General features: G+C 37.8%; 97 protein-coding genes, 1 pseudogene and 2 riboswitches (2 of these 100 cut by a window edge). Of the genes and pseudogenes, 30 read left to right on the top strand and 68 right to left on the bottom strand.

Going from position 1 to position 115,343, the window contains the following annotated elements; all coding sequences use genetic code 11:
• From NV349_RS02460 to NV349_RS02390, 15 genes are all read right to left on the bottom strand, one after another.
• Nucleotides 1–200: the 5' portion of a methyl-accepting chemotaxis protein gene (locus tag NV349_RS02460; RefSeq protein ID WP_271912321.1), read on the bottom strand. It extends 1,471 nt beyond the left edge of the window; 200 of the gene's 1,671 nt are visible here — the first part of the coding sequence; the start codon lies at nt 198–200; its stop codon lies off the left edge, out of view.
• A 500-nt stretch (nt 201–700) separates the two neighbouring features.
• Nucleotides 701–1,681, bottom strand: coding sequence for an N-acetylglucosamine kinase (locus NV349_RS02455; RefSeq protein WP_058843634.1), 981 nt, complete (start codon nt 1,679–1,681; stop codon nt 701–703).
• Between the two features lie 12 nt (nt 1,682–1,693).
• Complete coding sequence (locus NV349_RS02450; RefSeq protein ID WP_271912319.1) at nt 1,694–2,695, bottom strand: asparaginase; 1,002 nt, start codon at nt 2,693–2,695, stop codon at nt 1,694–1,696.
• Between the two features lie 18 nt (nt 2,696–2,713).
• Nucleotides 2,714–3,865 (bottom strand): ROK family transcriptional regulator, encoded by a 1,152-nt coding sequence (locus NV349_RS02445; RefSeq protein ID WP_271912317.1) that lies wholly within the window; start codon nt 3,863–3,865, stop codon nt 2,714–2,716.
• A gap of 14 nt (nt 3,866–3,879) precedes the next feature.
• Nucleotides 3,880–4,761 (bottom strand): sugar phosphate isomerase/epimerase family protein, encoded by an 882-nt coding sequence (locus NV349_RS02440; RefSeq protein WP_089933044.1) that lies wholly within the window; start codon nt 4,759–4,761, stop codon nt 3,880–3,882.
• Nucleotide 4,762: 1 nt separating this feature from the next.
• Entirely contained in the window at nt 4,763–5,821 is a 1,059-nt protein-coding gene (locus NV349_RS02435; RefSeq protein WP_271912315.1) for a Gfo/Idh/MocA family protein, read from the bottom strand.
• 13 nt (nt 5,822–5,834) lie between these two features.
• Complete coding sequence (locus tag NV349_RS02430; protein WP_058843629.1) at nt 5,835–6,713, bottom strand: sugar phosphate isomerase/epimerase family protein; 879 nt, start codon at nt 6,711–6,713, stop codon at nt 5,835–5,837.
• Nucleotides 6,714–6,730: 17 nt separating this feature from the next.
• Complete coding sequence (locus NV349_RS02425; RefSeq protein WP_082673694.1) at nt 6,731–7,696, bottom strand: ABC transporter ATP-binding protein; 966 nt, start codon at nt 7,694–7,696, stop codon at nt 6,731–6,733.
• The gene (locus tag NV349_RS02420) at nt 7,689–8,681 is read right to left on the bottom strand and encodes an ABC transporter ATP-binding protein (RefSeq protein WP_271912309.1); all 993 of its coding nucleotides are present in this window, start codon (nt 8,679–8,681) and stop codon (nt 7,689–7,691) included. The genes NV349_RS02425 and NV349_RS02420 overlap by 8 nt, the downstream gene beginning before the upstream one ends.
• An 11-nt stretch (nt 8,682–8,692) precedes the next feature.
• On the bottom strand, nt 8,693–9,589 hold the full coding sequence (locus NV349_RS02415; RefSeq protein WP_058843626.1) for an ABC transporter permease: 897 nt from the start codon (nt 9,587–9,589) through the stop codon (nt 8,693–8,695).
• A gap of 13 nt (nt 9,590–9,602) precedes the next feature.
• Nucleotides 9,603–10,526: a nickel ABC transporter permease gene (gene nikB / locus NV349_RS02410; protein ID WP_058843625.1), complete on the bottom strand. Its 924-nt coding sequence runs from the start codon at nt 10,524–10,526 to the stop codon at nt 9,603–9,605.
• A gap of 68 nt (nt 10,527–10,594) precedes the next feature.
• Nucleotides 10,595–12,178: a glutathione ABC transporter substrate-binding protein gene (locus tag NV349_RS02405; protein WP_271912307.1), complete on the bottom strand. Its 1,584-nt coding sequence runs from the start codon at nt 12,176–12,178 to the stop codon at nt 10,595–10,597.
• Nucleotides 12,179–12,668: 490 nt separating this feature from the next.
• Complete coding sequence (locus NV349_RS02400; RefSeq protein WP_271913516.1) at nt 12,669–14,021, bottom strand: aspartate aminotransferase family protein; 1,353 nt, start codon at nt 14,019–14,021, stop codon at nt 12,669–12,671.
• A 21-nt stretch (nt 14,022–14,042) separates the two neighbouring features.
• Nucleotides 14,043–15,572, bottom strand: coding sequence for a CoA-acylating methylmalonate-semialdehyde dehydrogenase (locus NV349_RS02395; RefSeq protein WP_271912305.1), 1,530 nt, complete (start codon nt 15,570–15,572; stop codon nt 14,043–14,045).
• A gap of 23 nt (nt 15,573–15,595) precedes the next feature.
• Nucleotides 15,596–17,008 carry an amino acid permease gene (locus tag NV349_RS02390; RefSeq protein ID WP_058843621.1) on the bottom strand — a complete coding sequence of 471 codons (1,413 nt, stop codon included), beginning with the start codon at nt 17,006–17,008 and terminating at the stop codon, nt 15,596–15,598.
• A gap of 222 nt (nt 17,009–17,230) precedes the next feature.
• On the opposite strand from NV349_RS02390, the gene NV349_RS02385 reads away from it, so the two are divergent.
• Nucleotides 17,231–18,799 (top strand): PucR family transcriptional regulator, encoded by a 1,569-nt coding sequence (locus tag NV349_RS02385; RefSeq protein WP_271912303.1) that lies wholly within the window; start codon nt 17,231–17,233, stop codon nt 18,797–18,799.
• A gap of 51 nt (nt 18,800–18,850) precedes the next feature.
• On the opposite strand, the gene NV349_RS02380 is transcribed toward NV349_RS02385, so the two are convergent.
• Nucleotides 18,851–19,645, bottom strand: coding sequence for a carbon-nitrogen family hydrolase (locus NV349_RS02380; protein WP_271912302.1), 795 nt, complete (start codon nt 19,643–19,645; stop codon nt 18,851–18,853).
• A gap of 96 nt (nt 19,646–19,741) precedes the next feature.
• Here NV349_RS02380 and NV349_RS02375 point away from each other — a divergent pair, with 96 nt between their 5' ends.
• Nucleotides 19,742–20,911, top strand: coding sequence for a pyridoxal phosphate-dependent aminotransferase (locus tag NV349_RS02375; protein WP_271912301.1), 1,170 nt, complete (start codon nt 19,742–19,744; stop codon nt 20,909–20,911).
• Nucleotides 20,912–21,032: 121 nt separating this feature from the next.
• Here NV349_RS02375 and NV349_RS02370 read toward each other — a convergent pair whose 3' ends face one another.
• A complete protein-coding gene (locus tag NV349_RS02370) occupies nt 21,033–21,536 on the bottom strand; it encodes a PPC domain-containing DNA-binding protein (RefSeq protein WP_058843619.1) in 504 nt (167 codons plus the stop codon).
• Nucleotides 21,537–21,658: 122 nt separating this feature from the next.
• Nucleotides 21,659–21,763: riboswitch (SAM riboswitch) on the top strand.
• A gap of 88 nt (nt 21,764–21,851) precedes the next feature.
• On the opposite strand from NV349_RS02370, the gene NV349_RS02365 reads away from it, so the two are divergent.
• The 6 genes from NV349_RS02365 (at nt 21,852) to NV349_RS02340 (ending at nt 27,638) form a co-directional block, all read left to right on the top strand.
• Nucleotides 21,852–22,682, top strand: coding sequence for a MetQ/NlpA family ABC transporter substrate-binding protein (locus tag NV349_RS02365; RefSeq protein WP_271912299.1), 831 nt, complete (start codon nt 21,852–21,854; stop codon nt 22,680–22,682).
• 105 nt (nt 22,683–22,787) lie between these two features.
• On the top strand, nt 22,788–23,813 hold the full coding sequence (locus tag NV349_RS02360) for a methionine ABC transporter ATP-binding protein (RefSeq protein ID WP_036117457.1): 1,026 nt from the start codon (nt 22,788–22,790) through the stop codon (nt 23,811–23,813).
• Entirely contained in the window at nt 23,806–24,477 is a 672-nt protein-coding gene (locus NV349_RS02355; RefSeq protein WP_036117459.1) for a methionine ABC transporter permease, read from the top strand. Before NV349_RS02360 ends, NV349_RS02355 begins: the two co-directional genes overlap by 8 nt.
• A 13-nt stretch (nt 24,478–24,490) precedes the next feature.
• Nucleotides 24,491–25,270, top strand: coding sequence for an enoyl-CoA hydratase/isomerase family protein (locus tag NV349_RS02350; RefSeq protein ID WP_051891566.1), 780 nt, complete (start codon nt 24,491–24,493; stop codon nt 25,268–25,270).
• A gap of 14 nt (nt 25,271–25,284) precedes the next feature.
• The gene (locus NV349_RS02345) at nt 25,285–26,445 is read left to right on the top strand and encodes an alpha-hydroxy acid oxidase (protein WP_271912296.1); all 1,161 of its coding nucleotides are present in this window, start codon (nt 25,285–25,287) and stop codon (nt 26,443–26,445) included.
• A complete protein-coding gene (locus NV349_RS02340; protein WP_271912295.1) occupies nt 26,442–27,638 on the top strand; it encodes a CaiB/BaiF CoA transferase family protein in 1,197 nt (398 codons plus the stop codon). The genes NV349_RS02345 and NV349_RS02340 overlap by 4 nt, the downstream gene beginning before the upstream one ends.
• Before the next feature lie 130 nt (nt 27,639–27,768).
• Here NV349_RS02340 and NV349_RS02335 read toward each other — a convergent pair whose 3' ends face one another.
• The 19 genes from NV349_RS02335 to NV349_RS02245 form a co-directional block, all read right to left on the bottom strand.
• Entirely contained in the window at nt 27,769–28,968 is a 1,200-nt protein-coding gene (locus NV349_RS02335) for a glycine C-acetyltransferase (RefSeq protein ID WP_271912293.1), read from the bottom strand.
• A gap of 58 nt (nt 28,969–29,026) precedes the next feature.
• Nucleotides 29,027–30,103, bottom strand: a complete 1,077-nt coding sequence (locus tag NV349_RS02330; RefSeq protein ID WP_271912290.1) for a nucleotide kinase — start codon at nt 30,101–30,103, stop codon at nt 29,027–29,029.
• A 101-nt stretch (nt 30,104–30,204) separates the two neighbouring features.
• Nucleotides 30,205–30,840, bottom strand: a complete 636-nt coding sequence (locus tag NV349_RS02325; protein ID WP_141903934.1) for a YczE/YyaS/YitT family protein — start codon at nt 30,838–30,840, stop codon at nt 30,205–30,207.
• Between the two features lie 118 nt (nt 30,841–30,958).
• Nucleotides 30,959–31,453, bottom strand: coding sequence for a Cys-tRNA(Pro) deacylase (gene ybaK, locus NV349_RS02320; RefSeq protein WP_036117473.1), 495 nt, complete (start codon nt 31,451–31,453; stop codon nt 30,959–30,961).
• 24 nt (nt 31,454–31,477) lie between these two features.
• Entirely contained in the window at nt 31,478–32,203 is a 726-nt protein-coding gene (locus NV349_RS02315; protein ID WP_271912287.1) for a hypothetical protein, read from the bottom strand.
• A gap of 297 nt (nt 32,204–32,500) precedes the next feature.
• Nucleotides 32,501–33,076: a VanZ family protein gene (locus NV349_RS02310; protein WP_271913514.1), complete on the bottom strand. Its 576-nt coding sequence runs from the start codon at nt 33,074–33,076 to the stop codon at nt 32,501–32,503.
• A gap of 124 nt (nt 33,077–33,200) precedes the next feature.
• On the bottom strand, nt 33,201–34,739 hold the full coding sequence (locus tag NV349_RS02305) for an acyl-CoA carboxylase subunit beta (RefSeq protein WP_058843613.1): 1,539 nt from the start codon (nt 34,737–34,739) through the stop codon (nt 33,201–33,203).
• A 52-nt stretch (nt 34,740–34,791) separates the two neighbouring features.
• On the bottom strand, nt 34,792–35,574 hold the full coding sequence (locus NV349_RS02300) for an enoyl-CoA hydratase (RefSeq protein WP_058843612.1): 783 nt from the start codon (nt 35,572–35,574) through the stop codon (nt 34,792–34,794).
• The gene (locus NV349_RS02295) at nt 35,571–36,488 is read right to left on the bottom strand and encodes a hydroxymethylglutaryl-CoA lyase (RefSeq protein ID WP_271912285.1); all 918 of its coding nucleotides are present in this window, start codon (nt 36,486–36,488) and stop codon (nt 35,571–35,573) included. Before NV349_RS02295 ends, NV349_RS02300 begins: the two co-directional genes overlap by 4 nt.
• A gap of 15 nt (nt 36,489–36,503) precedes the next feature.
• On the bottom strand, nt 36,504–36,716 hold the full coding sequence (locus tag NV349_RS02290; protein WP_004225532.1) for an acetyl-CoA carboxylase biotin carboxyl carrier protein subunit: 213 nt from the start codon (nt 36,714–36,716) through the stop codon (nt 36,504–36,506).
• Between the two features lie 65 nt (nt 36,717–36,781).
• A complete protein-coding gene (locus NV349_RS02285) occupies nt 36,782–38,140 on the bottom strand; it encodes an acetyl-CoA carboxylase biotin carboxylase subunit (RefSeq protein ID WP_271912280.1) in 1,359 nt (452 codons plus the stop codon).
• A 15-nt stretch (nt 38,141–38,155) separates the two neighbouring features.
• A complete protein-coding gene (locus NV349_RS02280) occupies nt 38,156–39,790 on the bottom strand; it encodes an AMP-binding protein (RefSeq protein ID WP_271912278.1) in 1,635 nt (544 codons plus the stop codon).
• Nucleotides 39,791–39,973: 183 nt separating this feature from the next.
• The gene (locus NV349_RS02275; protein WP_036117490.1) at nt 39,974–41,116 is read right to left on the bottom strand and encodes an acyl-CoA dehydrogenase; all 1,143 of its coding nucleotides are present in this window, start codon (nt 41,114–41,116) and stop codon (nt 39,974–39,976) included.
• A 120-nt stretch (nt 41,117–41,236) separates the two neighbouring features.
• A complete protein-coding gene (locus NV349_RS02270) occupies nt 41,237–41,854 on the bottom strand; it encodes a TetR/AcrR family transcriptional regulator (RefSeq protein ID WP_036117492.1) in 618 nt (205 codons plus the stop codon).
• A 307-nt stretch (nt 41,855–42,161) separates the two neighbouring features.
• Entirely contained in the window at nt 42,162–43,214 is a 1,053-nt protein-coding gene (locus NV349_RS02265; RefSeq protein ID WP_271912275.1) for a YkvI family membrane protein, read from the bottom strand.
• A 39-nt stretch (nt 43,215–43,253) separates the two neighbouring features.
• The gene (menC, locus tag NV349_RS02260) at nt 43,254–44,360 is read right to left on the bottom strand and encodes an o-succinylbenzoate synthase (RefSeq protein ID WP_101966475.1); all 1,107 of its coding nucleotides are present in this window, start codon (nt 44,358–44,360) and stop codon (nt 43,254–43,256) included.
• A gap of 1 nt (nt 44,361) precedes the next feature.
• On the bottom strand, nt 44,362–45,174 hold the full coding sequence (locus NV349_RS02255; RefSeq protein ID WP_036117498.1) for a GNAT family N-acetyltransferase: 813 nt from the start codon (nt 45,172–45,174) through the stop codon (nt 44,362–44,364).
• Between the two features lie 22 nt (nt 45,175–45,196).
• Nucleotides 45,197–46,312 (bottom strand): M20 peptidase aminoacylase family protein, encoded by a 1,116-nt coding sequence (locus NV349_RS02250; protein WP_271912273.1) that lies wholly within the window; start codon nt 46,310–46,312, stop codon nt 45,197–45,199.
• 5 nt (nt 46,313–46,317) lie between these two features.
• Complete coding sequence (locus tag NV349_RS02245) at nt 46,318–47,187, bottom strand: MurR/RpiR family transcriptional regulator (RefSeq protein WP_036117502.1); 870 nt, start codon at nt 47,185–47,187, stop codon at nt 46,318–46,320.
• A 248-nt stretch (nt 47,188–47,435) separates the two neighbouring features.
• Here NV349_RS02245 and NV349_RS02240 point away from each other — a divergent pair, with 248 nt between their 5' ends.
• Nucleotides 47,436–49,625: a DNA topoisomerase III gene (locus NV349_RS02240; protein WP_101966477.1), complete on the top strand. Its 2,190-nt coding sequence runs from the start codon at nt 47,436–47,438 to the stop codon at nt 49,623–49,625.
• A 235-nt stretch (nt 49,626–49,860) separates the two neighbouring features.
• On the opposite strand, the gene NV349_RS02235 is transcribed toward NV349_RS02240, so the two are convergent.
• From NV349_RS02235 to NV349_RS02215, 5 genes are all read right to left on the bottom strand, one after another.
• Nucleotides 49,861–50,931, bottom strand: coding sequence for a glycosyltransferase family 2 protein (locus NV349_RS02235; RefSeq protein WP_271912271.1), 1,071 nt, complete (start codon nt 50,929–50,931; stop codon nt 49,861–49,863).
• Nucleotides 50,932–51,088: 157 nt separating this feature from the next.
• On the bottom strand, nt 51,089–51,841 hold the full coding sequence (locus tag NV349_RS02230; protein WP_271912270.1) for a hypothetical protein: 753 nt from the start codon (nt 51,839–51,841) through the stop codon (nt 51,089–51,091).
• Nucleotide 51,842: 1 nt separating this feature from the next.
• Nucleotides 51,843–55,625 carry a DEAD/DEAH box helicase gene (locus NV349_RS02225; protein WP_271912267.1) on the bottom strand — a complete coding sequence of 1,261 codons (3,783 nt, stop codon included), beginning with the start codon at nt 55,623–55,625 and terminating at the stop codon, nt 51,843–51,845.
• Between the two features lie 112 nt (nt 55,626–55,737).
• Nucleotides 55,738–56,292 (bottom strand): NADPH-dependent FMN reductase, encoded by a 555-nt coding sequence (locus NV349_RS02220; protein ID WP_036117514.1) that lies wholly within the window; start codon nt 56,290–56,292, stop codon nt 55,738–55,740.
• A 129-nt stretch (nt 56,293–56,421) separates the two neighbouring features.
• The gene (locus tag NV349_RS02215; RefSeq protein WP_271912264.1) at nt 56,422–57,255 is read right to left on the bottom strand and encodes an oxidoreductase; all 834 of its coding nucleotides are present in this window, start codon (nt 57,253–57,255) and stop codon (nt 56,422–56,424) included.
• 230 nt (nt 57,256–57,485) lie between these two features.
• Here NV349_RS02215 and NV349_RS02210 point away from each other — a divergent pair, with 230 nt between their 5' ends.
• The 5 genes from NV349_RS02210 to NV349_RS02190 all read left to right on the top strand — a co-directional run bounded on the left by NV349_RS02210 (nt 57,486) and on the right by NV349_RS02190 (nt 61,895).
• Nucleotides 57,486–58,532 (top strand): PseG/SpsG family protein, encoded by a 1,047-nt coding sequence (locus NV349_RS02210; RefSeq protein ID WP_036117518.1) that lies wholly within the window; start codon nt 57,486–57,488, stop codon nt 58,530–58,532.
• A 192-nt stretch (nt 58,533–58,724) separates the two neighbouring features.
• A complete protein-coding gene (locus NV349_RS02205) occupies nt 58,725–58,910 on the top strand; it encodes an SE1832 family protein (protein ID WP_036117520.1) in 186 nt (61 codons plus the stop codon).
• A gap of 34 nt (nt 58,911–58,944) precedes the next feature.
• Complete coding sequence (locus NV349_RS02200) at nt 58,945–60,510, top strand: ABC-F family ATP-binding cassette domain-containing protein (RefSeq protein WP_036117522.1); 1,566 nt, start codon at nt 58,945–58,947, stop codon at nt 60,508–60,510.
• A 511-nt stretch (nt 60,511–61,021) separates the two neighbouring features.
• On the top strand, nt 61,022–61,426 hold the full coding sequence (gene spx, locus NV349_RS02195) for a transcriptional regulator Spx (protein WP_036117523.1): 405 nt from the start codon (nt 61,022–61,024) through the stop codon (nt 61,424–61,426).
• 22 nt (nt 61,427–61,448) lie between these two features.
• Complete coding sequence (locus NV349_RS02190; protein ID WP_036117526.1) at nt 61,449–61,895, top strand: MarR family winged helix-turn-helix transcriptional regulator; 447 nt, start codon at nt 61,449–61,451, stop codon at nt 61,893–61,895.
• A gap of 114 nt (nt 61,896–62,009) precedes the next feature.
• Here the strand turns inward: NV349_RS02190 and NV349_RS02185 are convergent, their stop codons facing one another.
• The gene (locus tag NV349_RS02185; RefSeq protein ID WP_036117528.1) at nt 62,010–62,558 is read right to left on the bottom strand and encodes an RNA polymerase sigma factor; all 549 of its coding nucleotides are present in this window, start codon (nt 62,556–62,558) and stop codon (nt 62,010–62,012) included.
• Between the two features lie 301 nt (nt 62,559–62,859).
• Complete coding sequence (locus tag NV349_RS02180) at nt 62,860–63,990, bottom strand: LuxR C-terminal-related transcriptional regulator (RefSeq protein WP_271912256.1); 1,131 nt, start codon at nt 63,988–63,990, stop codon at nt 62,860–62,862.
• Nucleotides 63,991–64,181: 191 nt separating this feature from the next.
• On the opposite strand from NV349_RS02180, the gene NV349_RS02175 reads away from it, so the two are divergent.
• From NV349_RS02175 to NV349_RS02145, 7 genes are all read left to right on the top strand, one after another.
• Nucleotides 64,182–64,937 carry an SDR family NAD(P)-dependent oxidoreductase gene (locus tag NV349_RS02175; protein ID WP_036117531.1) on the top strand — a complete coding sequence of 252 codons (756 nt, stop codon included), beginning with the start codon at nt 64,182–64,184 and terminating at the stop codon, nt 64,935–64,937.
• 20 nt (nt 64,938–64,957) lie between these two features.
• Nucleotides 64,958–65,701, top strand: coding sequence for an SDR family NAD(P)-dependent oxidoreductase (locus NV349_RS02170; RefSeq protein ID WP_271912254.1), 744 nt, complete (start codon nt 64,958–64,960; stop codon nt 65,699–65,701).
• A 141-nt stretch (nt 65,702–65,842) separates the two neighbouring features.
• Entirely contained in the window at nt 65,843–67,444 is a 1,602-nt protein-coding gene (locus NV349_RS02165; protein WP_271912251.1) for a helix-turn-helix domain-containing protein, read from the top strand.
• A 97-nt stretch (nt 67,445–67,541) separates the two neighbouring features.
• Entirely contained in the window at nt 67,542–68,519 is a 978-nt protein-coding gene (locus NV349_RS02160) for an ABC transporter substrate-binding protein (protein WP_036117539.1), read from the top strand.
• Nucleotides 68,519–69,562, top strand: coding sequence for an NAD(P)/FAD-dependent oxidoreductase (locus NV349_RS02155; RefSeq protein ID WP_170829840.1), 1,044 nt, complete (start codon nt 68,519–68,521; stop codon nt 69,560–69,562). The genes NV349_RS02160 and NV349_RS02155 overlap by 1 nt, the downstream gene beginning before the upstream one ends.
• 185 nt (nt 69,563–69,747) lie before the next feature.
• Nucleotides 69,748–71,559 carry an AraC family transcriptional regulator gene (locus NV349_RS02150; RefSeq protein WP_271912248.1) on the top strand — a complete coding sequence of 604 codons (1,812 nt, stop codon included), beginning with the start codon at nt 69,748–69,750 and terminating at the stop codon, nt 71,557–71,559.
• A 478-nt stretch (nt 71,560–72,037) separates the two neighbouring features.
• Entirely contained in the window at nt 72,038–72,631 is a 594-nt protein-coding gene (locus NV349_RS02145) for a sce7726 family protein (protein WP_271912245.1), read from the top strand.
• Nucleotides 72,632–72,665: 34 nt separating this feature from the next.
• Here the strand turns inward: NV349_RS02145 and NV349_RS02140 are convergent, their stop codons facing one another.
• Nucleotides 72,666–73,571, bottom strand: coding sequence for a beta family protein (locus NV349_RS02140; protein WP_271912243.1), 906 nt, complete (start codon nt 73,569–73,571; stop codon nt 72,666–72,668).
• Nucleotides 73,572–73,785: 214 nt separating this feature from the next.
• Here NV349_RS02140 and NV349_RS02135 point away from each other — a divergent pair.
• Nucleotides 73,786–74,063: pseudogene (locus tag NV349_RS02135) on the top strand (tyrosine-type recombinase/integrase); the annotation flags it as partial.
• A gap of 94 nt (nt 74,064–74,157) precedes the next feature.
• Nucleotides 74,158–75,540 (top strand): dipeptidase, encoded by a 1,383-nt coding sequence (locus NV349_RS02130; protein ID WP_271912241.1) that lies wholly within the window; start codon nt 74,158–74,160, stop codon nt 75,538–75,540.
• A gap of 54 nt (nt 75,541–75,594) precedes the next feature.
• Here the strand turns inward: NV349_RS02130 and NV349_RS02125 are convergent, their stop codons facing one another.
• Both NV349_RS02125 and NV349_RS02120 read right to left on the bottom strand, forming a co-directional pair.
• The gene (locus tag NV349_RS02125) at nt 75,595–76,167 is read right to left on the bottom strand and encodes a nitroreductase family protein (protein ID WP_036117546.1); all 573 of its coding nucleotides are present in this window, start codon (nt 76,165–76,167) and stop codon (nt 75,595–75,597) included.
• A gap of 97 nt (nt 76,168–76,264) precedes the next feature.
• Nucleotides 76,265–76,759, bottom strand: coding sequence for an amidase domain-containing protein (locus NV349_RS02120; RefSeq protein ID WP_036117549.1), 495 nt, complete (start codon nt 76,757–76,759; stop codon nt 76,265–76,267).
• Nucleotides 76,760–76,940: 181 nt separating this feature from the next.
• Between NV349_RS02120 and NV349_RS02115 the strand changes: the two genes are divergently transcribed.
• Nucleotides 76,941–77,963, top strand: a complete 1,023-nt coding sequence (locus NV349_RS02115) for a DUF2804 domain-containing protein (RefSeq protein WP_036117552.1) — start codon at nt 76,941–76,943, stop codon at nt 77,961–77,963.
• Nucleotides 77,964–78,056: 93 nt separating this feature from the next.
• Here NV349_RS02115 and NV349_RS02110 read toward each other — a convergent pair whose 3' ends face one another.
• The gene (locus NV349_RS02110; RefSeq protein ID WP_036117556.1) at nt 78,057–78,773 is read right to left on the bottom strand and encodes a glycerophosphodiester phosphodiesterase; all 717 of its coding nucleotides are present in this window, start codon (nt 78,771–78,773) and stop codon (nt 78,057–78,059) included.
• Nucleotides 78,774–78,930: 157 nt separating this feature from the next.
• Between NV349_RS02110 and helD the strand changes: the two genes are divergently transcribed.
• Nucleotides 78,931–81,159, top strand: a complete 2,229-nt coding sequence (helD, locus tag NV349_RS02105; protein WP_271912236.1) for an RNA polymerase recycling motor HelD — start codon at nt 78,931–78,933, stop codon at nt 81,157–81,159.
• Between the two features lie 265 nt (nt 81,160–81,424).
• Here the strand turns inward: helD and NV349_RS02100 are convergent, their stop codons facing one another.
• The 4 genes from NV349_RS02100 to NV349_RS02085 all read right to left on the bottom strand — a co-directional run bounded on the left by NV349_RS02100 (nt 81,425) and on the right by NV349_RS02085 (nt 87,568).
• On the bottom strand, nt 81,425–82,291 hold the full coding sequence (locus NV349_RS02100; RefSeq protein ID WP_271912235.1) for a GNAT family N-acetyltransferase: 867 nt from the start codon (nt 82,289–82,291) through the stop codon (nt 81,425–81,427).
• 764 nt (nt 82,292–83,055) lie between these two features.
• Nucleotides 83,056–84,888, bottom strand: a complete 1,833-nt coding sequence (locus NV349_RS02095; RefSeq protein ID WP_271912233.1) for an ABC transporter ATP-binding protein — start codon at nt 84,886–84,888, stop codon at nt 83,056–83,058.
• Nucleotides 84,888–86,609 (bottom strand): ABC transporter ATP-binding protein, encoded by a 1,722-nt coding sequence (locus NV349_RS02090; RefSeq protein WP_249645813.1) that lies wholly within the window; start codon nt 86,607–86,609, stop codon nt 84,888–84,890. The genes NV349_RS02095 and NV349_RS02090 overlap by 1 nt, the downstream gene beginning before the upstream one ends.
• A 65-nt stretch (nt 86,610–86,674) precedes the next feature.
• Nucleotides 86,675–87,568, bottom strand: a complete 894-nt coding sequence (locus tag NV349_RS02085) for a DMT family transporter (protein ID WP_271912231.1) — start codon at nt 87,566–87,568, stop codon at nt 86,675–86,677.
• A gap of 186 nt (nt 87,569–87,754) precedes the next feature.
• Here NV349_RS02085 and NV349_RS02080 point away from each other — a divergent pair, with 186 nt between their 5' ends.
• Nucleotides 87,755–89,779 (top strand): EAL domain-containing protein, encoded by a 2,025-nt coding sequence (locus NV349_RS02080; RefSeq protein ID WP_058844770.1) that lies wholly within the window; start codon nt 87,755–87,757, stop codon nt 89,777–89,779.
• 43 nt (nt 89,780–89,822) lie between these two features.
• Here the strand turns inward: NV349_RS02080 and NV349_RS02075 are convergent, their stop codons facing one another.
• Both NV349_RS02075 and NV349_RS02070 read right to left on the bottom strand, forming a co-directional pair.
• Nucleotides 89,823–90,290, bottom strand: a complete 468-nt coding sequence (locus tag NV349_RS02075) for a threonine/serine exporter family protein (RefSeq protein WP_170829849.1) — start codon at nt 90,288–90,290, stop codon at nt 89,823–89,825.
• 21 nt (nt 90,291–90,311) lie between these two features.
• Nucleotides 90,312–91,064 carry a threonine/serine exporter family protein gene (locus tag NV349_RS02070; RefSeq protein WP_036117711.1) on the bottom strand — a complete coding sequence of 251 codons (753 nt, stop codon included), beginning with the start codon at nt 91,062–91,064 and terminating at the stop codon, nt 90,312–90,314.
• 336 nt (nt 91,065–91,400) lie between these two features.
• On the opposite strand from NV349_RS02070, the gene NV349_RS02065 reads away from it, so the two are divergent.
• Nucleotides 91,401–92,813 (top strand): polysaccharide deacetylase family protein, encoded by a 1,413-nt coding sequence (locus tag NV349_RS02065; protein WP_036117713.1) that lies wholly within the window; start codon nt 91,401–91,403, stop codon nt 92,811–92,813.
• Between the two features lie 71 nt (nt 92,814–92,884).
• Here NV349_RS02065 and NV349_RS02060 read toward each other — a convergent pair whose 3' ends face one another.
• From NV349_RS02060 to NV349_RS02045, 4 genes are all read right to left on the bottom strand, one after another.
• A complete protein-coding gene (locus NV349_RS02060; RefSeq protein ID WP_230593746.1) occupies nt 92,885–94,984 on the bottom strand; it encodes a beta-propeller domain-containing protein in 2,100 nt (699 codons plus the stop codon).
• Nucleotides 94,985–95,115: 131 nt separating this feature from the next.
• Complete coding sequence (locus tag NV349_RS02055; RefSeq protein WP_271912228.1) at nt 95,116–96,309, bottom strand: acyl-CoA dehydrogenase family protein; 1,194 nt, start codon at nt 96,307–96,309, stop codon at nt 95,116–95,118.
• Between the two features lie 9 nt (nt 96,310–96,318).
• Nucleotides 96,319–97,491 (bottom strand): saccharopine dehydrogenase family protein, encoded by a 1,173-nt coding sequence (locus NV349_RS02050; RefSeq protein WP_036117720.1) that lies wholly within the window; start codon nt 97,489–97,491, stop codon nt 96,319–96,321.
• A 26-nt stretch (nt 97,492–97,517) separates the two neighbouring features.
• Nucleotides 97,518–98,996 (bottom strand): aldehyde dehydrogenase family protein, encoded by a 1,479-nt coding sequence (locus NV349_RS02045; protein ID WP_271912224.1) that lies wholly within the window; start codon nt 98,994–98,996, stop codon nt 97,518–97,520.
• Between the two features lie 417 nt (nt 98,997–99,413).
• Between NV349_RS02045 and NV349_RS02040 the strand changes: the two genes are divergently transcribed.
• The gene (locus NV349_RS02040) at nt 99,414–100,214 is read left to right on the top strand and encodes a TIGR00266 family protein (RefSeq protein WP_089933090.1); all 801 of its coding nucleotides are present in this window, start codon (nt 99,414–99,416) and stop codon (nt 100,212–100,214) included.
• Nucleotides 100,215–100,510: 296 nt separating this feature from the next.
• Here NV349_RS02040 and NV349_RS02035 read toward each other — a convergent pair whose 3' ends face one another.
• From NV349_RS02035 to NV349_RS02020, 4 genes are all read right to left on the bottom strand, one after another.
• Nucleotides 100,511–101,473, bottom strand: a complete 963-nt coding sequence (locus NV349_RS02035; protein ID WP_036117729.1) for a 2-hydroxyacid dehydrogenase — start codon at nt 101,471–101,473, stop codon at nt 100,511–100,513.
• A 631-nt stretch (nt 101,474–102,104) separates the two neighbouring features.
• Entirely contained in the window at nt 102,105–103,397 is a 1,293-nt protein-coding gene (locus NV349_RS02030) for a globin-coupled sensor protein (RefSeq protein ID WP_036117732.1), read from the bottom strand.
• A 339-nt stretch (nt 103,398–103,736) separates the two neighbouring features.
• The gene (locus NV349_RS02025; RefSeq protein WP_170829842.1) at nt 103,737–104,573 is read right to left on the bottom strand and encodes an undecaprenyl-diphosphate phosphatase; all 837 of its coding nucleotides are present in this window, start codon (nt 104,571–104,573) and stop codon (nt 103,737–103,739) included.
• A 104-nt stretch (nt 104,574–104,677) separates the two neighbouring features.
• On the bottom strand, nt 104,678–105,757 hold the full coding sequence (locus NV349_RS02020; RefSeq protein WP_058844777.1) for a metallophosphoesterase: 1,080 nt from the start codon (nt 105,755–105,757) through the stop codon (nt 104,678–104,680).
• Nucleotides 105,758–106,060: 303 nt separating this feature from the next.
• Between NV349_RS02020 and NV349_RS02015 the strand changes: the two genes are divergently transcribed.
• Nucleotides 106,061–107,209, top strand: a complete 1,149-nt coding sequence (locus tag NV349_RS02015) for an acyl-CoA dehydrogenase family protein (RefSeq protein ID WP_058844778.1) — start codon at nt 106,061–106,063, stop codon at nt 107,207–107,209.
• A gap of 35 nt (nt 107,210–107,244) precedes the next feature.
• Here the strand turns inward: NV349_RS02015 and NV349_RS02010 are convergent, their stop codons facing one another.
• From NV349_RS02010 to NV349_RS01995, 4 genes are all read right to left on the bottom strand, one after another.
• Nucleotides 107,245–109,449 carry a sensor histidine kinase gene (locus tag NV349_RS02010; RefSeq protein WP_058844779.1) on the bottom strand — a complete coding sequence of 735 codons (2,205 nt, stop codon included), beginning with the start codon at nt 109,447–109,449 and terminating at the stop codon, nt 107,245–107,247.
• Nucleotides 109,450–109,464: 15 nt separating this feature from the next.
• Nucleotides 109,465–109,620, bottom strand: coding sequence for a hypothetical protein (locus tag NV349_RS02005; protein WP_155273172.1), 156 nt, complete (start codon nt 109,618–109,620; stop codon nt 109,465–109,467).
• Complete coding sequence (locus tag NV349_RS02000; RefSeq protein WP_036117745.1) at nt 109,598–110,290, bottom strand: response regulator transcription factor; 693 nt, start codon at nt 110,288–110,290, stop codon at nt 109,598–109,600. The genes NV349_RS02005 and NV349_RS02000 overlap by 23 nt, the downstream gene beginning before the upstream one ends.
• A 76-nt stretch (nt 110,291–110,366) precedes the next feature.
• A complete protein-coding gene (locus NV349_RS01995) occupies nt 110,367–111,230 on the bottom strand; it encodes a DMT family transporter (protein ID WP_036117748.1) in 864 nt (287 codons plus the stop codon).
• Nucleotides 111,231–111,386: 156 nt separating this feature from the next.
• Here NV349_RS01995 and NV349_RS01990 point away from each other — a divergent pair, with 156 nt between their 5' ends.
• Complete coding sequence (locus NV349_RS01990; RefSeq protein ID WP_036117751.1) at nt 111,387–111,617, top strand: MerR family transcriptional regulator; 231 nt, start codon at nt 111,387–111,389, stop codon at nt 111,615–111,617.
• Nucleotides 111,618–111,681: 64 nt separating this feature from the next.
• Here the strand turns inward: NV349_RS01990 and NV349_RS01985 are convergent, their stop codons facing one another.
• The 3 genes from NV349_RS01985 to NV349_RS01975 form a co-directional block, all read right to left on the bottom strand.
• Nucleotides 111,682–112,668, bottom strand: coding sequence for a homoserine dehydrogenase (locus tag NV349_RS01985; protein WP_036117793.1), 987 nt, complete (start codon nt 112,666–112,668; stop codon nt 111,682–111,684).
• 477 nt (nt 112,669–113,145) lie between these two features.
• The gene (locus NV349_RS01980) at nt 113,146–113,532 is read right to left on the bottom strand and encodes a hypothetical protein (protein ID WP_141905157.1); all 387 of its coding nucleotides are present in this window, start codon (nt 113,530–113,532) and stop codon (nt 113,146–113,148) included.
• Between the two features lie 336 nt (nt 113,533–113,868).
• Nucleotides 113,869–115,170: an O-acetylhomoserine aminocarboxypropyltransferase/cysteine synthase family protein gene (locus NV349_RS01975; protein ID WP_036117757.1), complete on the bottom strand. Its 1,302-nt coding sequence runs from the start codon at nt 115,168–115,170 to the stop codon at nt 113,869–113,871.
• Nucleotides 115,171–115,281: 111 nt separating this feature from the next.
• Nucleotides 115,282–115,343: riboswitch (SAM riboswitch) on the bottom strand; it runs 52 nt beyond the window's last position.

Genomic DNA, 115,343 nt, shown 5'->3' with positions numbered 1-115,343 from the left:
TCTAATTGACGCTGTGATTCTTCTAGCTCATTCAGCCAACCGATTGGGACAAGTCCCTGTGTGTAACTCTCACTTGCATGCCACGACATCTTCCTTAAATAATCCACACTAAATACACCCAGCAATACATTCGATAATACACAAACAATCATGAGTACAAGTAACTTGTCCTTCACCTTTATGAAACGGAAAAAATGCATGATCCTTGGCTCCTCCTCCAACTCTTACCAATAATGATAGTATGAAGATATAAAGCCAGTGTTATGTTTTTGTAAAGATTGCAAGAAGAATTAAGAATTTATGCCCATTATCTAGTTTTATATAGGTAATTTACCACACAAATAACTCCCTACCATTGATCCTTAATTATACTATTTCTGCCACCGTAACCTTCCATGCATTCCAAACGTTTATCGTATTAATAAAGAATGGAGGTATTATATTTGTCTCAACTCAAGAGGTTGGATGTAAGTTTAGTAGTTCATTTTCTTCTACTAGGTGGGATTAGCTGTCTTTTTGTCCACTCCAGTAGGGTAAATTAAGCTCCTTCATCATCAATATTATCGAACATCATGCTTATGGGAATTGTTATGACTATTCATAAGTCATATAAAGGTAATATGTTTAAAGTAGAGGACTAACAAAATGCAAGTAGAGAAAAGACCTTCCTATTCTCTACTTGCTAAATTAAAAGGGGGGATTAATTAGTTAAAAACTCCTTAATACTAGCATTATATTGATCGATAAATATTTTCGCTTCATTATTAGGTAGTTTTAATGCGGCTAATGCGGCACCGCCAACTGGTAGGCTATAAGCACCCATAAAGTCATACTGATTGCTATTATTTTTATCAATGGAGGCTAATTTTTCAATAAATAACGTCAACTCATTAAAAACTCCACCAGCTAGCACGACTTTGACACGCGTATCTGAAAACGGATTTTTTTTGTAACAAGCATCTATACTTTGATAAAAAACATGGCACACTTGATCCAGAATCGTGTTCGCTACAGCATCACCTCTTTTAGCGCAATCAATGGCAATCTTACTTAAAGGAGAGATTGTATCTCTCGGATGTCCTTTTCCATAAACAATTTCAATTATTTGTGGAATGGATTGTAATTGAAAATAATTTAATACTGAGGATGTGAGGCTCGTTTCTGGCCCTCTTTTATCAAATGCTTTAAACACCGCTTTTAATGTGCGAATACCAATATCATAGCCACTGCCTTCATCATCAAAAATATAGCCCCATCCTGCCGTACGCTCAACTCTGCCAGACGAATCTATACTTAATGTAATTGCACCTGTACCAGAAATCTGTACAATGCCAGACTGACCTAATGTACCAGCATACAGCGCGTTCAACCCATCATTCGACAGTGATAATTGACAGCCTTCAGGTAATAGCGAGGTTAGTAATGTGTGGGTAATCTCCTCATTATTATTTTCCGTTACGCCAGATAGTCCCGCATGGCACTTCGTAATTTGATGAAAATCATAAGGTTGTTGTCTTTTTAAATCATTTATTAGTTCTGTTATCGTCTGCGTAAATTGCTCTAAGCTCATAGATGTGGGATTACTTTTACCTGTTTCTGCTAGTGCTATAACTTGCCCACGAAATGTTGAGATTGTCGCAATTGTTTTTGTTCCACCACCGTCAATTGCCAAAACATACAAGTACCTTCACCTCTATACGATTTTAATTGTAGAAACAATTTCTCCTACTTCCTGCCCTGCGTCATTACGCACAAATGCAGGAGACAAGGCTTTAATACGCTCAATCGTTTCTTGATTTGTATACTGAATTTGTTCCAATACAGAAGCAATTACATTCGGCCACGGACTTTCTGAGCCATTCATAATTTTCAAAGCAAAACTTACTCCTTCATTTCGCAAGGCAAAACAGTATACGCCCTGTGCTCCGCCCTTCGCTACAATATTAGGATCTTTTAATAATGCTGTACAAATAAAGTTTTGAGCCGCAATAATATGATTTTCTTGATTCATGACTGCGCTAAGCTTTACTACTGCTTCACGAATTGGTAGATTATCAATTAATTCTGGCCGCGCTAGCTTTAAATAGGCTATTGCCATATTTTTTAGTGGAATGGCAAAGACTGGTGCGCCACAACCGTCTATTCCTGTATGAATTTTCCCCTCATCATATTCACTCAAATAAGCAATGTATTTTTTTATCATTTGTTGCAATGGATGGTCTGGATGATAGTAGTGCTTGAAATCATAACCGTTTGCAAGACATGCAGTTAAAAATCCTAAATGCTTGCCCGCACAATTATGAAATAATCGCCTCTTTTCGTATCCCTGTTGTATATATTGCGTTTTTGGTTCCTCATTTAATGGATATGAAGCTGCACATATTAAATCATTTTCATTAACAGGGATCTTTTCCAACAATGAGACCAGCGCCTCTTGATGATAAAATTCCCCTCTTTGTGACGCCAAAAATAAGGCACTTTCTGTTGAAGTAATCTCGTACTTTTCTATAAAATCAGTCATGAAAATTGGAATGGCTTGAAATGGTTTGGCTGCAGAACGAAAATACACAGGCTCATAATCCTGGCCAACAGAAACGAATTCTCCCTTTGTTAGATTCACAGCACTCATTTGTCCATAATGCACATTTTCCATTAATCCTGAACGATACTCCTTCAAAAATTCTGAGTAAGCCACGAATCAACCAACCTTTCTTTAAACAGACAGCAGCTGCTTTTGTGCTTGTAATGCCGCCCCTTTGACAACTCCCTCTTTTAATTGATTTGAAAACTGCAAATCAAAATAGGGCTGTAGTTCTTTCCATATATACTGTTTGCATTTTTCACTAAGTAGTTTCTGAAATGTTACATTGTGCTCAATAATTTCTCCACTGACGATGACAGCCTCTGGTTCGTATAAACAAACTAAATTATTGATGGCGATAGCTAGAAAAGTGGCTACATCTTGTTGAATATCTACTGCCCATTGCTCACCTTGATCCACACATTGTAAGATTTCTTCTATTGATTGTATATTAAGATTTTGGGGTGTTCTTTTTAGCAAAGTAACTTCTGAAATATACATCGATAAGCAACCCCTCTTACCACAGTGGCACATTTCACCAAATGGATTTATCGTAATATGACTTATCTCTCCTGCTTTATTTTGAATACCACGATACACTTCTCCGTTTAGTAATATGGCTGCTCCGATGCCTGTTCCAATGCCGACTAATATGCAATTTGAATAAAGGGGTGTATAGATATCACCGATTTCAGCAATGATTTGCATTTTTAATTCATTATCTACGATGACTTCACAACCAAAAATACCATTTAAATCTTCTCTTATATGACAGTTTTCCCATTTCAATTGCTCGGAAGAAACGATCATACCTTCTTCGTTATTAATTACTCCTGGAATCCCTATTCCAATGCCTAATAATTTTTCCTGAGTAATTTGATATTCTGTCATGATATTAACTATTGAACGTTTTAGTAAATGTACAGCTTCTTCATACTGATGCTTGATGCTACATTTGATTTCCTGAAAAGCAATAAGTTTCCCTAAAAAATCTAATATACCAATTCGAATAGTAAAACAATCAATCTCTATCCCTATAGTGTATAAGGCATCTCCACGCATATGAATTAATGTGGGACGTCTACCAATAGCTGTTTCTTCCGATACTCCTTCAAGAATAAAGCCTTCCGCTTCTAGCTCCTGAACGATACGGGTAATAGTCGTAGGGCTCATTTTTGTATACTTTGATAATTGAATTCTTGAAATTGGCGCCATCTGCCTGATTGCGTCAAGCACAATATATTTATTTTGTCTTCTCATTTGTACTTGATCTTGCTTTTTCAAATTTGATTCAACCCCTATTTAAACTTTTCTATGAACTGTACAGCTTCTCTGATGTCTTTTTCGGGATTTGATCTCACTTCTCGTTCAATAGTTAAATAGCCATTGTATCCGATTTCATGCAAAGCTGAAAAATAAAGCTCGAAATTGACATCCCCTTGACCTAATGGAAGTTCTCTGAAAAACTCTCCATTTTCCACCATTTCTTCTATTTTATCATGAGATGTTCCAGAATCGTATCCTAAGTACCCATACACATCTTTTGGATTCGTTGGCTGTAATTGAATGCCATCCTTCACATGAGTATGTACAATATAATTCTTTAAAAGTTTAACGCCAGCTACAGGGTCATCATTCGTTACCATTACCATATTGGCAGGATCAAAATTAACCGATACACCATTTGTCGAAAGCTTATCTAAAAATTCCTTTAAAGTTCTACTCGTTTCTGGCCCTGTTTCAATCGCAAAGTAAGCATCTAATGATGTAGCAAATTGCCCTAATTCTTCACAGGCTTCTAGCATCGTTTGATAGATTGGATCATTCTCATTTTCAGGAATGATGCCGATATGGGTCGTAACGATCGATGTGCCAAGGTCTTTTGCTAATTGCAGAATCTCCTTCGATTTTTTTATTTTCCAGGCATTTTCATTTTTATCTTGAAAGCCGTGCCCTCCTAAATCACCACATAATGCAGAAATCTCAAGCCCTAAATCTAAAATATATTGCTTCAATTCTGCTCTTTGTGCAGCATTTAAATGATCTGGATCTAGCTCACCTGAAACTGCGTACATCTGCACACCTTGTGCACCAACCTCTTTTGCTTTTTGCAATCCTTCACGAATAGGTAATCTAAAGCTGTCTACAATGACGCCAATCCCATTGGTCAATTTCATCATTTTAATAAACGACTTCCTTTCCTTGCATTGCAGAAATATAAATTCCCTCTAAAATTTTCATAATTTCTACTCCATCCTCCACAGGTGCAACTGAATCATATTGATGAAGACAGCAATCAACAAACGTATTGATTTCATTCTGAAAGGCTGTTGCAAAATCAAAGGTTAAATCATTAATTTGAGGATAAATATTTAAAATGGTGTTATGCTCCTCACTTACAATTTTCAACTCAGGCTCTAGTTCTGCTCCACCGTTTGTGCCATATAATTTAATACTGATTTCATCTTTTATGGCATGGAGCGTATAAGAAACGTCCACCATTAGTGATGACCCATTTTCAAATGTAATAAGAGCATTCGCTAAGTCTTCTACTGTATTTTTAGTAGCATCATAGTCTGCTGCTTTATAAAAGGATAAATTTTCAATATGATTTCTATTTCCTAATTGATTGTAGGTATGACCAGTTATACGTTTTACTTTTGGTCTACCCATTAAATACCAACATATATCAATCACATGGACACCCAAATCAATTAATGGGCCTCCACCAGATTTATCAATCTCTGCGAACCAGCCTCCTGGATTCCCTAACCTTCTGAGGCAAGAAGCTTTAGCATAATAAATATCCCCCAATTTGTTATCGTCAATAAATTGTTTGAGTACTTTGGTATTCGTTGCAAAACGTCTTACATAGCCGACTTGAAATATTTTACGATGTTTTTCTGCAACCTTTTGAATGTTTAAAGCCTCGGCATAGGTCATGGATAAAGGCTTTTCGATAAGCACATGTAAGTCATTTTCTAAAGCAAGAATGGCTAATTCGGCATGTGTATTATTCCATGTACAAATGCTTACAGCATCTACATTTTTGTCTGCAAATAACGCTTCCTTAGAAGAAAAAACATGGGTTGCTCCAAATTGAGCAGCCTTTGCTTTGCCTCGTTCAATAGAGGCATCATACACACCATATAACTCAACCGCTGGATTTTTCAAATAGGAGCCTAAATGATAATCGGAAATAGAACCTGTACCGATTACACAAACTTTTAATTTATTCATGTTCTTCCCCCCTTTAGAGCTTGCATTCGTCCCATAAACGACGCACATTATCCATCCCTATTTTTGAACCAACTTGACAATCTTCCATACCTTCAAACTCCACCACAATATAACCATCGTAGCCATAGCCTTTAACAAGCTTTATAATCTCTCGTATATTTAGATCACCATGTCCAACAATCGCTCCTCTGATGTAATTGTTATGAACAGTGCGGAACCATTCGCCATCTCCTGGATTTTCATAAAAAGGACGAATATAAAAATCTTTAAAATGCACTGTAGCAGCATAAGAAATATTTTTCATGACACCGATTAGAGGTTCTTCATCAATACATAAAAAATTCCCTACATCTAAGGTCGTTTTAAAGTTATCTCTGTTAACCGCATGAATTAATTGCTGTACACGATCACTTGTTTGAACATTAAAGCCATGATTTTCAATCGTTGTCGTGATATTAAATTGTTTCGCATAATCTGCAATCAATTGACAGCCTCTAACCATTTCATCAAAATGGTCATTGTAATAATGAATGGTTGTTTGCTCCTTTGGTAAAGTAAAGAGTGTAACGTCATGGCGCATAATGCTAATCCCCATATGATGTACTACATCAACATGTTTTTTTAAGCGTTCAACTTCTTCTAAAAAAGCTTCCTCTGTATCATGGATAAAGTTAGCAGGTAGCGAATAGGCCGATAGCTCTAATCCTAGCTCCGCTGCTTTCTTTTTAATTTGAGATGCCAGTTCATAGTTATCTACAACAGTAAATTCATAGGGCACTAATTCTACATGTTGTCCTCCGTTGTCAGCTACCCACTGTAGAACATCAAGAACATTCATTTCTCCCTGCTTCATTTTTTTGACCATACTATATGTGCTTAATCCTACTTTCATTTGTGAACACCTCTCTATTAATTGACAAAGTGACATGCAACACTTTGTTCTTCGTTCATTTTTTTCATTTCCGGAATGACTTGCTTACATATATCTGATGCAAGGGGACACCTTGTATGGAAGGTACAACCACTTGGCGGATTTTTAGGGTTTGGAATATCACCTATTAACACTTTTTTCTTTTTTCTTAACGTTGGGTCTGCAATTGGTACAGAAGCAATAAGAGCTTGCGTATAAGGATGCTTAGGATCATTAAATATGGTTTCTTTTCGTCCGATTTCAACAATGGTCCCTAAATACATGACACCAATATAATGACTTATATGTTCTACAACACTTAAATCGTGAGAAATAAAGAGATAGGATATTTTAAATTCCTGCTGCAATTGCTTTAATAAATTCAAAATTTGCGATTGTATCGACACATCCAATGCAGACACAGGCTCGTCAGCAATAATTAATTTTGGTTTTGTTATTAAAGCACGTGCAATGCCTAAACGCTGTCTTTGTCCGCCACTGAACTCATGTGCATAGCGATCTGCCTGTTCAGCATTTAATCCAACCACTTCAAGCATTTCGAGTACAAGCTTTTCACGTTCAGCTTTTGAAAGTTTTGTATGAATTTCTAAAGGCTCCCCAACTAATTCCTTTACCTTCATTCTCGGATTTAATGAAGCATAGGGATCTTGAAAAATCATTTGAACAGTTTGCCTTAAATGCTTTAAGTCTGAATGTTTTGCAGTAGCTACTTCTTTTCCATCCACAACGATGCTTCCACTTGTTGGTGCTATTAATCGAGTGATTAATCTGCCGGTGGTAGATTTTCCACAACCACTTTCTCCTACTAGACTAAATGTCGTACCCTCTTCTATTTCAAAGGAAACATCTATTACGGCATTAACATGTTGCCTTTTTTGAAATAGTCCACCTGCTATCTGAAAACTCTTTTTTAAATTTTCCACTTTTAAAATACTGTTAGACATTAGCTTCCACATCCTTTTTCGCATATAGCCAGCAGCTACATTGACGTGTAGCTGAAATTTTCAATGTCGGTGGACTTTCCTGATGACATATAGACATCGCATGATCACATCGTGGAGCAAATTTACAACCTTTTGGCATATTTTGCGGGGACGGCACTTGCCCATCGATAGAATCTAATACTTCTTTTTTATCTCCTATTTTAGGTACTGATGCAATTAAACCTTTTGTATACGGGTGCTTAGGGCTAGCGAATAGTTCAAAGACATCTGCTTCCTCCACAACCTGCCCTGCATACATAACGACTACCTTATCGCACATTTCAGCAACAACCCCCAAATCATGTGTAATCAGTAAAATAGCCGTCTCATGTTCTTCCTTTAACTTTTTCATCAGCTCTAATATTTGAGCTTGTATCGTTACATCTAACGCAGTAGTTGGTTCGTCAGCAATAAGTAGCTTGGGCTGACAGGCCATTGCCATAGCAATCATTATTCGCTGTCTCATTCCTCCTGATAGCTGATGCGGGTATTCATGAATGATTTCCTCTGCCCTTCCTATGCCTACACTCTTTAACATTTGGATGGCGTGATGTTTACTTTCGTTCTTTGGCAGCTTCAAATGCATTTCGATTGCTTCCATTAACTGCTTACCAATCTTTAAAACAGGATTTAAAGAAGTCATAGGCTCTTGGAAAATCATCGCCATTTGCTTGCCACGAATTTTCCGAATTTCTGATTCAGACATTTTCGTTAAATCCTCTCCATTGAAATGAATAGAGCCATTCACAATTTCACCTGTAGTACCATGAAATAATTGCATGATGGATAATGACGTTAAGCTTTTTCCACTACCTGATTCTCCAACTAAGCCTAATATCTCTCCTTTACGGATTGAAAAATTGACACCTCTTAAAATTTTGATTTCTGTTTTATCACGCGTAAAGGACGTTTCTAAGTCACTTACTCGCAATACATGTTCTGTCATAGGCATTCTCCTTAATTATTTTTAATTTTTGGATCTAACACATCTCGTAATCCATCACCTATTAAGTTAAATGCTAGTACGGTTAAAAAAATGGCAATACCCGGCATAATGACTACATGAGAAGATGTCCCTAAGTAGTCACGGCCACTGCTTAGCATAACTCCCCACTCAGGCATTTCAGGGCTGGCACCTAAGCCTAAAAAGCTCAAACTAGAAGCTGCTAAAATAGCTGTTCCGATACGCATAGTGACGAAAATAATTAATTCACTAATCGTTTCAGGGAAAATATGTTTCCACAGCACTCTGACATGTGAAGCACCCATTGATTGTGCTGCCTCTACGTATACATTTTCTTTCGCATTCAAAGTGGCACCTCGCACTAAACGTGCAAAGGACGGCACACTAAAAATCATGACAGCAATGATGACATTATTAATACCAGGGCCCAATAAGGCTACAATGGCAATCGCTAACAATAAATCAGGGAATGAAAACAGTACATCACAGCTACGCATGATGATTTTGTCAATCCAACCACCAAAGTAACCGCTAATTAAACCTAAAATAGTTCCTAGTATTAAGCCTAAAAATACGGCACTGAAACTCACCATCAAGGATATTTTTGCGCCTACTATTAAACGACTAAAAATGTCTCGACCATACTCGTCCGTTCCTGCCAAATGACTGGCACTTGGTCCCTCTAATAAAGCATCATAATTCGGTTCAAACGGATCGTACGGTGCGATATAAGGTCCAATAAAAGCAACTACAATTAACAATCCTATAAAGATACTTGCAAACAATGCGGCCTTTTGTTTTTTAAAGGACTTCCAAAATTCTTTAAGAGGAGAGTATTTCCTTTGTGTTTTTTGCACTTGGCTATTTTGCACAGTAGTTGGTGAAGTCATTTTATTCCCTCCCTTAAGAATCTAATTGGATTTTTGGGTTTAACACGGTATAAAGCACATCAACAATTAAATTCACTACAATAAATTCAAATGCGAATAACAGCAGTGCTGATTGAATGACAGGGTAGTCTCGAAATGCAATCGAATCGATTAGCAGACGTCCCATCCCTGGAAAGCTAAATACCGTCTCAACTACCACTGAACCCCCTAGTAGAAAACCAAATTGTAAGCCCGCTACCGTTACAACAGAAATTAAGGAATTTCGTAATGCATGCGTCACAATCACGGAATGTTCCTTTAATCCTTTTGCTCTCCCCGTTCTTATAAAATCAGCTTGTAACGTTTCAAGCATGGAAGAACGAGTAAATCGAGCGATCATTGACATAATACCTGCCCCTAAGGTCAAGGAAGGTAAAATATAACTAGAAAAGCCATCCAATCCACCTGTTGGGAATAATCCTAGCTGTACTGAAAATAATTGAATCAACAATAGTCCCAACCAAAATCCTGGAATTGAAATACCAGAAACCGCTGTTACCATTCCAAAATAATCAGGCCATTTGTTTTTATTGATGGCTGAAAAAACGCCAATCATTAAACCAATTAATGTAGCCCAAAACATGGAGAGGAAAGTAAGGTGAAGGGAAGGCATAAACCTTGTTTTAAACATATCAATTACCGGTAATCCAGTTGTTAAGGATGTTCCAAGTTCACCCGTCAACAGATTTTTCATATAATCCACGTATTGTTTAAGAATGGGTTTATCTAAACCCAACTCATGCCGTACATTTTCAACATCTTCTAGCGTGGCATCCTTACCAGCTACTAATCGTGCAGGGTCACCTGGTATTAAATGGATAAACAAGAATGTTAAGATTGAAATAACAATTAATATTGGTATCATTTCAACAATTCTTTTTGCTGTATATTTCCACAAGACAACCTCCTCCTTTCTATGTTGTAGAAAAGGAATTGACCATCATCAATTCCTTTTATTGTGCAACATTACTCAACTTTTGCGTTTTTCACATCGAGTCCACCTGTTGGATTTACTAACACACCGCTGACATTTGAACGTACACCATATACGACCTCATCTACCCCTAAGAAAATCCAAGGCGTATCTTGGTAAACGATTTCCTGTAATTTTTCATACAGTTCAGCCTGACGATCTACATCTGAAATAGAATTCGCTTCATCCATTAGTTGATCTGCCTCAGGATTTTGATAATAGGCTGTGTTTGCACCATTTGGTGGGAATGATACACTATGGAAAAGAGGTTTTGTCGCATTCGTTATATCTGAAGCATAGGCTGACCAGCTCACATACCACATTTGCAATTTCGCATCATCTGGAGTTTGTGCACCGTAGATTTCATCTGACAAAGTACCTTCTTCCATTGATTTGATCTCAACTTTTACACCGATTTGGCTCAACTGTTGTTGAATAAACTGCATGCCCTTCATCGTATCTGAGTTTGTGTTCCCCCAGATTTCAATATCGAAGCCATTAGGATAGCCAGCTTCAGTCAATAATTCTTTTGCCTTTTCAATATTGTGTTCATACATTTTTTGCTGTTTATAATAAACCGTTTTGGAAGGAATAATAGAGTCTAGTGGTAAACCTAGACCTGCATTTACAACTTTTAAATAAGCTTCTTTATCTACCGCATAATTAAATGCTTGTCGTACTTTAATATCATCCAAAGGTTTCTTATACGTATTTAGCGACACATAATGAGCAATTGTAGAAGGAACTTTATTAATTTCTACATCTTTATTGTTAGAAAGCTCGTCGATATTTTGTGCTGGCACTGGATAGATCACTTGTGCATCCCCAGCTTTTAGCATTGCCACACGTGATCCGTTCTCTGGTACTGGCTTATACGTAATTTTAGAAACACGATCACCACCACCCCAATAGCCGTCGAAGTTTTCAATTGTTAAATGATCCCCTTGTACCCATTCAACAAATTTATAAGGTCCTGTACCAACAGGCTGCTTCGGAATATCAGCTAAATTTTCTTTAATCATTTTTGGGCTGATCATTTTAGCCACTCCGAAACGCGTGATCATTGGTCCGTATGGTTCTTTTAAAGTAACTTTAATTTCATAGTCACCTAGAATTTCAACTTTGCTGATTAAGCTAAAACCACGTGAATATAAACGTAAACTTTCATCATTCATGATTCGTTCAATGTTGGCTTTTACAGCCTCTGCATTAAACTGTTCCCCGTCATGGAAAGTGACCCCTTCTTGTAGCTTAAATGTATACTCCAGAGCATCTTCACTAATTGAATAATCATCAGCTAAAACCTTCATAATTTGTCCATCAGCATCGAAGCCTAGTAAACCTTCTAACATGGTCTCCTGTACAGAACTCGAATTTGTATCTCCTGTATTATGAGGATCCATGGAAATAAAGTTTTCATTTACAGCAATGACAAGTTCATTCTTTGAACTTGCTGTGTCTGATTCTGTAGTAGACTTCTCCCCAGTGTTTGATGCATTAGAATTATCTTTCTCTGCGCATGCTGCTAAAAGCAACGTACATAGAATTACAAAAACCAACTTTTTAACATAATTCATCTCATCTACTCCCTTTGTAAAAATATATAAAAATATTTCTTAACACTTAAATTAAGAAATATAATTACTAAAATCACTTATTTTCTCCACTGATGAAAATAAATAGACAAAAAATAAACTATACTTTCATTACGATTAGACAATTCAATTAGAGGAAGACATGACTCTCTCAACTATTACAATTGCTTTTCATCAGAAACTATAGTTCAACCAACAACACCTATTTATTCCACTGCTGAAAATAAGTAATCAAAAAAATATTCCCTACAGGACACTTTTTACATATAATTATCAGAAAAATTAATTTTTTATTAACTATAAACTACGAAATACAATTTTTCCAGTATTTTTTTATTAAATTTCAGAATTTTATAATTATTTTTATCGAGCTATAATAAATACTGCTATCTAGCATCTGCGTTATAAAGCTTCACAAATAAAAGTTCTAAAAGCCTTTACTCCAAGGCTTTTAGAACCATATCAATATTCTTTACAGCTTATTTACACTATCCACAACCACATCGAGTATACGATCAAGATCTTCTTGTACAATATTAAGTGGTGGTGATAGCGTTAAGACATTATTAAACCCTGCAACAGTTGCTCCATTTTTTCCAATGATAACCCCTTGTTCTTTACATTTGGCAATGACAGCATTCACCTTCTCCACTGGTAAAGGTTCTTTCGAGACTTTATCTGCAACTAATTCAATCCCAATTAATAAACCTTTGCCACGCACATCTCCTACATTTGGATGATGCTGCAATTGTTGCTGCAATGTTTGTAGTGTTGCAGCGCCAATTTCCTTGGAACGCTCAAACAACGCTTCTTGCTCAAGAATTTCAATATTTTTTAATGCAACTGCACATGCCACAGGAGAGCCTCCAAATGTATTCACATGGCGGAAATAGCTGTATGCATCTGAGCCCTTAAACGCCTCATAAATTTCACGCTTCACGGCTGTTGCTGATAATGGTAAATAGGCACTTGTAATTCCTTTAGCCATCGTAATTATATCTGGCTTAACACCGTAGTTCATAAATCCAAAAGGCTTACCTGTTCGACCAAAGCCACAAATAACCTCATCCACAATCAGTAAAGCACCATGCCTTTTACACACTTCCTCAATGCCTTTTAAATAATTCTCTGGAGGCATAATGACACCGCCACCTGTAATAATAGGCTCTAAGATCATAGCTGCAATTGTGTCACTCAGTTCCCATGTCATCGTTTTATCTACAGCCTTTACACTCGCTAAATCCAATGGCGCAATAGCATCGCTTTCATGCTCACGATATTGATCAGGTGGTGCGACATGGATAAAACCTGGAGATAGTGGCTCGTATTTATATTTGCGCTCCGCCTGCCCCGTTGCCGCTAAAGCCCCAAAGGAGTTACCATGATAAGCACGGTAGCGTGAGACAATTTTATAGCGTGAGCTTTGTCCTTTTTGCTGATGGTATTGCCGAGCAATTTTAAAGGCTGTTTCATTCGCCTCTGATCCACTATTGGAGAAGAAAATAACGTAATCTCCACCAAGTAGTTCATTTAGCTTCTCAGCTAATTCCACTGCAGGCAAATGACCCTGAGATAAAGGTGCATAAGCATTTTTCATCATTTGCTCATGTGCCGCATCTGCTAACTCTTTCCGTCCATAGCCAACATTGACACACCAAAGCCCTGCCATTCCATCAATATATTCCACACCATCTGTATCCATAATTCTTGCACCATCAGACCTCTCTACTACATATGTGGCTTGCGGATTATATGGTTTCATAGAATGCCAAACATATTGCTCATCCTTGGCTAATACATCACTTTTAAGATTTGTCTGTGTCATCATCAAACACCCCTCACTATATTAGTTTTTCGCATCATTATTACTTGGGAACGCAAAGGAACTTGTTGTATCCTCCGTTTCATCTGGCCAGCGCTCAGAAATCGTTTTGGCCTTTGTAAAGAATCTTGCCTGATCTGGGCCAAACATATGCCCTTCACCGAACTTAGAGCGTTTCCATCCACCAAAGTTATGATAGCCAACAGGAATTGGTATAGGTACGTTCACACCTACCATGCCGACTTCTATTTCCTCTTGGAATTTCCGTGCTGCTGCTCCACTGCTTGTAAACATGGTTACCCCATTGCCAAGCTCATGGTTATTGATTAAATCTATTGCCTCTTGTAATGAGTCCACCCCTACAACAATACGTGCTGGACCAAAGACCTCTTCTTTAAAGATCTTCATTTCCGATGTGACATTATTAAGGAGGGTTGGGCCAAGATAAAAGCCATTTGACGTTTCACATACTTTCGGATTTCTTCCGTCAATCACAAGATTTGCCCCTTCAGTGACTGCCTCATCGATAGAACGAATAATCGTTCCTTTCGACTCTTTAGTGATGACTGGTCCGAAATCGACGTCTTTTTCTGTATAGGGTCCAACCTTTAGTTGAGAGATTTTATTTTTTAATAGTTCCGTAAACCGTTGTTCGGTATCTTTGCCTACAACAAGTGCACCTGAAATCGCCATACAGCGCTGTGATGCTGCACCATACGCTGCTCCTAAAAAGGCATTCGCCGTTTGTTCTAGGTTGGCATCTGGCATCACAATCATAAAGTTCTTCCCACCACCAAATGCCGCAACACGTTTATTGTGCTTTGTTCCTGTTTGATAAATATATTCAGCAACAGGTGTTGAGCCAACAAATGAGATAGCTTGAATCTCTTTATTTTCTAATAGTTCATTGACAGCCTCTTTATCTCCATTGACAACAGTCCAAATGCCATCTGGTAAACCTGCCTCTTTCCATAATTGACTTATATAGAGAGCGGACATCGGTACGCGCTCTGATGGCTTTAATATAACGGCATTTCCTACTGCCACAGCCATGCTTGTAATCGCAAGCGGTACCATAACAGGGAAATTAAATGGTGCGATAGTTGCCACTACGCCGAGTGGTGATTTGGCAGAAAAGGCATTTATATTACCACCTACATTGACTGAGTACTCTCCTTTTAGCATTTGCGGTGCACTGATCGCCATATCAACGGATTCAATACCACGAACGATTTCACCTTTTGCATCGTCCTTTGTTTTACCACTTTCCTGACAAATCACATCGATAAGCTCTTCCTGTTTTTCTACTAACAACTGACGGAATCGATGTAACACTTCTACCCGTTTACCAATTGATCGTTTTTTCCATGCTGGAAAGGCTTCTTTTGCAAGCTCAATAGCATGCTTTACCTCATCTCTTGAAGCAAGTGGTACTCTTGCAATAACCTCTCCTGTTGATGGATTATAAACCTCTGAAAATCGGCCACTTGTACCAGCTACCTCTTCCCCTTGGATAAAATGTGTGAGCGTTTTCATTTCTTGCTGAACTGTCATAATTAGACCACTCCTTTATCGTATTATTGTTCAAAATCGAATTCTTCTTTGCTAAAAATAGAACTTGATTCATCGGGTTGTTTAATCGTTTTTTTCTTTTGAGTAAGTACATAGAAAATCATCACAATAGCGACGACAACGCATGTAAATAAAATTTGTGAGCGCATAGACTCTATAAAGAACATCGCCATTAATAAAGCTGTTGTAGCGAGTATTGTGAAATACGTTAAATAAGGGAAAAACCACATCTTCACCTTTAATAGCTCTAAATTTTCTTGTTCAATCTTGCGTCGCATTCTTAATTGTGAAAAGGCAATGATTAAATAAAGTATTAAAGTAATCGCACTACAAGAGCTCAGTAAAAACATAAAAACTTTATCTGGTGAAACATAATTCATAATGACTGCAATATACGAGAAAAATGTTGCTGCTAAAATGGCATTGACAGGTGCACCCTTTTTGTTTAATTTTAAAAATGCTTTTGGCGCTTCTCCCTTTTCTGCTAAAGAAAATACCATGCGTGATGTTGCATAAAGTGCTGAATTTAAACACGATAGCACCGCTGTTAACACAACAAAATTCATAATTTGTGCGGCAGCAGGAATTCCAATATAATCGAGTACCGCTACATAAGGACTTGTTAAAATATCGGAGGAATGCCAAGGCAATAGCGTTACTACAACCGCTATAGAGCCCACATAGAAAATTAAAATACGCCAAGTAATGGAATTGGTAGCTTTCGTTACAGCAGCTAATGGTTCATCTGATTCACCAGCAGCAATGGCCACAATTTCTGTTCCCATGAAGGAGAAAATAACAATGACGACACCCATTAGAACAGCACCAAAACCATTAGGTAAAAAACCACCTTGCCCGACTAGATTGGTCATACCTACAGCATTAAAGTTTGGGGCGATGCCAAAAATAATGAAGGCACCAAGACCAAGGAAAACCACTATACTTGCAACCTTAATAAGAGAGAACCAATACTCAAACTCACCAAATGCTTTGACAGAAAGAACATTCGTTAAAGTAAGTGCTACGGTTAGTAACAAACTTAATAGCCATAAAGGCATCCCGTCATACCAATATTGAATAATGGCTGCCGCTGCTGTTGCTTCTAGTGCAATCGCAATGACCCAGAAAAACCAGTACAGCCATCCAATCATAAAACCTGCCCACGGGCCAATGGCTTCATGCGCATAATGTGCAAATGAGCCACTCGTTGGATTAACAGCTGCCATTTCGCCTAGCATACGCATAACTAAAATAACGATAATTCCTGCAAATATATACGATAAAATGGCCCCTGGACCAGCTAAATTAATAACTGAACCACTCCCCATAAATAGGCCAGCACCGATTACTCCTGCAATAGCAATCATCGTCATATGCCGCTTCTTTAACCCTCTTTGTAAATGCGTTTGTTGCTCCATATCTGTCACCCCTTTTAGTAGATTGCTTGATCGCTTACAAAAATTTTACATGTTTCATAACGTTGAAGTAATAGACAAACTGTAAAATTATATACTTTTGTTTTAAACATAATGTAAAATAGACTAAATATTCTTAAAATACTATATCCACGAATTTATAAGAAAATATAAATCATCAGACAGAAAAAATATACAATGCATACAACTAAGGGAGGGGCTAAATTGAGTCCGTTTCAACTTAAAGTACTAGATGTTTTGGAAAATAAGTATTTTCATAAGGCAGAGGTTGTGGCAGGTCATGAAGGATTATCAAGGATTATCAAATGGGTACATGTTCTTGAAATCGTACAGGTTGATCATTTTTTAGTTGGTGAGGAGTTAGTATTAACAACAGGAATTAGTCTCCAGCATAGTATCGCTAATTTTACCGCATTTGTAGAAGCCATCATTCAAAAAAATTGTGCTGCTCTTTGTATTGAGTATGGCTCTTATATTCAGACCGTTCCAAAAGCAATACTAGCACTGGCAAACCGGCATCAGTTTCCCATTATTGTTTTTCATGAGGCAGTTCCTTTTGTTCGTATTACGCAGGATTTACATAGCCAAATTATCAATCAGCAATATTTAATGATTTCTTCGCTAGAATCTTATGCACAAGCTTTGAACAAAAATGCTGTCTTAGGACAAAACACAGAAGATATTTTACAAAATATGTATAATGAATTAAAAACACAAATCATGTTTTCCATTAAGGGACGCAATCCTATCTTTTTCCCCAATACGACACACCAAAAACGTCAGCAGCTATTAACATTGAACAAGTCTGCTCAGCAATTTAAACATGGGCCTATTTTTATCTTTGATCAGCATTATGCAAATTTAACACTCTATCGAGAGGATGGACTATTTTCAGAGTTTGAATTATTAATATTAGATCGTACAGCAACGGCGCTGGCACAGCTATTAATGCGAGAGTTTTATATTGAGGAAAAAAAGAATATTGAGGATGCTACAATTTTAGTCGATTGGATTGATCAAAAATTATCTAAGGAAGAAATCTATAAATTTATCGTTACACATTACGCGGGCTATACACAATCTAGTGGAGCTGTCTTTATTTTATCCTCTCCTACTACAATGACAAAGACACAGGAGGATATGGTCTATAGTAAGCTTTATTATCGAAATCTCTTTGAGCAACATGGATTTATGCCATTTTTATTCGAAAGAAAAAGCTATATTATTTTTATTTTACTTCATACGAAAGACAGTAAAGCTATTCGTGACATATTGAATAGCATTTTTTCCACACTGCCCAATACCGACTTTTATAAAAAGCAGCAAGCACAAGGTTTTCAAATAGCCGTTGGAAAGGTTGTTTGCGATGTAGAAGAAATTCCTAAAAGCTATCAAACTGCTTTAGAAACTTTATATATTTGCCGCAAAGTGCAAACGTCCTCTTTCTTTTATGATGATTTGCATTTATATCATTTAATCTATAAATTACAAATGCAAGTGAATTTACAGGAAGTGATTTACGATTATTTACAGCCCGTTATTGAGTACGATAAAAAATACAATAGCAAGCTTCTTGAAACATTACAGGTTTATTTACAAACAAATGGCTCCAAGCAGCAAACAGCCAACCAATTATTTATTGTTCGTCAAACACTCTATCACCGCTTAAGAAAGCTTGAAGGTTTACTAGGTGAAAATTTCATGAAAGGACATAACCGCATTACATTAGAATTTATGCTATTGGCAAATTCATTGATTGAGGATAAGGGCTAGAAAAAAGATGGCACGCTCAAAAGATTACTCCCTCTTGAGCGTGCCCCTCTATTAGCCTTTCACGACAACATCATGATATAGTCCTGGTCTACGGTCGTCATAAACTGGAATTCTTCCACGTACTTCATCGACAATAGAAAAATCTACATCAATCACCGCTACTTCTTCATCCTCTGCACCGATCCAAAGTACTTCTCCCCAAGGCTGTATAATCATCGATTGGCCATTAAAGTTTTCTACCTTTTTTGAAATGCGATTAACTGCTATTACAAAACATTGGTTCTCAATCGCACGAGCTTGCAGCAATGTTTTCCAATGATCAATCCTTGGTGTTGGCCACTGGGCTGGTACAAATAATACCTTTGCTCCTTGTAATGCGTGTGCACGTAACCATTCTGGGAAACGAATATCATAACAAATGACCCCAGCAGCTTCAATATCTCCTAGAGCAAATCGATTCATTTCATCCCCTGCTTCTAAGTAGAGATGCTCATCCATTAAACGGAAAAGATGTGCTTTGCTATATTCCCCTACAAGTTCTCCATTGCGATCTAATGTATACATCGTATTATAAAATTTGTCGCCTTTCTTCGTTGAAACAGAACCACCTACAATATGTACACCAAGTTCCTGTGCTAATTCAGCCAAGAAGGATTTCGTACGTTCACCATCGACATCCGCTAGTTCAGGCAGCTTCTCTAACGCATAGCCTGTATTCCACATTTCAGGCAGCACAATGATTTCTGCTCCTTTTTTTGCCACTTCTCGAATCTTGTCCTCAGCTCGTGCAAAATTTTCTTCTACTTTGCCAAAGCCAACATTTAATTGAATACAACCGATTTTCATAGCCATTCCTCCTCTAGACAATTAACAAAAAAAGTAATACTATTTGCTTCATATTCTTCAATAATAATTATTATATTCTGAAAAGGGTGATCATGCATGGAATTCTCTAAAAAACTACAGCAACTACCCACTCAATTTTTTGCAGCGTTAGTTCAAAAAGTAAATAATGCCTTAGAAGAAGGTCGCGATGTCATTAATCTTGGTCAAGGAAATCCCGATCAACCAACGCCCCCTCATATCATTCAAGCATTACAGGAGGCGGCTGAAAATCCACAAAATCACAAATATTCACCATTTCGCGGTATCGCTGAATTACGCCAAGCAGCTGTCGACTATTATAAACGTGAATATAATGTGAATCTAAATCCTGACACAGAGGTAGCGATTCTTGGCGGGACAAAAATTGGACTCGTTGAGCTACCTTTAGCCGTATTAAATCCAGGTGATACAATGCTCTTACCAGACCCTGGCTATCCAGATTACTTATCAGGTGTCGTATTAGGTGATGTCCATTTTGAAGTGATGCCACTTTTAGCTGCAAATGATTTCTTACCTAATTATCATGCATTACCTGATGAAGTGAAAGAGAAGGCGAAGCTACTTTACCTAAATTACCCGAACAACCCTACAGGTGGTACAGCAACACTTGCATTTTTTGAAGAGACCGTTCGCTTTGCGAAGGAACACAATATTATCGTATCACATGATTTTGCTTATGGGGCAATAGGATTTGACGGTAATAAACCTATTAGCTTCCTACAAGCTGAGGGTGCAAAAGAAGTAGGAATTGAAATGTACACACTCTCCAAAACTTATAATATGGCAGGCTGGCGTATAGGCTTCGCTGTCGGTAATGCCGACATTATTGCTGCCATTAATCTAATTCAGGATCATCTGTTTTGTAGTCAATTCCCTGCTATTCAACAAGCAGCAGCAACGGCACTTACAGCTTCCCAAGAATGTGTGGATGAACTGCGAGCTACCTATGAAGGTCGCCGCAATGTACTCATTGAAGAAGCTCAAAGAATTGGTTGGCATGTAACGGCTCCAAAAGGCTCCTTCTTCGCATGGCTCCCTGTACCATTCGGCTATACTAGCGAGCAGTTTGCCGATTTATTATTGGAAAAGGCTGATATCGCTGTAGCAGCAGGCAATGGCTTCGGCCGATATGGCGAAGGCTATATCCGTGTTGGTTTACTTGTTAGCGAGGAACGCTTACGTGAAGCAATCCATAGAATCGAACAATTACAATTATTCAACCCTTAACCATGACATGAGGCTGGGACAAAAGTAAAAATGTTAGACCGATTATAAGCTCGGTCTAACATTTTTTAATTCAGGAAGGAACATTCAGCTCAGTGAAAAGAAAAAGTTAGTATCATTTTCGCTATTTTTCAATTTTCCTTGGCTGCTGTAAACCGTGTTCTAATGGATAAAATTGAACATGGCCTGTTTCTTCATCAAATTTTCGAAAGTGCTGGATGCCTTGAACCTCAGCTAGCACTATGTCAGCCGTAATAACAGGGTTCCCCCTCTTCATTAAATGCCCCCCTGACACGATGCCCCATTGATCACTCATAGAACCATGGAAATGTGTTTCATATCCCCCATCGCGCTTACATACTACGCCAGAGCCTTGGATCAATTCAAGTGGCCCCTCTTTTTTTATGACATCGCTAAAACTTACGTTAATCTGTGATGTTTCATCAGGTACTAAATAAACAAAGCTACTCTTTTGAAGGCTACCTATACAGCTAACAATTGTTGCTGACTCAATATGGTTCTCCTCACAAAGTGCCTCCATTCCTTCAATAATGTCTGTACCCATTAGCAATCGAGCACTTACAACCTTGCCAAATGAACCTATACCATAATTAACTCTTACAGACATTGCTATCCCTCTTTCATGACGAAATATTATAATAATATAAAAAATTTAAAAAATATTTATTGACTTACTATAACCTATAAATTATATTAGTTCTATCGGAATTACAAAAAAATATGATAAATCTCTTATCAAGAGTAGCTGAGGGACTGGCCCTATGAAGCTCGGCAACCTCCTTTTAGAAGGAAGGTGCTAAATCCTGCAAACGATTATCGTTTGATAGATAAGAGAGGACATTTTTTCATGAGCCTCTCTTAGTTTGTAAGAGAGTTTTTTTATTTTCAAAAACCGATAAAAACAATCTTGGAGGTAGTTTTCATGAAAAAGAAAAATAAATTTTTAGTAGGTTTTGCAAGTCTTACATTAGCAGCAGCTCTAGCAGGTTGTGGCTCTAAAGAAGAGAGTAAAGGTCAAGCTGAAGCAATTAATGAAAATAAAATCGTCGTAGGTGTCACGTCTGGTCCACACGAACAAATCGCAGAAGTTGCAGCGAAAGTAGCCAAAGAAAATGGGCTAGAAGTAGAGCTTAAATCATTTTCTGATTATGTTTTACCTAATACATCCTTATCTGAAGGTGATCTTGATGCGAATAGCTATCAACACGAGCCTTTCCTCGATACGTTTAATAAAGATCATGATACAGATTTAGTAACAGTAGGCAAAACGATTTTAAATCCAATGGGTATTTACTCTGAAAAATATAAATCCTTTGATGACATTCCGGATGGTGCAACATTTGGTTTACCAAATGACCCAACAAATGGTGCTCGTGCCCTCTTTGTTTTACAGGAAGCAGGCTATATAAAATTAAAAGATGGGGCAGATTTAACAGCCTCTATCCGTGATGTAGAAGAAAACAAAAAGAATTTAAAATTCATCGAATTAGAGGCAGCTCAAATTCCTAAGCAGCTTAGTGAAGTAGATGTAGCAGCTATTAATACAAACTTCGCATTGGAAGCTGGCATTAATCCTAAAGATGACGCTATTCTTTTAGAATCTACTGACTCTCCATATGTGAACTATATTGTGGTACGTGCAGAAAATGAAAATGACCCAACAATTAAAAAGTTCGTTGAGGCTTACCAATCTGATGAAGTACGTCAATTCATTGAAGAAGAATTCAAAGGTTCAGTAATCCCTAGCTGGTAATACATTCAGGAAGCTTCTAGTAGCTGAAGAATCTGCCGAAATTCCTCTATGGAAAACGAGCAGATTCTTGCTTTTTAGGAGCTTGAGAAAGGAGCAATCAATCGGATGATTCAATTACAAAATATCTCAAAAGAATATAAGACGAAAAAAGACATCATTAAGGCTGTAGATGGAATCAATCTCCATGTAAAAAAAGGACAAATTCATGGTGTGATTGGCTATAGTGGTGCAGGTAAAAGTACACTCATTCGTTGCGTCAATCTACTAGAGCGACCTACAGCTGGAAAAGTGTTAATCGACAATGTGGACATTACTGCCCTTTCTCTTCATGAATTACGGCAAACACGCCAAAAAATCGGAATGATTTTCCAACATTTTAATCTATTAAAAACGGCAACCGTTTACCATAATATTGCTGTTCCTTTAAAGCTACTTGGCTATAACGAGAAAGAGGTAAAAAACCGTGTGGCTAAATATGCTGAAATTGTTGGATTAACAGACAAACTAGACAGCTACCCTAACCAACTTTCAGGTGGGCAAAAGCAACGTGTTGCTATTGCACGTGCCTTGGCACAGGAACCAGAGGTTCTACTTAGTGACGAAGCAACAAGTGCACTCGACCCTGAAACAACCGAAGCCATTCTTGAATTGTTGTTAAAAATTAACCGTGAATTAGGCATTACGATCCTGCTGATTACACATGAGATGAATGTCATTCAGAAAATATGTGATGAGGTTTCTGTTCTTGAGTCCGGAAAAGTGGTGGAATTTGGTACGGCTATTGAACTTTTTGCTAAACCGAAGCATCCTACAACGAGAAAGTTTTTAAATACGATTTCACAACGTAATTTATCCCCTTCCCTGATCGAGCAGTTAAATGTTTCAGGCAGTGTCATTCGTTTAACCTTCCTAGGTGAAAGTACTGGTAAGCCATTACTAGCAGAAGTTACGAAAGTGTATGATGTACAACCAAATATTTTAACGGCAAATATTATTGAATTAAAAAACGGCATTGTTGGTAACATTGTGGTGCATTTACATGGAGAACTTCACATTGTCCAAAAGGCACTCACATATTTTACGGAAAATGGCGTCGCGGTGGAAGAATTAGGAGGCGAATTCAATGAGTAGTATTCAAAGCTTTTTTACAGATTGGTCAGATGTAATTGGCAAATCAATTATCGAAACATTTCAAATGGTCGGAATTTCTTTATTGTTTTCCATTCTCATTGGGATTCCATTGGGGCTATTAATCGTATTAACACGACCAGGTCAATCCTTTGACAATAAATTTTTATATCAATTTTTTAATTTAGTCATCAATATTATACGTTCTGTTCCATTCATCATTTTATTATTCTTCATTCTACCTTTTACTAAGCTGATCGTCGGCACAACAATTGGGGTTAAAGGTGTTATCGTTCCGCTAGTTGTCTATACAGCTCCTTATATTGCTCGACTGATGGAATCTGCGCTATTAGAGGTGGATTCGGGAGTGGTAGAAGCCTACACAGCCATGGGTATTAAACGTCGCCATATTATTTGGCATGTGCTATTACGTGAAGCTCGTCCATCTATTATTTTAGGCTTAACAATTGCCACAATTGGTTTAATCGGTGCTACGGCTATGGCAGGAATGGTTGGTGCTGGAGGTTTGGGTGACCTCGCCTATCGTTATGGTCATTTACGCTATGAGGTCGATGTTATGTATGCAACTGTCTTTATCTTAATCATTCTTGTGCAAAGCATTCAATCCATCGGCAACCGCTTCGCTGCGAAATTGAAAAAGGATTAAGAGGAGAATGACAATGACAACTGAAATTTATGTAGAGAAAAATGGTTATATTGCAACGTTAGTGTTAAACCGACCTGATAAACGGAATTCCTTATCAAAGGCGATGTTTCAGAACATAGTAGAGCAACTTGAGCAGCTACGTGTAGATTCTTCTATTAAGCTCTTAATTGTCCGTGGCGTTAATGAAGTAGCCTTTTCATCTGGTGCCGATATTAGCGAGTTTTTAGATATTCGTTATGCCGCGGACAATGCCAAAGCCTATAATGATTTGGCTCTAAAGGCGATTGATACCCTCTATAAATTTCCTCACCCGACAATTGCTATGATTCAGGGTTTAGCCATTGGTGGTGGCTTAGAACTAGCCAACGCATGTGATTTTAGAATAGCGACACCAAAGAGTAAGCTTGGCATCACAGCGGCCAATATTGGTATTGTCTATAATCTTGAAAGTACAAAGCGTCTCATCAATCTTGTTGGTGTTGCCAAGGCGAAAGAGATTTTATACACAGCCAACATTTTTACAGCACAAGATGGAAAAAACATCGGTTTAATCACAGCCTTACATGAGCCAGAGGATATTGAAAGTGCCACGCTGCATTTTGCTGAACATCTATTAAGTAAATCATCCATTGCAAACGCAGGCATCAAAAAAATGATCCAAGCAATTGTAGATGGTGAAAACGAAGAAAGCGATGAGCTGGCACAGATCGTTCTTAATTCATTTAGTTCAGATGATTATAACGAAGGTATTCAAGCCTTCTTAAACAAAAGAAAGCCTATTTTCAATAAATAAGTGAGGTAGTAACGATGACAAACATAACTGATGGTGATCTACTCTTAAAAAATATTACTGCACAAGCCCCCTTCCCCATTTGCTTTGCAGATTTAGAAAAGGCCGTAGCGGAAAAAATCGAAGCTGGACCTTTTGGCTATATCCGTTCAGGTGCTGGTGGTGAACAAACACTGCGCAATAATCGTGCAGCTTTCGAAAAGTATTCTATAGTTCCTCGCTTTTTAAAGGATGTTTCAAATGTTCAAACATCGATTAATTTTTTTGGTAAAACATACCCAACTCCATTGCTCTTTGCTCCCGTCGGCATGAACGGAATGGTTCATGATGAAGGTGAGCTTGCTGTAGTACGTGCTGCCGAGCATTTAAACATGCCCTATATTCAAAGCACCGTTTCCACTTATGCACTTGAAGAAGTTGCTCAAGCTGCTCCTTCTGCAACAAAATGGTTTCAATTATATTGGTCTACTAATGAAGAAATCGCTTTTAGTATGGTGGCACGAGCGGAGGCAGCCGGATTTGAAGCGATTGTCTTAACTGTCGATACAGTAATGCTTGGTTGGCGTGAAGAAGATGTCCGCAATCAATTTTCACCATTGAAGCTAGGCTATGCACGAGGCAATTATATGAATGATCCCGTTTTTACAGCCACTTTACCTGATGATTCATTCGAGTCCTACGTACAAGGTGTCTTGCAAAATGTCTTCCACCCAACACTTAATTGGGCGCATGTTCGAGAATTAAAAAAGCGTACAAACCTTCCTATACTATTGAAGGGAATTTTACATCCTGAAGATGCGAAGCTAGCTATCGACAATGGTATTGATGGCATTATTGTATCAAACCACGGTGGCCGTCAATTAGATGGTGTTATTGGTTCACTTGATGCACTTCCTGCTATTGCGAAAGTTGTGAATGGACAAATTCCTATTATTTTAGATAGTGGTGTCTATCGTGGCATGGATGCTTTAAAAGCACTTGCTTTAGGAGCGGATGCCGTTGCAATCGGACGCCCTTTCGTCTATGGGCTAGCCCTTGAAGGACAACAGGGCGTGGAAAAGGTGATGACCAATCTTTATGATGAATTAAAGGTTTCCATCGCTTTAGCAGGTGCGACTTCTGTCAAAGGATTACGCAACATCACATTAGTCAAACATGATGGGACTGAGGTTAGATGAAACAAGCATTACAAGGATTAAGAGTTGTTGATTTATCGCAAGTACTAGCTGGTCCTTATTGCACGATGATCTTAGCAGATATGGGTGCAGAGGTTATCAAAATTGAGAAGTATCCAAATGGAGACGATACCCGTACAATGGGTCCTTTTATAAATGAAGAAAGCCATATGTATATGATGGTCAATCGCAATAAGAAAGGGGTTTGTATTAATTTAAAAACGCCAGAGGGATTAGCTTTATTTAAAGAACTTATCCAATCTGTTGATGTCCTTGTGGAAAACTATCGACCAGGTGTCACAAAAAAGCTTGGTATTGATTATGACACATTAAAAGCTATCAATCCTGGTCTTATTTATTGCTCTATTTCAGGCTATGGACAAACGGGTCCGTATAGTCAAAAGGGTGGCTATGATATTATGGCACAGGGTCTGAATGGCTTAATGCATATGACGGGTGAAGCGGATGGTCGACCTGTAAAAGTCGGCTTTGCCGTGAATGATATTGCTGCTGCTCAAACAGCATTACAATCTATTTTAATGGCCTATATTTATAAGCTGCGTAGTGGCGAGGGGCAATATATTGATGTTTCCTTAGTGGAATCAGGTCTAGCATGGACTGTATGGGAGGCCGCTGCTTACTTTGGACATGGCGAACTACCGGAGCGGACTGGAACAGCACATCGGGTATCCGCACCCTATCAAGGTTTCAAAACGCAGGACGACTATATTTTAATAGGTGCTGGCAATCAAAAGCTATGGGAGATTTTTGCAACAAAAGTTATCAACCGACCTGATTGGTTAGACAATCCCCTCTTTGCTACCAACTATTCACGTGCCCAACATGTGAAAGTACTGGAGGCAGAAATTGAGAGCGAATTAATCAAGCATCAAGCTACTTACTGGCTAGCGCTATTGGATGAACACGGCGTACCCTCTAGCCCAATCTATTCCTACGATCAAACATTAAATGATCCACATATTCTAGAGCGTGGCATGGTCTTGTCCTATGAGCACCCAACTGCAGGACCGATGCGTACATTAGGCTTCCCAGCCAAGTTCTCACAAACACCAGGTCACCTAACAAGTGCAGCTCCTACTTTAGGACAACATAATGAGGAGATTTTACAGGCTTTGAATATCTCCGCTGAAGACATTCAGCAATTAAGAACAGCCAAAATTATAGGTTCGAAATAAAGCTATTGACTACTTTCAGGTGGCTATCGATCAGTTATGAGCTGCTATCGACTATTTTTTCACTTTTATCCACCACTTTCAACTTTCTATCACACAAAAAGGCTTCCCCATCCATGAGGAAGCCTTTTTCTTATTGAATAACGCCTAATTCACGACCAACTTTTTCGTAAATCGCAATGGCATCATCCAGCATTTCTTTTGTATGTGCCGCTGTTGGCATATTACGAACACGTCCTGTACCTTTTGGCACAGTTGGGAAAACAATTGATTTTGCATAAACGCCTTCTTCAAAAAGACGTTTTGAAAATTCCTGTGTCAGGTTTTCATCCCCAATGATACAAGGCGTAATCGGTGTTTCAGATGCACCGATATTAAAGCCAAGCTTCTCCAGTCCAGCTTTTAAATAGTTGCCATTATCCCAAAGCTTATCGTGCAGCTCTGTTGAATCAATCAGCATTTGTACAGCTGCTGTAATGGCTGCTACATCACCAGGTGGTAGAGCTGTTGAGAATAGGAATGGACGAGAGCGAACTTTCAGCCAATCAATTAAATTTTTCTTACCTGCTACATAGCCACCCACAACACCAATAGCTTTTGATAGTGTACCAATTTGGAAGTCAATTTCTTTTTCTAATCCAAAATGCTTCACAGTTCCTTTGCCTTTACCTGTTACACCTGAACCATGTGCATCATCGACATACGTAATTAAATCAAACTCTTTAGCAATTTCCACAATCTCAGGTAATTTAGCAATATCACCATCCATTGAGAATACACCATCTGTTATGACCATGATTTTATTGTATAATCCTGATTCTTTAGCTGCTTTTGCCTTAGCACGTAGATCATCCATATCGGAGTGATTAAACGCAATGATTTTCGCCTTTGATAAACGACAACCATCAATAATAGAGGCATGGTTTAATTGATCAGATAGAATCGCATCATTTTTATCCATTACAGCTGAAATGGCTGCCATATTACAATTAAAGCCAGATTGATAAGAAATAGCCGCTTCTGTTCCTTTAAATTCAGCAAGCTTTTCTTCTAATTTAACGTGCAAATCAAGTGTCCCGTTGATTGTACGAACAGCACCTGCACCAACACCGTATTTATCAATTGTCTCTTTGGCAATACGCTTTAATTCTTCATTTGTTGCTAAGCCAAGATAGTTGTTAGAGGATAAGTTAACAAGATTTTTGCCACGGACTTGAATAATCGGGCCATTAGCTCCCTCTACTGGATCAATTTCATTGTATAAGCCTTGTTCATGTAAGGCTTGTAGGTTTTCATCTAAAAATGCATTCAATACTTTTGACAAGCGTATCATCCTTTCCTAGGAAAACTGTTCTAGCTCCTAGTTTAGCACATGCAAGCCATTAGCTACATTACTTTGTTAATCTTTCGAATAATGGCGCTGTTTTTTCACGCCATAAGGATGCGGATAGACAATTATCCACTAGACGGCGGATTGTATATTCGGCTTCAGCATAACGCTTCGAATGACCCATTGCATCCTGGATAGCTTCTTTGTAGTGTGCTCGAACTGCCTCAATTGCTGTTTCTGCCTCCTCTGAAAGTGCACAATGTTGCCCAATATCAAAAATTTTGTCCCCTAATCTACCATCCTGTGGATCAAAGACATGGGGCTCTGTGCTATCAAAGATACAGAAATTAAGCTCTGGAATAATGACCATATCCACTGAACCTGCATCTAAACCACACCATATAATTTGTGCATCAAGACCTCTAGCATTGGCCTCATCCGCTAAACCCTTCATTAATGAAGACTTACCTGTACCAGGCTTACCTTTAATCATGAAGCGAGTCGTTATACTTTTTGTAATACTTTCAACGGTATTTTCCGCACCTCTAGGCGTTAGTGTTCCAAGTAAACGATGTGTCCGTATACCCGTTTTATTTAAAACAATTGACTGGAACACTTCTGTCTTTAAATTTTCCACTTGTTCATTTAATGCCTGCCAGTTCATACAGCTTTGCGTGATAATCTCCCAGTCATCATGAAGCTTGATTGCCTGATCCAGCTTTGCAATACATTTTTCACGCCAAGTTGCACGCTCCTGCATCGCCTCAGCAAGCTGCTCCCCAACCTTTTCAAGCTGTATTTCCTCTAAACAATCATAAAAGGACATGACGCGATGCTTTGTACCGAGTAAAGTTGGCTCGATATTCCATTCAGAGGCCCATACAAAAAGTCTGTTACAGCCCTTTACATAAACAGCCTCAACTACTTCCTCTAATAAAGCATGCTTAAACCATTCGACTGCAAAGCCCTGCTTCACATAAAAATACCCTAGCTCTTTTAACAGCTCTGATCCTTTAAATGTGGGGGCACCTTGCAAAAAGTAAACAAGCTCCGCCTCTTCTATCATCTCTTTATATAAATGTTTCACACCTTGCCCAGTCAATGCGTGTCCAAAATAATACGTTACATTTCCATTCAAATGTCGTTCCTCCTTTAGCTTCTGCCCTGCATTATATGAAAGAACGCTAAAAAAGATGAAAAGCTACTTCTATCTTTTACAGATCTAAGTAGCTTCATCGTTTAATAGAATGGCTTCATTCCTTCTATATTCCCAATACATTTCATTAATATTTTACGACAATACGGTAATGAATATTGCACAATATAGCCTGAAGTTAAAGCGATTAATACCGTCCCTACGCCAACTGGTCCTCCTAAAAGCCAGCCAACAATGGTCACCAGAACTTCGATGCCCATTCTGGCTGTTTTAATCGAGCCACCAAACTTTTCAACAAGTATCATCATTAAAGTATCTCGTGGACCTGCACCCATATTCGGTGCAATATACATCCCACAGCCAAAACTCAAAACAAATAAACCAATGATAAAATATGTAATCTGCAAGCCATAAACATCAGTAGATGGCAGCACCAAATTAAATACATCAATGAAGGAGCCGATGAGCAGCATGTTCAGCCAAGTGCCTATCTTTGGCCATTCACGTAACACAATCGATGTTGAAGCAACTATAAAGAGCCCTGTTATAATAGACCATGTCCCAATACTTAACCCAAAATTTTGAAATAACCCAACATGCAAGACATCCCAAGGGCTTGTGCCAACAATCTTCCCCTTTATCGACATCGTGATGCCAAGTGACATCACAATTAGGCCACTAATAAAAAATGTCCAACGCCACCCCATTATCTTACGCATTTCCTATCCCTCTCTCTATGCATGATATTGCTCTAACTGTATCACATTTTCTATAAAAAATTGAGAGACCGCGCTTGTACCTGATTGTCCATTATACATAAAGAAACTACCCATTCTCTCACGCATGGGTAGTTGTAATAGGGGCAAGCTGTGCCTTTGTCATATTTTTCAAGTCGTCTAGCTGAACATGGATTTGCATACCTATTTTCCCCGCACTCACAATAATACTATCTTGCCCTAGGGCAGATTCATCTATTACTGTTGGATATAACTTCTTCATCCCCACTGGTGAACATCCGCCACGTACATAACCGGTATAACCAAGTAAATCCTTTACCGCTAGCATTTCGATTTTCTTTTCCCCTACTACCTTTGCGGCAGCTTTTAAATCCAGCTCCTCTGCCACTGGAATGATAAATACAAATAGCTTTTGTGCGCTTGCCTTTGCTACCAATGTTTTAAACACACGCGTGACAGGGTGACCAATTTTTTCTGCAACAGAGACACCATCAACTTGACCGTCTCCCGTTTCATATTCAATCACATCAAAATGGATTTTTTGTTGTTCTAATAATCGAATTGCATTTGTTTTCGCATGCTTTGCCTTTGCCATGTCAATAATCTCCTATCTACAGCATCAGGCTATCAAAGAGAACATAGAGTCCGTGTCTGGACGATAGCCATTTTTCGTCATTTGAACATGAGCCGCATATTTTTCCGATACCTGATGGAATGTTCTTAATTTAAATGCAGTCTCATAGTTCTTACCGAAAATTGTATCTGCAAATGGATCCAATTTCAATTCCTTCGAGAAACGTTCAGGAACCTTCACTTCCATGATGTCACGTACAAAGGATGGCTCTTCTTCGCCTATTTTGCCCTCTTCAGTATACGAACCGTTTAATATATGTTGTATTTGCGCATTCACGCTTTGTGCCACCTGTAAATCTTGAGGAGAAGGCTCTGTCGATGCTAATGCGGCATGTCGCACCTGCTCTAAAATTTGCAATGTGTCATTTTGCTCTGGATTGACGACAGTAGAAGATTCTGCGCTATCACTAGTACCTTCTTTATAGGATCGCTCATGAGCACGTACATTCTTTTCTGTTTGTCGCAAGTCTTCCATTATGGCTTGCTGTTGAGGAGTAACTTCTTTTGACTTTTCTTGTTGCTGCTCAAATAAGTCTTGATCGGTACGCCCTAACAGTAGATTTTCAAGTTCAAGCAATGCTGGGGTTTTCTTTGGCTGAAAATACATCGCATTTTTGCGATAAGCTTCTCCGGCTTCTTTTCGTTGCAAGATTTTTTTACGATTATATTGCGATGAAATTCTCTCTTGCTCCCTTAAATTTGATATTTTCATAGTTTTCACCTCGCCCTTCTATCTTCATATGCTAATAAGATACTAGATATGAAAATATCTTCTTTCACTATATCTATACCGTCTGAACAGTTTCTGTACACTCATTATCGGAATTTTCACTATTAAATTCAAGCAAAAATTAATACTAACCACCTAAAGAGATACTAATTATTTTTAGTGCTAGGTATAAAGACTCTATTTTTAAGCGTATAATCCATACATTCATTTTACAGTAAGCACTCTTTAAACAAAATTTTTATTAACGCAAAAAACAGCCCTTAAAACAGGACTGCTTTCTCATTTTTTAGGTCTAATTAAGATCCCTTTATAAGCTATATAGCCAAGCCATGCGCCAATCGTATTCAAAATTAAATCATCAATATCCGCAGAACCCACTGTAAAAATGAATTGAATGGTTTCTACAGCAAGACTAGCAAAAAAGCCCAAACAAATAATGACCCATACTTTGCGAAATTTTTTCGACAATAATGGCAATAAAAAACCCATTGGAGTAAAAATTAATAAGTTGCCAAGAAGGTTAACGATTATGATATCCCAATTAAAATATTGAGAGTAGTTTATATAGCGGAGAATCGTTTCAAAGGGAACAAAATTAGTAGTTAGTCGCCAACTACTATAATCAAACAAACCTAAGTCGCCGATAGAATAATCGCCTTGCAATAAAACAACTACTACATTTACTAAGCGATCAATGACCAATTTATAAAAAGCTATAAATGAATAGATGCTAAATAAGATCCACCCCATGACCTTGAGGGGCAAATAATATGTATCAATGACATCTCGATACGGTAATGGGAGCTTGGCATTACCGTGAACATCCGTTATGTTGTTTTTAGACAAGCTTAACACCCACTTCCCTTTATTCCTTCCCATATTTTAATATGCTGCTCTATGGCATGCAAGTAGCTGAAAAAATTAATCATTCAAAAAAAGCTGCCTCTTAACAGCAGAGACAGCCTTTCAATAAGTATGTTTATACTGGGTTTACCCCATGCTTACGTTGTGAGAATAATAAGTATTTGGACATATAAAGCTCTAAGCGATTTTCTAACACCTTGCGTAACTCATTCGGCTCAATGACATCATCGATGATTAGCTCTGATGCTAATCGATACACGTCAATTTCCTCTTGGTATTCTTTACGTTTCTCAGCAATGAAGCTTGCTTGCTCTTCTTTTGGAAGCTCTGCAATTTTATTGGCATAAACAGCATTCACAGCAGCCTCTGGTCCCATTACGGCAATTTGTGCATTTGACAAAGCAATACAGCAATCTGGTTCAAAGGCAGGTCCTGCCATGGCATATAGACCTGCACCATACGCTTTACGCACAATGACCGTTAGCTTAGGAACAGTTGCCTCACTCATGGCAAAAATCATTTTCGCACCATGACGGATGATTCCTGCTTTTTCTACCTGAGTACCAATCATAAAGCCAGGAACGTCTGCTAAGAATAACAGCGGAATATTGAATGCATCACAAAGTGAAATGAACTTCGCTGCTTTATCAGCAGAATCGTGGAATAGCACGCCTCCCTTGACACGAGGTTGGTTAGCGATGATCCCAACGGATTGCCCATTAATACGTGCAAGACCTGTAATTAATTCTGGTGCAAATAATTTTTTGATTTCACAAAATGAATCTTCATCGATAATACGTTCAATTAATTTATACATATCAAAAGGAACATTTTGGTTTTGTGGAATTAATTCTTCAATAGATTTATCAAATGAAGCAGGTGGTTTAGGTGCCTCTATCTTACTGCGCTCAGCATAGTTATTCGGGAAGTAACCTAAATATTTACGAGCATACGTAATAGCCTCCTGTTCTGTTTTGACAAGCACATCTCCACAGCCTGATACAGAACAGTGCATTTTTGCGCCACCCATTGTCTCTAAATCTACTTTCTCCCCAATAACCATTTCCGCCATCCGAGGTGATCCTAAATACATAGAAGCATTTCCTTCTACCATGACAACGATATCGCAAAATGCAGGTATATAAGCACCACCTGCTGCGGAAGGACCAAATAATAAGCAAATTTGCGGAACTTTCCCTGACAGCTTGACTTGGTTGTAGAAAATACGTCCTGCTCCTCTGCGTCCTGGGAACATTTCTAACTGATCTGTAATACGCGCACCTGCTGAATCGACTAAATATAGTAATGGGCAATTCAGCTTTTCAGCTGTTTCCTGAATACGAATCATTTTTTCAACTGTGCGTTTTCCCCAAGAGCCCGCTTTAATAGTAGAATCATTAGCTAGCACACATACCGTGCGACCATGAATTTTACCTATACCTGTGACAACACCATCAGCTGGTAAATCCCCTGCTAAACAGTTTGCATAGAGGCCATCCTCTGATTGAAGACCATCATCTAGTAATAGTTCAAGACGTTCACGTACAAATAGCTTGCCCTGTTGTGCATTTTTATCATGATATTTTGGTAAACCACCTGTTAAAATTTTGTCCTTCATTGTAGGTGGCGTATTTTCTGTCGAGATATTGCTCATGTTTATTTCCTCCCTTTGCCCAATCAATTACACCAAAATCATTTTTAGCGCTTTATTTCCCTGAATATTGTGGCGCTCGCTTCTCTTGGAAGGCTAACAAGCCCTCTAATCGGTCTTCTGTTGGGATCAGTGCACTATATGCTAGTGATTCAATTTTTAACCCGGTAGCTAAATCTACCTCAACACCCTGATTGATTGCGACTTTAGCTTGCACTAGAGAGAGTGGTGCATTTTTTGCCATTTCTAGCGCAAGTTGTTGTGCCTTTTCCATTACCTCATGTTCCTCATAAACATACTCAACAATGCCATAATCTTTGGCTTCCGCCGCACTCAACCTACGTGCTGTATAAATTAATTCCTTTGCTTTGCCAAGGCCAATTAGTCGTGGAAGTCGTTGTGTTCCTCCAGCACCTGGGATAATACCGAGTGATGTTTCTGTTAAACCAAGCTTTGCATGTGTAGCGGCAATACGTAGATCACAAGCTAATGCCAGCTCCAATCCACCGCCAAATGCTACCCCATTTAGTACAGCAATGACAGGCTGAGCAAGTGTCTCAACTTTTGCCACAGTCGCACCAATCAACTGTACGATTTGCTTCACTTGTCGATCAGCCATTCCTTTACGTTCTTTTAAATCTGCTCCTGCACAAAATGCCTTTTCTCCTGCACCTGTCAGTAGGACAACACGCACTGCTGGATCTCCATTGATTTGATCGAGCATGTCGGACAGCTCACGAAGTAACTGAACAGACATAGCATTTGCAGCTTCTGGTCTTGTTAGGGTAATCAGTCCAATGCTGCCCTCTAGTAATTCCAAACGAACAAGTTGTGTCATCGTTGGTTTGCACTCCTTTCATTACGGACAATAGCCATTTGCTTCGATGCAACCGCTTTGCCTAATTTCTCTTCAATAAAGAGTGCTGCCTCTAGCACTTTCTGTCGATCTATTCCTGTTTCAATGCCCATCTCATCGAATAAATATAATAAATCCTCTGTAGCTACATTCCCTGAAGCTCCTTTAGCATATGGACAGCCCCCTAATCCGCCAAGCGCACTATCAAACTTGGTCATACCCATCTCTAAGGATTTCATAATATTGGCTAGTGCTGTCCCACGTGTGTCATGAAAATGCATGGCAAAATTTTCAGCATCGTATCTTTTTAATAACGCCTCTAAAAGATACTCAACCTGCGTTGGCACGCCAACACCAATTGTGTCACCAAGCGATATTTCAGCCACACCCATTTCCAATAATTTATCTGTTACACGTAGTACTTTGTCAGGATGTATATACCCCTCATATGGACAGCCAATAACCGTTGAGATATACCCTCGAACTTTTTTCTTTGCAGCCTTAGCCCCTATTACTACTTCCTCTAATATAGGAAATGTATCGTCAATGGTTTTATTAATATTGCTTTGATTATGACTTTCACTAGCAGACATAAAAATACTTACTTCGTCTACTTCAGCCTGTAATGCACGTTCTAAGCCACGCATATTAGGTACAAGCGCTGCATAAGTAATATCCTTATGCCGTTTAATAGCTTGAAGAACCTCAACAGCATCTGCCAATTGAGGTATCCATTTCGGATGAACAAATGAAGTCACTTCAATGTAAGTTAGTCCTGTTTGGCTCAATAAATTCACTAATTGTATTTTATCAACAGTTGTAATAGGCGTTTTTTCGTTTTGTAAACCATCACGGGGACCAACTTCTTTGATCATGACATGCTTAGGTAGCTGCATTAAAGAAGCCTCCTCTTATTCAATTTCTAAAATATCATCATCAACGTTAATGAAGTCTCCCTCATTGGCAATGATCTTCGTTACCACGCCATCCTCTTCTGCTGCAATCGGAATTTCCATTTTCATCGATTCTAAAATAGCTACATCTTGGCCTGCCGTCACTTTCTCTCCTTCTGTTACGACGATTTTCCACACTGTACCTGCCATACTTGCTTTTACTGTTGCCATTATCCTTCACTCCTAATTTTAGTCATACATTCGCCCTTCAAAGAAGCACGAATGTATGAAAGTTGTTATTTTGTTTCTGCTAATTGCGGTAAATAATATTGCTCTACAAATTTAGTCGTTGTATTCCCTTTTAAAAATTGTTCATGTGTAACGGTTTTTAACAGCATCGGAATATTCGTTTGAATACCCTCCACTTTATACGCTTTCAGTGCTTGAATTAATCTCTCACAGGCAATCTCCCTTGTTTCTCCCCACACCACCAATTTACTAATCATTGGATCATAGAATGGTGTAACTGCTGAACCTGTCTCTACACCACATTCATGTCGAACCCCTTCGCCTGTTGGTAATTCAAGAACTGTAATGGTACCTGGAGAAGGAAAAAATGTGGAGGGATTCTCTGCGTATATACGCACTTCAATCGCATGCCCATCTTTAATAATACTTTCCCTAGTAAATGTAAGAGGTAGTTTTGCCGCAATTTTTAATTGCTCTTCTACTAAATCAAGCTTTGTAATTTCCTCTGTGACTGGATGCTCTACCTGTAATCTTGTATTCATTTCTAAGAAGTAAAAGTTTTGATCTTTATCCACCAAATACTCGATCGTTCCAGCATTGACGTATCCAATGTGCCTCACAGCCTTCACTGAAGCCTCTAGCATCTTATCTCTAGTCTCTTGTGAAATGAACGGTGATGGGGCTTCTTCCACCACTTTTTGATTTCTTCGTTGAATAGAGCATTCCCGTTCAAATAACGGAACTATATTGCCTTGGTGATCGGCAATTATTTGCACTTCCACATGGTGAGGATTAGCGATAAAACGCTCCATATACATCGTGCCATCACCGAAAAATGATTGCGCACGCTTTTGATTTCCCTCAAATGCTTTAGCCAGCTCCTCAGCATTGTCAACTAGCTGCATCCCAATACCACCACCGCCAGCAGATGCTTTTAACATAATTGGATAACCTAAACGTTCAGCGATTTCAGTAGCTTCTGCAACATCCTTCACAGGAGCCTCTACTCCTTCTACAATAGGCACGCCAGCAGCTTTCATTGTTTTACGTGCCTCTAATTTACTGCCCATGGACGCAATGACTTCCGCACTTGGTCCGATAAAGACTAAACCCGCCTCTGTACAACGTTTCGCAAAATTCACATTCTCCGATAGTAAACCATAGCCTGGATGAACAGCCTCTGCGCCACTCTCTTTTGCAATTTCAAGAATGCGGTCAATGTTTAAATAGCTTTGTGCAACGGGTGGCTTCCCTACACAATAAGCTTCATCCGCATCTTTTACATGTAAGCTATCAACATCTGCCTCTGAGTAAATAGCAACCGTATGAATATTTAGACGCTTGCATGTTCTGATTACCCGTCTAGCAATCTCCCCACGATTTGCAATTAATACCTTGTTGAACATAGTCACTGCCCCTCCTTACTTTACGGTCATAACAAAATCTTCTCGTAATTTATATTTTTGAACTTTTCCAGATGCAGTCATAGGATAGTTATCGATAAAGAAAATATGTCGCGGAATTTTATGTCTAGAAATTTTGTCCCTACAATGATCTCGAATTTCTTCCTCTGTTGCCTGTTCGCCATCTTTTAAAATGATCCAAGCTGCCGCCTCTTCTCCATATACAGGGTCAGGGACACCAGCAACCTGTACGTCTGAAATTTTCGGATGCGTGTAAAGAAACTCCTCAATCTCCCTTGGATATAAATTTTCGCCTCCACGAATAATCATATCTTTCAACCGTCCAGTTACACGGATATAGCCCGCTTCATCCATCGTTGCTAAATCTCCAGTATGCAGCCAGCCAGCCTCATCAATAGCAAGCTCTGTTTCCTCTTGGTTTTTATAGTAGCCCTTCATGACATGGTAGCCTCTTGTACATAGCTCCCCTTGTTCATTTGTTGGGGCCTCTTCAGTCGTACCAGGAACAACAATTTTCACTTCTAAATTTGGTAACGCACGACCAACCGTTTCCACTTTTAATGTTAACGGGTCATCCGTTCTAGTTTGTGTAATAACTGGTGATGATTCCGTTTGGCCATAGCAGATTGTAATATCTTTCATGCCCATTTTCTCTATGACTGCTTTCATGACCTCAATCGGGCAGTTTGAACCCGCCATTACTCCTGTCCGTAAAGTTGACAGATCGAAAGACGCAAAATTCGGTAAATTAAGCTCGCTAATGAACATCGTTGGCACGCCATGTAATGCTGTACATCGTTCTTGCTGAACGGTCCTTAGTACTTCTTCAGGTGAAAATTCTTGTACTGGTACCATCGTGCCGCCACTCGTTGTAATGGCTAATGTCCCTATGACACAACCAAAGCAGTGGAAAAATGGCACTGGAATACATAAACGATCTTCTGCGGTTAACTGCATACATTCTGCAATGTTGACTGCATTATTGACTAAATTAAAATGCGTTAACATCACACCTTTAGGAAAGCCTGTTGTACCAGATGTATATTGAATATTAATGACATCATCATAATGAAGAGAGTGCTCTCTTTGATCTAGCTGTTCCTCGGTTACTTGCTCAGCAGCAGTCAAAACATCTGACCAATTGAGCACACCTGGATATTTGGTTTCGCCGATTAAAATAACATTTTTTAATAAAGGTAGTCGCTTTGATTGCAAATTACCTGGTTCACAATGTTCAAGCTCTGGACATAACTCTTGCAGTGTATGAATAAAAGAATGGTCTCGATAATTTTCAACTAAAAAAATCGTTTTGGCATCAGATTGTTTTAATAGATACTCCAACTCGCTTGCACGATAATTGGTATTTACCGTAACGATAGGAGCACCCATCTTCCCCGTACCAAATTGAAGCTGCACCCACTCAGGCACATTTGTTGTCCATACTGCGATATGGTCACCTTTTTCAATTCCTAAAGCCATTAAACCTCTCGCCACGAGTCGTGCTTGACAATTTAGTTGCTCATAAGTCATGCGTAAATCCCTATCAGCATAGACCAACGCTTCGTTTTGCGGATACTTTTTAGATTGTTCATCTAGCAACTGACCAATGGTTTGATACACAAGCTCTGCCATGAAGATCCCCCTTATTCATGCTATTTAACTTCTTTCAGCAGAAGTCTCCCACCTTTATAGATGGTGAGATGAGTGCTGATTTAAGCTACTGTTCAGCGGGTGTCACGGAATCGGAAAGGACTGCTTTGTGCAAGCACAAAGCCAATTCCGGACACAATTATGCCAAGGCATAATTGATTATGATTAACAGCCAATTAGACGAGAAATGACGAGACGTTGAATTTCAGATGTTCCTTCACCGATTTCCATTAACTTAATGTCACGTAAATGGCGTTCTACATCGTATTCCTTCATATACCCAGAGCCACCATGAATTTGGATAGCTTGATTACATGTACGGAAACCCATTTCAGAAGCAAATAGTTTAGCCATCGCCGCTTCTTTGCCAAATGGTTTCTTGTGATCTTTTAGCCATGCCGCTTTATGTACTAATGTACGAGCAAGCTCTATTTCCATCGCCATATCGGCTAATTTAAATTGGATCGCCTGTAGCTTCGAAATAGGTGCACCAAATTGTTCACGCTCCTGCGCAAACTTCAATGCTTTTTCATAGGCAGCCTGTGCAATCCCCACAGATAGCGCGGCAATAGAAATACGCCCACCATCTAGTGTGTTTAAAAACTGGCTAAAGCCTCGTTTTTCATCCCCTAATAGATTTGCTCTAGGGACACGAACATTTTGCAACACAATTTCACATGTATTGGAGCCACGTACACCCATTTTGTCATAATTACAGTTAATCGTTACACCTGGTGTGTTTGTTGGCACAATAATAGAGGAAATAATTTTTTTACCATCTTCACGTTTACCCGTTACTGCAGTTACAATAATTTGTCGAGCGTACCCTGCATTGGTAATCCAGCATTTTTCTCCGTTAATAACATAGTCATCGCCATCAATAACGGCTGTAGTACGTGTGCCACCAGCATCTGAACCTGCATTAGGCTCTGTTAAACCGAATGATCCTAATGTCTCACCTTTTGCTAATGGAACTAGCCATTCCTGCTTTTGTTCCTCTGTGCCGAAGTTGTAAATTGGTGAAGCTCCTAAGCTAACAGCAGCTGCATAGCTTAGTCCTGTACCCCCACATGCACGACCAATTTCCTCAACAGCTAAAGCATAGGACACCGTATCTCCACCTGAGCCGCCATATTCTTCAGGAAATGGGATACCCAATAAGCCTAGTTCTGCCATCTTCTTAAAGCTCTCTATTCTCATTGTTGATGTCTCATCAACCTCACGAGCATACGGTTTAATCTCTTTTTCAGCAAAATCACGCACCATGTCACGAATCATCTCTTGCTCTTTTGTTAATTCAAAATTCATCCCTAATCCCCCTAATGTCAAATTTGCCATAATAGATGGAATTCAATGATTGTCACTTACAGATAAATACCGACTAGTCGGTTTGTAAAAACAAATAATAAAACCAGTGTTTCCTACTGGCTACCCCTTTATCATAAATTGTTTAGCTTCATCCATTGCTTGTTCCGTCACAATAGCACGCAATACCATATCAGTAAAAACATCTGTGATTTGCTCCATTGTTAATGGCCCCGATTGCTTAAACCATTTGTATGTCCAGTTAATCATCCCGACAATTGCCATCGTGACAATCGTACAAGGTAATTCTGTACGAAAAACCTTTGCTTCCTGGCCCTCTGCTATTACTTTTTGCAAGATGTCTCGATAGTGATCTCGTTTTTTATGAATAATATCACTATATTCATCTGAGAGTGAACGACTCTCTTCATAAAAAATCGTAATATGTGCTTGATACATATCGAACACTTGTGTCAGCGTTTGCAGCATGGCACATAGACGTTTAATAGGTGTATCGTATTTGTCATATGCATCCTGTGATTGTTGAATAACATATGAAATAAAGACATCATGAATTTCATATAACAGTTCATCTTTTGATTTAAAATTATGATAAAATCCACCCTTTGATGCCCCAATATAATCCACAATGCGATCCACCGTTACATTGTGATAACCATCTTGCTGAAACAATTCAACTGAAGCTTCTACAATTCTTTGTTTTAACGTTTTCTTTACCATAAGCACCTATCATCCTTCATCTAGCTCTATACTCCATCACTCCTTATAATCAGGAAAAACTACTCAAATCCATAGATTATTCTATTTTTTCCTAATTATAAAAATACTATGACAACATAAATATAGCATTCTCAAAATTTGGTGTCTAGCAACAAATAGCTTTTTTCTATAATTTCGAGCATAACGTTTACTTAAAACAGCATTCAACGATTTCACGAACACAAATTAACTGTATGATGTACATTTTGTTTTCATTACAAAATACAAAAAAATTCCCCTCGTTTTAACACAAGGGAAAAATTCCTCTTTATAAAACTTTCGGTAGTTTACGTAGCCATGAAATAATAACAGCAATAATTAACGCAAAACCTAAGTAGCCCATTGTTGAATAGACTTTACCAACCAATGTAGTAAATCCTACTAAACTTACAGCAAAACCTATTAATCCAATAACTACAATACCCACTTTAAAATATTTATGGTCTGGTGCAATAAAACGAACTGTAAATGAATAGAACATCCCCACCGCAGTATTGTACATCATGCCTAATAAAGCGATGGACATTAAGACTCCTACTATAGGGTGAATTTGTTTTGCTAATTCTAATGTTGGCATTGCTACTCCATCGACAACATTTATTTTAGAAAACATTGCTATATTGATGAGTACGATTAAAATACCTAGCATTATACCGCCAAGTAGTCCACCTCTACCAGCAACTTTGCGATCTGTTACTGTTCCACCCATCACAATTAACATGGCTGCACCCGCAGCGATATTATAGGAGACATAAAGTAGCGCTCCCATTAGCCAATTGGACGCTGCAGACGGTTGTGCTTTTGCTAAAGTATTTTGCTCTGCAATGGATAAGTCCATTGTAAAAATAGAATAAATCAAAATAATAAAAATTATACCCATTAAATAAGGAGTCACCAATGCTATCAAATTAATAATATTATTAACATTTAATAGTAATGTTAGTATGGTTATAACGACCATAAAAATACTGCCGACCATTGGATTGATGCCAAACATTTGATGAAATGTCGAGCCTGATCCAGCAAACATGACAACAGCGACACCAAATAAGAAAAACGTGATGACGATATCTAAAATAATACCAACATATCGTCCACCAATATGATAGATAACCTCTTTATGTGATGTTGTTTGTAGATCGGTCCCTAATTGCGCTAAACTCATCCCTAAAAATGCAAAAGCAATTGTGGCGACAATGGCACCTATAATACTGTACAAACCAAAGCTTGTAAAATACTGCATAATTTCCTGACCCGATGCAAACCCTGCTCCAACAATTAAGCCTACAAATGCTCCACCTATCTGCCAACTTTTTTTCATAGAACACCTACTATTCTAATATTTGAAACTGAAGCCTATTTATTGATATGTTTTCTGTGCGACTGTTAAGGAATTAACCGTTTCCCTATTTATTTCATAACCTATTCCTACTTGCTGTGGTACTTCAATATAACCACCTTTTACAACTACTTCTGGTTCAATAATATCCTTTTCCCAATAACGATTTGATCCAGCAGTATCTCCCGGCAATATAAAATTCGATAATGTTGTTAAGGCTACATTGTGTGCACGACCAATACCAGACTCCAACATGCCTCCGCACCATACAGGGATGTTATGGGCCTCACAATAATCATGTATTTTTTTTGCTTCTGTTAAGCCACCTACACGACCAATTTTTATATTAATAATTTTTGTGCTCCCTAACTCGACAGCCTTCCGTGCATCTTCTAACGAATGGATACTTTCGTCCAAACAAATTGGCGTTTCAAGTAATTTTTGCAATGAAGCATGATCGATAATGTCATCTGAAGCAAGTGGTTGCTCAATCATTGTTAACTGAAATGCATCAAGTTGTTTCAATGTTTCTGCATCTTCTAGACGGTAGGCTGAATTTGCATCAGCCATAAAGGCTACATCAGGAAATATTTCCCTTAATGTACGCATAACCTCTACATCCCAGCCTGGTTTTATTTTAATTTTCATGCGTTTATAGCCTTCCTTTACATAGCCGTCAACTAACGCAACTAACTCCTCGATTGAATTTTGTATTCCAATACTAATACCTACTTCAATTTCATCCTTTTTACCACCAAGTGCTGCTGCTAGGGATTGGCCAGTTTGCTGCGCATATATATCCCAAATAGCTCCTTCAATCGTTGATTTTGCCATATTGTTTTTGCGAATTGGCTCAAATAATTGGCTCACTTCATCTGGGTGATGAATCTCTTTATTTAAAATAAGAGGAATTAGGAAATCTTCGAGCATATGCCAGTTTGTTTGAAGTGTTTCTTCATTGTACCAAGGTGAATGAAAAGCAACCGATTCTCCCCAACCAATTAACCCGGATTCATCTTTAGCCTCAAGGACTAAAAAGTCTCTCTCTTCAAACGTGCCAAAGCTTGTTGTAAACGGTGCTTTTAACTTCATCTTCAATTGTCGTATTGTGATTTCTGACATTTTCATATTAATTTACCCCTTCCAAATTTAAAGCTGCTTTTTTCACTAAAACATATTCGTTAAAGTATTCTTGTTGTTGCAATAGAATAGCGGTATAGCCTGCTGAAAATAGCTGCTTTAGTATATTTCTTGTTTTGAAACGCCAATCCAATGCTAAGCTAGGATTTTGTACTTTTAAAGCTTGAAAGTCCTTAGGTACAGGTAGCGTATAAAAATCTTCAGTAAATTTTAAATTTTCAGTTATTTTTAAGCATAATAAACCTTGCTTTGTAAGTTCACAGCTTGCCACAGGTATTGCATTTGCTACTTCTATTACAGTATTGTTCACCACATAATCTGAAGTTAAATGCCAGCTTACCTCAAATCGATCAGAAGGAAGCCCTTTATTTAAGCCATCCTGCATTTCACCGTAGCAATTTTCAATATAGGTATAACAAATACCTTTTAATTTAGATAGATTAAGATAAGCATTCCGGGTTTCAAGGGGGTCAAATGTCCACACCATTAAATCATAGCCTCGATCAATAGCAATTGCTCGCTGTTTGTACTTTAACTTTTCACCTATGCCAAGGGATCGATATTTTTCATCAATCCCTAACATATGAGAGCATAGATAGCTTTTGCCTTGTCGAAAACCCGAAAAACCATAACTAAAACCAACTAATTTATCTTCTTGATAGGCTCCTACAACGATGCCCCCATTTTTCACTGCTGTAAGCGTTTGGTGGAGAGGAATAGCAGGCATTCCCCACACATCAAACTCTAATTGCTGAACTTGCTCAAGTTGTTCTATTGTTTTGATTTCCCTAATATCTATCATACCTATCTCTTCTTTCTATTCTTTATAATGCTCTCAAAATAGCTTTTGTCATAATATTTACACCTATTAAAAGCCGATCTTGATTAAAGGTCATTTGAGGATGATGTAAGCCTGGAGTAACCCCGCAACCTAATCCAAGCATTGTTGCTTTAAGCTTTGGACGTTCATAGGTATAAAAATGAAAATCCTCCCCTCCTGGTGTCACAATTGGTGAAGCACAAGCCTTTTCTCCAACTACATCAATAATAGCTGCCTTCATATGCTGTAAGGCTTCATCATTCACTACCGCTGCTACTATATGGGCATCTACCTGTAAAAATATCTTGGCTCCATACATCGCTTCAACAGATGCTTTTACACGCTCCACGCCCTCTGTGATTACTTGCATCACTTCATTTGTTTGAGCTCGTGCATCAATACTAAAAGTTGCTTTACCAGGGATGATATTTGTAGAGGTGCCTCCTGCATTAAATTGTGTCATTTTGACAGAGGCAGAGATATTTGGATCCGTCCAAATTTTTTGAAGACCTTCGACAATAGCTGCTCCGACTTCAATTGCATTAATGGCAAGTTCTGGTCGTGCGCCATGTGCCTCCTCCCCAATAATGGTCCCTGTAAAAAGCTTTGCTGCTCCATGATACAATGCAGGCGCATACGCCCCATCCTCTAATTCCTTTAATGGTCGAACATGAACACCGAATAAATATTCTAAATCATCCATAATACCTTTTTCGACAAATGCCCGCGCTCCTTGGGCCTTTTCCTCAGCAGGTTGAAATAGAATGCGTACAGCACCTGAAAGTAGATGTTCCATATCCTTTAACAGCAATGCAGTCCCAATAGCTATCGTCATATGACCATCATGTCCACAAGAATGGTTAGCTTGAAAGACACCATTAACCTCCTGCCAAAGCGCATCTATATCCGTGCGAAACCCTACTTTAGGTATTCCATTACCAATATCAACATAAAGCCCTGTCATATCTTCAAAAAGATGCGGCTCCATTTGGGCTTCTCTCAATAAATTTGCTATATATTGTGTTGTATTATGTTCTTGCCAGCTAACTTCTGGATGTTCATGTAAATGTCTAAAAATATCTGCAAGACGTGGCTGTAACTCTTGTAAAACTTGGTTCATAGTAGTCAACTCCATCGGTTTGCTAAAAAGCTATTTTCGAAATCATCATATTTTACGCGCTGATTTTCATAGTAGTCATGATTTTGTGCAGTCATTCCTGCTATTAGAGTATTTAAAAATGCTATAAGTGCTGGCATAGCATCTATTGTGGACACTTCTTGTTGTTGTTCGTTCACAAAGGTAATGGTTGCATATTGGGTAATAGGTGCAATTTGTGAATCCGTAATGCCGATAATTTCGCATTTTTTTTCTTGTATTTCAGCTGCAAATTGGATCGGTTCTTTAAAGTAACGGTGGAACGATAAAATAATAACTACGCTATCCTCATCAATCTCTTGGATTGCACGTATGACCTCACTTGTCTCAAAATTTAACAGTACAACATTTGGTCGCAAAAGATTTAGTGTAAAGTGGAACCATTGTGCAGCTAAATGAGAGGAGCCAATCCCTGCAATATATATTTTTTTCTTCTCATGGAGCAATACTGAAGCTCGATTAAAATCTTCCTCATCAATGTTTTTAGCCATATATAAAATGCGAGATGCATCCTTTTCCATAGTCTTTACATAAAAACGTGGATTTTCAAAAAAAGCCTGCTTAGATTGCAAATAATTTTGTAAACTACTTTCATTTCCTTTATTAAATAAATGCATTGTCACCTGACGTTGCAATTGTGCATAACCAGATAAGCCTAATGCGTAACAAAAGCGAATAACTGTCGTTTCACTTACGCCAGCCTTTTCCCCTACATATGAAGCGGAGTGAACTCCTACTATCTGTAAATTTTTTAATATGAATGTAGCTACCTTTTGCTGACTTTTGGACAACTCTTGATATTTCTCCTGAATCATTTGCTGAATTGTTTGATTCCCCATAAAAGAAGTGCATCCTTTTTTTATTAATATTTGAAGTCTTCGCTTCATTTTATGTACACTAGCCTAGCACATTTATTTTCTGAATTCAATGTTTTTTCTGAAATTTCTATTTTCAGTACTGTAACAACTCCAAGTCTGACATGTTTACTCTTTTCATCGACATTTAGCAAATTTCGCTACAGTTCAACTGCCAACCCACTCAACCTATGCTATATTTAAAACCATGGAACTATGAAAGGGTGTTAACAATGGCAAAGAGCGTAGTAATCGCTGAAAAACCTTCTGTAGCACGTGACATTGCACGTGTACTGAAGTGTAATAAAAAGGGAAATGGTTTCCTTGAAGGAGATAAGTATATCGTTACTTGGGCGCTTGGACATCTTGTCACACTAGCTGACCCTGAAAGTTATGATGTGAAATATAAAACGTGGAATCTTGAAGATTTACCAATGCTACCTGAACGCTTAAAATTAACAGTTATCAAACAAACTGGGAAACAATTTAATGCGGTCAAAAGTCAGCTTACACGCAATGATGTAAACGAAATTATCATTGCAACAGATGCTGGACGTGAGGGTGAATTAGTAGCTCGCTGGATACTCGATAAGGTGAAGATCAAAAAGCCACTAAAACGCTTATGGATTTCCTCTGTAACAGATAAGGCAATAAAAGATGGCTTTGCTAATCTAAAGCCAGGCAAAGCCTATGATAATCTTTATGCCTCTGCTGTAGCTCGTTCTGAGGCAGATTGGTATATCGGGCTCAATGCTACTCGTGCTTTAACTACCCGCTTTAACGCACAGCTGAACTGTGGACGTGTACAAACACCAACTGTAGCAATAATTGCGACGCGCGAAGATGAAATTAAAAACTTTAAAGCACAAACTTATTATGGGATTGAAGCACAAACAACGGACAACTTGAAGCTCACTTGGCAAGACCAAAATGGTAATAGTCGTAGCTTTGATAAAGAAAAAATAGATACGTTGGTAAGAAAACTAGGAAATAGCCATGCCATCGTCGCTGACATTGAAAAAAAACCTAAAAAAACATTTGCCCCAGGTCTCTATGATTTAACTGAATTACAGCGTGATGCCAATAAAATCTTTGGCTACTCAGCGAAAGAAACATTGAATATTATGCAAAAGCTATATGAGCAACATAAAGTGTTAACTTATCCACGTACGGATTCTCGCTTTATTTCTCAAGACATTGTAGCCACAATACCTGAACGCTTAAAGGCTTGTGGTATAGGTGAATATCGCTCCATCGCCAACAAACTGCTTACTAAACCAATCAAGCCAACAAAAGCCTTTGTCGATGATAGCAAGGTATCTGATCACCACGCGATTATTCCAACAGAGGGCTATGTGAATTATTCTGCTTTCTCGGATAAAGAACGTAAAATTTATGATCTAGTTGTAAAGCGTTTCCTAGCTGTGCTACTGCCAGCTTTTGAATATGAACAGCTAACACTTCGTGCAAAAATTGGCGAAGAAAGTTTTATTGCTCGTGGAAAAACGATTTTATTAGCTGGCTGGAAGGAAGTGTATGAACATCGCTTCGAGGATGAGGACACATCAGATGATGTAAAGGAACAAATACTTCCCCGTATTGATAAAGGAGACATTTTAAAAATAAAACTTCTTGCTCAAACATCTGGTCAAACAAAGCCACCTGCTCATTTTAATGAAGCCACTTTGTTATCAGCCATGGAAAACCCAGCAAAATATATGGCAACGAGTGATAAAAAATTAGCCGACACATTAAAATCTACGGGTGGTCTTGGTACAGTGGCAACACGTGCTGACATTATTGATAAGCTTTTTAATTCTTTCTTAATTGAAAAGCGTGGTGGCAAGGATATTTATATTACCTCTAAAGGTCGTCAACTACTCGACTTAGTGCCAGAGGAATTAAAATCACCTGCGCTCACAGCAGATTGGGAGCAAAAACTTGAGCTTATTGCAAAGGGCAAGCTAAAAAAGGATGTATTTATTAGCGAGATGAAAAATTATACGAAGGAAATTGTTACGGACATTAAAGGTAGTGACAAAAAGTATAAGCATGATAATATCTCTACTAAATCCTGCCCAGATTGTGGTAAACCGATGCTCGAGGTGAATGGCAAAAAAGGAAAAATGCTTGTTTGCCAAGATCGTGAATGTGGTCATCGTAAAAATGTCTCACGTACTACAAATGCACGCTGTCCTCAATGCCATAAAAAATTAGAGCTTCGTGGAGAAGGCGATGGTCAAATTTTTGTGTGTAAATGTGGTTATCGTGAAAAATTATCGGCCTTTGAGGCAAGACGGAAAAAAGAAGGCGGAGGCAAGGTTGATAAACGCTCCGTACAAAAGTATTTAAAACAACAAAAAGATGAAGAGCCTGTAAACAACGCCCTTGCTGAAGCATTGAAAGGGTTAAAGCTTGATTAATGAACAAGAGCAAATTCACACTAAATGTGAATTTGCTCTTTTCTTATGCATACTCATTCCATCTAAACATATCTTGAATTGACTGAATATTCTATCTTAAAGGAGGTTTTTAATGGAGGCAAAAAATTTTAGACCACGTAATGTGATTTTTATGACGATTGTTGTTGGTGTATCTGTATTAATTGGCCAAGCTATTTATGTCCTGTTTATTGATGTACCTTTCCAATAAAAGGATTTATACCCCTAATTGATTGCGTAAGTATTTTTCGTTATCCTTTATTTCGGGATGGTTTGGTTTCCATTTTTGTGCCTCTAGATTATGCTGATAGGCATTTTCAAATAACCGTAGCTCCCTATATAACAGACTTAATTGTAAATGAGGAAGCCATGTGGAGTAACAACGTTTTTGGATCGTCATTGAATAGACAGGAGCTTGTTGCAAGGCTTGAGAATACCAGTAAATAGCCTCTTTATGTTTTGATTGCTCCATAAAAAATTGGCCCATACGGCAACATGCTTCTGGCTTTGGTCGATCATATAAGAAGGATTGCAAAATAGCTTGCTGTGCTTGTTGATCATCGTGTAGTCGACGATAGCACTCCCCTACATGTAAACAAGCCTCAATACGATCTTCTGTAGTACCTATATCGCTATCCAAAAATAGATGATATTGATTAATCGCCTCCACATAACGTTGATGCTGTTTCAATTCATTCGCATAATAAAATATGTCTCTTGCTGAAAGCGAATGCCCCTCCCTTATTAACCCCTCATAAATACGAATAGGACGATGAATATCTTTTTTTACTGGTAAGTGCGTGACAGCGATATCACTATGATAGAGCTGACCAGATACCTTTAAATTTTCATGGACAGCTCCCTCCCATTGAAAATGATTCGCTCTTTTTACAAGACGATACTTTCGTTCACTACACTCCACTACGCCATCTTGATCAAGCGTTAGGTAATAATCCATCGTTACAGCATCAACAGATGGATATAAAGAGTGCTTTAGTTGACTCAACTTGTGCTGGTCTTCCTGTGTCATGACGTCATCTGCATCGAGCCATAAAATATAATCCTTTGTTGCCTGTTGAAAGGAGAAATTTCGTGCCTTGGCAAAATGATCACACCAGGGAAAATCGTAAATTCGAGAGGTATAACTTTGGACAATATCCTTCGTACGATCAGTCGATCCTGTATCAATGATATTAATCTCATCCACTATATGCTGAACCGAATCTAAGCATCTTTCAATCGTACATTGTGCGTTTCTAACAATCATACATAAACTAATCGTTAACATCTGTCCCCTCCTTTTCATAAAGTAATATATGCTAATGCCACATTTTATCGAAACGATTTTATAAATTTCTTACCCATCTTTATGATTTATCATATAAAAACAAAAACGAACGTGTGTCCACGTTCGTTTTTGTTCTGGCTTTTGAATACCAGTTGAATTAAGTTAAATATTGCTCACGCCATATTAACTGTTCTTTGTCTGTAAGCTGTTGCTCTAAATGATGATCCCATTGATTAAGTAATGTATTCCACACTCGTACAAAGAGTAGATCCTGCTCCCTATCATAAAGAACAAACTCTAAACATGGACTATCATTAATTTGTTGGGCTTCTGTTTGAACAATTTTTGAGATGATTTTTTGGGAGTTCTCTTCCCCCTCTGCGTTCACTTCTTGTAATCCAGCTATCACTAGCGACTCCTCAAACTGCTCCTGTTGTTCAGCCTCTTTATCGATATAACGGTATAGCTCTGGTAATTCATCATATTCATCATTATTTGTATCAATTGTGAGAAATGATTGGTGGCAGGGGCTAAAGTAAAGTGTAGATGTTTCTACTTCTAACTCCTCTTCAAAAATCCCCCGTTCTAGCTGCTGTTGCCCTTTTTCAGTTAGCCTATAAAACTGTTCCTCGCTCTTTACAAGATTTACGCGAATCATTAAAGAAACTAAGTCATCAATAAATAGCGGGTCGACCAGTAATAGCTCACTCAATTCCTGGGCACTTCCAAAATCAGCCTCCTGAATACTTAACAGTAACATAGTCATTAAAACATCCATTGTTGAACGCCTAACTGGCTCATAGGTCACACTGACCGTTCGAATAGGAATACACCATTCAGCGGTTTTGACAATCTTTATATTGCGATTTTGTTGAAGTTCACGCATTAGTCGTTGTTGTAATTTTGACACTCTACATCACCAATCCTTCATGATTACGCAAGCCATCGTAGGATTTTACTGTGTTTAATAAATTGGTATACATTTCTCTTGTATCTTGATGCTTTGCACGCTTCGCAAACATCTCGGCACTTCCTACAAGTAGAAGTAACTCTCGGGCACGAGATAGCGCAACATTTAAACGACGATAATCTCTGGCAAAACCAATATCCCCGCCTTTAGGTGTATTACGAACCATACTCACTAAAATGACATCCATTTCCATCCCCTGAAACTTATCGACAGTACCTGTTCTAAACTGCAAGTGTGGTAGCTGTAATTCCTGTTGCAGCAGACGATTGATTTTCTTTACCTGCTCACCGTAGAAACTAATGACACCTACGCTTTTCAGAGCATCGTGCGGCATACGCCCTGCTTCTTTTGCCGCCTTCACTGCCTCATTAAGATCTACTAAGATACGGCGAATCGTTTGTAATTCCCCTTCGTTATAACGACTCGTCCCACCTTTTACCTGCTCCTCTAAATAAGGCTTCTCCGTTGGCATATCAATCCATAGTAAATGATCATTACGTTTTACAAATTGACCCTCTAAGCCATGATCTCTTGCTGCATCTGAATCTGGCAACCCACATTGTAATCCATTTTCTTCTTTCGCATAAAATGGTGTGATACTTTGCATGATTTTCTCATGCATACGGTATTGTAATGCTAGCATTTGTTTATGTGTTGGAGGCAAATTATTAAATAAACGCTCAAATAATGATTCACGCAACAGATTTTTTAATTCCTGTGCACCTTCAAAGTTTGGATTTTCTTCTAGCATTGCCTTCAATGTTTCCTCCAGCGTATCATCCCCAAGTAATGGTGGAAGCTGATGATGGTCACCTACTAAAATAACTTTTTTCCCCTTAAGCATTGGTAACAGTAATTCTGGTGGCGTTGCCTTTGAAACTTCATCAATAATGACCACATCAAAAGTTGGGTAATTCTCCATAAACTCTTTACTAGCGGAAGCTACACATGTTGTTCCGATAACGTTCGCATGACGTACATATAATTTTCGAATTTCATCTAAATCATACTCTGTTGCGTTTTGTAGTTTTTCACGCCATTGTTCTTGTAGTTTTTGGCGAAGAGGTAGCTGCTTTTGCTGCCGCTGTAATGCTTCAATGGCCTGTTTAGAAGTTTGAATAGCTTCCAGCACCTCTTCAGCAGTACGTTCTGGCGTAGATTGTAAAAGCTGTGTATAAACTGCTAGTTGCTTTTCTTTCTTTAATCCAGCAATATTAATGTCCTTTATACGCTCTTCCATTTGTGTTAGCTGCTGCTCCACTTCCTGTAAGCTTGTTGTGACAGTCTGTAGAGAGGCTTGCTTCGGAACTAGTTGTACTTTCGCCTGTTCCACTGCCTCAAGCTGTTGCTTTGCTTGTTGAAGAGACTCCCTAGCTTGTGAGGTAAGAATCTTTAAATATTCTACAGATTCTTCTGGCTCCTCAGTAATCTGGAAGGCGTTTGCTAACTGTTGTAAACGCTCTGTATGCTGTAAAAATGGTTGGAGTTGACGTTGTAAACTTTGCACATCAAAGCTAGTGATTGCACATTCCTGATGAATCAAAGTCACTAGATTTTTACGGAAAGATTCAAATTCCTGATCTTTATGCTCTTGTTGTTGCTTTAGTGCTACTCCCTTTTGCCAAACGAAATCACGACGCATATATAGCCCAAGCAGATAACTCTCTAGAACATCAGTTGCTGGTAATTGACCATCCTGAAAAGCCGTGTTCAGCTCTGCGAATACTCCTGTGAGGTTTTGCAGAGAAAATGATTGTACGGGTTGTAATCTACTTTTAGCAAGGGCTCGTTCCTTCACTTCATGAATAACTAAAGCCTCTAACTTGGCAATCGCCTTTTGGAGGCGAGCATTGATCGTTGACCATGCCTCTAAATCTTTCGCATCTTCCAAATGCTGCAAGCGACTCATTTGCTGAGAAAGTACATGGGAAGGGCGAATTTGATAGTGCTGTAAAAATCGCTCGATAAGCTCAAACGAAGTTAAGGTGTAGATATACTTTTGAGCTTCCTTCATAATGACTAGACGCTTACTTTCGATTTCATATTTCTGTTGTATTTCTTGAAATTGCTGAGTTAACTGCTGCTTTTGTTCTTGTAGTTCTTTATACTGAGCAGCCGCTTCTAATTGTTCCACTTTTTCTGTAGTTTCCTGAATCGTACACTGTAGTTGCTCGACCGAGGGATAATCAGCAAGTGCCTGTTCAAGCTGCTGTACAATTGGTTCGATTTGTGCGAGCTGTTTCTCATAATGCTCTTTTTGTGCTTCACATGTTTGTTGCTCTGTTTTAGCAGCCTTCAATTCTTTTTTTAATGCTTGAATCTCCTGCTGTAGAATGGGTTCTTCAATTGCTGCTTGCTCTTTTGCGGCAATTTCCTGAGTTAATTGTTCTAGCCACTGCTCCAATTTTTCTAGTTCATCTTCTGCTTTTGCAAGATTGGCTTTTAGCTCTAGCTCGCGTTCTGGAAATATTGCTATTGTCTCTTCGATTGCAGCCAGTGTTTGTTCACGCCATTGGAGAGCGACATTTTCCTCTATGAATTTTTTGCCTTCTTCCTCGATACTTTCCGTTCTTCCATAGCGTAAAATTCGAATTTCTTGATTGGCTAGCAAACGTCCTAATGCATTGTCGACGGCTAAATTTGATTGTGATGCTACTAGTGTTTTTAAGCCCGCCTTGACATTTTGCTGACAAATCTCTGAGATGACAGTCGTTTTTCCCGTTCCTGGAGGACCTTGTATGACATACAAATCCTCAACAGATAATGCACCTAATACTGCTCGTCTTTGATATTCATTTAAATTATTTTGAAACGTAATATCTTCTCGTAGCTTGGACGCTCGGACTGTTGGGCGCCGTTCAAACAGGATAGTTTCTAAATTAGGGTTAACTGCCTCACCCTTCTCTAGCTTTGTGAAGCCATTTCGTAATCTTCGAATTTGACTTAAGGTCGCAAAATTACTAAAGCTTGCTTGCTTCGAACGAAGATTCAGCTGATCCTTACGAGCCATTTCCTGTATAAAAGGCTTTAAATCAATTTCAATCGTTTGTTTTCCTGCATTCGCCTTTAAAACTTGCCCAATTTCACCACGAACCCCTTGAATACTTACACTTAAACCCTCTAACTTTTTCCACTCTTTACTCTTTATGTAGGGACAAACAATCGTTAAGCGTGTAAAGTCTTCGTTGAAGTAGCTTTGCTTAAATTCTGTATGAATATCGTCAATCGTTGCATCACGTTCTTGAATTTTTAAATAGCCTTCCCAGCTAGCTATACGTTTTTTTACATATTCTGTGCGTTCTTCCGCTATCGGTAACTGCCTTATTTTTGTATGAAGCTCCAGTGGAATGCCTGCTCCATTGTTAGGCTTTGTGACAAATTGTAATGCGGCTGCTAGGCGGCGATTTGTATTGATAGGACCACGCATATGCACAAAACGAATATTAGTCGCCAACAAACCTTCTAGCTTCAGCACACAATCCATAATGACTGTTTTTTCCGCAAGTAAATCGCTTAATTTTTCATTGTCCTCCGCATTAAAATAGATGGATAAAAAGGTTTCACCAACTTTTTTTGCTTTGCGTTTTTCAATGTAAACAGTAAAAGATCTTTGTAACGTAAAAAAGGCATGCTCGTTTGCTGAGCATTCCTCTACCGCTTCCTTCGCCTTATTGGTCAAAATAAGACTACAGCGTTGTTTTTCTAGTAAAGCTATGTCCTGCATGAGCAGCCCTCCCTCCCGAGTCACTAAAGTTTTATTTTAGCACATCCTAAAAGAATACTTACAAAGAAAAATCCCCTGCACAGTGATTTCTTACCACCGTACAAGGGCTATCTTAATGTTGATCAATTGTTTCCTTCGGCAAGTTCTTGCTCATTTCGCAATATTGAACAAATACACGTGCTAATTCACGTAAACGACTATGAACATCTTCATCAACAATGTTATTATCTGCATCAAAATGTGATGTATGTGTGTATACATAGTTAGGCGTAACAAGGGCACGGAAGTAATCTAAAATAGGTTTTAATTGATTTTCGACTACAAGGTGATGTTGGTATGTGCCACCGTTTGCGACGATAGATACGGGCTTATAGCGCATCGTTTTAGGATGTAAGTAGTCAAAAGCATTTTTCAAAACACCTGGGATGGACGCTTGAAAAATAGGCGTTGCAATGATGTAAGCGTCTGCCTCCTCAAATTGTTGAATCATTTTCTTCATATCATCATTTAATGGTGAACCATCCACAATTTGATGCTTATATTGATTAAAATGCATCATTTCTAATTCGAAACTAGCATCTAATTCTTTAATATATTGTTCCACTTGTTCTAAAATAGCACCTGTTTTACGACCAAACATTGTGCCATCAACGAGTAAAATTTTCATCTTTATTTTGCCTCCACATTCATCTTCTACAATAATATTGTAACAAATGAAAAGTAGCTCGCAAAGGTTTGTCGTAGCGATCGGGATAAATTCAGTCTTTAGACGGAACATTTACAAACCAAACCCACATTATTTTTTGTCCTGTTCACGATGTTGGAAGTGTACCTCCTTATCAATAACCGTTTCCTCCATCTTAAATTTATCTCGATTAATGATAACATCACGATTTACTTTCTCACCTTCTTCAAGCTTATCCCAATGAAATAGCGTCTCTCTTGAAGCATCCTCTTCTGGTATTTCAGGGTATTGTAATGTTGCTAGTTCATTGGATGGATAAATAGTAACAGGCTGCTTTTTACCGTATAGAGCAATGATAATCATCGCTTTGGCCACTTGTGAGGCTTCAATTGCTCTAGAACGTTTGAAAGGTCCAATTAATAAAGGTTGTGCAAATTTTAATAGCTTTTCTCCTGCCTTCTCTCCTAGACGGAATTCATCTCGATCTCCTACTAATAGTGAAGGTCGAATAATAGAGAGCCGTTGTAACCCTAACTCTACTAAATCATGCTCGAGTTTTCCCTTCACTCGATTATAGTAAAACGGAGAATTCTCATTAGCACCCATTGCAGTGATGACAAGAAAATGAGGGATCCCACGCTTTTTGGCTAAAGAAGCAATCGCTAATGGATATTCAAAATCAATTTTTTCGAACACCTCACGAGAGCCTGCTTTTTTTATGGTTGTACCTAAGCAACAATACAATTCATGGGCAAATTCAATATCCTTTTCCTCTATTCTATCAAAATCGCGAATTTTCACTTCTAACTTTGGATGCGTAAAGATTGGTTTTCTCCGTGCAATTATGGTTACTGAAACATATTCATTATTTTCACATAATTGCTCGACTAAAGAGGAGCCCGTTAAACCTGTCGCCCCTACAACAATCGCTGCACGCATGCTCATCCTTCTTCCCCCCTTCTACATAATGTCATGTTGTATGTATCTTTTCTATTCTTGATTTCACTATATATATCGACCATTTTTTTGATCATTAAAAAGTTATTTATAATCCCCCTCAAGATAGCTAATTGCAAGATTCCCTCAAAGTCATCGATTATCAAATCCTAAATTTTACACATACTTGCTCTTTCTTCGCCATAATTTAAAGAGACAGAGGAAAGGGTGGGATACATTTGCAAAAAGAAACACAAGCAATTGAACCAAAAAAAACGATTGTTTTCATTATTGAAAGCTGTATTGATAAAGGGCTGTATCCTTTTGAACGGGTTTCAACATTGGCTAAGTTACTTACGAATGAGAAAGTTTTTATATTTGTCAAGACTCCTTCAAATGATGGCATCCAAATTTTAATGAATGAAGGTCTTTCTCCAATTTTATTTGACCACTTTAACGAATTACCTAAGCAAATCAAAGGACTTCAACCTGATTTAATCGTTAGAGATGGCCGTAATTCTGAAGGCTGGCAAGTACAGGATTTACGACCTTTCTGCAAAACAATGATTCATTTTGATGATTTTGGTGAAGGTGGTCAAGCCTGTGACTGTGTATTACTAGCACTCTATCAAGAAGTGAAAGATTATTTACCATCGCATTATATTGGTGGAAGCTTTGTTTTTGCACTACCAGAGGCCTACCAACAATTTGATGATATTCCTGATAGTAAAACACCTGAAAATCCTCCTCATATCGTCGTTGCTTTTGAGGATGGGGACGAGCATAACTTAACCTACCGAACACTTCGACACTTAACACAGCTACAAATTCCACTACAAATTACAGTAATGATTGATGATAGCTATCGCCATGCAACGGATGATTTGCAAATGATGGTACTTAGTCGTCGCAATACGGCCATTCTCCGTGATAAAAACGCACTTCTCAAACTATTACCAAAAGCTGATGTCATTATTTGTAATGCTAATTATACGCCTTATAAAATTGCCTCTTATGGTGTGCCATGCATTACACTTGCACAAACTGAAGCTGAGCTTCTTCATGCTTTTCCTCGAGAGCATAATGGTTTTATTCATCTTGGACTTGGTCGTAAAATGAAGCAGTCTCAAATCCAAAATGCTGTCATGGAATTTCTATTACACGAGGCTCGCAGTGAACGAGCTGTAAGAAAACAACGACAACTCAATCTTGCTAGTAACAATGAAACACTCCAAGCATTACTCTTAGATTTTGCTTATGATCGACACAATATCGCTTCTACTTAGTGCTACTTCGAAGATGATTATGATACAATATATAAGAATTTTTCACTTCAACTCCTCTTATGGACGTTGGAATATAAGTAAATTCAACCAGTACCCGATTGATTTTAATGACTAAGCGGTGGGGGATTAGAAAAACCTCCATCGCTTTTACACGCATTCACGATAAAATATTCTCAAAAAGGAGTAATCATCATGCCAACAAAAAGCGATATTGAATACCAAATTAAAGAGTTAAAAATGGACTATATGAATTTACAAGGTGATATAGAAAAATTGGAGTCTACTGGGCACAACGATCAGGTAACAAAAGCCGAGGAACGCCTTGCGAATATGGAAGCCAAGTTAGCAGAACTAAACAAGCAGCTCGCAGCACTTTAAAATGTAAACAAGATGGACAGTTGGAGGAACATATATGGCAATATTAACAGTTGAAAATTTAGGTCATTCTTTCGGTGATCGTACACTCTTTAAAGATGTATCATTTCGATTAGTAGAAGGTGACCACATTGGTCTTGTAGGAGCTAATGGTGTAGGTAAATCGACATTAATGGGCATTATTACAGGACAAACGATTCACGATACAGGAAAAGTAGAGTGGCTTCCTGGTACACACTATGGTTATCTCGACCAACATACAGTACTGACTGCTGGTAGAACAATGCGTGATGTTTTGCGTGATGCCTTTTTACCATTATATAAAAAAGAAGAAGAACTTAATGAAATTACAGGTAAGATGGCAGAAGCTACACCTGAGGAATTAGAAGTACTGTTAGAACAAATGGCAGAGGTTCAAGACGCACTTGATGCAGGAGATTTCTATTCATTAGATATGAAAATTGAAGAGGTTGCACGTGGACTAGGCCTTGATGCTATTGGCTTAGAACGTGATGTAGCTGCACTTTCTGGTGGACAACGCACAAAGGTCCTACTAGCTAAGCTGTTACTAGAAAAACCAAAAGTACTTTTACTAGATGAGCCGACGAACTATCTCGATGAGGAACATATTACTTGGCTGAAAAGCTATTTAAAGAACTATCCATACGCCTTCCTCTTAATTTCACATGATACAGAATTTATGAATGAAACGGTGGATGTCATCTTCCAACTTGAGTTTTCAAAATTAACTCGTTATACAGCAACATACGAAAAATTCCTAGAGCTTGCTGAAATCAATAAACGTCAACATATTGATGCTTATGAGAAGCAACAGGAATTCATTAAGAAACAAGAGGACTTTATCGCTAAAAATAAAGCACGTTACTCCACTACTGGTCGTGCAAAATCTCGCGCCAAGCAGCTTGATCGTTTAGAGCGAATTGACCGCCCAGAAACAGCGGTAAAACCTGAATTCGGATTTAAAGAAGCACGTTCTTCCAGCCGCTATGTAGTAGAGGCAGAGAACTTGGTCATTGGGTACGATAAAGACAAGCCATTACTACCCCCACTATCTTTTGCTATTGAACGAGGAGAAAAGATCGCTCTAGTTGGCATGAATGGTGTGGGTAAGTCCACATTATTAAAAACAATGCTAGGTAAAATTAACCCTCTTGATGGGAAAGTCATTCGAGGTGATTACCTGTATCCGTCTTACTTTGAACAAGAAGTAAAAGCAGAAAAAATAACACCAATTGATGATGTTTGGAATGCCTTCCCTTCGATGGAGCAGGCTCAAGTACGTGCAGCATTAGCAAGAGCGGGTCTAAAAACCGACCATATTACACGTCCATTGAATTCTTTATCTGGTGGAGAGCAAGCAAAAGTTCGTTTATGTAAATTAATGATGGAAGAAGCGAACTGGCTTCTTTTTGACGAACCGACAAACCACTTAGATGTCGATGCGAAAAATGAATTAAAACGTGCCATGAAAGAATTTAAAGGCACTATTGTACTGGTAAGCCACGAACCAGATTTCTATGATGGCCTCGCAACAAAAGTCTGGAACGTTCAAGATTGGTTCACTTCTGGACAACAAAGCTAAGACCAGCTCATTTTAAGAGCAGTTCCCACATGTTATGGGACTGCTTTTTTTATTTTTTTCAAACTTCTATGTATAATTGACCACATTTAAACATACTATAATCAGTGGACTAACTATTTTACTCCTACTTCCAATTAATGCTCTCCTACGAGATCAGCATATTCATCTAGTAGTCCCTATTAATTCGTCATCAATTACCTACAGTTTTTTTAGAAGTTACATAATAGTCACTTCCTGTAATAACGGTTCACTGAGTTGCCACGCTGGCCTCTCTTCAAAATCTGTAATATCAGCTGAAACTTACATCATTGTAAGCAGAAAGAACGAAACTTTTTACTCTTCTCTTCGTATAATTAAATAGAATTGAAAAAATATTAATTTGATTGAGAAATTCTTTCAATTAACTATTGATTTATATATAGCTTACTAGTAAGATATATATATAAACTATATAACTTACTGATAAGCTATTTATAAAATATAATCTAATACAGAAAGCGAGGAATGAAGAATGACAGTTACAATTTACTCACAAGCGAGCTGTTCTTCATCCAGAAAAGCACTTAAATGGTTAAAAGATCACAATATTGAATATAAAGAAAAACGTATCACATCTCACCCTCTTACACTTGCAGAATTCAAAGAAATTCTAAGCATGACTGAAGATGGTACAGATGAAATCATTGCAACAAACTCAAATGACTTTAAAAACTTAAATATCGACATCGACCAACTTTCTATCCAAGAGCTATACGCTATTATTCAAGCACACCCAAGAATGTTGCGTAGCCCTATTTTAATAGATGAAAAACGTATTCAAGTTGGTTACAATGAGATGGACATCCGTCGTTTTATCCCACGTAAAGTACGTGCTTACGAATTAAATGCGATGACAAGATTGGCACAAGAAAGTTAAAACAGTTTTGGAGATGACCTCTATGGATCAAGAAAAACAAAAAGCCATTACCTCGTTGTTTGAAGTCGTTTCATCTATTGAGCGTAAGTGGGCAAACGAGTGGAATAATCATAATGTGCTCGGCTTTTCAAAATCCCATATTTTAATTTTAGACTACTTATCGCAGGAGGGCCCAAAACGCCCTTCTGCTATTGCTGAGCGGTTAAAAGTAACAACTGGTGGTGTTACCGTTTTAACAACAAAGCTGATTAATGCTGGCTTTATTGAAAAAACACAGCATGCCACAGATCGACGAGCCTCACAACTAGTTATTACTACAGAGGGTGAGAACATCTTAAAAGAATCGCGTCAACAAGTGAGTGAAATTATTAACAATATGTTTGGTATGCTCACAGCTGAAGAACTGCAAACATTACGAACGATTTTTTCAAAATGTCTATTAGATGTTGAATCTAATCGGTCAGAATAAAGAGCACAAACTAAAAAGATGCATCGCAACTATTTGCGAGTGCATCTTTTTTTTAGATTAATCGACCGAATACTTCCGCCTAAGTACTTGTGGTGTGCGACCAATCTGTTTTTATTATGCTGGTAGCACAGATTCCACAATTGCTGTATCAGACATGAGCATTTCTTTTAATCGAGCCTTTGCACGGAATAAACGAGATTTCACAGTACCAATAGAAACCTTCATAATTGTAGAGATTTCTGCAAGTGAATATTGGTCTATGTAGAAATACCATAAAGTCTTTCTATAAATAGCATCTAATTGCTCCATTTTATCCTGTACGAGTTTTGTTACAATATCCTTTTCAATTTTTTCTTCCGTCGAAATTTCATTATTGGGAACCAAATCTAAAATCGGTACGTCTAATGTTTCAGGTTGGTTCATCATATATTTGCTTCGACGTACTTTTTTACGATAGCGATCTCTAAATGTATTCATTGTAATAGTTGTCAGCCAAGCTTTAATATGCTCTACCTCGGCAACGCTGTCTTCATAGCGTACAACCTTTACCCATACTTCTTGCATTAAATCTTCAGCCTCTACATTATTGCGAGTTAGTTTCAAACATAAGTGATATATATAACGATTGTATTCCTCGTATACGCCTTCTAATTTTTCATTCATTGTGTATGCCTCCGCTTCTTGTTCTTGCTTCTATACACATTCTCGCAAAATAATGTATTACACTCTATCGCATTGGCTTTCAATTTCATTACAATCGTGTAAGCTTAATCGCTTTTGCTTGTAATATTCGTAAAAATTGTTTTACTACTATATTACTTCTCCTACTAAAAATCACTTTATAACAATACTTCCCTATTTTTAACATTATATATTAAATAGCGTTTATTATCAGAAAATTAAAGACGCATTTTTCGGTTTATAAAGACACAAAAAATGCACTCCTAGCAGAAGTGCATTTATGCTAGCTTAACAGCCCTAGACGAAAGGCGGAGGCAACGACCTGTGTACGGTTCTTTGCTTTAAGCTTTGTCATGAGACTGCTAACATAATCCCTGACCGTATGCTCACTTAAAAATAATAAACCACCAATTTTTTTATTATCATATCCTTCAGCAAGCAAGCCAAGAATCATCGACTCCCGTTCTGTTAAATGAAGCTCTGTGTTTTTTTCTACCTTCTCGCCCTTACGTGATAAAAATAAACCTAGACGCTTCCCTACTTCTTCAAGAAGTGATAATTCTTCCTTTGTACAATCAAATTCCTCGCCTAGCTGATCAAATGTTAGCCATCCAAATAATTGGTCTCGCCTCATAATAGGAATAAAGATGATGGAGGATAAATTAAATAATTGAATATGCTCCTCTTTTACGTAATTTTTAGGATTTTTCAAATAAATAGGTTTTCTTGAACTAAGTATAGCGTTTTCCCCATTCAACTGCCCTTTCATACTTTGCACTTTAGGAAGTTCCGCCCCAATAACCCCGTAAAATTGGTTGGACCATGGAACATATGCATAAAATACGCATCTTTTATAACTAAAATACTCTTCACATTTTTTTAAAATATAGGCTAAATCCTGATAGCCTGAGGAACTGATCAGCAATTTATCTAGCTTATCTAATAACTGTAAATACCGCAACTCTTGATTTTCAGTAGATCCGTTACTTCTTTTGTCATCTCCCTCACAGTCATCGTAAAGCTGTACGAGAAACGTAAATAACGATAATACATACATTAAGATGGCATTCGTTCGGCTACTCTTTTGTTGAATCATAAAGGTAATCAATGATTTCTCAAAAATTAATTGGAATAAATTAAAGCTCTTCCGATCGATTATAGATAACTGTGCCTGAAGCCACGTATTAAAAAAAGACTTATCACCATCATTTAGTTCATCAATGTTCGTATATGTCATCAAACGCAAAAATGAATCCAGTAGCATCGCTGCCCTTTTTCGATCTTCTTCGGCTATAGAAGGTGCTAAATTGAGGTAAATATTGACATTTTCTTCAATTTGTTGATGATGAATTTTAATAAATAACACAAACTCTTGTAATGTTACTTCTTCAATTGACTGAAATGGATGCGTCATAGGAAATTCTTCTCCTTCACACTAACAATACCCTATAAATGGAGGATATTCACTTACTATATTATACAGCATCTTATAGGATAGTATTTCAAATTGAAAAGAGTAAGATGAAAGTATCGCTAAACAATGCGAATACTTTTGAATCCCAAGGTAACCATATAACCAGAAATAATGAAAGGTGCGTGCTTGAAATGAGACTGGAAAATAAAGTAGCCATTATTACAGGTGGAGGTACAGGAATCGGGAAAGAAACGGCACTATTATTTGCTAAAGAAGGAGCAAAAGTAGTTATTACTGATATAAATGAACAATCTGGTAACGACACTATCCGCGATATCCAAGCAATTGGCGGTGAAGCATTATTTGTACATCATGATGTTAGCAATGAGGAAGACTGGAAAAAGGTCGCAGATGAAACAATCAAAACATTTAACAAAGTAGATATTCTTTTCAATAATGCAGGTATCTATATCATTAAACCACTTGCAGAAATCGAGCTTTCTGATTGGAATCGCTTAATGTCCATCAATGTGACTGGTGTCTTCCTAGGTATGAAATATATTATGCCACTTATGGCTAAACATAATAAGGGCTCAGTTATTAATGCCTCTTCCATCGCTGGCTTAACAGGCGCTGCTGGACACGTATTATACGGAGCAAGTAAAGGTGCCGTTCGCATTATGACAAAAGATGCTGCAATGGAATATGCTCCATATGGCGTACGCGTCAATTCGATCCATCCTGGCTATATTGATACAGGTATGGCAGACTATGCATCAGCAACAACTGGAAGCACTAAAGATGAATTAGGAAAAAATTTATTCCCATTAGGACGTTTAGGCTCTGTTAAAGAAGTAGCGCAAACCGTATTATTTTTAGCTTCTGATGAATCTTCGTTCTCAACAGGTGCAGAATTCGTCATTGATGGCGGAGCAACAGCAAAATAACAATAAAGGTGGTCATTGAAATGAAACTAAAAGATAAAGTAGCAATCGTTACAGGTGGGGCCAGTGGTATCGGTGAAGCCACAGTTCGTCTCTTTGTACAAGAAGGCGCTAAAGTAGTTATCGCCGATTTTTCAGATCGTGGACAAATTGTTTCTGACGAATTAAATACCAATGGTTTTGATACACTCTTCGTAAAAACAGATGTAACTAGCGAAGAAGATATTCAAAACATGATTAAGGAAACCGTTACTAACTACGGTAAACTTGATATTATGTATGCCAATGCAGGTGTAGCTGACGATGCACCAGCACATGAGCTTTCTTTCGAAAAATGGAAAAGAACGATTGATATTAATTTATCAGGTGTATTTCTTTCTGATAAATATGCCATTGAACAGTTTCTTGCACAGGGAACTGGTGGTGTCATTGTCAACGCTGGCTCTATTCATAGCTTTGTTGCCTTGCCAAACCCTACAGCCTACTCCTCTGCAAAGGGTGGCGTAAAATTATTAACGCAAAATCTATGTACAGCTTACGCTAAACAAGGCATTCGCGTAAATGCAGTATGTCCTGGCTATATCGACACTCCTCTACTAGCTGAAGTCGATGCGCAAAAGAAAGAATATTTAGCGTCCCTTCATCCACAAGGTCGCCTTGGTAAACCAGAAGAAATTGCAAAAGCTGTTCTCTTCTTAGCAAGCGACGACGCAAGCTTTGTCAATGGTACAACGCTTCTTGTTGATGGCGGGTATACTGCTCATTAATTTTAGTAAGATCTGATTTCAATGTTTTCTAGAAATCAGATTTTTTTTATTTACTATAAGATATCGCACTCTTATATTCCTACTCGCACAATATTTGTTATTCTAATACATAGCTATACTTTACATTGAAGAGGTGTTCCTATGTATCAATCACATCAATCTTGGTTTGCGCAATGGCAAGCTACACACCGTATTACGAATGGATGGATAAAAGGTAGGACTGTCCATGTTATGACAAATAATGCACTCATTTTAATTACAGATGGGCAAGCTTCATGGAGTATAAATGGTCGGGTACAACATGTACACCTAGGCAATTTATTAGCCGTTGAGAAGAATTCTGTTGTCGAGATACTGGACAATAGCAATTATGCATTAGCCGGATGGATCATTTATTTTGACATATATGACCTCACTACTCATACCCTTAGTGAACGGCAACCTATTCTTGAAAATGAATCCCAAATGACCAAAATTCCTGAGGTAGTATTGGCTACGATTAGCCGTGATTTAATGGAGCCTATAGATCATACTTCAAACACTTCCATCATTATGAATCAATATATTTTATACACCTTACTAAAACATGTATATCAGCCGCAAAATAACGAAAAACTCACGGTCGAAAATAAATTACAACTATCAATTGAATATATACATAACCATTACAATGAATTGATTACAAGAGAACAATTAGCTAATAGTATCGGTATTAGCCCATGGCACTTTTCTCGAAAATTTAAGGAGCAATATGGCTTATCTTTATCAGAATATCTAGCAACTTATCGCATTTATCGTGCACAGGAGGCTTTACTCACTACTTCAGCACGCTCACAGGACATTGCTAAAAATGTCGGCTTTGAAGATGCCCATTACTTTAGTAGACGATTTAAAGCAATAGTTGGCGTCTCTCCAAAAAATTATATAAAATCAATTGCTCAGCAGCGGATATGTTTTTTATCTCCCCTGTATGCTGAGATTGCACTGGCACTAAACATTATCCCTCATAGTGTAGTGATTACTGCTTCCCTAGTGCCCAGTTATCAACGGGCATTATTTAACTCCCATCAAATTCATACTATGGATATGGGGCATTACATCATTGATATTGACCAAATTCAACGCCAACAGCCTACATTAATTATTGGCAATATACTAGATGATCAAATTAAAAATGAATTACGTGAAATTGCTCCTGTTATTAGTGGATTACCAAATGAAATGACGAGCTTAATCAACTATTTCGGGACACTATTTCACTGTGAGGAGCAAGCAGCTTCATTAATTAACGAATCTCTTACTAACGTTAAAAAGTATAAACAGGACTTAGCAAATGTTCTACGAAGAAAACCTACGCTAGTATATTTAAGGGTTGAGCATTTTGGTTATCGATATATCGGTGAAAGATCATGCGAGATTGCTCGGCTACTCTATAACGAACTCGATCTTTCTATGCCTCCAAATTTACAAGGGAAAGAATATAGCTTTAATGACTTGTCACTAGGAGATTTATTACAGGCCAACCCTATTTTTTTATTGCTAGAAAAACGAATAATGGATTATTTCAGCTCTGAGGAAAATATGAAAAACTTACTAAATAGTGATCAATGGAACATGTTAGATGCTGTTAAAAACAATCGTATTCTTTTCGTTGATACGTCACTTGGACTAAACAACTGTGGTATTTTTGGAAAACCTATTATTCTACAAAATCTCTATCAATTTTTTAAAGAACAACACTAAAGTCCAATTGAATAAACACAATCCTCTATGGTTTCTCTTTCTCTAATTTGCTAACATTTGAAAATGATAATCATTATCAAAAAAGGAGATTAGAGAAATGTTTAAAAAATATTATGCTTTCTTACCATTGCTAATGATGGTTTTCGCTTTGGCTGCATGTAATAGTGAGCCAACGGAAGACAATCAAAACACACAGTCATCAGAAGAAACAGCGGCTACTACCAAAACCGTTAAAGGACTTTTCGGCGATGTTACGATCCCGACAAATCCTAAAAATATGTTAGTGTTTAACTCTAATTATGCAGAGTTTTTACTATCTATTGACATTGTGCCCCAAAAAGTTTTAGTGGTAGATGAAATAGAGCCTGACTATCGTCCAAAGCTTTTTAAAGAAAATAATGTAGAAATGATTAATACCCCTCAATATGAAGAAAATTTAGAGCAAATACTTTCATTGGCTCCTGATTTAATTGTCGTGCAAGGGAATGTGATCGATGCTAAAAAATATGAAGAGCTAAGTAAAATAGCCCCTACCCTTGCCGTGGATGCCAATGGTTCTATAGAAGAAGCACTTCCTGCATTAGGTAAAGTTTTTGAGAAAGAAAAAGAAGCTGAAGCAACCCTGACTGCTTACAATAACAAAGTGACAGAAGCTAAAGAAAAACTACAACAAGCCATTGGCGATAAAACAGTCATGGTATTAAGGGTTGAACCAAAACAGTATCGCTTCATGGGCGCTAAAGCAGAGGGACCAGGTAGTGGTTTAATCTATCGTCAGCTAGGATTAAAAATTCCAGAACAATTAGCAGATTCAGAAGATTGGTTTACACCGTTATCTCTTGAAATCTTACCAGAAATTAAACCAGACTATATTTTCGTTGAAAAGAGAGTGTTAGAAAATTATAGCAGTGATGAATCGATGAAGAGTTTAGAAGATAGTCCGCTATGGCAATCCATGGAGGCTGTACAGAATGGTCGCGTGTTCCCATTAGATACAAAGGATTATGCAGTTGGACTAGGTCCTATTGGCACAGAACTACTAATCGACTATATTGTTGAAAAGTTGGTGCCCTAATGTCAATAAATGAACAAGACATTTATGACGTAACAATTATTGGTGGTGGACCAGCTGGCATGTATTCCGCATTTTATAGTGGGATGCGCGAAATGAGAACAAAAATTATTGAGATTAAGCATGAGCTCGGTGGTTTTATGAGAACGTATCCAGAAAAGCTAATTTGGGATGTAGGTGGTGTTGAGCCTGTTCGCTGTGAAGAAATAATAAATGCACTTATTACTCAAGCGAAAACATTTGATCCAACCATCGTTTATGGGCAAGAAATTGTTGGCATGGAACAGCGGGAAGATAAAATTTTTGAGTTAATTGCTAAAACAGGAGAACGTCATTTTAGCAGAACGGTCATTTTAGCAGCAGGTCGTGGTATTACCAAAATTCAAAAGTTAAATATAGAAGGAGCAGATCGTTACGAATTAACTAATTTACACTATACAGTTACGGATAAATCTAAGTTTGCCAATAAACGTGTTTTAATTTCAGGTGGTGGTGACTCTGCTGTGGAATGGGCGATTGCCATTGCACCAATTGCTAAGGAAGTCATTGTTGTTCATCGTCGAGAAGATTTCAAAGCGTTTGAATCATCTGTTTCGCAAATGAAGCAAGTTGCCACATCACTAGTCCCCTATGTTGTGACTAGTTTGCACGGCAACAACACCAAAATAGAACGGGTTACTGTCCAACATGTTACATCTGGTGAGAGCACACAATTTGAAGTCGATGAAATAATTGTTAATCACGGCTTTGAACGATCCTTCTACGGTCCTATTATGGAATGGGGCTTTGAATGTGAAGAATATGGTATATCTGTTTCGCCTAAAATGCACACAAGTATTCCAGGCATATTTGGTGCTGGTGATTTTATTACTCACCCTAGTAAGGTTCGCCTGATAGCTGGTGCGTTTAATGATGCCATTCTAGCCGTTAATAGTGCGAAGCTATATTTAGATCCTACCGGAGTCGATATGGCTGGTGTATCCTCTCACAATGACCGCTTCGCTGAAAAAAATGAGAAAATTATACAACGCTATATGTCTAATTAAATAGAAACATCTTGCATAACTGCACTTCAAATGATTAGAGTCAATCTAATCATTTGAATGCAGTTTACTTTTTTTCGTATGTTTTTAAGAAAATTTTCACTTCTACGATACAAGCATCTATTTGAGAATCATTATCATTAATTGTATTATCGTAATATAACCTATTGAAAGAAGTGAACCATCAATTGAAAAACCTTACTTTAGCAGATTGGGACTCGGCAAAATTAACCATTATACATATATCTAAAAATCCACAGTTAATGCCTGTCATTACTTGTAACTGTATTTTCGGTTTTATTGCTCAAGGGTCCGGCGAATGGGAATTACATCATACTCCCCTTTTACACCATAAAAACATCTTTTTGATTGTTCGTGACCCTATAAACATACATGTCACGCAGGAACCATCTTCAGAATGTCTATGGATCTATTGTAATGTTTCTTTTGATAACACAATATCTGAGCCCTTAGAGCCTCTCATTTTTTATGATGCACCGAAGCATTGGTTAACATTAATAGATAACATAAACACACAATGGGAAATGCACACTGATGCTAGTAAATATAAGACAAAATTATACTTAGCAGAATTAATCTATGAAATGTATACACTAGATTCAAATAGATTGCATGAGGAACAGTTAACCTCTCAAACATTAGATTATATAAATAAGCATTTTCATGAAAATTTATCGCGTCATACAATTGCAGAAAAAATGAATTACAGTGTATCTTATCTTTCTAAACAATTTAAATATCAAACTGGTTATGGTCTAATTGATTATTTATTACATACTCGTATCAAACATGCAAAGCGGCTTTTAGTTGAAACACATCATTCAATCCAAGAAGTTTCGAAGCAAATTGGTTACGAAGATTCTTCTTACTTTACTCGCCTATTTAAAAAACATACTGGGTTAACGCCTGGCCAATATAAAAGATTATATTTACCCACTTCTCTAGTGTTGAATAATCCTAATTTTGAGCTAAAATCCTCCGATGTATTCAATCAAGGACCTTTATATAATGATAATTGTTATCAATATGAAGGAGGCTTTTTACCAATGAAATTCAATTGGAACCATACTATAGTAGCTTCATTTGTTTTATGTGCTGCTTTATTATTAACAGCTTGTACAAACAACGACACTACCAAAGAATCAGAGGAAACAATGGTTTATCACTCCATCAATGGTGATATTACGTATAAAAAAAATCCGCAACGTATTGTTACTGATTTTTATTTAGGTTACTTACTTGCTTTAGATGTCAAACCAGTTGGTTCGAATGAAGCACAGCTAAAAAACCCTTATATTCCTGAAAAAGATAAAAAAGAAATTGAGGTGATCGGAGACTCTATAGAAAAAGTACTTTCATTAGAACCTGATTTAATTATTACAGGTAATAAAGAAATGTATGAGCAGCTTTCTAAAATTGCACCTACCATCTATATTGAATACGAAGAAAATATACCTAAACTCATTAAAGAATTTGGTATTATTTTAAATCGAGAAAATCTTGCCCAGGAGTGGCAAAAAAACTATCAACAACAAGTTCAAACCGCTCGCCAAAAAATTGCTCGTATTATTAAGCCTGAAGAAACAATAACTGTTATGGATATACTGGATGGTAAAGGAACCATCACTATTTATGGCGATGGTTATACAGGGTATCCTGTTTATACGGGATTAGGCTTACAAATGGCGCCAGCTGTAAAAGCAGAAACTACTATAAAAACCCCATGGGTACAAATTTCTTCAGAAAAAATTTCAGACTTTGTAGGGGACCGTGTTATCGTTGCAAGAGCGGCCGACACGCCTAAAGTCGACTTTACAACGGCTCCTGTATGGAAAAGTTTAGATGTTGTTAAAAATAATGAAGTGTACGAAATAGATAATTTCAAATTTTGGTTTACAGATCCCATTTCTGTTATTGGTCAAATGAACGATCTAACTGACTTATTTATCGAGCGTGCCAATGATAAGAAAACAAAATAAGGCGAACTTTTTATAGTTCCAATGGTTTATATTACCGTTTCCCAAGTGTGGCAAAGCTCTCTCTTATAGACTTTGTCACATTTTTCTTAACAATCTACTTTACTCTATATCATCATTCGAACTTGATTGAAAAGTTTTAGAAAATGACTAGTAAACTCCTCCCAAATAAAAATAGCAGTGGCTCTGATATGACGGCACTTCCCTACCACATTATGTTATACTATTTCTATTATTTTCAGGGTGCAAGGTATTACATCAATAAGCAAGAAAGCCTTATGTATCAACGGTTTAACGGTAATCTAGTATCATCAGGAATTGCAAGATAATGAATATAATAGTTTGCTTTGGGGCAAGATTGAAATATATTAAATTTAGCTTGGCGGCGAGTGTATAGGATTGGGATCAATAAAAGTCAATTTTTATTTTACTTTAAAATTTCAAGCTCTAAAGTTAAAATACTTACTAAGGAGTGTTTTGTATGATGAAAGTTGATGAAAAAGAAATGCGAAATGCACTTATAAATCGTTTAAATGGTTATAAAGAGTGCTATATATATGAGGAATTCACTGTACCCTCTGGAAAAGCTAGGGCGGATGTAGTTGCGGTAAATGGCCATGTTATTGCATATGAAATCAAGAGTGATTACGATTCATTAAAGAGATTAGAGACACAAATTTTAGAATATGATTTAAACTTTGAGATGAATTATATTGTAACTGGAAAAAAGTTATTACAAGAAGCAGAACAAATCATACCTAATTATTGGGGTATAATTTTAATAGAAAAAAACTCTAATGGTAAATTAAAAATTAGTTTTGAACGTAGAGCAAAATTGAATCCATATCTTTCTTTCGAGAATTTTGTTGCACTATTGACTGCAGAGGAAGTGAAGAAAGTTGCAATTGGTCAACCTGCAGTAACGAATAAATACAGTAAACTTCAAATTCGAAAGTTTTTTAAGCAAGACTTAGTAAAATTGTTAAATGAACATCTTTCTTTAAACAAAAAGAGGGAAATTAAACATCTTATTAGGCTAACATTGAAATCAAAAACAAATGAAATCGCAAACTGAAAATAGGTGCTTTGATAGGCACCTATTTTTTAATTTAGAGATTTTCATTAATACACATAACAAGATGTTTATTAATACCTAATGATGCCCACACTGACGGATTCCCACTATTCTCCCCACTAATATGAACATCTTGAATATATTTATCTGCCCAACAAGATTGCGCGTCAAAAGTCCTAGCTTTACTTACAATCGTATCACATACACTTACGAAATTATAATTTCCTCGTCTTAACCCGTTTCGAACAAACCAATATTCGTTTTCTAATGTATATTTAATTTGTACAATTGCTCTCCCTCCACTTGAAATTACAGGACTTACTGTTGAATAATCACTAAAAATGATGTTTACACCAGTCTTTTCTTTTATTTGATTAAAAACATCTAATTCAAACCTTTGTAATTTATAATCTGTTGATGCATTTTCAGGTACAGAATTGGGTATAGCCCCACTGCAAATAATGTAATTTTTTTCTCCCAATATATCTATTATTCTTGTTACAATACTGAGAGTTTCATCAGACAGAATTTCTTTCACAGCTTCAAAATCAAACATAATATTTTTAGGAAATTTCAAGTTATTCGCCTGAACCCATTGAACAAAAAATTCATTCAACAAATTTTTTGGAATTTTAACATAATCGAATTTTTCTGTAGGCCAACTTGTTATACAATTTTCAATTGAGTAATTAATATAAAAATGTTGAAAATCAGCTAATAAAACATTTTCCTCTAATTCTCCAATTTCATCTGCATCTAAATCTCTTGTGTCTAAAATCACCTTAGAGTTAAATTTATCTTTTATTTGTTGTAATGATTCTATCGAAGAATCTTTTAGAATAATATTAGGAATGAATAAGTTAGAATTAACATGTCTTGCTTCTAACATATCTAACGCTCTTAATTCCCCCTGTTTCTGTCGCAAAGTAGAAATGTACATTACTAAAACCCCTTCCATTTATTTTATATAATGTTAATCTAATAAGTTAAATATTTCAAATAAAAAGTTAAATAAGTACTATTCCTTATTTAACATAACGTTACTATAAGTTCATATATTTTAGTTAAACACTCTCAATATGTCAGTATATTTTATCTTTCGACAATTTAATTGATTAACAAAAAAAGACTATATGTTAGTTATACACGCTGCAGATCCGATCGTTCCGACAAGTCCTATTTATGCATTTAATAAAATTTTAGATCGGACTGGACTGCCAAAAACAACGATACATGGTTTACGGCATACACATTGCACTTCTTGTTAAACCGTGGACTTAATGTGAAAGTTATTGCTGAACGATTAGGCAATACACCAAAAATGATAATGGATGTATATGGCCATGTTCTAAAGGAATTAGAAGAAGAATCTGTTTCGTTATTCAGCCAAACTTTACAGGCTAGTGGGGCTAAAATTGGGGCTAAGCACTAATAAAAACGTTTGAAACCATTGCTATAGCAAGATTCCCCTTCCACATTATGCTATACTATTTCTATTATCGAAATATTGGAAAGAGGGATGCTAAATGACAAATTTACAGCAATTAGATGCTTATTTTGCAGAACATCGTGAGGCACATTTAAATGAACTGAATGAATTTTTACAAATTCCAAGTATCAGTTCTCTATCTGAGCATAAAGAAGATATTCAACAGGCAGCACAATGGCTAGCTAATGCGTTTGAAAAACTAAATCTTGAAAATATCTCTATTACACAAACAGCTGGGCACCCTGTTGTCTATGCGGATTGGTTACATGCTGAAGGGAAACCAACTATTTTATTTTATGGTCATTATGATGTACAACCTGTTGATCCATTAAATTTATGGGATAGCGAGCCGTTCAATCCTACGATTCGTGACAATAAATTATTTGCCCGTGGAGCGAGTGATGATAAAGGACAAGTGTTTATGCATTTAAAAATGATTGAGGCACTCTTTGCAACAACAGGGACTTTACCAGTCAATGTCAAATTCATTTATGAAGGCGAAGAAGAAATCGGCAGTCCGCATCTACCTGCTTATGTTGAAGAACATAAGGAAAAACTCGCAGCAGATTTAATTTTAATTTCTGATACGGGCCTTTATGGTCCTGGTAAGCCTGCGGTATGCTATGGATTACGTGGCTTAACAGGCATTCAAATTGATGTTCGTGGAGCTAAAGGAGATCTACACTCTGGTCTTTACGGTGGCGGCGTCCAAAATGCTATCCATGCATTGGCTGAAATTTTAGCATCCTTCCGTGATGAGCATGGAACGATTCAAGTTGAAGGCTTCTACGATAAAGTATTGCCACTATCAGAAGAAGAACGTGAAGCTTATTTAGCACTTGGCTTTGATGAGGAATCAGTTAAACAGGAAGTTGGCGTAAAAGAATTATTCGGTGAACAAGGTTTTTCTTATTTAGAACGCACTTGGGCTCGTCCAACACTAGAGGTTAACGGTGTATTTGGTGGCTTCTCTGGTGAAGGCATCAAAACGGTTCTACCTGCGGAAGCTGGTGCTAAAATCACATGCCGTCTTGTTCCAAATCAAGAGCCTGACGAAATTGTAGCACTATTAAAAGCCCATGTTGAAAAACATAAACCTACTGGTGTGGAAATCAATATTTCTGAATTTGATAAAGGGCGTCCATTCTTAACACCTTTCGATCATCCATTTATCCAAGCAGCTGGACGTTCCTATGAAAAAGTGTATAATGTACCAACTGCATACACACGTGGCGGAGGATCTATCCCTATTGTAGCTGCCTTTGATGAAATTTTAGATTTACCTGTGGTGTTAATGGGCTTCGGCTTATCAAGTGAAAACTTCCACGCACCGAACGAACACTTCCATTTAGAAAACTTCGATAAAGGCTTACGTGTGTTAAGTGATTACTTATACGAGGTTTCTGATTTACAAAAATAAATATCGTCCCATTAAAAAATCCCCTCACTTTTAAAGTGAAGGGATTTTTTTCGGTTATTCACCAAAAATCGTCACTATTTCAGCTGATTGTTTACGTTCCTTGCCTTTCGGTACTTCATCAAAATAACCCATTTGTAGCATGGCAATGACACGCTCACCTGGCTGAACCTTTAAAGCTTCACGGAATTTCGGATTATCTAAGAAGCCTGGCGTTTTCCAGCAAGAACCAATGCCTCTATCCCACGCAAGCAGTTGTATATTTTGAATAAACGTACTTGCAGCTGCATAATCTTCTAAACGTTCTTTTTGACGAGCATCCTCTGGTACGATTACAAAAGCATAGCCACCTGGTAATGTAAATTTCATCATTTGCTTCGCTAAATCTTCACTTGAAAGCTCCTGCCATTTTGGAATTGTCAGGTCGCGTAATAGCTGGTGTAGGTCTGCTAATTCCTTTCCACAGGCTACTACTAAACGCCAAGGCTCACGGTTACCGTGATTTGGTGCCCAGACAGCATCATCGATAATAGCCATCAAATCCTCACGATCTACAGGCTGACCATTAAACTTTTTAATGGAACGACGTTGAATAATTGCATCTCTAACCGATAAAATTTGTTCGCTCATATTTCTATTCTCCTTCTACCATAAGACAACATATTAGAGTTGGTCTCTTCTATCTTTCACATTATCACAAAATGATATGCTTTAAAACTATCTCTTCTTAAGCAAAGCTGTCATCTATATGATAGAAAAAGTAAGTCATACTCGGTGTATAGGCAGTGGAATCCTCGTAAAAATAAGGTCGATTAATACTATCCGAAGTATGGGCATTGACATAGGGAATACCATTTTGAATACTTGTGACAATAACGGAGTGATCAATTCTCCCATTTCCTTGAAAATCATAAAAAATGACATCCCCAAGCTCTAGCTCCTCTGCCGATTGAACACGCCTACCCTTCAATCCAGTTGTAGATCCCTCTAAATACCACCTTAATGAATGAGCCACAGACCAGCTAAAGCTCCAATTCCCTTGTTGAATCCACCAACCTTTATCTCTACTCGGTGCGCCACGCATTGGTGCGCCACCCGCAAGTAAGCATTGAGATATATAGTTTGTGCAATCTACATCAAAGTTTGGAAAAGCTGGGTTGCGTCTGTTCCACCATAAATTAGCATATTGAACTGCAGCCTGCCTGTTATACATTTTTGCCATACATCTCCTCCTCATGCCATCATATGTCTATTCATGACTTTCTATTAGTTAGGTCCTTACTCATATTCTTATTGAAATCAATTATATTCAGCATGTTCCTTTCCATTTTCAAGAACATTTTTGCTACAATAAAGAGTAATACAATGCAGATTTTATTTTATGACTGGAAGGGATGTTAATTGTGAAGCAGCATGCTGAGAAAGAAATTTTACAGCCTACTCTTTTATGCGATAAAAAAGGTAATTTAAATCCAGCAGCCATCGGATTTGCACGTAAGCCCCTTATTAACAGCAATTTAAGCGGCCATCTCATGCGCAAAAAGAAATGGAACTATTGGTGTATCTATGGTGACGAAATCTTGTTTTCTGCTACGATTAGTCATTTAGATTATGCTGCTGTCTGCTTTGTTTATTTCCTTGAATATGAAACACAGCGCTATTTCGAAAAAACGATTACCATTCCCTTCGGTGGTAAATTAAAAATGCCGACACAGGTTTTAGAATCCGTCTCATTTAAAAATAGCGAAATGATGATTGATCTATTATATATACAAAATGAAACGCATCTATCGGTGTCCATACCAGACTTTGATGGTGATGTTTTACGTGCAAAGCTTATCGTCCAACATCCCCCAACTGATGAAACCTTAAATGTTGTCATCCCTTGGAATCGCAAAACATTTCAATTTACAGGCAAGCATCATATACTCCCAACTTCAGGTGTTGTCACAATTGGTACTCGCCGTTATAATTTTTCGGCCGAAGAGAATTTTGCAGTGTTAGATTATGGACGAGGTGTATGGCCACGCCAAGCATTATGGAATTGGGGAATGGCCTCTCAGCGAGTTCGAGGAAGACGGATTGGACTGAACTTAGGAGGTAAATGGACAGATGGTACTGGCATGACTGAAAATGCTGTTTTTGTTGATGGTAAAATGACCAAAATACATGAGGATCTTTTGTTTCAATATGATTCTGGAGACTATATGCAACGTTGGAAAGTAAAAACGAAATTTTCTAATCAGGTTTCATTAACCTTCTCCCCTTTTTTTGAACGTGTTGCTCAAACTAATGCCAAATTAGTTAAATCGGAGGTACATCAACTATTTGGCTATTACGATGGCTCCATTTTACTCGACAATGGTGAAACACTTGTTATTCAACAAATGCTCGGATGTATTGAAGAACATCGTGCGAAATGGTAGAACGGATCTTCTAGAAGACGTCGCTTTCCGTGGGTATTACAAAAATGCTACTTATTCCACGGAAGCTTTTTGTCTCCTAGCCCCTTCCTTGCTCTAATTAAGGGCCTGTAATATTTTCTCTGGGTCATCAGTAAATATCGCCTGTATACCTAGTTGCTGTAAATAGCGAGCATCACGTTGATCATTAACAGTATACACACGGACAGTTGCTCCTTCAGCGAGAGCTAGTTTAACTGATTTACGAAATGATGTTGGTAAACTTACATGTAACGCTTTAGCTGGAATAAGAGCAATGTAAGAAGTAAAATCTACTAACACTTCTGCAAACAGCGCCGCACTTTCTATATAAGGTGCTATTTTTGATACTGTTTGCAATGATTCATGATTAAAAGATGAAATGATTACTCTTTCAGTCATTTGCTGTGCAGCCACTTCTTTGAGTACGAGCGCTTCAATCCCTTCATATGAAATAATATCTGTTTTCAGTTCAATATTAATACGATGGTTGGTACCTGCAAAAAGCTCTAACACTTCCCCTAACGTAGGGATTGTTTCATCTCCGAACTCTGGAGAAAACCACGAACCAAAGTCAAATGTACGCAATTGCTGTAATGTAAAATCTTTTACATAGCCTGAACCATTGGAGGTACGATTAATGGTTTCATCATGAATGACCACTACCTCTTTATCTGCGGTTAAATGAACATCCAGCTCTATCCCTGCTATAGGAAGCTTTGATGCTGCTTGAAAGGCTGCCATCGTGTTTTCTGGATAGTTTATCGAAACACCTCTATGTGCAAAAATGTCCAAAATCATTAACCTCCTCTATTATCATTTAAAGAAAAACTTTCCAACCCCAATGTAATAGTAGCATAATTAACTATTTAGCTTTCACTTGATGGTAAATATTATATATAGTAGTATGATAATCTACTTTGAAATTGTAAGTACCTAGGAGGTGCTAAAAATGACTGTACAACATCCGGATTTTCAGGCTGAGGTAGAGCGGTTAACCTATACCCAAAGTTATATGCAACAAATATTAGACGAATCACAACGAGATCTACAATCCGCTCAAGAAAATATCCGCAAGTCCATGGCTGACCTTGATTACTTAGATTCGAGTTTAAGTTATTTAAATATCTTAACAAACGCCAGATTCTTTGAAATGGCTCGTAATCAAAAAGAAGGTCTAGAAGCCGTTCGGAAAAAGCCCTATTTTGCCCGAATCCATTTCCAAAAGACAGGTGATCCTGAAGAATTCCTTTATATTGGGAAAACCTCACTATTTCATCGTGAAACCCATGAACCCATTATTGTTGACTGGCGCTCACCCGTAGCCAATGTTTATTATGATGGACGTCTTGGTGATATGGAGTACGATGTCCGTGGAGAAGTTCATAAAGGACATCTCTTTGCTAAAAGACAATATAAGATCGAGAACAGCGAATTACTCGATATACGGGATATTGATCTAACAACAAACGATGAACTCCTACAAGAAGCATTGGCTGGGAAAGCAGATGTTCGTTTAACTGAAATTGTCTCGACAATCCAAAAGGAACAAAATGAAATTATTCGAGCACATCTTCGTCAACCAATTATTGTACAAGGTGCAGCAGGTAGTGGAAAAACAACTATCGCTCTCCACCGAATATCTTATTTCCTCTACACAATGGGCGAGCATTTTAATCCTGAACAGCTCATGATTTTAGCACCGAATAAGTTATTTATTGATTATATAGGTGATGTTTTACCAGAGCTTGGTGTCGATAAAATATGCCAAACTACTTTTACAGACTACGTTCTTGCTGCCACTAAATTAAAATTAAAGCTTCAAAATCCAAATGAGCAATTAGAATTGCTCGTTGCTGGTGGAAATCATCAGCCTACTGCGTGGATCGCTGAAGTGAAAGGTTCACTTTATTATCGTGATGTCATTGAGCGCTATATCCAGAAGCTGGAGCAAGAAATCGCGCAACAATTCGAAGATGTTTATATTGAAAAATACTGTATTATGCGAGCTGCTCATCTAAAGAAACTGTTTTTATATGAGTTTTCTTATATGCCAATTGAAAAACGCCTTGCACATATAAAAAAGGTGTTAGCTAGCCATGTCCGCCAAAAAAAACAGGCTGTCTTAGCTACACTCCATAAAAAATATGATGAAGCATTGGGTAAAGCCTTAAATGGTATACGGGATGATGAAAAGCGTCGACGTGTTGTCACAAAATTTATCGATGAACGCGACGAACGAATTCCAGCAATAGAAAAAGAAACGAAAACAACTGCAACTGCCTATATGCGTCGCTTTCCTAAACATAACATTAAAACACTTTATCGCACCCTTCTTACCGACGCCAAACTTTTAACAGAGCTAGCTCCTGAATGGCATTATCTTGAACAACAGCAATTTTTGCAGGCACATCGTAAAGAACAATGGGCACTCGAAGATTTAGCCGCACTATACTATTTACAAGCACGTCTAAAAGGCATCCCAGATGAATGGAAAATGCGTGTTGTCTTTATCGATGAAGTACAAGATTATAGTTTGTTTCAGCTTGCTGCTTTAAAAACAGGTCTTGATACAGACATGTTTACAATGGTTGGCGATTTAGCTCAAGGAATTCATAGCTATCGCTCATTAACTGCCTGGGAACCTGTCCAAAGTTTATTTCCTCGTGCAAGCTTCCGAACATTGCAAAAAAGCTATCGAACAACCATTGAAATTATGGAAGTCGCTAATCAAATTTTAGCGCAAATGAATGAGCAGCTACCGCTGGTTGAGCCAGTTGTTCGTCACGGTAATGTGCCAAGTTTTATTCAAGCAGATCAATTTGATGCCTTAAAAATTAAAGAAATTTTTGAAGCTATTCGTCAACATGGTCATCGATCTATCGCTTTAATTTGCAAAACTACTGCTGAAGCCATTTCGATGCAACATACATTGAAAGACAACAAAATTGCCTCACAGCTGCTAACAGAAAATGAATCGATTAATCAGGAAATGTTGCTTGTTGTACCAAGTCATCTTGCTAAAGGGCTTGAGTTTGATGCCGTCATTGTAGCTGCCTTTGAAACACCCTTTTACGATACAATAATTGATCGGAAACTACTGTATGTAGCTCTCACACGAGCAATGCATGAACTCTATTTAATTGGCCCATCCAAAAATACATTTTTATTAGAAAATTAAAAAGTCGCTAGAAGGCGACTTTTTCATTCATCATCAGTTTCTTGGCGGCAATCGATAAAACTTCCCTTTCGATAAATAAGCTTTAACTACTTTCCACCATGATCTAGGGGCTTCCTTTGGAGGAGACTTCTTTTTTGGCAATGCTGGCATGCGCATGATCACGACTCCTTTCTTAAAGCTTATTAATACTATATGAAGATAGTAGGTAATTATGATAAAAAACGAGCGAGGAGTTGATGTTAAATACCACTCCTCGCCCTTTTTCCTACTGTTTTACATAATAATCGATTTGCTGTGCCTTCATAAAACCTGCCTTTTCATAGACAGATAATGCTTTTTTATTGTCAATTTCTACATCGAGCATAACAAATTTCGCACCAACTTTGCTCGCGTAATCCTTTGAAAAAGAAAGCAATGCTGTTCCAACACCTTGTCCCTCACAATTTGGATGAACAGCAAGTGCTGTTACCCATTGGATTTCATTTTCCTGAGCAGTCGTCACAGTTCCAACAACAAGGCCATCTCGATAAGCAACCCAAAGCTTTCGTCCATTTGTAGATGTATTAAAGGCAATGAGTTCCTCTGATTCTTCGGGTAAATCACCAAAAGCTTCACTATAGATGGCAATCAATTCCCCCTGCTCACCAGCATAAGGTTGAATACTAATATCCGTTTGTAATTCTACTGGTTCTGCTTTTGTTTCTAATGTTGCTTCCGAAAAGCTGTAGGCATAACCTTTATTTTCAATAAATGCATGTCCATAAGGAGAGCCATCAATTACTACAGCTAATTGCCCCTCCGCTCCTCTATCTGCTAAGCCAGCTTGTATACCCTCAACTAATGCAGCTCCAATACCCTTCTGTCGATATGCAGGTGTTACTACTAATGACCATTCATATGTATGAAGTCCCATCAAATCAATGGCACTAGCTGCACCTACTAACAAATCCTGTTCATCCTCATATGCTAGTACCATAAAGCCCTTTGACTCAAAAGAGCTAGCCATTGGTACACTCATAATGGTTTCATATACTCGATAATCATGAATGGTTGCTTCTTCACATAATAGTTTTACTTCTTTCAATGTTTCTCCATCTAATGGAAAAGACACTGTCATCACTGAAATATTCATCTTTTACTCCGTTCCTGTGTCAGACTATTGCCCTATTGTAGCAAGAATAAAAATAAACTGGCAACAAAATATATAAATACCCACTATTAATCAGAATTTTACTTCAAAAAACAGAATAATAAAAGGATTTATACTATAAAAATTCATGAAAATGACTGAAATTTACTAGAAATTATAGATATAAAATATTATGCTAATTTCTCAAAATGAGAGATAATTAATCTTTTTTACACAGTTACTTTTAAACTATACAACAACTCCTATTAGATGTATTTTTTATAATATTATACTATTTATTCAAATTAATAACATTTCAATTTAACGAAAAAAGAGTAATTTCACATGAAATTACTCTTTTCATCGTAAACCATCCATAGAATTTTTGTGAAAGGTGAAAATGGATTCCCATCGCACGCTACTTGCTTCCCTCTGGGCGAGCGCCGAGCGGCTTCCTCCGCTACCGCTCTTTTTAGCAAAGGTTTTTAAATAAAATGAAGGTATCCACTACTCTTTATAGAGGGTTGTTGTCACTCATCACTTCTCCACATTAAAATAAGAGCCTATCCTTTCTCGAATCATATAAATAATGGGCTATTTTGTTCACTACGGCTCGTTTGAAGGATAAGGGTAAGGCACTTTTGCACATGATTGCTTGGAGTAAAGCGGCTCATAAGACGCCCCCCTGGAAAGGACGCTGGCGCAACGGCAATCAATCCCTTGGCTTTCAAAATGGCTGTTTCTACCGTTGACATCACCTTTTTCATCTATTCCTCAAGATGATGTGAGGAGGACTGAAGCATTTGCGCATAAAGGCCACCTGATTCAATTAGTTTTTGCTGAGGCCCAGCTTCAACTAACTCACCTTTTTGCATAACTAAAATCATATCGGCATTATGCACAGTGTTTAATCGATGGGCAATAACAAAACTAGTGCGACCCTGCATTAACGTATCAAGCGCCTCTTGTATCGCCATTTCCGTCACAGTATCGATACTGCTTGTCGCCTCATCCAAAAGTAAAATTTTCGGATCAGCAATAAGCGCCCTTGCTATAGAGAGTAACTGCTTCTGACCTTGTGATATCTCGCGTCCATCCGCAGCAAGAATCGTATCATAGCCATCTTTGAGCTTCATGATAAAGTCATGGGCATTCGCTTGCTTGGCAGCTTTCTCAATCTCTGCATCACTTGCATCCAGTCGACCATATCGGATATTTTCACGAACAGAAGTCTCAAATAAAAAGGGGTCCTGCAATACAAAAGCCATCTGTGAGCGAAGGGATTGACGATCTATTTGCTGTACATTTATGCCATCAAATAATACCTCACCCTTTGTTACCTCATAAAACCTTGCAATCAGTTGGAGGATTGTTGTTTTCCCAGCTCCAGTCGCACCAACAAGGGCTACCGTTTGTCCAGGTTCTACTTTAAAATTAACATTCTTTAGTGTGTAAGCTTCTTCTTCCAGCTCATATTTAAAATACACATGCTTAAACGCCACATGCCCCAATAACTGATGCTTTTGTGCTGGAACGGTTTCTGCCTCTGGTTGTTCATCAAGCAAGGCAAATACGCGCTCTGCACCAGCAATGGCTGATAGTACTGTATTGAACTGGTTTGCTAAATCATTTAAAGGACGTGTAAATTGTCGTGCATATTCAGTGAATATAACAATAACCCCTATCGACACATGCCCATATAACGCAAGCACGCCTCCTATACCTGCAACAATTGTAAAGCTCATATTATTTAAAAAGTTCATGACTTTAGGAATATAGCCCGAGTAAGTCTGTGCCCAAAAACCGGTTCTTCTTAATCGCGAGCTTTTTTCTCGAAACTCTGCTTTCATACGCTCTTCTTGTGAGAAAGCTTTGACAATCCGCTGCCCTGAAATTGTTTCCTCTATCATCCCATTCAAAGCGCCAATAGCTACTTGCTGCTCTTTAAATAAGGGTGCTGTACGCCGTGTAATCCAGCGCATAGCCCAAAACATCAGCGGAATAATTGTCATCGTCAGCACTGTCAGCAAAGGGCTTAAACTAAGCATAATAATGACGGTTCCTCCAAGCGTAAGTACACTTGAAAACACTTGGATAAAAGAGCTATTTAAGGTAGAGCTGACAGCTTCAATATCATTCGTCATACGACTCATCAGTTCACCATGTTGACGACGATCAAAGAACGCAACTGGCAATCGTTGAAAATGAGCAAATATACTTGTTCGTAATCTATAAATAGTCTGCTGAGCAATACCAATCATCCAATAGTTTTGTAGAAAAAGTGAAACAGCTAACAGAATATAAATACCAATTAATACACCAATCCACTTACCTAAACCTGAAAGCTTGCCATGCATAACATAATTATCAATCATTTGACCGATTAAATAAGGACCAACTAAAGCTAAAATTGAACTGAGCATCACTAGTAAAAGAACCACAATGAGGAGTGTGCGTTGTTCGTCGACAATTTTCCATAGTCGAAGCAATGTACTTTTCCAATCTGCTGCACGAGGCCCTTTCTTTTTCTTCACAGCTTGCTTCAGATCATCTTTAGTCAAAATCGGCTCATAGCCAAAAGGTTTTTGGAAAAATCCCATTAATCCTCCACCTCCTGTTGGGAGATTGCAATTTTTTTATAGAGCGTTGAAGTTTGTAAAAGCTCTTCATGTGTACCATATGCAACCACTTTTCCAGCATCGATCAGTAAAATACGGTCTGCACCTTTAGCTGTGCGAATTTTTTGTGTGACAACAAGCATTGTTGCCTTCTCTTCACTTAATGCCTCCCACAAAGACTGTTCAGTTTTAACATCTAAGGCACTTGTACTATCATCAAGCATTAAAATATGCCCCTTCCTCAAAAGAGCTCTAGCAATAGATAGTCTTTGTTTTTGGCCCCCTGATAAATTAACACCTTTTTGTCCAACCTTAGTGTCGTAACCATTTGGGAAATCTTCCACAGATGCATGTATTTGTGCCTGCATTGTAGCCTGTAGTACAGCATCCATTTCAGCCTGAGTATCTCCCCAACGTACATTATCTGCAATACTTCCTGTAAACAATAATGATTGCTGAGGGACATAACCAATGATTTCACGTAGCTCTTGCAATTCCCAGTCCTGAACATCCTGCCCTTCCACAAGAATTCTTCCTTGCGTTACTTCATAAAAACGAGGAATTAGCTGTAACAATGTTGACTTTCCAGCACCGGTTGCCCCCATAATCGCTAATTTTTCTCCTGACCTCACTTGAAAACTCACATCTGACAGGACGGGAGCATCTCCTCCTGGATAGGTAAAACAAACATGTTCAAAGGTTAGCTCTCCATATTGCATTGTGCTATCTACTTCTTCTGAGTGGGAAATATCCTCCACCTCATTTTCCATAGATAGTACTTCTGCCATACGTTCTGCGGAGGCCTTTGCACGCGCATAAAAAATAATAATAAACGCAAACATTGAAAACGAGCCGGTCATACGCATGGCATAATTGACAATAGCTACAATATCGCCAAGTGGCGTTGTCCCTGTGGCAATTTGCTTTGTACCAAACCATAAAACGGCAAGCAAGCTCATGTTCATGATGAATAATAGAACAGGCATAATATATTCCATAATGCGTAAAGCCTTTACTGTATCCATTTTTAAGCGTGAAGCAACTTCATCGAAGCGTGTAGCCTCATATGCTCCACGTAAATAGGCCTTCACTAAACGAATTGCCTGTAAATTCTCCTGTAATACCCTATTTAAACGATCTACCCTCTTCTGTACACGTCCAAAATAAGACACACCCTTCGCCACCATAAAAATAAGAAAAATAAAGATGATGGGTGCGCCTATCACTAAAAACAGCGCCAATTTGGCATTTACAACAAAGGCCATTACAATACTTCCTATAACAGCAAGCGGTGCTCGAAGCATAATACGTAAGCTCATAAACAGTACCGTTTGTACCTGTGTGACATCATTCGTTAATCTAGTAATGAGCGACGCTGTGGAAAATTTTTGATAGGTTGCTAGTGTAAAGGATTGAATTTTATCAAACATGGCATTTCGTAAATCATATGAAAAGCTTTGTGCTGTATGAGAGGAGAAATAAGAGTTAATGACTCCCGCTATAAAGGCTACGATTGATAGTGCAAGTAAAACAGCTCCCCATTGCAAAATCATGCCTTGATTTTGGGCTCGTACACCTTCGTCAATTATTTTTGCCATAATGAGTGGCTGTACAAGCTCCACAAATAATTCTAAAAGCATTAAACATAAAGCAAAAATGGCAGTCCATTTATATGGTCTTACATAGGAAAAAACTTCTTTCACATTCTTTCCCCCTTGTCAGAGATAAAATATAAAGCTAGTTAAAAAATCCTAACCCAATAGTATATTTATGCTTTTTCGCCTGCTACCGAAAGCCAGGTTACACAAACAAGCATAACGAAAACACCTATTAATTGCCAAAAACCTAAAGATGTACCGAATACAATGACTGAAATAACCATTGCTGTTAATGGTTCGATACTGGAAAGGATACTCGTCTCCACTGCTGTAATATATTTCATACTACTTAAAAACAGAATAAAGGCTACTGTTCCAAAAAATATTAATGCAACGACTAACATAAGTATCTTAAAATCTGTTAAAACAACCCATTGGTTGGACTGCCACACACGGCTCACTAAGCCTAATGTTAAACCACCTACCAGCATGCCCCAGCCAACTACTAATAGCACACTCCACTCCTTCATTAAGCGTGCAGGATACAGTGTGTAAAATGCAAATGTTAAGCCTACTGCTATACCCCAAAGCAAGGCTTTTGGACTAATAAGCAAACTTTCAAACGAAGCGTTCGTTAGTAATAGAAATAACCCTATAAGGGTACCAACAATCCCTAATACTTGATATTTTGGTGGCCATTTCTTTAAACTAAGAGAGACATATGCCACAACAAAAATGGGCGCTAAAAATTGTAGTAAGGTCGCAAGTACTGCGTTGCTTTCATTTATAGCAGCAACAAAAGCAAATTGTACACCTAGCATCCCTGCAATACCAAAAGTAATGAGCTGTCTACCCCAGAGTTTATGCTGCCAAATACTAAAAATATTTTTTCCTGTTAACAATAAATATGTAAGTAGTAATATACCTGCAACCGATAAACGGACTGTTAACATAAAGGAGACGGTCAATGATGTATGGTTAAGTAGCCACTCCATCAAAGGGCCAGTTGCTCCCCATAACATAGCACCCGAGACAATAAATAATATTCCTTTTAAACGTTCCATACCAATCCTGCTTCCTATATACGTACTAAAAATTGTTACTTTTCTTCAAATCTTTTCTTACACATCACGAGAAAAGTCCTATTTTTCTTCATTATCAAATATTTACAATTATATTCATAATGACTAATTCCCGATAATTAACTATAATATTAGTATATATTGATTACCCAAGGAGATCGAAAAATCATGAGTCATATGCATAAATCATTTACGATTGATGAACATTATTTAAATTCACTTCCTTTTCCTGCAATTATCATAAATCAAGATGGACAAGCGACTATCTGGGGAAAGAGCGCAGAACATCTGATTGGATTGTCAGCCGATGATATTAAAGGAAATACTACTCCATCTATACTCGAAAATCTACTACGTCAGCTTCCTGTAGAAACATTTCAGTCTATTTTACAAAATGAGGACAGTACGTATTTAGATAAAATTCAAGTATACACAACGTCAAACACAGAAATAACGACAGCCCTGTTAGCGAAGCCTTATACAGAAGAAGGAGAACGTTTTATTCTACTAATCTTTATGCTACCAGAATTAATGACGAATGCTGTTTCACATTGCAGTACATTTGTTAATATCAAGTCAGGTTTAGATGCTACATTCATGACTGTCACACTCGATCACGATGGATTTATCTTAGAATGTAATAATGAATTTTTAAAGACAAGTCAATGGACGCCAAAGCGTGTAATCGGCAAAACATTTTGGCAGTTATTCCCGGATAATGAAGCGAGCGAAAAAATCACAAATACGATTTGGCGTAATTTAAACAATGGTCATACGTGGCAAGGCGAAGTTGAAAAAATCACAAAAATAGGCCAATCCTATTGGGTATTGCTAACAGCCATTCCTACTTTTAATCTCGAAACAAATGAACAACAATTTATCTTAATTGAAAAAGATATTACTAAATCGAAAACCATTCAACATCAGCTAGAAAAAATAGCTTATATCGATACAGAAACTGGGCTGATGAATGCACATCGACTTGAAAAAGTCATTACCAATATGATTGAAGAGCAAAGACATTTTTCTTTTGTTTATCTAAGTATTGATAAATTTTATACTCTAAAAGAATTACATGACCAACAAATCGATCAAAGCCTTATTATTGAATTTACAAATCGAATAAAAATGTATTTCCAAGATAGCACAATGGCTCGTATAAATGAAAATGATTTTGTTGTCATTACCCCTTTAAGTGAGTGGTTTATTCAAGGGTTCTTATCTTACTTACAACAGCACCCTATTTATAGCGGCAATATTGCTGTCCCAATTTCTATTAGTGGTGGCATTACAAGATATCCAGAAGACCAAACAACATTCTCTCAACTTATGAAAGCCTCAATTGCTACCATTTCAACAGTGCGTGAGGCTGGTGGGGACAAAGTTGTTTCCCTGTCAACAGCAACACATAAAGCTTTAAATCGTAAAGCTTTAATTGAAAAACGTTTACTTCAAGCACTTGATCAGAAGAATTTAAAGGTACTTTATCAGCCACAAATTGATGTTTATTCTGGTAAAATTACAGCTGTTGAAGCACTTGTAAGATGGGAAGACGAGGTAATTGGCGTTGTTGCGCCTGATGAATTAATTCCGATTGCGGAAGAAACAGGCCTTATTAATAATATCGGTTCCTTTATGCTAGAAAAAGCTTGTGAGCAGGCATTACTTTGGAAAAGGGCGGGTCATGATTTAAAAGTATCTATTAACTCTTCTGTTCGCGAATTCCGCGATAAAAATATGGCAAAATCCATACTTGAAGTGCTCGCAAAAACAGGTTGTCCAGCAAATCTTCTACAAATTGAAATTACTGAAAAATTTGCTTTAGAGGCGGAAGCTGCCACATCTATCGCACAGCAAATGCGCAAGCTTGAAAACGAAGGCATCTCTTTCGTATTAGATGATTTTGGAACTGGCTATGGATCATTTAGATATATGCAGATTTTACCGATTGATACACTAAAAATTGATCAAACGTTTACGAATTCTCTATTAAAATCTGAAAAGAGCCAAAAACTTATGCATGGTATGGTACAACTTGGTAAATCTATGGAACTGAAAGTTGTAGCCGAGGGTGTCGAAACGGCTGAGCAAGCAGACCTATTAATCACATATGGTTGTGACGCCATTCAAGGCTATTATATTAGTAAGCCAGTTACACCAGATGAAATTGAAGTATTGCTTAGTAAAAAATAATAAGTAATTAAGGAGGCTGCGTTAAGCTAAACGCAGCCTCCTTCTATTTTTTATAGACCTTTTGTAATTTTACTTTACTTGAACGGACTGAACGGAAAATAAGTTGAATAATTACTTCCGCAAAGACTAGACCGATCACAATTGCACCTGTAATTAAAAATGCCTTTAGGCCATACTGTAAGCCTTGTAAGTAATCGTCCTCTACAACATTTCGCATGGCATTATATGCCATCCCTCCTGGCACCAACGGAATAATTCCACCAACGATAAAAATAATCATTGGTATTTTAAAACGTCGCGCATACAAATGGGCAACTATGGCAATGACAAACGAGCCAAAGAAAGAAGCTTTGACGACATCCATTCCTTGCTCTGTTAAAACGTAATAGATAATCCAGCCAATTACTCCAACAAGACCACAATGAAGTAATGTTTTTCTAGGAACATTAAAAAGAATGGCGATCCCAGCTGTCGCAAAAAAACTAACAATTAATTGTATAAGAATGTCCATCATCTGCATATTGTCCGCCTCCTAAAATCCTAGCGTGACGGCAATTGCTGCACCGATTGCAAAGGCTGTTAAAAAGGCCTCTGCTCCCTTTGCCATCCCTGACATAAAATGACCCGCCATTAAATCACGAACAGCATTGGTAATCAAAATACCTGGTACAAGTGGCATGACAGAACTAATAATAATTTTATCAAGTTCAGTTCCATAACCATACTTTACTGCTAAGAAGGCCACAAAGCCGAGAACAAGTGATGCCGTAAATTCAGAGAAAAACTTCACCCTTGTTAAATGGTTGATCATCACAAGTACTAGAAAACCCATCCCACCCGCTATACAAGCTACCGGAAAATCCGACCATCCTCCCTTAAACATAATCAGGAAACACCCACTTGCAAGTGCGGCTGACAAAACTTGTAAATAAGTTGGTAAAAAATAATTTGTTTTTTGTATCGACTTTAACTCGTCATAAGCTTCTTCTAATGTTATGATGTGAGATGTGAGTCTCCGAGATACTGAATTTACCAAGGCTATTTTTTGTAAATCTGTAACCCTACTGGAAATTGATGTAATTCGCGTCGGCTGTGTCTTGCCTAACGAAAAAATGATTCCAGTTGGTGTGGCATAACATTGAGCATCTGGCATATTTTGAGTATGTGCCATCCGCAGCATCGTATCCTCCACACGATATGTTTCTGCTCCACTTTCAATCATAATACGCCCTGCAAGCAACAAACAGTCAATCGTAAGTTCATTATCCGCTTCTTGTAAGACCATTACAGCTATCTGCCTCCTTCAAAAGGTTCCTTGCCAATATTATCGAACTGCCAATAAAAACTCAACTGAAAATTTCAGCATAAACAGTTAGCTTTCTTTCAATTTAATTTTCATGAATTAACAATTATTGAGCATGTTTTTTCTATTTTAGTAGGTATTTTACAACCACTTTAAAAGAAGTACAACAACATTCGATTGATACCCTATAGAAGGATAGCCGATTTAAAATAATTACTATAAATTAACATTAAAAGATCCGTAATTTGTATAACTTTTTTAATGATTAACACGTCTGATTGTATAGAGAATAAAAAAGAGGGGAGCGTATCCAACACCATGCAGGAACGCAGAAAAAAACGCGGTCCAATAATTGATTTTTTATTACTGGGCCTTATTGTAACCTTAACAACAGTTATACTAGTTATTATCCTATCAAAGGATGAATTTAAGTTTCAAAAGATTAGTGCTTCAAAAGAAGAATCTAAGACAGAATCGGTCAATAGTAATTTATCGACTGAAAGTTCTGCGTTTCCAGGCATACGTATTGTTACAGACGTTTCTAATGATAAACGAACACCATTTGCTATACATTACCCACAAACAGATAACAAAGTTTTTAATGACGCCGTATTACAATACATATCGGATTCAAAAGAAAACTATCTAGCATCTATGAAAAAAAATAAAGATAAAGAAGCTATGGGTGAATTAAATATTAGTCTTGAAACATTTCCATACCGAGAGCATTATTATTCCTTTGTTCTAACAAAAATGGAGTACCTTGGTGGAGCTAATCATGAAGTCTCAACGAAAACATTCTTCATTAATAACGAAACAGGCGAGCAAATTACAATTCAAACCCTTCTACAAAATGACGAGAACAACTTATCAACGTTAGCTGCCAATGTACGAAAGGATTTGCAGAAAAACCTTCAAATAAAGGATGAGCTTTTCACTGATGAATTACTGAAAGCTACAGAGCCAAAATGGTCTAACTTCAATCGCTTTGCTATTGTCGACGATTCATTACAATTCTATTTCAATGAATATGAGATTGCTAGCGGAGCAGCAGGTGCCCCAATAGTGAAACTACCCCTTTCACTTATTAACCCATTGTTAGCCTCTGAGTTTCAAATTGCTATGGAAAATGTAAAACCAACAAATCCACCGCCTACAGGTGATCCGAATAAGAAACGTATTGCATTAACATTTGATGATGGTCCACATCCAAAAGTGACGGAACAAATTTTAAACATTCTCGATAAGTATCACGCAAAAGCAACCTTCTTTATGCTCGGTAGTCGAGTACAATATTATCCTGATATTGCAAGAGATGTATTGGCGCGGGGCCATGAAATTGGCAATCATTCGTGGAACCACCCTGTCTTAACAAAGCTTACACAAGAGCAAGTGATGAAAGAGTACAATACTACAGCCAATGAAATAGAAAAGGCAATTAATCATGGTGCTACAGTTTTCAGACCACCTTATGGTGCAACTAATGACACGATTAATGCCGAGATCCCTATACCTGTAGTGCTATGGTCGATTGATACATTGGATTGGAAGCATCGCAATGCACAGCAATTATTGCCACATGTAAAAAATAATTTGCACAATAATGCCATTGTCCTAATGCACGATATACATCAATCTACTGCGGATGGACTTGATGCTGTCCTTGCCTATTTACAGGAGCAAGGTTATGAATTCGTAACGGTATCAGAAATACTACCATATCGTCAATAGTATGAACCCTTTTCATATATTCAATGAAAAAGTCCAATGAATTTTCAAACGAATTCATTGGACTTTTCTTATTATTTTATTGTTAATGTATCTAAAGGCTTGAAGTCATTTAGCTGATAGCTCTTTACCTCGTTACGCGCTATTGTATAAAGAGCATCATCTATATAGACTACTCGTTGTACAACCTGCTCCCAATTCTCATATGGCTCATTAGTATTACGATTGATTATATTTCCTTTTAAAACAATCCCTTTATCAGCAGTAATTTCATAAATTTGAGCACCATGACCTTGGTACACAATCTCATCACCCTTACCTGCATCATACAGTACTACTGGGAAGCCAAAATAATTGAATTCCTTATTGCGGAATAGCGCTTTCGGATTATATTGCACATCAGAGTAAGAGCCTTTCCCACCGATTTTTACTGTCGATTGTTCTTTTGGGTTACTGAAGTCTGACACATCAAATAGTGACATCTTCATATTGGTTGTCACCGTAAAATTACGTTTCGTATAAGCATCATAGCGTTGCTCTGTATCATAACCAATGCCCATTAAATGTGTTTCATCTATTGGATGTAAGTAATTACTGAAGCCTGGAATCTTCAATTCCCCTAATACTGCTGGCTTTTTTGGATTTGCTACATCAATGACAAATAGTGGATCTACTTGTTTAAATGTCACTACATATGCTTTTTCTCCCATAAAACGAGCAGAATATATTTTTTCTCCAGGCGCCATATCCTTTACCGAACCAAGTGGTTTTAAATGTTCATCTAAAATAAAGAGGTGATTATAGGAAGTACTTTTCTCATCCCACGTATTGCCCTCGGTTGTAAAGATTCGGAAATTACCTTTGTATTCGTCCATTGAATACTGATTTAAGACAGTTCCCTTTACTTCTGTACTTCCAGCAAAATTTAAAGTCGTTCCATCTACATTCCACTTAAAAATCTGAGTGTCTGCTGACCTAGGTAGCCAAATCATATCCATAACTCGTTTATTGGATGGAGCAGCCTGATTATTTTCATAAATTGGTGTCGTTAAATATAGGGCATTTTCTGACATATAAAGACCACTACTTCCACCTAAATACCCTTTTGTATTGGCTGTTGTCTTAGCTCCATTTTTTAAATCGACAGCTGTAATTAAACTATAGGTACCATCCATTGTATTAGGTAATATAGAGATTTTTTCTAAAGGTAGGCTTGTGTACGCTGATCCTGCTACACTATCAAATGTTTTAGGCTTTAATTCGGCTTTTTTGTCTTCTTGCAGCATCCAATAATTCGGATACATATTACCAATTATATATAATGTGTCCTTCGTAATACGAATATCCTGTAAAAAGCCTTCTTGCCCAACATGACGTACATGTTTTGGATTGCCTGGATTCGAAATATCATAAAATGAGGCTGTTACCATGGCTGTACCAGCCTTTTCAATATATTCATCCCCAATGGCAATTAATAGATTGTCATATAATGCAAGCTTAGAAATATATTGTGACTCTTTTAGTTTAATGCTTGTCGCTAACTTCAAATGCTTAGGATCTTTAGCATTGACAACCGTAATACTCTGATCCTTTACACTGTAAATAAAGCCGTCTTTTACGACAACAATATCACCCTCTTCTACACCGTCTACTTGGTTATTGGTTGTAGACTCGTTATTAGCAGTGGCTTTATCTTCACTTGCTGCACTTTCAGCTTTCTCTTCCTCTCCCCATCCAACTCTTTGAGTCGTTAACAGCTTTTTAAAATATTGCTGGAGCTCTTTTTCAGATTTGACGGCTGTTAACGTTTCAATAATAGTAAATGAAATCGTCTGTGAAGAGACATTCAGCCCCCCTTGTGCGAAGGCTTCCTTTTTCACATGTAATTGATAATTCCCTGGTGCTAACTTCTTGACCACTATTGTTTTTTGATCTTCTAATAATTCAATTGTTGCAGGCACTTTTTGGCCTTTTGCCGTTGTAATAAAGACATAGTCCTCTGTAATCTTGTTTTTCTTTAAAGCTACTGAAAAAGATGCTTGCCAGCTTTGTGTAGCCATGCTGGTGCTAGCGGCCTTTGCAGTCACATCCGTATTCACCATCCATGTGAAAACGCCAGGCACGATAGCTACAACAAGTATCAACATAATTACCAACCATTTGTTTTTCATCATTTTTCCTCTCTTTCATTTACTTGTTTATCCATTAGACTAATAAAAAATCGGAAAGTTACATTTTTCTGAATTTTTTAATGTAGGTTATGACTTCACAAAAAAAACAAGGGGGAATACTCCCTCCCCCTCGTTTATTCTTCAAACGGCCATTTCGGCAACATTTTTGATAATGGCTTATCTCGGCGTCTTCCTAATACATAATCAGCCTGCATAATGGTATGAATTTCACGGGTTCCTTCATAAATAACGGGTGCTTTTGAGTTTCGTAAATAACGAGCAACTGGATATTCATCTGAATAGCCATATGCACCATGAATTTGTACTGCATCATCAGCAGCCTTATTGGCAAAGTCACACGCTTGCCACTTTGCTAAGGATGTCTCGCGAGTATTTCGAACACCTTTATTTTTCAGTTCACCTACACGATAGACAAGAAGACGACTCATTTGATAGCCGGCTTCCATATTAGCAATCATTTGTCCAACAAGCTGGTGCTCTCCAATAGGCTTACCAAATGTCTCCCGTTCATGACAATATTTTACGCTAGCTTCTATACAAGCTTGGATTAAACCAACAGCACCTGCCGCTACTGTAAATCGACCATTATCAAGCGCGGACATGGCAATTTTGAAGCCTTCACCCTCTTCACCAAGTCGGTTTTCAACTGGCACACGTAAATCTTCAAAAAAGAGCTCACCTGTATTACCAGCACGAATACCATATTTTCCTTTAATCGCTTTTGACGTAAAGCCAGCCATCGAACGTTCTACAATGAACGCACTAATCCCATGATGTTTCTTCGATTTGTCTGTATAGGCAAAAACGAGAAAATGATCTGCGATATCACATAAGGAAATCCATGTTTTCTGCCCATTGAGGGTATAATGATCGCCATCACGGACAGCTGTTGTTGACATGGCAGCTACATCAGACCCAGCGCCTGGTTCTGTAAGACCAAATGCTCCAATACGAACACCTTTAGCCTGCGGAACAAGGTAGCGCTGCTTTTGCTCTTCAGTACCCCACTGCATTAAGGTCATGCTATTTAAGCCCGTGTGGACAGATACAGCTGTGCGAAATGCTGTATCTCCCCGTTCAAGTTCCTCACATACGATGGCAAGAGCATTATAATCCATACCACTACCACCGTATTGTTCAGGAACACAAACACCCATTAAGCCTAACTCAGCAAGCCTTGACCAAATTTTAGCATCAAAGCCTCCATCAGTATCCCACTTTGCAATGTAGGGAATGATTTCTTCATCAACAAACTGTCTTACCGTTTTTCGTAGCATTTCCTGTTCAGTGGACATTTCAAAATTCATGGTTAGCACCTACCATTTCACGATCATAGCAGACTTATGTGATGTCTCTTTAATCACCACGCCACGTTTAGCCATCTCTTCGATATACGTATCACCAGGAACTATTGCTTCAGGTGGAAATACACCATGCTCTGTAATAGCACCCGCTCCTATCATCTGCGCTACAACAGAAATGGTATTAGCAGTAGCACGAGCCATGGCTGTTTCATTAATTGTCATATCCTTACGTACAACCATTTCATATTCATACGTTACCTGCTGTTGTGCTTTTTCACCAGCTACAATGACACGTAACAGTACAGCATCTGGTTTTGTGCCCAGTTCAAGCTTCTTTTTAAGCGCCTCTCGTACAACGGCACGAACAGGTACTTCTTGATTATCAACTTCTACCTTATTAGTGGAATCAAGGAATCCTAAGTCAGCTAAAAGCTTAAATTTCTCTGCGTGACCTTTATAGCGGATCGTTTTATATTCTAATGTGCGGACATTGGGGAATGTCTTATACAATGTGGAAATGCCACCAGATGTATAAAATGCCTCTAGCACACCGAAGTCATCAAAATAAATAGGTTCAACGCCAGACAGGGATGGAACTTCTTCAAGCTTGCCCTTCTGAATCGTTTTGGAAGGCTCTGTATAATGATCGAATACGCCATCTAAAGAAAACACACGTGTATAATGAAGTGGAGGCTTTGGATCAGTTGGAATACCACCTACAAATAGTTTAATAGAATCGACATCATCTAATTTCGATGCACCATAGCCAGCAAGAATATTAATCATACCTGGCGCAACACCTAAGTCCGGAATGATTGTGACACCTTTTGCTTTTGCTTCCTCATGAAGATCTAATATCTTCTCTGTCACACCACCAATATGACCGCCTAAATCTACGGAATGTACGCCTGCCTCAATCGCTGCTCTCGCCACTCGCTCATTGAACGAATAAAATAGCGCATTGACGACAACGTCACCCTTAGACATAACGTCCATTAATGAATCATCACGCTCTGCATGAAGCTCCACAACCTCCACTTTATTAGAGTCTAGCGTATCTACAAAATCCTGTGCTACTTTTACATCGATATCCCCTAAAAACACACTCTCCACTTTATCATTTTTTATTAAATCACGAGCTACCTCTTTACCCATTAAACCTGCACCTAATACAACAACTTTCATCAAGAACATCCCCTTTCGTTGATCTGTTACTCTGTATCGATTTGTGCTCTTTGTAATTTACCGCTGTAGTCTACATAAATACTCTTCCATTCTGTGTAAACATCTAGGGCAGCTACACCTGAATCACGGTGTCCATTACCAGTCCCTTTTGTGCCGCCAAATGGCAAATGAATTTCAGCACCTGTTGTGCCTGCATTTACATAAACAATACCTGTGTCCAAATCACGTTGTGCGCGGAAAATTGTATTTACATCTTGTGAGAAAATGGAGCTAGATAAGCCAAACTTCACACCATTATTTACTTCAATTGCTTCTTCCAAGCTTGCTACTTCAATGATAGAAACGACTGGGCCAAAGATTTCTTCTTGGGCAATAATCATGTCAGGCTTCACATTTGTAAACAGAGTTGGCTCATAATAGAACCCTTTATCGTAAGGTGGTTCATTTAATATTCTGCCCCCTGCTAATAATGTGGCTCCCTCTTGTTTGCCTATTTGCACATAGTGATTAATCTTTTCCAATGCGGCTTTATTAATCACTGGCCCGATTTTAACGTCCTTTTCTAGACCATCGCCAATTGTTAGCTTTTGCATTTCATCTAAGAGACGCTTTTCTAATTGTTCTTTTACATCTTTATGCACAATGACTCGGCTACATGCTGTACACCTTTGCCCAGCAGTACCAAATGCACTCCATAAAATCCCTTCTGTAGCTAGCTGTAAATCGGCGTCATTCATGACAATGACAGCATTTTTTCCACCCATTTCTAAAGAAATCTTTTTCAAGTGCTTACCGCCAAGTTCGGCTACTTTACTACCCGTTGTCGTAGAACCAGTAAAGGAAATAACCTTGACATCAGGGTGTTCAATTAACGCTGTCCCTACTGTAGGCCCTGTACCAAACACAATATTAGCGACTCCATCTGGTAAGCCCACTTCTTCAAAAATTTTACCCATTTCATAGGCCATCATCGGTGTCTCATTCGATGGTTTCCAAATAAATGTATTCCCCGCAACAATAGCTGGAAATGACTTCCACGTTGCAATGGCAACAGGGAAATTCCAAGGCGTAATGAGTGCCACCACACCGATAGGTACCCTTACACTCATGGCAAATTTATTGGCAAGCTCCGATGGTGTTGTTTCGCCAAACAATCTTCGACCCTCACCAGCCATATAATAAGCCATATCAATTCCTTCTTGCACTTCTCCCCTAGCCTCTTCAATTACCTTGCCCATCTCTTTTGTTAAAACGGTCGCCAAATATTCTTTCTTCTCTTTCATTTTGAGACCGATGGCATATAAATAGTCTGCACGCTTTGGCGCTGGTACAAGTGCCCAGCTCTTTTGTGCTTGTTTGGCAGCAGCTACAGCCTCATCTACCTCATTTGAAGTAGAACGTGGTATGGTAGCAAGCTGCTCACCATTTGCAGGGTTCGTCACTGCTATACTTTGTAAATGTGAATGTGTGACCCATTTACCGCCAATATAGTTTTTAATCTCCACTACATACACCCCCTGAAATACTCTATGATGCCTCGGCTGTTGTACCAGTTGTATTCCATTGGTACAGCGTCTGTAACAGAATGAAATATGTCAATATTCCGAATTTTCTAGATGCAATATACCTGGTCATACTAGCATTTACCTAATAATCGGTGACAACTACCAGAGGCTTTATTTTCATCTAACGTCATTACCTCCATATAGAGGATGACTTCTAAATTTAGAAGCCACTTAAGGTTATGTATATTCACAATACCCTTCGTTATATGAAAATAAATAATACACATTCTAGTTTTTTATATTCGACATTTTCTAGCTAATTCCCTTTTTTTCTAAAATATTTAATTTCCTATTGAAACTAATGTGATTTATAATCGTATACAATATCATTAAATTTACTTTTGGAGGAATCCCTTTATGAATAATCATGAAATTGACTACAAGTTATTTGGTGACGACATGCAATATGTGCAAGTTGAGCTTGATCCTCAAGAAACAGTTGTTGCAGAAGCAGGAGCTTTAATGATGATGGATGACTCGATCCATATGGAAACTATTTTTGGTGATGGCTCACGAGGTAGCTCACAAAGTGGTCTAATGGGGAAATTATTTGGTGCTGGAAAACGACTAATTACTGGTGAAAGTTTATTCATGACGACATTCACAAATGTTGGTGCAGGTAAAAAGCATGTTTATTTCGCTTCACCATACCCAGGTAAGATTATTCCAATGGATTTAAGCCAATTGAACGGTAAAATCATTTGTCAAAAGGATGCATTCTTAGCAGCAGCTAAAGGTGTTTCTGTTGGTGTTGAGTTTCAGAAAAAAATCGGTGTAGGCTTCTTCGGCGGTGAAGGCTTTATTATGCAAAAGCTTGAGGGAGACGGTATGGCATTTGTACATGCAGGTGGAGCGATTCACGAAAAAACGTTACAGCCGGGAGAAGTGCTACGTGTAGATACAGGATGTTTGGTGGCGATGACATCAAATGTAGATTACAATATCGAGATGGTTGGAGGCGTAAAAACTGCACTATTTGGTGGAGAAGGGATCTTCTTTGCTACACTACGCGGCCCAGGGACTGTGTGGGTACAATCATTACCATTTAGCCGTTTAGCAAGTCGTGTCTTTGCAGCAGCACCTATTTCGCAAGGCGGGGGCGGTCAATCTAAAGGTGAAGGCGGCATCGGTGGCATATTCGATTTATTCAATAAATAAGAAAACATAAGGCTGGAACAAAAAATGTTTCAACCAACAAAAATACCGAACTATCCAATGAAACGCTTATAAAGTGTTTCGGAATAGTTCGGTTTTTCTATTTGTCATGTTTTGTTATTAAGAAATTATTCGACTTTTTGAAAGAACAATTTAGAGCAAACGTGGTGAGTGAAGCGGCTAACGGACGCCCTGAAAGGACACTGGAGGAACGGAAATCAATCCCACAGCTTACTAAAAAGTTTTTTCTAGTCTTTTTTCAATATGTAGCATATCAGCAGATAATATGCTTCTCTTTTTTAATCGATTCGATTGGAGAGTGCCTTGCCTTGTCCATAAGCCGTTAATGCTTTCACATTTAGCATCAGCATGGCCGTTCTCGTTGCTAACGAAGCGCTACCGATATGTGGAAGTGCTACTACATTTGGAAGAGTTAATAAAGGATGATTCATAGCAATCGGCTCTTGTTCAAAAACATCTAGCCCCGCAGCCCACAGCTTACCATTTTTCAAAGCATCATACAGGGCAGCCTCATCAATGATCCCACCACGGGAAGCATTTATTAATACAGCATCTTCCTTCATCAAAGCTAGTTCCTGTGCCCCAATGAGTCCTTCCGTATCAGTATTATAAGGTGTCATAATCACAACAAAATCAGATTGCTTTAAAAGGTCTTCCAATGAAACATACTGGAAGCCATACATTTCTTCCGCTTCATGCCGACGTCTGCGATTATTATATAAGATTTTCATATCAAAACCTTTTGCTCTTCTAGCAACAGCTTGGCCAATTCGCCCCATGCCAATAATTCCTATTGTTGCTCCTGATACATCCTTACCAACCAGTTGCATTGGATACCAGCTGTTCCATTTGCCTTCACGTAAATATCTTTCACTTTCTGGAATTCTACGTGCAGTTGCAAGCAGTAAGCCAAATACTAAATCCGCAGTCGTATTGGTTAAGACACCTGGTGTATTTGTCGCCATAATGCCTTGTTTCCGTAAAGCTTTCACATCAATATTATTATAGCCAACTGCTAAATTGGTAACTAATTTCAAATTGGGTGCATGTGAAAGTAACTCTTCATCTACTTGATCGGCTATCGTTACCCATAGCACCTCACAGTCAGCGACAGCTGCTAGCAATTTGTCTCGTGGAATAACCAGGTCTTCTTCTTCCCACTGCGAGATTTCATAAAACTCCTGTAATGGTTCAACAATATGTGTAGGAAATTTACGTGTTATAAATAATTTCTTTTTCATGCTCCAAAAACACCCCTCTACTCATTTCCCTAATTCGCCTATAGCGTAACACTTAAAACAAGCATTTTCTAGTCTGTATCCTTCCATAACTGATAGTTATTAGCTAATTCATCAGCCTCATTTTTAGTTTATCCGTGTAATACATCATTCTATCCTAATCCACAGCACGAAAAAAACTATGCATAGATTGGATGCATAGTTTTTCATAATGTTGGAAAACAAAACCTTCAATAACATTTTTGTGAAAGTTCCATTGTAGGCTACTTGCATTCTGTAAGCGAGTACTACCCCATGGGAATCAAGTAGCCCAATCAATAAAAATATTTCTTTTGAGCAAAGGTTTTCAACTAAAGTGGAAGTATTCACTACTCTTTATGGAGGGGTGTTGTCACTCATCGCTTCTCCACATTGAAAATAAAAGCCTATCCTTACTCTAATCATACAAATAAAGAGCTATTTTGTTCACTAAGGCTCGTATGAAAGATTAGGAAAAGACTCTTTTGCGCATGGTTGATTGGAGTGGAGCCAGCGTCACTCCTAGGGATTTAGCGTCACAGCTGAGACGCTGGCAGAACGGAAATTAACCCCTCGCCTTTCAAACTTACTTTTTCTGCCGTTGACATCAACACTATTAAAATTCTCTAATTGTTGTATTTAAGCGATTGGCCACTTTCTCTAATGCTCCAGAAGATTCACCAATAGTTTCAATAATCTTTACTAATTCAGCTATTTGACTACCAACATTTTGAAAGTTAGAGATAGAATCTTCCACAGAACCAGAAATCGCATCAAATGCTTTTAGCGACTCGGCATTGCGTTCAATACTACTATTCACGAGTTGCTGTATATCCTGAATGGCTTGGACCACCTGTGTTGTAATACCGTTCGACATCATAATTAGTTCAGCTATTTGTTCGACTGAGCTTTTCGTTTGATCAGCAAGCTTACCTACTTCATTTGCAACGACTGCGAAGCCCTTACCATGTTCGCCAGCACGTGCTGCTTCAATTGCAGAGTTCAGCGCAAGTAAATTGGTTTGCCCTGAGATGCTTTTCACAATTTCTACAACTGCATTAATTTTGGAAGAAGAGGCATCTAACTGCTCCACCATATTAGCCATCTCAACTGTTTTATGATGAATTTTTCCAGTTTGCTCATTGATAGATACAATTTTAGTATAACCTTCACTAGACACCTTTTGCATAGATTGTGCCTCTTGCATACTATCTGTCAAAGAATCATTGACATGCTGTGCACTATAAACAAGTTGTGTTACTGTTTCAGTCGTATTTTGAGATTGAACCTCCAACTGTGTTGAAATGCCGCCTATGACATCCTTTACATGCTCCCTAACGCTATTGCGTTGTTTCTCTATTAATATACTGGCATAGTTATCGTATTCTTCCAAAACAATTTGCTGCTCGAAATTACATATTTTACTAACAGCATCACAAAATTTCTCTTCCTCGTCTTTAGATAGTCGAAGCTCATAAATAATTTTACGTAGTGATTTTTCAAGAATGTAAAAGGCTGCTAAATACCATTTAGGATAGAGATTAATCTTCACATGCATCTTTGCCACACGGCTTCGCTTCTCTAAAAAAGCTTCATCTATACGCCCCTCAAACATTTCAATAATATGATGGCGTAATGTTTGCCGTAAGCGCTCGCTAGAACTATGCTTTTGTATCACAGCCTGTAAAGAGGGCACGCTTTCAATAGCATGATAAAATGCACCAACCACCTCAACAACGTTTCTTTCCACATAAGGCTTTAAGCTTTTAATCAATTGAAGGTCGTATACACTTAATCCTACAAGATTTAACTGAAATAAACGTTCTGGCTCTTCAATAAAAATACCGACAGCTGCTTCATCACTAATTTCAATTGTATTTTTCTTAGATCTATTTACAATTTGAAACATTTTCTCCACCTCATATTATAATCATATACCGAACTAAGTCTATTATCCTAAATGCTATTCAATAACAACAAATATTTGGACATTCTATGTATCAATTATAATCTCAAAATAAACAAATGAATAATAAAGAGGTAAATGATAGCTATTATCATTATAATCCTCTATACATTTGTACTATTCAATAAGTCTTTGTAACTATTTTACTCATTTTTCAAAAAAATGATGGCTGGAGTAATAAAAAAAGCCACTGCTTCTTATCAAAGAAGAGTCCTGCACCCCTAAAGTTTAGATTTTTGACTCTAACTTTAGGGGTGCAGGACCAAGAGTGACCTTTTTTATTTACATAAAAATAATTACACAAAGAACTGCGGCTAAAACTAAACGATAAATCGCAAAAGGCATTAACTTCACCTTTGAAATAAGTGCTAGGAAAAACTTGATGGATAGTAAGGCAAAGATAAATGAACTAATAAATCCAACTGCATAGAATCCAAAATAGTCCATCGATAAAGTATCCCAGTTTTTCAGAACGGATACTAGACTAGCCCCTGCCATGATTGGCACTGCCATAATGAATGTAAAATCGGCTGCAACACGGTGACTCATACCAAAGAGTACCCCACCTGAAATAGTCGCACCTGAACGAGAAAAACCTGGCCATAAAGATAGACATTGAACTAACCCAACTTTAAATGCTAAACCATAGGATATCTTGTCTAAAGAATCTACTTTTGGTTTTCTTGGTGCCAATTTATCCGCAGCAATCATTAGAATTGCTCCTGCCACTAAAGCATAAACTACATGTTCTACTTTAAATAAATGGTCGTCTATAAAATCTTTAAACGCAAAACCTAAAACAACTGCTGGCAGCATCCCAACAATAACATGCAATAAGTTAAAACGGCCGTTTATGGATTTTGATTGACCGTCAATATTATATAAGCCAACTAAGCTTAGCATACGTTTCCACATCACTACGATAACCGCTAAAATGGAGCCGAGCTGCACAACAATTTTAAATGTGTTAGCAGGATATTTTCCCAAAAACTCCTCTGTCTTTAACCACATATCATCCACGATAATCATATGACCCGTAGAAGATACTGGTGCGAATTCCGTCATACCTTCGACAAAGCCTAATATTAACGCTTTTAATAATTCTATAATTTCCACCATGTCACCTTACCTTTTTTAATCAAATACCCACCTATTATAAGATACTACGTTTTCATATACTACTGTCATTTCACCTAGGTAGCTCATTTCAAGATTACCACACACTATTGAAAGTTTATATCCACTACCCAAAGCTCTGATCTACTACCAATTCGCATCGGTGGTCCCCAGAAGCCATAGCCTGATGAAACAAGTGTATGCATATGCTCCTTCAACTTATAACCATAGTCCAGTTCAAATACCCGAGCCGTTATATACTGGTTTGGCCATAGCTGACCCTTATGTGTATGACCTGACATATGTAAATCAACCCCCATTGCCGTTGGTGTTACCAAGTCATCGGGTGTATGGTTCATCACAAGCCATGGCAAGTTATCAGATACCTTTAATTCTTCAAGTGTTTTTCTTTCTTTATTCGTCCTATCCTCTTGCCCTGTTAATACAAACGCATCTTCTATACGAATTGTTTCATCTAGCAGTATTTTCACATTGGCATTTTCCATTTCCTTTACAAACTCAGGAATTTTTTTACCGTAATATTCATGGTTACCCAATATCCCATACGTTCCATATGTAGATGTTAATCCTTTCATGACATCCGCCATGCCCTCTTGAACAAACCATTTTGGATCATCATCCACGATATCGCCAGCTAACAATACAATATCTGGCTGCGCTTCATTTGCCAAGTTTACAAATCGTTGCAAATGCCTTTTATGCGATAATACCCCTAAATGAAAATCAGATGCCACAACAGCTCTCAGTGATTCTAGTTCACTTTCCTTTTTGGCTACCGTTATTTCTAAATGACGAACTACTGGTGAATAAGCTAAATAAGAGCCGATGATACTTAACAAAACTAGGACAGCAACTGCTATACTACCAATTATTTGTACATTTTTAAAGGGAGTTAACCAAACAATCAATTGTGAAGCTAAACACAGTAATAAGCCGTATTCAAAGAGAAACATCCAGTAATTACTGATGACCGAAAAAAACCGTAAAGACTCATGTAATCTTCCGATAATAATACTAAAAGCAACAATATACAGGATCAGCCAAAATAGGACTGGATAACGGAACCATCCCATCGCTACAAGCCACTGCTTTACTCCCCACCCTAAATAGAAAGTCAACGCACTATAAATACTAATTAAAAGTATACCACCGATTACTTTTGGCATAACCTAGTCCTCTACTTTCTTCTATAATTTAGTTGATTATATCATTATACTTAACAATCATATTGCTTGAAGCCCTTGAATAATCTTCTATCTGAAAATAGGAACTGATTACAGATGACAACTATAAGTTTACCTTTTTATTTCCTTCGATTCTCTCGTTCTACATGACATTCCACCATATTTAGATGACATTTTCGTCATTTTCACACTAAAAGCCACTTTAATTTCTACAAATCTTCCAGTAACATAATAGATGAACGAGAAAATTTACGCATTTACGAGCAAAAAGGGGTGCTATTTCGAATGACACGTTATAAATTTGAAACAATAGAGCATGAGTTATTTCGTAAAACCTTCCGTAAGTTTTTAGCTGAAGAAGCTGAGCCACATTATATTCAATGGGAAAAAGACCATCTAATTCCACTTTCCTTTTGGCGCAAGCTCGGTGAGATGGGCTACCTTTGCCCACAGGTCGAGGAGCAGTATGGCGGGCTTGGTCTGGATTTCAGCTTCGGTGTTATTATTCAAGAGGAGCTAGAACGTATAGGTTCAAGTCTTATTGGGATTGGACTGCATAATGATATTGCCGTACCTTATATCGAGGCTTATGGTACACATGAACAAAAATCTCGCTGGCTGCCTAAATGTATTTCAGGCGACTATATCACTGCGATTGCGATGACTGAGCCTGGTACAGGTTCAGACTTGGCAAATATACAAACAACCGCGATCCGCGATGGTGACTTTTACATTGTCAATGGACAAAAAACCTTTATCACTAATGGCATTCATACAAACTTAGCCATTGTTGCAGTGAAAACAAATCCACAGGTGGAGAAAAAGCATCGCGGCATCAGTCTACTTGTCATTGAAGAAGGTACACCTGGCTTTACAAAAGGAAGACAGCTCGAAAAGGTTGGGATGCATGCCCAAGATACGGCAGAACTCTATTTTGAAGATTGCCGAGTGCCTGTGCAAAACCTACTTGGAGAAGAAGGCAAAGGTTTTCACTATATGATGGAAAAGCTACAGCAAGAGCGATTAGCAGTAGCGATTGCTGCACAAACAGCCGCAGAGGATATGCTTACCTTGACATTAGACTATGTAAAATCACGTCAAGCCTTTGGTAAAACAATTGGCGACTTCCAAAATACAAAATTTAAAATTGCTGAAATGGCTACTAAAATTGAGCTTGGAAAATCATTTTTAGAATCCTTGATTGAAGAGCATATTGCTGGGAAAGAGGTTGTGACAAAAGTATCTATGGCAAAATACTGGATCACAGAAAATGCACGTGAGCTTGCCACGCAATGTATGCAATTGCATGGTGGCTATGGCTATATGGAGGAATATAAAATTGCTAGAAGGTATAGAGATATACCTGTTATGTCCATCTATGCTGGTACCAACGAAGTGATGAAAGTCATTATCGCCAAAAATTTAGGCTTATAAAAAGATGGCGGCAAATTTCTGCCGCCATCTTTCCATTATACTGCTGGAATTCGAACAATTACTTTAAATAGATCGCCATCTACATCAATACTCATTCTTGCCCCATGTAAGTCGACAATAGATTGTGCAATCGCTAATCCAAGTCCTGAGCCCTCTGTATGTCTTGAAGCATCTGCACGTTTAAAGCGTTCAAATAATTCCTCGGCATCCTCACTGATTTCATATTTCGCAACATTTTTCACTGTAAATTCAGCATCACCATCTGCCGTACGTTTCAACGTCACGTATACACGTGTTCCTTCTAACGCATATTTCAAGACATTCACAATTAAATTATCGATGAGTCTCCACCATTTTTGACCGTCCACATATGCATAGATGGGATCGTGTGGCATCGTCATACGTAAATCTAAGCTTGACTGTGTCAAATCCTCTTTATGCTCCCCTACCGCTTGCTGAATAAGCTGCGTCAAATCTACTCGACTGCGATGGAGTTCAATATTGCCACTTGCCATTTTTGACACTTCAAAAAGGTCTTCAATCAATACTTTTAAACGCTCAGATTTTTTATCGAGAATTTGAATGTATTGTTGACGTTCTTCGTCTGTAATAGTGGGCTTTTTCAGTAAATCCGTATACGTAATAATAGAGGTTAATGGCGTACGTAAATCATGACTCACATTTGTAATAAGCTCTGTTTTCAAACGTTCACTTTTCGCCTGCTCATGCATGGACGTACGAACACCTTCTCGTAAATGGTTAAGATTTTCAGCATGACCTGCAAGCGGTGATTTGCCTTTTACCTTCACATCTCGGTTTAAACGTCCTTCAGCCATATTCTTCGTATCCTTCATAATGCGATTTAAATAACCCATTCTTGATAGGAAAACAACCAGAGCAGGAATTCCTACGAACATACACATAGCAAGAACAAGAACTGGAAAACCGCCTCCTCTTAACATAGAAGCGACAAGGCTACCTCCCCCAAAGAAGGCTGCAGCTAACATGACCAATGAATGCAATGCAATAGAACGATTGATAAATAAATCAGTCATCGAATCGCCAAGTGACCATAAATAACTTGATTTCATATTTTCTTCTAGCTTTTTCAAAGTATCCACTCTTGTATACAGCCAAATTAATTGTACAAAGAAAGCACTGCCTATAACGAATAACACAGCTATTTTAAAGGCAGAATCTAGTATAGACCGTACATAATTATATTGATAATTGTAATCGTAAGTGTATTCAATAGATTCAAAAACAATTTGGGAAGTAAAAAGATACATAAATCCTGTGATCAATACTAGAATAACCTGAAAGTCAAACTTTACCTTAGTTAAAATCTCTTTTTCCTTCATATTCGTGACAGTTTGTAGTACAACCTTACGACCTCTCCATGCAAAGATTGCCGTTACTATACTAGTCAGCCACACAAAGAAAAAGGTATATTGATTACGGTGAAAACGATTATAATCCTGCATAACGCCTAATGATTGAACTGCTTTTTTCGAGATGGTTAAGACACCCATATATTCAGCTGTTTCATAAAAATTATCTACATCCACATATGCTTCTGTACTGTAAAAAATATCCCTTAAATTATTACTAATATTTCCTGCATATAATGGGTTTCGCTCAGAATATTTTATTTTATAGGCACTGCTTTCTGAAACATCACCTGCACGGTATATTTTACCTGTTTCAATATTCGTCAACTCATAGGACCAGTAGTCATAGTTTTTTCCAAAGCTTTTCGCTTCGGCTTGTACTGACTTAATATATTTATCAATTAATGCTTCTTTTTCAGCACGAATCTTCTTTCGCACATGCTCATCATTTTCAAAGTTTGCCGTAATATCTTTAATCTTATTATCGCGTTCAGTCTCTAGCTTTATTTGTAATTCTGCAGCATTGGCATCCACTGCTTCTTGAATTCGCTGTCCGTATTGCTGTTTAATATTATCGATTTGCTGTCCCAATGTACCATAGTAATTACGATGATCTTCTATTTCTGATTGCGTAATTTCTATTTCATCTTTAAAATCTGCGGCATTCGGTACATTTAACACTAACGGTCCTAGTTCTGCTGTGAAATTATCGATTTCATGCTGGAAATTTTCCGATTGGAAATAGGATTTACCAATATACTGATAACCTACATGCCAAAAAGTAAAAATACCAAAAATTGTCCAAATGAAACACATTAACACTAGAGAGGATTTCCATTTTTTTATCATACCTCTTACACTCCTCTAAAAAATTCTTTCCAAAAATTGCAAAACCTCTGAGGAGCGAGAATCGACGATTTGATAGGCATAAACACCAAAATAAATGAGCCCAACAACACCTGCTATAAATCCTGCAATCGTCATATACTTCTCTAGTTTATTTTTCCATTTTATAGCCAACGCCCCATACCACCTTTAGATAGCGCGGATTTTTCGGATCTGCTTCAATTTTTTCACGTATCTTCCGAATGTGAACAGCTACAATATTTTCAGCATTGTACGCCTCCTCATTCCAAACACGTTCATAAATTTCACGTATCGAAAAAACACGCCCTACATTTTTCATTAATAATTCCGTGATTTTATATTCTATTGGAGTTAGTCGAACAGGTTCTCCTTCTAGTATGACCTCTTTTGCATCTTCATCAAGAACAAGTCCGTCAATTTCCACTTTTGTCGCTCCTTCACTATACGTCCCTAGTTGCACATAACGTCGCAACTGCGATTTCACTCGTGCCAATAGTTCTAATGGATGAAATGGCTTCGTCACATAATCATCAGCTCCAACGGATAGCCCATGTATTTTATCGCCATCCTCTGCCTTTGCACTCAGCATAATAATTGGAATATTGCGCTCCTCCCTAATTTTAAAGGTTGCTGTAATGCCATCCATGTTTGGCATCATGATATCTAAAATAATTAAATGTACTTCATTGTTCTCTAGCTTTTCTAATGCATCTTGGCCGTCTGCTGCTTTAATGACATGATAGCCTTCATTTTTTAAATAAATTTCAATACCATCACGAATATCTTGATCGTCATCTGTAACAAGAACTGTTAATTTCGTCATGATATACACCTCGCTCTCAAATATCAGTGTACCTTTCAAATCTTAAAAACCAGCTATTATAAAAATGAAGAATTTCTTAAGGTTTTCGTTTTTTCCTTCCACCTATGGTTAAAACAACAATGCCACCTAGTAGCATTGCTAGACCAAGCCAGGACACGATACTTAATTGTTCTCCAATGAAAAACACCCCAAGAATGGCAGCAGTTAATGGCTCTGCTAATGACAGTGTTACAGCTGAGGATGAACTAATTTTTTGCAGACCATTTAAAAACAATAAATACGCCACGCTTGTACACATAATTCCCATGAATAGCATTGTCCATAAGTTATGTGTATTCCCTAACCAAGCAAATCCATTTTCAAAAGAAAACGGCAGTAAAAATAACGTACAAATAGAGAATGTCATGGCGACTGCTGGCAATGCCTCTTCCTGTGCCATTAATTTTTTACTAATGTTTGTATAAAATGCAAAGGACACACCTGCACAAAGTGCTAGTGCAAATCCACCTATATGAACAGACTCGTCTCCATTATTCATAAATAATAAAAGACATCCGATAATCGCCATCAGTGTAGCAAGTCCCCATACCGCTGTCGGACGAGTTTTCCAAATAAGCCATTCTAAAACACCAGAAAATACTGGTGCACTACCAATTGTCGCAACTGTTCCAATGGCTACTCCTGTTAGACGGATAGATGAAAAGAAAAGACCCTGGAAAAGAGCAATACTGGCTGCAGCTAAAATCGTCCATTTCCATGACCATTTTCGAAAGTTAATTTTCCGTAATGAAATGGTAATGGCTAATAATAGACCGCCACCAATTGCAGAACGAATAGTGGCCACTGCTATTGGAGATACCCCTTGATTTAAAAATGTTTGAGCTGTTCCTGTCATTCCCCATAGAATGGCTGCTAGTAATACCAACAACGGATTTAACATTTATCAATTCATCCTCGCTTTATTACTTCATTAATACTAATAATACATATTTATCCAAAATCAAACAATTATCATTTTTACTTTTTCTTTCAATTAGCCTAGTATGCTTTCTCAACAATGGAAGTTATAATATATACAGTAAAAGGAGCGAATCGTATGTACAAAACAATTGCAGAGACAGCTGTTGATCTTGGTATGCCTGAGGATCAAATTATGCGTCTAGTTTATGAGGGGCGTATCCGTTCTGTTTACGATGGAGAACAAACCCTAATCAATAGCGGCCAATTTAGCACGTATTTTAAACAATTGGAACGTATTAAAGAGGAAATCGAAATTTGGCGTTCTACCCCTATTCCAGAAGATATAGATGTGAAAGATGAAGATTAAAAAAACCCACCATTCATACAATCGAACATTGTTGAGTGGCGGGTAATTTTAAAAAATAAGTTTATTAGATTGTCACAACAAATCCTGCTCTTTTCCCAATGATTTCAGCATAGTCCTCTACCATGACACTCGCAGTTGGGTACATTCCTGCCCCAGGGCCAACTAATGTTAATGTCCCAATATAGTTAGTCTCTAACGCTACCGCGTTGAACACATCATCAACGGGATAAAGTGGATGTTCTTTATCAACCAGTTGAGGACCAACTTTAGCGATAATTTTACCGTCAGCCCTTTTTTCCACTTCAGCGACATGGCGGTAACGCAGACCGTTTTCACACGCTTCACGGACTTGTTCAGCCGAAATGCTATCGATACCAATTACTTCTACATCAGCCCAATCTGGTTGCTCTCCGAAAGCTAAAGCACTTAAAATCATTAATTTTTTAAAGGCATCCTGACCAGAAATATCATTATATGGATCCGCCTCGGCATAACCTAAACTTTGCGCCTCTTTTAAAGCTGTTTCGAATGACCAGCCTTGTGCACGCATTTTTGTTAAAATATAATTACATGTACCATTCAGGACTCCTTGAATACGGCTCACATCATTAACAAGTAAAATATTTTTCATTGTTTTAATAACAGGTACGCCACCTGCAGTAGTTGCCTCATAGCCTACAAAAACACCATTTGCTTTTGCCAGATCCTGCAACTCTAAGCCTCGTTTAGCAAACATCACTTTGTTGGCTGTAACAACGTGACATTTATGCTCAACTGCTCTTTTTAAATAACTGTATGCAGGCTCTTCATTTACAATCGCTTCAAACACAACCTGCATACCTGGCTCTGCTAAGACATCATCCATACTCGTCGTCATTAAATGCGCTGTACCTGGTACACGTTCACGACTAGCATCTGTCACTAAAATCTTTGCTACCTCTAATTCAATACCTAATTTATTTTTTAGCTCTTCTCGCTTTTCATTTAAAATATGATAGATCCCTTGACCCACCGTTCCAAATCCTAAAATCGCTGCCTTTATAGTTGCCATTTCTGTTATTCCCTCCAACTTACATTCCGCAGTTTCATCAAAGCTAATTTCTCCATGGGGTTGTGTCATGATAATTGGACACCCACCGCAAGCTTTAGCCAATTACTCTTCTTTGTACGAGTTTCGCTATTTTAGTATGTGTTGGAACACATACAAATTCAAATAATTCTAAATTTATCTTAAAGAAAATTGTAACGCAAATACATACTTAGCACAAGAAAAATCTTTCTAGGAAGGACATTTGTTTTCTCTAGATGTGCAAAAGAAATCGGTTTCATTCCCTTTATTATACGTTTTTTTAGTTGATCTATAAGATTTGAACAAAAATTGACTATTTCCATTTAAATATATGAATGTCTTTCTTCTATTATATATGTATGCTTGGACACCCATCATCTTGTTACTATTTTAATGACCTCTAAAGAAAAAACTCATTCCCTGTAGCAGCAGAGAATGAGCTTTAATATATGGGGGTTTTCAACTTGCTTTTGAAAGCAATTGATAACGATAATGTGTTAAAGCTTGTTGAACAAGACTAATTTCTTCTTCTGTAAAATTTGGTATTGCATACGTACGTTCCACTAATTGAAATGTACCGTATTTTAAGTAAAGCTCTGTTGCAGGAAGTGCAATATGGCTCACACCGTAATGTTCATATGCCTCAAAAACTTCCTTTACAGTATAGCCCTCCTCTTCAGCCACAACATACTCTTGAAATGCTGTATGACCAAAGACTTGCTTCCATTTTTTATCGACTGATGTAAGTAAGTGTTGAATGGATTGATTGTTGACAAAGACATGACCTTCATTCAGCTCATAAATTAGATAGGATGCAATGTTTTGTGCACTATAGATATTACCCATTTTAAACACTCCTTTATCATCAGTTTTTTTGGAAGAGCAGTCACTGGCTATGCGACCACTCTTCTTCTATATATTCAAAAGTGGGGGGAGCACTTTTGAAAACATTTACCTTATAACAAGAATTTTCGTATTCTTAACTTATTCCCTAGTATATAACACGGAATTAATTAAGTCAATAATACACATAAAAATACTTGGTATTATTTTTAAAAAAGTTCTGATAATTGATGGATTTTATACTTGGTTGATGTAGCAACGTTTGACGCAATGCCAAATGAGGCAATTCGAATGAGAAAATACGTAAACTCTACAACATCCTCCCTTGCGTTCTAAAACTTAAGCTTCTACAGTTTGTTCAGTTGTTGTGGCAAGCGTAATGGCTTGTTCTAAATCAGCAATAATATCCTCTACTGCCTCTAAACCGATGGATAAGCGAATGAGCGACTCGGTTACGCCAGCTTGAATTAATTCATCTGTTGATAATTGCTGATGTGTAGTAGATGCTGGGTGAATAATGAGCGATTTGGCATCCCCTACATTTGCTACATGTGAAAACAGCTTCACGCTATCAATTAGCTTTCGACCAGCCTCACGTCCACCTTTAATGCCAAATGTAAGCACAGAACCGAAGCCATTTTTCAAGTATTTTTTCGCCAAATCATGTGTCGCAAAATCTTCTAGGCCATTATAGTTTACATACTCCACAGATGGGTGGTTTCGTAAATATTCAGCAACTGCCAACGCATTTTCATTGTGTTTAGGGATACGCAAATGAAGCGTTTCTAAACCTTGTAGTAAATTAAACGCTGCGTCAGCACTTAATGTTGGACCGAAGTCACGTAACAACTGTACGCGTAGCTTCGTAGCAAAAGCAGCAGAAGCTGTATCAATTCCGTAACGTAATCCATGGTAAGAAGCATCTGGTTCCGTAAATCCAGGGAATCGTCCACTAGTCCAATCAAACTTACCAGCGTCTACAACAACCCCACCTAAAGTTGTACCATGACCACCTATCCATTTAGTTGCGGAGTGAACAACAATATCTGCACCGTATTCAATTGGTGTGGAACCATAAGGAGAAGCAAATGTACTATCGATAATTAATGGTAAACTGTTATCATGTGCAATCTTAGCTACTGCTTCAATATCTAAAACTTTTAAACTTGGATTACCATAAATTTCAGCGAAGACAGCTTTCGTTTTATCGGTAATCGCAGCCTTAAAATTCTCTGGGTTTGTTTCATCTACAAAAATTGTTTTAATGCCATACTTCGGTAATGTGTTAGCCAATAAATTATACGTACCACCATATAAAGAACTACCTGCTACTATTTCATCGCCTGCTCCAGCTAGATTTAAAATGGAAAATGCGATAGCTGCTGCACCAGATGAAAGTGCTACTGCTGCTGTTCCACCTTCCAATAAGGCCACACGCTTTTCAAAAACATCCACTGTCGGATTTGTAATCCGTGTGTAAATGTTCCCCGCTTCCTCTAAGGCAAAAAGACGTTGCGCATGAGCAGTGTCCTTAAATACGAAAGCAGTTGAGCGATAGACAGGAACTGTTCTAGAGCCCGTCACTGGGTCTGGCTCTTGACCACCATGTAACAGCAATGTTTCTGGTTTAAAATTTGTCATTGTGTACCTCCAATTATTTTTTTACGATGGTACCGGAGATGAGGAGGATTTATGTGTAGAAAACAAAACCCTCTCCTGTTAAGAAGAGGGTTGCGGTTGCAAGTTTTCCTCCCCTTATCTGCCAGATCCAAGTAAGAATCTGTAGGAATTAGCACCTTAGTAAGTTCATCACT

It is taken from the genome of Lysinibacillus sp. OF-1, assembly GCF_028356935.1.
GTDB classification, from domain to species: domain Bacteria; phylum Bacillota; class Bacilli; order Bacillales_A; family Planococcaceae; genus Lysinibacillus; species Lysinibacillus fusiformis_D.
The sequence above is the reverse complement of the archived record's forward strand: the minus strand, read 5'-3'. Positions and strand labels throughout refer to the sequence as shown.

What these genes read in the sequence shown, in the direction of transcription:
- NV349_RS02440 (WP_089933044.1), bottom strand. Translation starts at nt 4,761, where the DNA reads ATGATGAAATTGACCAATGGGATTGGCGTCATTGTAGACAGCTTTAGA.
- NV349_RS02435 (WP_271912315.1), bottom strand. Translation starts at nt 5,821, where the DNA reads ATGAATAAATTAAAAGTTTGTGTAATCGGTACAGGTTCTATTTCCGAT.
- NV349_RS02430 (WP_058843629.1), bottom strand. Translation starts at nt 6,713, where the DNA reads ATGAAAGTAGGATTAAGCACATATAGTATGGTCAAAAAAATGAAGCAG.
- NV349_RS02425 (WP_082673694.1), bottom strand. Translation starts at nt 7,696, where the DNA reads ATGTCTAACAGTATTTTAAAAGTGGAAAATTTAAAAAAGAGTTTTCAG.
- NV349_RS02420 (WP_271912309.1), bottom strand. Translation starts at nt 8,681, where the DNA reads ATGACAGAACATGTATTGCGAGTAAGTGACTTAGAAACGTCCTTTACG.
- NV349_RS02415 (WP_058843626.1), bottom strand. Translation starts at nt 9,589, where the DNA reads ATGACTTCACCAACTACTGTGCAAAATAGCCAAGTGCAAAAAACACAA.
- NV349_RS02405 (WP_271912307.1), bottom strand. Translation starts at nt 12,178, where the DNA reads ATGAATTATGTTAAAAAGTTGGTTTTTGTAATTCTATGTACGTTGCTT.
- NV349_RS02400 (WP_271913516.1), bottom strand. Translation starts at nt 14,021, where the DNA reads ATGACACAGACAAATCTTAAAAGTGATGTATTAGCCAAGGATGAGCAA.
- NV349_RS02395 (WP_271912305.1), bottom strand. Translation starts at nt 15,572, where the DNA reads ATGACAGTTCAGCAAGAAATGAAAACGCTCACACATTTTATCCAAGGG.
- NV349_RS02390 (WP_058843621.1), bottom strand. Translation starts at nt 17,008, where the DNA reads ATGGAGCAACAAACGCATTTACAAAGAGGGTTAAAGAAGCGGCATATG.
- NV349_RS02380 (WP_271912302.1), bottom strand. Translation starts at nt 19,645, where the DNA reads ATGAAAATCGGTTGTATTCAATTAAATGTTGGCTTTGGCAAAGTAGAA.
- NV349_RS02375 (WP_271912301.1), top strand. Translation starts at nt 19,742, where the DNA reads ATGGAATTCTCTAAAAAACTACAGCAACTACCCACTCAATTTTTTGCA.
- NV349_RS02370 (WP_058843619.1), bottom strand. Translation starts at nt 21,536, where the DNA reads ATGTCTGTAAGAGTTAATTATGGTATAGGTTCATTTGGCAAGGTTGTA.
- NV349_RS02365 (WP_271912299.1), top strand. Translation starts at nt 21,852, where the DNA reads ATGAAAAAGAAAAATAAATTTTTAGTAGGTTTTGCAAGTCTTACATTA.
- NV349_RS02360 (WP_036117457.1), top strand. Translation starts at nt 22,788, where the DNA reads ATGATTCAATTACAAAATATCTCAAAAGAATATAAGACGAAAAAAGAC.
- NV349_RS02355 (WP_036117459.1), top strand. Translation starts at nt 23,806, where the DNA reads ATGAGTAGTATTCAAAGCTTTTTTACAGATTGGTCAGATGTAATTGGC.
- NV349_RS02350 (WP_051891566.1), top strand. Translation starts at nt 24,491, where the DNA reads ATGACAACTGAAATTTATGTAGAGAAAAATGGTTATATTGCAACGTTA.
- NV349_RS02345 (WP_271912296.1), top strand. Translation starts at nt 25,285, where the DNA reads ATGACAAACATAACTGATGGTGATCTACTCTTAAAAAATATTACTGCA.
- NV349_RS02340 (WP_271912295.1), top strand. Translation starts at nt 26,442, where the DNA reads ATGAAACAAGCATTACAAGGATTAAGAGTTGTTGATTTATCGCAAGTA.
- NV349_RS02335 (WP_271912293.1), bottom strand. Translation starts at nt 28,968, where the DNA reads ATGATACGCTTGTCAAAAGTATTGAATGCATTTTTAGATGAAAACCTA.
- NV349_RS02325 (WP_141903934.1), bottom strand. Translation starts at nt 30,840, where the DNA reads ATGCGTAAGATAATGGGGTGGCGTTGGACATTTTTTATTAGTGGCCTA.
- ybaK (WP_036117473.1), bottom strand. Translation starts at nt 31,453, where the DNA reads ATGGCAAAGGCAAAGCATGCGAAAACAAATGCAATTCGATTATTAGAA.
- NV349_RS02315 (WP_271912287.1), bottom strand. Translation starts at nt 32,203, where the DNA reads ATGAAAATATCAAATTTAAGGGAGCAAGAGAGAATTTCATCGCAATAT.
- NV349_RS02305 (WP_058843613.1), bottom strand. Translation starts at nt 34,739, where the DNA reads ATGAGCAATATCTCGACAGAAAATACGCCACCTACAATGAAGGACAAA.
- NV349_RS02300 (WP_058843612.1), bottom strand. Translation starts at nt 35,574, where the DNA reads ATGACACAACTTGTTCGTTTGGAATTACTAGAGGGCAGCATTGGACTG.
- NV349_RS02295 (WP_271912285.1), bottom strand. Translation starts at nt 36,488, where the DNA reads ATGCAGCTACCTAAGCATGTCATGATCAAAGAAGTTGGTCCCCGTGAT.
- NV349_RS02290 (WP_004225532.1), bottom strand. Translation starts at nt 36,716, where the DNA reads ATGGCAACAGTAAAAGCAAGTATGGCAGGTACAGTGTGGAAAATCGTC.
- NV349_RS02285 (WP_271912280.1), bottom strand. Translation starts at nt 38,140, where the DNA reads ATGTTCAACAAGGTATTAATTGCAAATCGTGGGGAGATTGCTAGACGG.
- NV349_RS02280 (WP_271912278.1), bottom strand. Translation starts at nt 39,790, where the DNA reads ATGGCAGAGCTTGTGTATCAAACCATTGGTCAGTTGCTAGATGAACAA.
- NV349_RS02275 (WP_036117490.1), bottom strand. Translation starts at nt 41,116, where the DNA reads ATGAATTTTGAATTAACAAAAGAGCAAGAGATGATTCGTGACATGGTG.
- NV349_RS02270 (WP_036117492.1), bottom strand. Translation starts at nt 41,854, where the DNA reads ATGGTAAAGAAAACGTTAAAACAAAGAATTGTAGAAGCTTCAGTTGAA.
- NV349_RS02265 (WP_271912275.1), bottom strand. Translation starts at nt 43,214, where the DNA reads ATGAAAAAAAGTTGGCAGATAGGTGGAGCATTTGTAGGCTTAATTGTT.
- menC (WP_101966475.1), bottom strand. Translation starts at nt 44,360, where the DNA reads ATGAAAATGTCAGAAATCACAATACGACAATTGAAGATGAAGTTAAAA.
- NV349_RS02255 (WP_036117498.1), bottom strand. Translation starts at nt 45,174, where the DNA reads ATGATAGATATTAGGGAAATCAAAACAATAGAACAACTTGAGCAAGTT.
- NV349_RS02250 (WP_271912273.1), bottom strand. Translation starts at nt 46,312, where the DNA reads ATGAACCAAGTTTTACAAGAGTTACAGCCACGTCTTGCAGATATTTTT.
- NV349_RS02245 (WP_036117502.1), bottom strand. Translation starts at nt 47,187, where the DNA reads ATGGGGAATCAAACAATTCAGCAAATGATTCAGGAGAAATATCAAGAG.
- NV349_RS02240 (WP_101966477.1), top strand. Translation starts at nt 47,436, where the DNA reads ATGGCAAAGAGCGTAGTAATCGCTGAAAAACCTTCTGTAGCACGTGAC.
- NV349_RS02235 (WP_271912271.1), bottom strand. Translation starts at nt 50,931, where the DNA reads ATGTTAACGATTAGTTTATGTATGATTGTTAGAAACGCACAATGTACG.
- NV349_RS02225 (WP_271912267.1), bottom strand. Translation starts at nt 55,625, where the DNA reads ATGCAGGACATAGCTTTACTAGAAAAACAACGCTGTAGTCTTATTTTG.
- NV349_RS02220 (WP_036117514.1), bottom strand. Translation starts at nt 56,292, where the DNA reads ATGAAAATTTTACTCGTTGATGGCACAATGTTTGGTCGTAAAACAGGT.
- NV349_RS02215 (WP_271912264.1), bottom strand. Translation starts at nt 57,255, where the DNA reads ATGAGCATGCGTGCAGCGATTGTTGTAGGGGCGACAGGTTTAACGGGC.
- NV349_RS02205 (WP_036117520.1), top strand. Translation starts at nt 58,725, where the DNA reads ATGCCAACAAAAAGCGATATTGAATACCAAATTAAAGAGTTAAAAATG.
- NV349_RS02200 (WP_036117522.1), top strand. Translation starts at nt 58,945, where the DNA reads ATGGCAATATTAACAGTTGAAAATTTAGGTCATTCTTTCGGTGATCGT.
- spx (WP_036117523.1), top strand. Translation starts at nt 61,022, where the DNA reads ATGACAGTTACAATTTACTCACAAGCGAGCTGTTCTTCATCCAGAAAA.
- NV349_RS02190 (WP_036117526.1), top strand. Translation starts at nt 61,449, where the DNA reads ATGGATCAAGAAAAACAAAAAGCCATTACCTCGTTGTTTGAAGTCGTT.
- NV349_RS02185 (WP_036117528.1), bottom strand. Translation starts at nt 62,558, where the DNA reads ATGAATGAAAAATTAGAAGGCGTATACGAGGAATACAATCGTTATATA.
- NV349_RS02180 (WP_271912256.1), bottom strand. Translation starts at nt 63,990, where the DNA reads ATGACGCATCCATTTCAGTCAATTGAAGAAGTAACATTACAAGAGTTT.
- NV349_RS02175 (WP_036117531.1), top strand. Translation starts at nt 64,182, where the DNA reads ATGAGACTGGAAAATAAAGTAGCCATTATTACAGGTGGAGGTACAGGA.
- NV349_RS02170 (WP_271912254.1), top strand. Translation starts at nt 64,958, where the DNA reads ATGAAACTAAAAGATAAAGTAGCAATCGTTACAGGTGGGGCCAGTGGT.
- NV349_RS02165 (WP_271912251.1), top strand. Translation starts at nt 65,843, where the DNA reads ATGTATCAATCACATCAATCTTGGTTTGCGCAATGGCAAGCTACACAC.
- NV349_RS02160 (WP_036117539.1), top strand. Translation starts at nt 67,542, where the DNA reads ATGTTTAAAAAATATTATGCTTTCTTACCATTGCTAATGATGGTTTTC.
- NV349_RS02155 (WP_170829840.1), top strand. Translation starts at nt 68,519, where the DNA reads ATGTCAATAAATGAACAAGACATTTATGACGTAACAATTATTGGTGGT.
- NV349_RS02145 (WP_271912245.1), top strand. Translation starts at nt 72,038, where the DNA reads ATGATGAAAGTTGATGAAAAAGAAATGCGAAATGCACTTATAAATCGT.
- NV349_RS02140 (WP_271912243.1), bottom strand. Translation starts at nt 73,571, where the DNA reads ATGTACATTTCTACTTTGCGACAGAAACAGGGGGAATTAAGAGCGTTA.
- NV349_RS02130 (WP_271912241.1), top strand. Translation starts at nt 74,158, where the DNA reads ATGACAAATTTACAGCAATTAGATGCTTATTTTGCAGAACATCGTGAG.
- NV349_RS02125 (WP_036117546.1), bottom strand. Translation starts at nt 76,167, where the DNA reads ATGAGCGAACAAATTTTATCGGTTAGAGATGCAATTATTCAACGTCGT.
- NV349_RS02120 (WP_036117549.1), bottom strand. Translation starts at nt 76,759, where the DNA reads ATGGCAAAAATGTATAACAGGCAGGCTGCAGTTCAATATGCTAATTTA.
- helD (WP_271912236.1), top strand. Translation starts at nt 78,931, where the DNA reads ATGACTGTACAACATCCGGATTTTCAGGCTGAGGTAGAGCGGTTAACC.
- NV349_RS02100 (WP_271912235.1), bottom strand. Translation starts at nt 82,291, where the DNA reads ATGAATATTTCAGTGATGACAGTGTCTTTTCCATTAGATGGAGAAACA.
- NV349_RS02095 (WP_271912233.1), bottom strand. Translation starts at nt 84,888, where the DNA reads ATGGGATTTTTCCAAAAACCTTTTGGCTATGAGCCGATTTTGACTAAA.
- NV349_RS02085 (WP_271912231.1), bottom strand. Translation starts at nt 87,568, where the DNA reads ATGGAACGTTTAAAAGGAATATTATTTATTGTCTCGGGTGCTATGTTA.
- NV349_RS02080 (WP_058844770.1), top strand. Translation starts at nt 87,755, where the DNA reads ATGAGTCATATGCATAAATCATTTACGATTGATGAACATTATTTAAAT.
- NV349_RS02075 (WP_170829849.1), bottom strand. Translation starts at nt 90,290, where the DNA reads ATGGACATTCTTATACAATTAATTGTTAGTTTTTTTGCGACAGCTGGG.
- NV349_RS02070 (WP_036117711.1), bottom strand. Translation starts at nt 91,064, where the DNA reads ATGGTCTTACAAGAAGCGGATAATGAACTTACGATTGACTGTTTGTTG.
- NV349_RS02065 (WP_036117713.1), top strand. Translation starts at nt 91,401, where the DNA reads ATGCAGGAACGCAGAAAAAAACGCGGTCCAATAATTGATTTTTTATTA.
- NV349_RS02060 (WP_230593746.1), bottom strand. Translation starts at nt 94,984, where the DNA reads ATGATGAAAAACAAATGGTTGGTAATTATGTTGATACTTGTTGTAGCT.
- NV349_RS02055 (WP_271912228.1), bottom strand. Translation starts at nt 96,309, where the DNA reads ATGAATTTTGAAATGTCCACTGAACAGGAAATGCTACGAAAAACGGTA.
- NV349_RS02050 (WP_036117720.1), bottom strand. Translation starts at nt 97,491, where the DNA reads ATGAAAGTTGTTGTATTAGGTGCAGGTTTAATGGGTAAAGAGGTAGCT.
- NV349_RS02040 (WP_089933090.1), top strand. Translation starts at nt 99,414, where the DNA reads ATGAATAATCATGAAATTGACTACAAGTTATTTGGTGACGACATGCAA.
- NV349_RS02035 (WP_036117729.1), bottom strand. Translation starts at nt 101,473, where the DNA reads ATGAAAAAGAAATTATTTATAACACGTAAATTTCCTACACATATTGTT.
- NV349_RS02030 (WP_036117732.1), bottom strand. Translation starts at nt 103,397, where the DNA reads ATGTTTCAAATTGTAAATAGATCTAAGAAAAATACAATTGAAATTAGT.
- NV349_RS02025 (WP_170829842.1), bottom strand. Translation starts at nt 104,573, where the DNA reads ATGGTGGAAATTATAGAATTATTAAAAGCGTTAATATTAGGCTTTGTC.
- NV349_RS02020 (WP_058844777.1), bottom strand. Translation starts at nt 105,757, where the DNA reads ATGCCAAAAGTAATCGGTGGTATACTTTTAATTAGTATTTATAGTGCG.
- NV349_RS02015 (WP_058844778.1), top strand. Translation starts at nt 106,061, where the DNA reads ATGACACGTTATAAATTTGAAACAATAGAGCATGAGTTATTTCGTAAA.
- NV349_RS02010 (WP_058844779.1), bottom strand. Translation starts at nt 109,449, where the DNA reads ATGATAAAAAAATGGAAATCCTCTCTAGTGTTAATGTGTTTCATTTGG.
- NV349_RS02000 (WP_036117745.1), bottom strand. Translation starts at nt 110,290, where the DNA reads ATGACGAAATTAACAGTTCTTGTTACAGATGACGATCAAGATATTCGT.
- NV349_RS01995 (WP_036117748.1), bottom strand. Translation starts at nt 111,230, where the DNA reads ATGTTAAATCCGTTGTTGGTATTACTAGCAGCCATTCTATGGGGAATG.
- NV349_RS01990 (WP_036117751.1), top strand. Translation starts at nt 111,387, where the DNA reads ATGTACAAAACAATTGCAGAGACAGCTGTTGATCTTGGTATGCCTGAG.
- NV349_RS01985 (WP_036117793.1), bottom strand. Translation starts at nt 112,668, where the DNA reads ATGGCAACTATAAAGGCAGCGATTTTAGGATTTGGAACGGTGGGTCAA.
- NV349_RS01980 (WP_141905157.1), bottom strand. Translation starts at nt 113,532, where the DNA reads ATGGGTAATATCTATAGTGCACAAAACATTGCATCCTATCTAATTTAT.
- NV349_RS01975 (WP_036117757.1), bottom strand. Translation starts at nt 115,170, where the DNA reads ATGACAAATTTTAAACCAGAAACATTGCTGTTACATGGTGGTCAAGAG.